Genomic DNA, 115,343 nt, shown 5'->3' with positions numbered 1-115,343 from the left:
CTTATATTTTGGATTTTGGGCGACAAAATCATGTAACTTATCCCCATAAAGTCCAATCCATTGTTTTACAATTCTTTCTGTTGTCGATCTTCCCATGTATTCTCGGCCTGACTTAGCACGGGTTGTTTCAAAGTCTTCCCATAAGAGTTCAACCCAAGTTATTGCTTGATCGTATGAAAGCTGACTATTTTTTTCTAGCAAGTAGTCTGCAAGCCGTTGATGATATTCATTCATTTTTCGGTACCCCATTTCCAATGATTTAATAGCAGTTTCAAACATACCTTTCCTGTTTAATTCAAATACTATAGGCACGTGTGAAGCTAATGTGTACGTGCATTTGTTTAGCACGTTTCCTAAATCGTTTGTGGAGGAGATTAAATGCGGAATAAAGTACAGGGATTTCCAAACCAAAATAATAATAAGTTCGAAGGAAAACCCCAGCCAAGTGCAGATTATGCTTCAAAAAGAGCTGATGGGACAACTAACACTCAACCTCAGGAACGAATGAATGCATCAAGCCATCAAGAAAGCAACACAACAGACTTTTTAAAATAGGAAGGCACAGGAAAAAGAAAATTGAAGCACGGATTGGATATTAGTTTCGTGCTTCAATTTTCAGCATTGAAATTGGTAGGGCCTCTTCCTTGCCATCTCCATTTAATCTGTATCCCCAAGCAAATACACCATTTAAATAATCCACTTTAAAGTAGGCACCTGGGTCACCGATAATTTCATATATCTCACCAGGTAAAAAGTCTTCAGGATTAAGCAAATATGCTTTTGCCATGACGACCTTTCTTTCTAAAACTGCATATTCATTAACCATGCCCAGTTGTTCAGCTTTTTTTGCCTTTTCGTTTAAAGTAGCAATTTCCTGCCTTAATTCAAATTCATTCAAGTTACTATATCGTTTTTCCTGTTGCATTTCCCCCACCCCATAGTTTTTATTCTATATTTTCAGTATAGAGACTTTGTTTGAATAAATAAAGAACACTGTACTAGAATAGCAAATGTTCACATTTTCATTCTTGATTTTCAACCTCAGATAAGAATTGATCAATTTGGTCAATCGAAAACCCCTTGCGATACAACGTTTGTTTGATTTTTTGCGAAAATTCATAACCTGAATACAGTTTATATTTTTGAACCAGTTTCTCACCTTGTTTTCTTAATGCTTCCATTTCTTCGTTTTCATCCTTACTACCATCAATATGATTGTTCGCTTCCTTGATGATTTCAAAGGAGTAGCCTTTTCTAACCAGCATTTGTTCGACTTTTTGTTTTGCAATCTTTCCTGAATCTCTGGTGTTTTTTGGTAAATATTTATTTGAGAGTGTGATGGCCTTTTCAAGCTGCATCTCAAATGGGTATTCTAATAAGGCATTCTCAATTAATGAGGCATTTATTCCTTTTTCCTTTAACTCCTGCTTAATCACATTAGCCCCTTTATCGGTAGTATTCATTTGTGTCCGAACAAAAGCGAGGGAGAATTCCTGATCATTTATAAATTGATGATAATAAAGCTTATGAATCACTTCGTTTACAATTGGTTCAGCAACCTCTTTTTTCTTAAGTTGCTGCCTCACTTCAAATTCAGACCTCATTCTTGTTGCCAAGTATTGGACGGCCTGTCCGTATGCCTTCCGGATATCGTCTTGAAAAAGGATTTCCGTTAGTGCAAAATCATCAAGTTCCATCCCTTTTTTTAATTGATGTTTTATCAATACATCCTCATCGACACTGAAGGCATATTTCTCTCCATCTCCAGCATCAGTAAAAATGTTGTAACGATCTTTTAACTTCTTTTGAGCGGTAATTTTTGTAATAACTGGCATTCATGTCACCTCAAATTAAATGTACCATATTTAATAAAAAATCGCTTATTGTGGTATTGATCTTTTTTAATAGGGAAAAATGGAAACTGTGTTCAAAAATCAAAAGTCCCGTATGGAAAGGATGAATTCTAAATGGAAAAAAAGAAACGCGAAAAAATGAGAACGACATTATCAAGTGCCCAAGAAGTTAGCTATCAACGCGAGTTTAAAATGGCGGACCGCGCTGGCGGTTTTACAGAAAAACGCCCAAGACATTAATTATTACCATTCATAACGAATCCCCTTTCAACACAAGATAACATGGGAAACAGATACGTTTCTTATTTTACTGTCGAAAGGGGATTTACAAATGGGCCGAATGCATAGTCGCCATAAAACACGTGATAGCAATAAAGGTTCCCTGCCTCAAGTGCCAAAGAATTTAAAGAAGTCTGATGGAATCGATGAGGAGTTTTCACAAGAGGTAGCAGACCATGCTGACTTAGAAGCTCTAGCACGCGCAAATGCAGCTAATCAACGGGTAAAGAAAAAAAATAAATAAAATTAGAAAAGCGCAAGGCGCCTGCGCTAGACAGTTCTCTAATTTAAAAGTTATACTTTCTTACTTTACGAAATAAACCGGGCATACGCCCGGCTTTTTTGTTTATATGATCTATCCCCATCGACTTGTGCACATATTTATCCACAAATATGTGGATAATGTGGATAACTTTATAGAACACCTAATTATAAGGTCCTGTTTTCCGTGTAGGATGTGGATAAAAAAATGTGGATAACCTCGAAAAAGTGTGGATATTGTGGATACTTTTTTTGATAGTATAGAGCAAAAGCACCATAAGTGCTGATAACATCATGATTCAATGAAAAAAGGAATCACCTTTTTATCAACACACCTTAATAAGCGGGCCTTGAAATTTTTTCGATTGATTTTATTTAGTGCATGATCGAAGGAAAAAAAACCTACATCTTGATTTTCATCAGAAATCGTAAGTTTACCACCTACAAGCTTCCCTTTCAGTATTATGACGACTGTCGACTTTTCGATATTTTGTTCGACACCTAAAAATTTTGTAATGTGGATATCTATTCCCGATTCTTCCTTCACTTCCCTGATGGCTGCAGCTTGAATAGATTCTCCCCTTTGCACGTATCCGCCTGGGAACTCCCATCCCCTTAAATTACCCTCAACAAGTAAGATCTTTTTTTCATGATTAATAACCATTACGGCTACCGCTAATCGGTGACTGGAGATTTTGAATCACCTTCCTTTAATCCATTCAAGTATTTTTCAAGCAAGGCAACAAACCTCTTCATGTCTACATGAGTTAGTGCCCCAATATTCGCCACTCGAAAGGTATTTTGCTTATCAATTTTTCCTGGATAAATGGTAAAACCCTTTTTAAAAAAGTAATCATGCATTCCGGTAAAATGATAGTTTGGATGATCTGGCTCTCTAATTGAGGTGATGATTTTCGAATGACAGTTATCCGGGACCACTTGAGTCAATCCAAGCCTCCTTATTCCAGTTGTCAGTGTCTCCCACGATTTTGAATACCTTTCATATCTGTTTGGGATACCCTCCCAATGTGTTTCGATAATCGCTTGCTTTAATGAATAAAGCGTTTGGACGGGAGGAGTAAATTGCATTTGCTTTGTCTTCTGAAAGGAATGATATTGCTCGTAAAGATTGAGGTAAAGGTTACGTGGTTTGATCTGCTGTGTTTCTTCTAATTGTTCCTTATTGGCAATAACAAACGATACCCCTGCCATACCTTGAAGATTTTTATTTGAACTTGCTGCCAGATAGTCAATATTCATTTTTTTCATATCAATTGGAATCCCTGCGTAGGAACTCATCGCGTCCACAATCATTTTTATCTGATACTTTTTACAAAGTTCACCAATCGACTCAATATCATTTAGAAGACCGGTTGTTGTCTCACAGTGAACGACGGCGAGATAGGCTATCTTTTGCGAAGACGTGCGGATAAACGCCTCTAAGTGATTGAGATTGATGCCTTCATCAACAGGACTTTTGTATTGTGAAAAATTCAGCCCGTAAATCTCAGCTATTTGGCACATTCGCTTTCCGTAGGCACCGTTATTCACAATCAAAACCGCATTTTGAGCAATAACGGAGCTAAGGATGGACTCCACCGCTGCCGTTCCGGAGCCACCAAACAATACGGTTGTATACTCTCTTGGATTGGCCACAAGCTTTGTCAATTCCCCTGAAATGCATTCCATGATTTGCCCAAAATCCTTTTCCCTTGGACAAATATCAGGTACCACCTGAGCGTATTTCACCGTATCCGTTGTTGTTACTGGTCCAGGGTTCAATAAAATATTCCGTTTGATTGGGTTAGGTACATTCTCACGTGCTTTAATCAGAGGATAGATGATCGAAACCGCTCTCGCCCAATGATGCTCATCATCAACTTCACACCAAACTAAGTCATTCAGTTTATGAACGTAAATATCATTCGTTTTGGCAATCGACACGAGGCCCTCTTCGTATTCCATATACTGATTTATTTGAAATAAACTCTCTACGATTGCGGACATCTTTTGAAATGTTGTATTGGAGAGTTTTGTAATTCCTACCAGTTCGGCGTAAACGGATTTTAAATTATCTTGTTTTTTTGATAAATTGACAAGTTGATGATTTTTGTTGGTTTCGATCAGCACCTCGTCACCAGTTTGCGTGAATTTACTAGCTAATACTACATTAGGAAGTTCATGTTCCACTAACATCTTTAAAGCTTCTTTTTCATATAATAAGTCCGATTCTAATAACAAAAAGTCATCTTTTATAACGTCCTTAAGCTGATATAGGGTGTACATGCTTCCTGATGAAGCAAATTTTGGATTAAAAACACATTGGATTTGTGGATATTTTAATGCAAGCTTCTCGTACTCATCTTTTTGATACCCTGTTCCGATATATATCTTGGTCATTCCTGCATCAAGTAGCTTTAAAATCGAGATTTCAATCATTGGCTTATCATCAAACTTTAAAAATCCTTTTGGGTGCTCTCCTGTCCTTTCGCGAATCCGACTCCCCATGCCCGCGGCTAAAATGACTGCTGTCTTAACCATCTAAAAACACCTGCAGTCTTTCTTTCACTTCTGATGGTTTCATTTTCGGGCGGCCTAGCCCTTTTTTTGATCCTCCAGAAATTTTTAAATATAAAAAGGTTAGGCATTTATCGTGCTTCCAGCCTTCGATGAATTCCTCAAGCTCTTGAAGATTATGAACATAAACAGCGTTTATGTAACCGCAAGCAGCGGCTACTTCGGTGAAATGAATTTGATCGGATACTGTTTGTTGACCACCAGTGGAATCATGTGTTTGATTATCAAGAAGAATATGAAGTAAATTTGGAGGTGAATATGCTCCATTTGTTGCCAAATTTCCCATTCTCATTAACAATGCTCCATCACCATCAATCGCGATAATTGATTTTTCAGGCCTTGTTAATGACAGGCCTAATCCAAGTGAACTAACACACCCCATTGACCCCACCATATATAGGTTATTCGCAGCATCTTCAAGCTCATAAAGCTCCCTGCCGGTTTTACCGGTTGTCGCCAATTGGACTGTATCGTGATCTTTTAACGAATTGATCACCCTCAATGCTTCATATCTAGTCGGTAGTTGATCCGCCATCTCCTTTTGACGCATCAATAGATTGGTCTTTTTCTTCAGCCTCTGTTTTCTAAGCAAAACAGAATCGATGGTCCCTTTTTTTACGATAAAAAAGAAAACTTGATTTTGTTCAATATAATGGTTTGCTCGCTGCAATTGCCTTTTGACCTCGCCCCATTCGGAGGATAAATACTCCCATTTAATGTTCAGCACCGTCAACAGCTCTGCTGTGATTCTTCCCATTAACTCATGCTGTGGTTCATCCGGTAGTCCCGGTTCCCCGCGGAGGCTAACAAAGCCCAGAATTGGAATTTGAAAGGGATGTGTAAGAGACACTAGCGGAGACGTTGCATTTGTCAAACCCGAGTTTTGCATCAAAACCACCGCCTTTTTCCCACCTAGGGATGCTCCGGCACCAACGGCAACAGCTTCGCCCTCATTTGTCGCCATTACGTATTCACACTCATTAATCGCATAATTGATCAGATCCTTTAGATACGAACAAGGGACGCCACTATAAACTTCAAATCCCAAAGCTTTCAATTCCCCACCTAAGGTTGATGTGTTAATCATGCATCCTCACCAGCGCTTTGAATTCTCTGAAAGGTGACAAGATCAAGCCATGATCCTTTTACATAATTTACAGCGATAGGATGGAGTGGCTTGAGGTAATTAAACAGGTCAACAAGCGAAAGCTGTTTAAAGTCTTCTCGCTCTGCCAATTTTTCCAAGGCATCCTTTACGGCTGCTGCGCCTTTTCCAGATGCTTTCCAAAGACCAATAAACTCTCCATGGCTAATCTCATTTTGGGCGCTTATCATAGAAACAAAATCCACTGTTTTTCCATAAAGCATTTTGGAGTATGGGGTTGTTGTCGTAACCAAGTTTTCCTTAATGGTACTGCTATCATAGTCAGGATCAACAATCAGTGTGATGTCATTGGTACCCAGGATTATTTCATCCAGAACATGAGGTTTATAGATAATTTCTGCGTAGCTAATTAGCGAATTAACTCCTATTTTATCCCTAGCCATGTATAGCGAGTATAGCTCGCCTCCCGTATTCGTGTCCTCAGAATCATTTCCACCAACCTTATAAATATCGCTAATTCCAATTGTTTTTATTTGGTTGATTTGTTCTGTAACAAGTGGTTGTTTCCCCGTTTTTCTTACGATAATAATGGAGTTCCAATTATTTTCGTTTGAATTTAAATAGAGTTGTTCAGCCTGAACAAGCTCTTCCGCTCCTTGAAGCCGAAATACTTCTTCTAAAGGAGAAACATTCCGCTCGACATGTAACAAAGTTTCGTCTCTATAAATTTGTGTTGAATTTGATTGCATCGCCTTTATCGAAGCGCGCAAATTATGATTTGCCCAAATGGCCAAGCTTATCCCTAATTCACGGAAACGCTCGGTTGGAACGGAGAAATATTTTGTTGGCACAATGACAACGGGAAGTCTTCCACCCCACTCCTGAATAAATGCTTCAATTTCAGTAAGATCGGCGCGCTTGCTATGCATGAGAATCGCATCGGTCCCTGCCTTCCGGTAAGCCTCTGCTCGTTTTAAAGCCTCATCGAGTCCCCATCCAGCAATAAATGCTTCCACTCGCGAAATGACAACAAAATCATCATCCTTTTGACTATCCTTCATTGCTTTAATTTTCCCGGAGAATTCATCAATATTTGCTAACGGCTGGGCCTCCCCTTTTATAAACGAGTTGGTTTTAGGGAAAATTTTATCCTCAATACAAACACCAGCAATTTGACGCTGTTCAAGCTTTTTTACCAATCTCCGAGCATTATTAAAATTTCCGTATCCAGTATCACCGTCAAGGAGAATGGGAATGTTGGTCGCGTCGCTCATAAACTCCAAAACATCTAATACCTGAGTCCATGAAGCTTCATTATTATCTCGGACCCCCATTGTGGCTGAAATGGATAAACCACTTCCCCATATCCCTTTGAAACCAGCTTCTTCCACAATTTTTGCAGACAAAGCATTATGAGCCTCCATGATGAATTGGAGCGGTGTACTCGTAATTAATTCTCTAAGTTGTGTTGTTTTCTTCATGGCTTATTCCCCTTGCCTATTACTCATCATCAGATTCTGAGATGAGTTTTTTTCTTAAGCTTTGAAAGGATGGTCTTTTCATAACTCGATGGGTAATCTTTAGAAGGATAGTTGTGTCTTCATTTATATAAGACTGTATTGCCTCGTACACTTCAACACCTGTTTCACAAAAATGAACCTTGCTTGGATCCATTCCAAACCTTAAAGCGGCATTCCCTATTTCCTTTGCTTTTTCACCAACAACAATAAGTAAATCTACATTCGACTCGGCGGCTTTTTTCCCCATTTCACTGTATTGTTCATCGGCATATTGGCCATCACCAAGTTGAGGCATATAGCCTAATAAAGCGATTGATGTTTTATCCTTCTTAACATCCTTTAGTACTTGAAGGGCTGTTGCCATTGAAAGTGGCGAAGAGTTCCATGAATCATCTATCACCATACAGCCATTGCTGCCCACTTTCACCTCTAGATGTTCCTCAACCTGTTTAAATGAAGCCAGCCGTTTAATTGAGGTTGGTATATCTACACCGACGAATGACACCCCGGCGATTGCTGCCAATGCATTGTAAATATTGTGCTCACCATATCCTGGTACAAATGCCTCAAAATATTTGCCTTCGTGGACGAAGGTAAAATTCATGCCACCTTCACCATATTTGACATCTTTTGCACGAAAGTGGGAATTTTCATTCTTTCCAAAATAGATGACTCTTTGGAAACCAGTGGTATTAATGACTTTGTTAATATTTTCATCATCCGCATTTAGGATGAGGATGCCCTGTGCTGGATCTAGACCCTCAATGATCTCACCCTTCGCCTTCATATATACTTCTGGCGTTTCACAATCTGCCAAATGATGAACGCCAATATTTAATAAAATTCGAATTTGTGGTTGAAAACATTTGCACGCGACCCGTAAATAGCCTGGATAGGCAACCGGCATCTCAAAGACGGCTACCTCGGTGTTTTCATCAATTTTGGTCAAATAACGTAAATTTACCGACATCGAGTTCATGCTCATCCATGTCGATTTCACGGCAAAATCCTCTTGAAGAATCTGCTTGATCATTTCTTTTGTGGTCGTTTTGCCGCAAGTCCCGGATACACCGATAACCGGAATATCAAAAAGGCCGCGATAATACTCAATAAATTTCCAATATGCTTTCTCTAAGTGATCAGTCTTGATTAAAATGATTTCATCTCCGAGGTCGGTACATTGAGTTGGTTGGTCCGTAATAATCGCGATTGATTCATTTTCTTTCCAGTACTTCCCCTTGATTCGTTCTCGATCCATATGGAACACCAAGGTATGATTCTCAATTTTCTTTGCAGAATAGTCCATTACATGTTCGATCACCGGATTTCCTGACCCCTGAACAATTTGACCGCCGATTTGGTTTAGAATATCTTGTAATGCTAAATTTTTCATCGTAAAATCAACCCCCACATTTTACACTTTTTGATCTTCGCCTTCATAACCAGCAAGTGAAGCAGCGTAATTGAGCAACCGAATGCCGGCTAAGTTTCGGAGTTGATAAGCCCTGATTTGAGAAAACAAATTGTCGGGCTTCGAATTAACTTCGAGTAGCTTAATAGAGTCATATTGGTCAATACAAAAATCTACTGCCAATTCACCAAAAGAACCCACTTCATTTTCAATTGTTGTGACGATATTACGAGAGATGGTTGCTAATTGGTTCATGATATAGCGTCTTTCGGTTAAATCAGAATACAATTGACTCATAACCTTACTCATCCGCATATTTACTTCTGTTTCCTCAGTCAACACATCTTCATTCGTGAGCCGACCCACCATTCCAGTCCTAAACCATTTTTGCAAGCCGTTTTTTTGCATGTACACACGGATTTCAATGTTTTTACCATTCAATTGTTTTTTTCTAATTCCTTCTTGAACGAGATAGGTATTTACTTTTATCAAAGGAGCGATTAAGACAAATAATTCATTGATATGAGTAAGTTTATGAAATACTTTCTGTTTGATGCTCAACCAAAAAATTCCTGTTGGCCGACGGATTACTCTAATGACTCCCATACTTAAAGCCCCACCAATAGGTTTCAAGAAAATTTCCCCATATTGGTCTAGCATATCCGTAATATCTGAAGACTGTTGAAGCAAGCGAGAATCCGGCAATACATCGTTATATTCTTTAGTGAGAAGTTGGTGTGAGTCCCATTTATCTCCTGTTAACCGAAACAATGTCAATGGATTAACAAATGGGATATGAAAAACAGATTGAAGTTTTACACGGGCTTCATCGATTACAACATTTTTCTTTCCTCCAAGAAAAATACGATCATAAATAACCGCAGGAAAAGGGAATAGACCGTCTCCATTTAGCGTGGTTCCTTTAATCAACTGTTGGTCCCACATAATATCTTGAGGCTCAAAAACATATACAAGCATCTGCTTTTCGGCAGCGAGACGAGATAAGTGTTGAAAATAGGTAGTTTGTCGTTCGAAAGGTCTCGCCGCGAGAATTCCTATTATTGGTCCAAGTGATAGGACGCCATTTGCAGATGTTACTTTTGGATTCCAATCCTTGGGTAGAGCTAACCTTTCCCGTAAAGCTTTCGAAAGTTGAACTACATTTGAGTTTCGAAATGAAAAAGGGTAAGCATGAATGGTGGCCAGAGATATTCTGTTTCCTGCGCGAATTGTTGCAGTCATACCCTCTTTAAGATTAAATTTCAATCTCGTTTTTTTCGGGATTTGAATAACATCACCAGGGTCATATGATTGTTTAACTGCGGTGAAGCCCCAATTCCTTCGGATATCACTTGACTCAGCGAACGAGTATCCGTTTTCGATCGCATCATAAAGAAAAGAAAGCTCTTGTGCATATTGAGAATAGCTTGAGGTTTTCATTAGCCTCGCCTTAATTTCTCCCCATAACCCTTTGAGGAAAATATGATTTCCTTGATAGTAGGCCCGTTGCACAAGGGGGTGAAACAGAAATTGACTATCTAACTCATGGTGATGTGTAGCAATTAGCTTTGCAAGTGATAAAATCGAGCTAGCCAGTTTTGGATCAAGGATCCATGAACTTAATGTAAGGTATTCAAACCCATATGATTTTACACGATAACGCCCGAATCCACCGTGCTTCGTTTTCCGTCTGAGTCTTGCCTTTCTTGGATCCTCCACCATTGCAAATGGAACAGCGAGATAATGGTCAAGTGCCCTTAGGATCGACAAAGAAAGTGGCAAACCAAAATGGATATGTCCACCGCATTGATATCCTGAAAAAGGCATGCTCCCAGCCCGAAATTCAACATTTTCATACGGAACCATTTCTGATGCTTTCCCGATTAAATCTTTAATGTGGTCAAATAATTCTTGTGGTGTTTCAGCCTTTTCTGGTCTTATTTCGGCCAGCGCATATTCTCCACTATCCTGTTCAATTTGGCGTTCGTCACAGCCTACTCCCCCTTGTAATGAAAAAAAGGTGGAGGCTGGCAAAAGCTGCTCGTCGCAGCTCACCATAAACTCAATATCCGCACCCATCGTAAAGGGAAGACTTGGTTTCATGGTGGTTTCAGTAAAGTGAGTGCTACCAGAATTAATGTCCGTAACAATCATGGTTTGGCTTGATAACTGACCTATTTTTACAAACCCATAAGTTAATCCGGTTACATATAAGGCACGAATTGCAAGATCAATCCACTCCGGTGATAAGCTATTAATATCAACATCCTGCCAATTCCAGCCAAATTCAGTGGTTCGAATCGGAATTTCGTAGAATATTACCTGTTTACCTACAGCAATTTGTGCCGTTTTAACTGTGAGTCCTTCAATTTCCAAACAATATTCATTTTCGATTGCATATAGTTTTGTAAAGTAATCATATCCATCATCTACCGCTTCTTCTGCTGTATTAATAATGGCAAGGTCTTTTCCACCATGATGACCAAATCTCCTACCGATTAGTGGATATTTACTTGCCGTTGGATCAACTACTTCGATACAAGGAACATTATTCAAGTGCATGATCTGTAACATTTGTTCTTTGTCTGAAACCATACAGAATCGCTTTCCTGACAATTCCATATGTAAAACCTCCAATTTTTGATGACCTTTATTACGCTAAGTTTACACTCCTGTTTTTATTGCTCGGTGCTAATTACTAATATATTAAGTAATCAACAAGAAGTTTCTTTGTATTTATGAAGATATCGAAAATCACAAAAATTAGTCGAGGGTTTTGGTTAGTTGAAGAAGGTAATTTCCCTTAAAAATCACCATATGCATCTTTTTTGCATTTTAAATATTTATTTCGAGGAAAATGGAGGCATAGCGATGCCAATTCGTTATATTCAACAAACCTTTATAAAATATAATAAAGGCAAAGGATTTATTTGTGGTCATGTCGATGCTTTACATGCAGCGTCACCAGCAGCTGACAAATATACAGATAAAATGGTTGAGAAACTTATCAAGGAGATTGGATGTGCTGGAATTATTGGTACAGTATCTAGAATGGAATGTGACTTGAATCGAAGACCAAATGGGAGTAACGATGAAGGAATACAGGAATATCGTGGGGCAGTAAAAGACTTACTAAATTTTTTACAAATCATAGATCCTTTTACCAAAAAACTAACTGCTCCTTATCTCCATTTATCCTTTCATGGAATGAAGGACACCCATTATGGGCCGTTGGGAATTGAAGTTGGATCCTTGTGTGGGCAGTCATGTTCCTCCACGGTTCAAAAATGGTTCCAGGAAAAATTAATATTCAAAGCTCAAGAAATTTCCTCAGAAATAAAAATAGTTTTCAACGAAAAATTCATTGGTGACGAATCTATTATTTTCCATAGAAAAGGCGATTTAAATGGCTATCTAGGGTATGGGGAGCACTTTCATACTTTTCAAATCGAGTTATCCCGAACCCTTCGCAGAAAATATCTTACTAGAATCTCCAAAATATTTTCCCAAATCATGACTGATTTTCAGACTGAATTTGTAGCTCTTGATCGATCTTAAGCTCATTTATTAAAGATGTCTTGTACATATTTGGGCAATGCAAATGAAGCAAGAAACACCTCTGGTGTAATATATTTTGTTTCCTGGTGTTGCAATTTACTTAAATCTGCCTGCAATGGGTCCCATTTCTTTGAAGCAATCGTAAAACTCCATACACCACAAGGAAAAAGTGGGATGGAAACCAAATAAGTTCGGACTATTGGGAATAGTATGTGAAGGTTTTGCACAGTACTTCTTAATGTAGAGGTATTATAATATGGGGATCCTGACTGAAAGACTACAATCCCTTCATCATTAAGACTATTAAAAACATACTGGTAAAAATCTGGTTTAAATAACTTTGTTCCCGGGCCAACTGGGTCTGGTCGGTCTATGATCAGGACATCATAAGCCCCTTTTTTTTCTTGAATCCACTCAAAACCATCTTGATGGATCATTTGAAATCTGTTGTCATTTTCATATGCTGAAGCTGGTGTAAGCCACTTTCGGGCCAGCTCTGTTACCCTCTCATCAATTTCTACCACATCGATTTGCTCAATTTCAGAATATTTCATTGCCTCTCGAGCATTTCCACAGTCCCCTCCACCAATCATTGCCACTGATTTCGGATTATGATGGGTCAGGATAGGAACGTGACTAATCATTTCATTATAGATAAATCCCTCAAAGGTCGATATTTGCGGGGTTCCATCCAAAACCAGTAATCTCCCAAAACCTTCCGACTCAACAATACTAATTTGTTGATACTGTGATTTCTCATAATGTAATAATGTTTTAACTTTATAGTCTGTTTTTATCTTAGCGTTCGCAACATAATTCGATATCCATAAGACGCCATTATCATCCTTCTTAAAACCAGACAAAGATTTTCGCTCGGCCAACCTTTTCACCTTCTACTTTAAACTTCTTTATAAAATATGTTACGCTAACAAGCCTTGACATGAACCAAAAGCACATATTTAATACAGTGCAGTGCTAATGGGTGCCTGACCCCCGGTGCCGTAATGCGTTAAAGACAAAAAAGAAGCTGACTCTTAGCCAAAAGTGTAGACCTTTGATGAGTTAGCTTCTTCCTATTTAACTATTAAAAATTAATCTTTCAATATCCTCCGTGCTTCTAATAATCTTTGCAACCCCGTAGCTAATTCAACTATTAGAAAAATGATTGTCCAAAACTTCAAATGAGGTTGAAACAAAACCATCAAAGAAAATAATATAAATCCTTCTGTTCGTTCTGCTAACCCTGGTTGATAGTAAAATGATTTATAACTAGGCTTTTGTGACACTGCGCCAACTGTCAAAAAAACCGTCATCGTAACAATGATCGAAATGGCCAAAAGCAGAAGCAAAAATAAAATAGCCGGATCCGGATGCCGAATCGCTAAAGCGATAATAATGCCGCATTCTACGATTCGATCAAACGTGACATCTAATACTGTCCCCCACGAGGATGAGGTTTTACTTTGTCTTGCCATACTTCCATCAACTGCATCGAGAAATCCTGATAACCAAAGGACAATGACTCCCCAAATAGGTTTTTCACCATAAACCAAGAAACTTGCTGAGATTCCTATCAAGAAAGCTATCACCGTCACATGATCCGCTTTCAGTCCTCTTTTAAGCAAAAAGTCTCCTGTTCGTCGAATGATTGGTTGTACATAAGACCTTCCGTATGTATCAAGCATTTTTTATCTTCACCTCAATGATCTTCTTTCGGATACCAAATAATTTTATTAAGTGGAACGCCAACCTTTACCGGACTGTTTACAGCGGGTAATGCCTCCCAAACATTCAGTTCAACTTCAAGGTTTTCACCTTCAGATTTTACCAAAGCAATATGTCCATTTGTTTCATTCTTTACTCGCGTCACAACCCCATCTAACCACGTAACAGGAAAATCTTCCAATATTGATAACTGACTATCTGTCGAAAGGGAAAGGGCATTTGCTGGAATCCAGCCCATCTCATCCGTTTCCAGCTGTTGAAACCCGTTTGGAAACCACTTATTCCATTGTGAAAAAGAAAACCGATTTTTTAATGCGAAAAATGCTGCAACATTTTCCGACCAAGGCTTTTGGTAAAAATCCTGCGGTTTTCCAACCTGCCGAAGCTTCCCATTCATGATCACTCCGACCCTGTCAGCTACAGAAAAGGCTTCATCCAGATAATGAGTCACCCAAAGGATAGAAAAACCTTGTTTTCTTTGTAATTGATATAGCCACTCTGTTAATTGGATACGAAGCGGCGTATCTAAGGAAGCAAACGGCTCATCTAGTAGGAGCAGGTCCGGTTTTAACACGAGGACTCGTCCTAACGATACCCTTTGCTGTTGCCCTCCCGATAACTGGTGTGGGAAACGTTTTTCTAACCTTTCAAGCTGCAGGATTTGTAAAAACTCTTTAACCCGATGATTCCGCTCCTTCTTAGCAATCCCTTTTGCACGTAATCCGAAAGCTAAGTTTTCAACAACTGTCATATGTGGAAAAAGCCGAGGATCCTGAAAAACAAGGCCCGTTTTCCCCTTGTCGTTTTTCCATTTTAGTATACCAGACGAAAGTGGCAATAACCCGGCTATTCCTTTTAATAAAGTTGTTTTTCCGCTTCCGGACGGACCCATTAACACGAAAATTTCTCCCTTATTAATGTCTAAATTCACGGAATCGATTATTATTTGTTTCTCGAAACAAATACTCACGTCTTCGAGGTTCATTTGACCACCCCCTTATTTCTTTTTTGCTGAAAGGATAGAAGAAGAAAATAGATTAGGACAAATATAATAACAGGGATGAAGAAAAAGATGCTATAGGCAGAAACAATCGAGGCATTTCCGCTACTAGCAAAAGGAAAGATGATTAATGGGAGAGTCAACAATGTCCCTCCACTCATAATCCAAGTTGGTAAGTATTGACTTAAGGAAATGATGATAACCAATAAACAAACCAACAACAGGGCTGGTAGAGCTTGAGGTAGCTCAATCCACAAAAATGTCTGCCATGGACTCGCTCCAAGACTCCTTGCAGCCTCCTGTAATTTCACCCCTATCAGTTTATACTGGTAGGTTAGCATCGCAATAAAATATGGAAGTGTAATCAAAATATGAGCCAATGCCACACTGAAAAAATCATTTAAGAACTGGATCTGAATCGAGATTTCGTGTAGACCCATTACTGATACAGTTAAAGGAATAAATAATGGGGAAAGAAGTGTGATAACGACAAATCCTTTTCCGAAAAAATGTTTTTGGCTGAGTACTCTAGCTGCAGGGAGACCTAATAATAAATTCCCTATCACTGTGATACCCGCGACAACCAAACTATTAAATAATCCTTCAAACGCCATTCCAGACCTAGAAAATAGGTATCCCCATGAGTCCATGCTAAAATTTTCAGGTAATAGCTGAGGCCAAGGCCATAGTTTTGTGATACTCCATAAAAAGAGAGAAAAAAAGGGTAGAACCAGAAAAAGGCTCAGCAAAAGGAGGAAAAACCAGATTAGAATTTTCCTTATGTAGGTTAACGGTTCCATATTCTTCTCCCTTCTCCATACCACTTTTTTTGCAAATAGATTAATATCAATCCAATAATAAAGGAAACGAGGGCAAGTACCATATTTAGAGCAATTGCAATTGGCTGCCGTTCTAATCCAAATTGGGTGTATTCCTGCCATGCAAGAACAGGAATGAATCGAAACGAGGTTCTAGCTAATAAAGCTGGAATTTCATACGCCCCTAACGCAAAAGCGAACGTGACCCACATTCCCCCTACCCAAAGAGGCATTAAAATCGGGATGATCACCCAACGAACAGTTTGAAAAGGGCTCGCTCCAAGCATGATGGACGTTTCTTTCCACTCTGCCATTAATTTTGCTATAAAAGGAGCGATTAATAAAACTATAAAGGGAATTTCCTTCCACAAATAAGCCAAAATGAAACCAATTCCCCATGTGTCATGAATCATCGATGGAAACCTCTCAAAACGATCAATCCACCCAAGATGAAAAGCTATTCGAGAAAACCATCCGGTTTGCATCAAAACTTGTGTCAACATATAGGCTGATAATAAATGAGGTACACCAACAGGTAGCTGAAAGACAATGTGCAGCCATTTCCACTTTGTTGAAAGAGTTGCTAACATAAGCGCAGCTATTATCCCAATAACACCTGCTAATACCGAGATGACAGCGGCCATCAAGACGGTTACGCCAAAAGCTTGAAGGTAGTATGGCGTCATTATCTCTTGATATACCCAGCCGAACCCGTGACCATCCATCCCCATCTGATTACCAAAGCCAAGACTACTACACAACGATTGGAGAAAGCCTCCAACAAAAAAGATTAAAACAAATAAAAAGGCTGGGAAGATTCCCAACAGCCCTTTATTTTCCGTTAAATATTGAGTAATTTTACTCGTTAGCAACATGAGTCAACCAGCCCCGATCAAGCATTTGAACATATTCTGCACTTATTTCAGGCAATCGATGCTTTGCTAGCTCTTCCTCCGGTAAAGTGGCAGGACCCCGATCAATTTGACTCATTGACTTGCGATAGTTCTCAGGTAATTTGTCTACCGACAAAGAGGTATTCTCTCCCCAATATTGAAGATCCATTTTCTTTAACTGTGCCTCTGGAGATAACAAATAATTAATAAGCACCAAAGCACCACTAGGGTTTGGTGAGTTAAATGGCACGGTTAGAAAATGAGTATTTGACAGTGTTCCTTTTTCTAGCACAAAGGTTTTCGTCGTACTCGGAAATTCTCCACTCGCGATTAAGTTGGATGCACCGGCTTCATCATAGCCCATTGTCATCCAAACCTCTCCATTTTTGTAGAGCTGGTCCAACTGAGAAAGTGATTGTGGATAAGATTTTCCAGCCTTCCATAGATAAGGCTCCATCTCATTTAACTCTTTCCATACCTTGTCGGAATCCTTTTCCATTAGAGTTTGGTCGAATTTTTTCAAATAAGAGGAATAATGATCACTGCTCTCATTTAAAACATGACGGATAAAAGCGCTTCCCGTAAAGTCAGGAGGAGCTGGATAGGTAAACTTACCAGGATTGTCTTTTATCCATATTTGCAACTCGGCAATAGATTTAGGTGGATTAGAGATTTTGCTTGAATCGTAAGCAAAGACAAACTGAACTTTTCCCCATGGGGCCTCATACCCACCCGTTGGAAACCCAAAATCATAGTTAACATTAGGACTACTGCCATCTACATAGTTTTTAAAATTAGGCAATTTATTAGTGATTCTTCCTAGAAGAAGATCTTGCTGTTTTGCCGTTTTAAAATTCTCCCCATTAACCCAGATAACATCCATCTCACCTGACTTTTTATTTGCTTTCTTTTCAGTGATTAGTTTATTAATAAATTCAGCCGCATCCATTGGATAGCGTTTCACTTTAATTCCATATTGTTCTTTCATTTTTGGAGCTACCCATTCATCAATATAGCGATTGATTCCTTCATCTCCGCCCCACATATAAAAGTTAACCGTGCTCCCTTTGGAATTTGTTTGGATTTCTTTCCAATCATTCCCCAAAACATTCGTCGCAGTCTTTTCGCTTTTATCTGATGAGGCACATCCACTTAACAAAATACTAACAACAAGCATGATTCCAAATAAAATTTTTGATATTCTCATTTATTACTCCTTTCGGTTAACCCACAACTGGATTTACACATAAAATAATCCTCAATTAATCCAAGGAAAAAGTACAATGCGAAGGTAAACCCATGAAACGGTAAATACACTTCAAAGTTTACACCTTTACAAAATGAATTTAGATTAAAAATCATTAAGGCAACTAAAAGAATCCATCTAATATGCCAAACAACCTTCTGGCATGTTTTAGCAGTTTTCGGTTTCAATTATCTCTTTCTTCCTTTCCATTTATGAGGAAGCTTGACCACCGTTTCTGGTTGGGTGATCTCTTGCAAATAGTGAATGCAGTCAAGCAAGATTTGCCTTTGTAGGTCTACTTCTCCTGCCCTACCAAAGCTACGGCCAAGCGGAAAACGTAAATGCAGTGCTCTTGGCACCCTGACTTTCTCGGTTAGATCGACTAAGTGTGAGATGGAAATCGTTGGAATACCTTCCTTCTCTAGTGCATATTGAATCAATCCCACGGATTGATGGCATATATATCAGCCAGGATTCAAAATTACTGCATCGGTTCCGTCCATTCTTAGTTGCTTAATTATGGCGGGAATCGTTTCTTCAATCAGCAACTTGGGATCAGTAATATATCCCATTAAGCCGTAATGGGTTGCTGCCACTCCACCAATTAAACCCTCTTCAGCTAATTCACTAAGGCGAAATAAAGGGAACACGCAATTGATATCCTTATCGGCATCTGCTCGATCAAAGTGTGTATGGCTAATCATTAAATCCGCTTGATTTGTTTTAGCAGGAATGAATCTAACACTTGTGTCTCCAGCTTCAACGTCGAAAATTTCCTGCGATTTTAAATGAACGCCAGCTGTTGTGATCAAAGCAAAAACAGCATCCTTTGGCGACTTTTTAAATGGATGAAAAGGGATTTCTCCTTTTATCGCATCTACCATATGTTTCGCTCGTTGGGTAACAATTGACTCAATCAATCTATTGCCTGATAGCTTCAAACCGCTTCCTCCTTTCAAATAGCCAAAATACCCCGCCAAAAATACTTGAAAGGGTCACGAGAAAGAAAAATAACAAAGAAACGGAAACGGCAAGTTCATCCGGAACACCGAGCTCTTTAAAGAAAAACACATAACTTGCTTCACGGACACCGATCCCATTTAAGCTTACCGGCAACATCGTTATCACCGAAATAAGCGTAATGATCACCAATAATTCAACCCAAGGAATGGAAATGCCAAACGCTAAAAATAATAACTGATTAATCCATGCAAGCCCAAACTGGAATATTGCTGAAAGGACCAAGATGGTCACCCACCATTTCCAGCTTTCACTTCGATAATTTCCAACCGATTCTCCCATCTTAACAAGTGCACTTTTACCCTTGCTTTTCCAAATAGAGAACTTACTCGATGGAACGCTTGTTGTTAAGATCAAAGCATTACTTTTGTTCCCCTTTTTCATCCAAAATCCAATGAAAACAAATAGAACAACAACTGCGCCTGTAACGATGTAAATAGATAAAAGGAATGGTCTGACATTTTCCATGAATAAAGCTGAAACGAGGACAATTGCGGTAAGAGCAGCACCGCTTGTCAGCCGTTCAAAGGCAACGGAAGTAGCAGCCGGGGGGATTCCGATAATTTTTCCTAAATAAAAAATTCTTACAACATCCCCACCAACGCTACCGGGTAGAAAATTATTGAAAAATAAACCGATATAATAGTATCGGCCCAATTTTGTCAAAGACGTATTTTTTCTCTCGGTCTTTTGCAAAGAAGAATGGACCAGTAACTGCCATTTCCATACACTTGATCCAACCGTAAGCTGAATAGCAATAAACGCAGCCACAAAATAAACCAAGGAGCCCTCCTTCATTATCTGGAGAGCTTGGTCCCATTGTATCCTATTCAATAGCCAAACCATTAAACTGGAACTAATCGTTATCCTAATTGCCAATTGAAGAAAAGGTATTCCCTTTTGTTCTTTGGATGATTTCATTACCTTTTTACTCCCTTTTTCCTATTGATCAACTGTTGAATCTTAGGACGTAGTAACATCCCAATAACTGCCAACGCGATTACAATCGTGAACAAAAAGAATAGGATTTTTACGGTGTTGGTTGCATTCTGACCTAGGAAAGAGTAAAGGATTGTTGCTGGAAGTTGACCGAGACCTGTTGCCCAGAAAAACTCCCAAAATGAAACTGAAGTTACGCCGGCAGCATAGCTAACTAAGTCAAACGAAACAATCGGTACAAGTCTGGCGATAAAAACCGAATGTTTCCCATACTTAGCGAAAAATTGGTCCCACCACTCCAAAGCTTTTTTTGTAACGATTTTCTCCACTACTGGTCTTCCTAAAAATTTAGCCAAGTAAAAACAAATGACTGCACCAAGCATGGCGCTACTCCAGGAAAGGATTGCCCCGAAGAACCAGCCAAATAGCAGGCCATTTGCAAAGGTAATGACAAACGCTGGAAGTGGTGCAACGACGGATTGAAAAACCATCAATAACCCAGATACTACAGCAGCCAACGGTCCAAATGATAGCAAATAGTCGCGGAACCCTTCCACATCAGCATTTTTTAAATATACCACCGAATGGTTAATCGCAGCGTGAATACCGCCTTGCCCCATATAGACAAGAATAAAAACTGCCAGCAAGGCAAATAGTGACATCATTCCAATCCGGTTTCCTCTTGAGAGCCGACTCCACTCCATTTTCGTTTCTTTTTTTAACGAAAGCGGTTTTCGGTGGGACATAATGAGCATTAAGGCACCAATAACCAAACCCACTATAAGAATCGTATTCATATTACTAAGTGTCAATGCGTTTTCCATAAACAACGCTTTTCTTGCCATATAGGCTGGCATAATGGAAATGCTACCTTCAAGAATCGTAATAATCAGAATCAAGGCTAAGCTGCCGAAAGCCAAAAGAAGACTGATCCACTTTTTTTCCCATAAAGCAAGGGTGTGTGCATTCATGAACACCCTTGCGAAGAAAAACCATATCCCTGTAACAGTCATCACCGTAATGACAAATTCACTGTCAAAACGCATATCTATGAACTGATTTTGAATTAGTAGTAGAGATAATGCCATTCCTACAATGAAAAATAAAAATATTGCTGACAAAAAATGGATTGTTCCTCGTATAACTTGTTTCATGTAATCCCCGCCTTTTTACTTAACGATTGAATAAGTTAAAACGACAGGTGTACCATCAGCAGGTAGCACATCTGGGTTTCCGTGAAATTCTGCTTTGCCGCCTTCAAAAGTTCCAACTGGATGGGCTGCATTACTCGTAATCCCTGCAGGACAGCTATCAAAACACATATAACAACCAGTATTTTTAGCTTCTTGAGTATCGTAGTTACCACCGAAATGGTATTCTAATTTTTTCCCAGTAGAATCGACCATGACATCATTGATATTGTAATCCTTTTTTGCATTTTCCCATGTAATTGAAACAGCAACCTCGTCCCCTTTAATGAACTTACCATCTGCAGTTTCATTGAACTCTTTCGTTACGTCGCCGCCTTTTTCAACAGCCGGTACGCCACCGATTTCTACTAATGCTTCGTTAAATTTAAGTGGGCTCGCGTAAGCTTGTAGTACTGATTGATCTCCGTAGTTTCCATCAACCCAGTTTAACCCGTGACGAGTTGGGCTAACTAAATATTTGCCATTAACAGTGGCATAAACCTTAACAACTTTATTCTTTTTATCAACAAAAATTGGATTCCCTTTCGTTACATCCATTTTTGTTTCTGCTACTTTTTTCTCATCTTTTTGTGATTTTGAAGTATCTGATTTTGACTTATCAGAATTAGATGAACACGCCGCCAGTACTAAAAATGATAGAGTTATGACCATAAATAGTTTGAAAAGAGTTGGTTGTTTTCGTTTCATTGTTATTTATCCCCCGAAAGTTTAGTTTCTTAATGTCGAAATCTGTCTAAAAACATGCTTCCTTTTCAGTATAATGGAATGGTATTCTTATATAAATTCAATTTATATATAACATCTATTATATTTCATCGATTTTTCCGATAAGAAGGGGGCTATCAAATGGATTTTCACCAACTATATGTTTTCACAAAAGTAGTTGAACATAAAAGCTTCTCTAAAGCTGCTGAAGATATTTTTTTAAGTCAATCCACAGTAAGTTCGCATATTCAATCTTTGGAAAAGATGCTAAAGGTGAAGCTTTTTGATCGGGTTGGGCGAGAAAATATTCTCACCCCTCATGGAGAGCGTCTATACCTTTGGGCCCAAAAAATCCTTTTATTAAAGGACCAAGCGTTACTGGATCTCAATCAAGGAATGACAGAATTCCGAGGAGTTATTAGAATGGCGGCTAGTTCCGTACCCGGGCAGTTCATCTTACCAAAGATGGTAAAGCAGTTCAGAGAAGAATATTCATCTGTAACCTTCTATATCAACCAATCTCCTTCAAAAGTCGTTGCTGATAAAGTTTTGAATGGTAGTGTTGATATGGGTCTTTTAGGAGGGAAATACGAAAATGATAAGCTTCATTATATTCCTTTATTAAAAGAAAAGTTGGTCCTCATTACTTCTAAACAAGTTGAAATCAACAAACCTGTTAATATTCAGGAAATTTTAAAATATCCATTCGTAATGAGAAATTCCGATTCGGGAACGTATGGTATGCTTGCACAGTTCCTGAAAAAACATCACATTTCAAAGGATCAAATGAATATAATCGCCCACACTGATGATAGTCAGAGCTTAATCCAGTTCGTGATGGAAGATATAGGAATTTCAATTATTTCAGAAATTGTGGCAAAGGATTATGCTAATAACAATATGATTAATATGTACGAGATTGAGGATTTTTCCGATGAAAGAGATTTTTACCTCGTTTTTAATAAAAATAAAACCCTTTCAATGATCTCAAAATTATTTATTGAAAAAGCAGTTGAATTGCATTTACCATGAAAAAGGACTTTACCATTCACTAGAAAACACAAGGTGTTCTCAAGTAAATGCGTAAAGCCAAATCAAGTTTGAGATCTTTTTCAGTATAAAGCAAAGACTACTGGATAAAAATTCATTCTATCTATCAAACAAATAGAAACTAATCGAATATTTAGATTAATATGCAACGTTCCAACAATTTACCGCGTTAATGTAAAAAACGGTGCCTGACCCCCGGTGGTTTAACGCGTTACCATGCCGGGGGTCAGGCACCATTTTATTTATGCAGATTCTGGTTCAAAGTTTCCAGTTGCGAATTGACTGTTGTATAGATCAGCATAGAAGCCATTTTGTTCTAATAGTTCATCGTGACTTCCTTGCTCAATTACACTACCTTGATTCATGACTAGAATTAAGTCCGCTTCACGAATCGTTGACAAACGATGGGCAATAACAAAGCTGGTTCTACCCTCCATCAACGCATCCATCGCATGTTGAATTTGAATTTCAGTCCGGGTATCCACACTACTCGTTGCTTCATCTAGAATTAAGATCTTTGGATTTGCCAAAATCGCGCGAGCAATTGTTAATAATTGTTTTTGCCCTTGCGAGATATTTGAAGCCTCTTCGTTTAACACAGTATCATAGCCTTCCGGCAAAGTCCGGATAAACTGATCGGCATGTGCCGCTCTCGCTGCTGCATAGATATCCTCATCGGTTGCCCCGATTCGACCGTAGCCAATATTATCGTGAATGGATCCGTTAAATAACCACGTATCCTGCAACACCATTCCGAACATGCTCCTTAATGTTTCATGTTTCATGCTGGTAATGTCTACTCCATCGATGGAGATTTTTCCGCCATCCAATTCATAGAAACGCATTAATAGGTTAACCAAGGTTGTCTTACCTGCGCCAGTTGGTCCAACAATTGCAATTGTTTGCCCCGGCTTTACAGCAATATTCATGTCTTCAATCAGAGGAGCATCTTTTTTATAGGAAAAATCAACATGTTCAAAAGTTACAGTTCCTTTTGGGTTTTCGATCATGTCTGATTTTCCTGTCTCCACGATATTTTCTTCGTCTAAAATTTCAAACACACGCTCAGCAGATGCGATTGTCGATTGAACAATATTCGCGATCTGAGCAGTTTGTGAAATCGGTTGAGAGAACTGGCGTGCATATTGAATAAACGCCTGAATATCACCAATTTCAATTGTTCTTTTCGTAACGAGAATACCACCAATGACACAAATTAGTACAAAGCTAATATTGTTAATGAACATCATTACGGGCATAATCACCCCGGAAATAAACTGCGATTTCCAGCCAGAATCGTACAAGTGATCATTGATTCCAGTAAAGGTATCAATCGACTGTTGCTCACGACCAAATACTTTTACAATTGGATGACCTGTATACATTTCTTCCACATGCCCATTAAGTTCGCCTAGAGTTTTTTGCTGTGCTTTAAAATACTTTTGCGAACGTTTTGCAATTAGGATCGTGCCAACAAAGGATAAAGGCAAAGTTAATAAACAAATCAGGGTTAATAATGGGCTGATTGTTAGCATCATAACAATGACACCAATAATCGTTATGACCGAAGTAATCATCTGTGTCAAACTTTGTTGCAATGTGTTACTAATATTATCAATATCATTTGTAATTCGGCTTAATGTTTCACCATGGGTCCGTGAATCATAATATTTTAACGGGAGCTTCGCCAGCTTTTCGTTAACTTCTTCCCGTAGCTTATAAACGACCTTTTGTGCTACTCCAGCCATTATATACTGTTGAATGTAGGTGAATAATGAACTGATAATATATAAGCCTATTAAAATTAACAGGATCTTCCCAATATAACTAAAGTCCACTTCTGCTCCAGGGACGCCCTTGAATTTCATCATCATCCCTTCAAACAGCTTGGTAATCGCCTTCCCTAAAACCTTAGGACTAGCAATCATAAAAATAGTACTCAATATTGCCGCTACAAAAACAGTTAGTAATTGTAATTTTTGCGGTTTAAAATAGACAATTAGCCTTCCTAAAGTTCCTTTAAAGTCTTTTGCTTTTTGAACTGGCATCCCCATGCCCATGCCTCGTCCAGGACCAAAGCCAGGTCCTCCAGCTGGTTTATTTTTATTTTTTTCACTCATGCTGACTCCTCCTCTGACATCTGAGAAGATACAATTTCACGATATACTTCACTATTTTTTAATAAATCCTTGTGGGTGCCTATTCCAGAAATTTCTCCGTCTTCTAGTACAATGATTTGATCTGCATTCATTACCGTGCTAACCCGCTGTGCAACAATGATAACGGTAGAGTCAGTCGTTTCCCCTTTTAAAGCAGCACGCAATTTTGCATCAGTCTTTAAATCTAATGCTGAGAAACTATCGTCAAATAAATAGATCTCCGGCTTTCTAACCAATGCACGGGCGATTGATAAGCGTTGTTTTTGTCCACCAGAAACGTTCGTTCCGCCCTGAGAAATTTGTGATTCATAACCTTCCTCTTTTACCAAAATAAAATCTGTCGCTTGGGCAATTTCCGCCGCATGACGGATTTCTTCGTCAGTCGCGTTTTCTTTCCCATAGCGAATATTATCCGCAATCGTTCCACTGAACAAAACTGCCTTTTGCGGGACATATCCTATTTTTTCACGTAAGCTTTCTTGTGATTGCTCACGTATGTCAATTCCATCCACTAAAATACTCCCACCTGTAATATCATAAAAACGTGGAATTAAACTGAGCATAGTGGTTTTCCCTGAGCCAGTCCCACCAATTATCGCTGTTGTTTGTCCTTGTTTTGCTATAAAAGATATATGAGAGAGAGCTGGGATTTCAGCACCTGGATAGCTGAATGTAACGTCTTTAAACTCGACCATTCCTCTTTGTTGGTTTGCAAGTTTTGTGTTAATACTATTTTTAATAACAGGCTTCATATCCAGAACCTCGTTAATTCTGACTGCCGAAACAGAAGCTCTTGGCACTAAAACAAACATAAACGAAACCATCACGAGAGCCATCATGATTTGCATCGCGTATTGAATAAAAGCCATTAAATCGCCAAGATCCATCGCCATATTATCAATACGGATACTCCCGAACCAAACAATCGCCACGATTGCAACGTTCATTATTAACATCATCGCCGGCATCATAAAGGCCATAATCCTGTTAACTTTCACTGCAGTATCAGTTAAATCTAGGTTAGCTTTGTTAAACCGTTTTTTTTCAAAATCACTGCGGTTGAATGAGCGAATGACCCTAATTCCCATTAATTGTTCACGAACAACTTGGTTCAACCGGTCCAATTTTACTTGCATAGCTTTAAAAAACGGGACCCCTTTTTTCATAATCCCAAAAATAAGCAGAGCAATCACCGGTATTACCCCAACAAAAACCCATGAGAGCTCAGCATCTTGATTTACAGCCATAAAAATGCCACCAATCGCCATAAATGGTGCCCAAATCATCATCCTAAGCATCATCACTAACACGTTTTGTACTTGAGTAATGTCATTTGTCGTTCTCGTAATAAGAGACGCTGTTCCAATTTTGTCAAACTCCTGTAAAGAAAAGTTTTCTACATGTGTAAATACCTGCTTGCGTGTATTCCTTCCAAAGCCAGCAGAAACCTTTGCTGATAAAAAGCTTACAAGGACAGTACAAACCAGTCCTCCCGCTGCAACTAACAGCATGATTCCGCCAATCCTCCATATATAATCCTTATCTCCAGTCACTACTCCTTTATCAATAATATGCGACATTAATTTTGGCAAATATAAATCAGATAATGTCTGCAAAAACACAAAGAGAAAAACCAGTGCGACTTGAAACTTGAATGCTTTTAAAGTCCTGAGTAATTTCAGCACGTTACGCCATCTCCAATCGGTTATTCTTTTTCTTAGGCTTTGTTAAACTAGAATGTTGATTTCCGTTCCAGGCACTCGCGCACCTTAGGGGCGGGCGGTGAGCCTCCTCGGCGCTTAGGCGCCTGTGGGGTCTCACCTGTCCCGCTGCTCCCGCAGGAGTCTTCGTGCCTTCCACTCCAATCAACATTGTACAAAAAACCAACATTGAGCTTTAACACAGCCTTTTCTTAAATAGTTGACTCGAGTAACTCAATTAGCTAAAATATCTGCATTTATTCTAAATTTTCCTCATCCATACGCTTTAAAAAAAACGCGTATACTTTGTCCAATGAGGCAATCAGCATTCTGCTTTCTTCTTCACCAAGGTAGTCTATTAAACCACTGTAAGTGCTGCGAATCTCCTCCTCGGCTTTCTCGATAACCTTTTCTCCCTCTTCCGTTATTTTGATCCATACGGAGCGGCGGTCAGAAGAACGAGTTATCCTTTCAACTTGTCCCCTATTTTCTAATTCGTTGACTAGTTGTGTAACCGTTGGTGCTTTAACCTGAAGTATGCGGCTTATTTCTGAAACCTTCATCTCGGTTTCACCGGATTTTTTTATACAAAACAGCACCATAATTTCACTTCTTTTTTGTACAGTGCTCTTTCTGCGATTTACCATGATCTTTGGAAACTTCCTAAAAGTCGATAACAGCTCCTGTGCCAATTTTTGATTATAATCCTCTATTTTAAGCACCTCATTTACTTAGGTATAATAATAATTAGGTTACCTAATATTTAATACACCTAAGTATATTGCGGATTATGCCAAGAGTCAATATATAAAAACTACAACATTACAATACTAAATCAATATGAACTGAATATGAACAACACACAAAAAGGTGCCTGACCCACAACGTGTTAAGGCGCTAAACCACCAGAGATCCAGACACATATTTAAACAAATATTTTCATAAAGATATATAATTTAATTAACAGATTGGATCTTCCATATCCAAAATAAAAGTTTTTTGGGAGGACTCTTTATGTGGTTCCTTTTTGGTATTCAACTATTTCTGGTTTTATTATTTTTAATTATGGGGTGGGCTCTTCGGAAGAAAAAAGCATATTGGCTCCTTTCTGGTTTTGCGACACGCCCGAAAGAAGAACAGCAACAATTAATTGAAAATGGTTACCTACAGAAGACAGGAGCATTATTGCTGTTAACAGGGACTGGGTTGCTGTTACTGCTACCTTTGACATTCACTTCATTCAAATATTCTATTGAAATCCAATTCGGCTTTATGCTTGTCTTTTTACTTGGCGGACTCATTTATTTGTCTAAATACGAAGTGGAGAAGAAGCGAAAGCGGAGTTACATTATTAGCAGCACTCTCTTTGTAGTCGTGAACAGCTTTGTCGTTGTCCTCATGTTTTTTGGTTATCAAGATTATGACTTAATCACCCAAAAGGACAGCTTTGAAATCACTGGAATATATGGTGACGAGTGGAAGATTAACGATATACAGAAAATTGAAATGCTGGAGAAAATGCCCGAAGTAACCTGGAAACAAAATGGATGCGGCCTATCAACAATGGACAAAGGGTATTTCAAAGTAAAAGGGTATGGTAGTAGCTTACTGTTTATCCAGAAAGGCTCTTCTCCCATCCTTTACATCGAATTAAAAAACAAGAAAATCTTCATAAACAGTGCCAGCTCTGATAATACCCAGAAATGGTATGATGAAATAACAGCAAAATTCAATCAACACAATAAAGAAAACTCCCCAGCGACGCTTTAATGCTTTAAAACACAAAGTGGTGCCTGACCCCCGACGCGTTAAAGCGCTAGTGCTCTGGAGGTCAGTCACCTTTTAATTCCATAAATGAGTACGTTATTATCTCTTAAACAACACAAAGGCCACCAGATTTCTGGTAGCCTTTGTGGTCGAAACAGCTATTATTTTTTAATTAATTCCAATGCAACTGGAATAAATTTATCAACTTTTTCACCAGCAGCGACCTTTATAGCAGTAGTGACACCTTGTTGTCCAATAATAGTAGGCTTTTGTGCTACTGTTGCAGCCATAGTTCCAGCTTCAACTGCTTTTACGGCATCCTCATTTGCATCAAAACCTACAACAATTACATCTTTTAAGCCTGCAGCTTCTAATGCTTCAACAGCACCTAAAGCCATTTCATCGTTATGAGCAAAGACCGCTTTAATGTCTTTGTTAGCTTGTAGAATGTTTTCCATAACTGATAATCCTTTTGCGCGATCAAAGTCTGCTGCTTGTTTTGCAACGACTTTAATGTCAGATACTGGATCAATTGATTTATGGAAGCCTTCTCCGCGCTCACGAGCAGCTGAAGATCCTGCAATTCCTTCTAACTCAACAACTTTGCCCTTTTTTTCAAGCTTTTCTAAAATAAAGTCTCCGGCCATTTTACCACCAGCCACGTTATCAGAAGCAATGTGAGCCACTACTTCTCCACCTTCAGCGCTACGGTCAACTGTAATTACTGGAATGTTTGCACTGTTTGCAGACTCGATTGCAGCTGTTACTGCCGCTGAGTCAGTTGGGTTTACAAGTAATACATCAATACCTTTTTGAATTAAATCTTCAATATCACTAACTTGCTTAGCGGAATCATTTTGAGCATCAACAACAATGATATCTGCTCCTTTAGCCTTTGCTTCTGCTTCAGCACCTTCTTTTAATGAAACAAAGAATGGGTTATTTAAAGTTGAAATGGATAAACCAATTTTAACTGTATCATCCTTTTTATCCTCTTTTTTTGAATCAGAGGTTTGTGGAGCTTTTGTTGAACAACCTACAAGTAACACCATCATAAGTGAGAAAAATAATAATCCTTTAAAAAGCTTTTTCATCGAAAAATGACCCCCTATTATAATTATGCTGTTATGCTGTTTTCTTGCGATCAAGTAGGACTGCTAGTAAAATAACACCTCCTTTAACGACCTGCTGATAAAAGGAGCTCACATTCATTAAATTTAAACCATTATTTAAAACCCCAATTATGAGGGCCCCTACCAATGTTCCAAAAATCCATCCCTTCCCACCGGAAAGGCTTGTCCCACCTAGAACAACTGCGGCAATGGCGTCTAGTTCATAGGCTGCACCTGCAGTCGGCTGAGAGGAATTCAACCGTGATGCAAGGATAATACCAGCAAGGGCTGCAAGTGTACCAGTAATGGAATACACCCATAGTTTTACCCTATCTACACGAATTCCTGACAAAATAGAAGCTTCTTCATTACCACCAATCGCATACACGCGGCGACCAAAGGTCGTTTTTTTCAAGATAAAGTAAAGAATAAAATAAGAAGCAAGCATCCATAAAATCGGAACAGGAATCCATCCAAGATACCCTCTACCCATCATTTCAAATAGCTTGCTCTCCGTAAGACCAGTTATCGGACGACCATCTGTATAGACTAATGTAGCACCTCTAAAAATAGTCATCGTTGCTAATGTAGCTATAAATGGAGCAACCTTACCTTTTGTAATAATCAAGCCGTTTATTGACCCCATAAGTGCTCCTGCTAGTAATCCTAATATAATCGCTAGGATTGGATCTATTCCATTTGCAAGCATACCAGCAGTTAACGCGGATGAAAGCGCCAGGATTGAACCAACAGATAAGTCTATTCCCCCCGTTAAAATTACAAAGGTCATCCCAAAAGCTATTAGAGCGTTGATCGATACTTGACGTAACACATTAAAAAGATTATCCAAAGTTAGGAAGCTTGGACTAATAACCGATAGGATGACAGTAATAATAGCTAACCCTACTAATGGCCCAAGTTTCTGCAATTGATTCGTTATCGAATTATTGGACTTCATGATATTATTTCCCTCCTGTCGCTGCTTGCATAATGATTTCTTGATCTGCATTTGCTTTGTCAATAACAGCAGATATTTTCCCTTCATGAACTACCAGGACTCTATCACTCATTCCAAGAATTTCAGGAAGTTCAGAAGAAACCATGATGATGGCAACACCCTGTTTAGTTAGATCATTCATAAGTTGATATATTTCCTTCTTAGCACCAACATCTACACCTCGGGTTGGCTCATCTAATATTAATATTTTTGGATTAATCCCAAGCCATTTACCAATGACTATTTTCTGTTGGTTTCCTCCGCTTAGTGATTTCACGATTTGCTCTCGACCTGAGGTCTTCACACGAAGCTTATCAATCATTTCATCTACAAAACTCAATTCCTCTGCGTTTGAAATAATGCTGTTTTTGGAAATTTTATTTAAATTTGTCAGCGAAAAATTTTCCCTAACAGACAGACCGAGCACTAAGCCTTCACTCTTACGATCCTCCGTAATAAACCCGATTCCAGCTCGAATTGCATCAAATGGTTTCCGAATGGAAATGGCTTGTCCATCAATAGAAATTTGCCCGACTTGAATGGGGCGAAAACCAAAGATTGCTTCCATTATTTCCGTTCTACCTGCACCCATGAGGCCGGCAACACCTAAAATTTCACCTTGGTTGACGGAAAAGCTAATGTTTTCAAAGCTACCCTTACAGGTTAGGCCCTCCACTTTTAATCTTTCTGCACCAATTACAGTATCACGTTCTGGATAGCGGTCACCAAGCTGGCGTCCCACCATCATTTTGACGATTTCATCAAATGAAGTATTAGAAACCTCTTTGACTCCGATAAATTGTCCATCACGCAGAACCGAAATTCGATCACATATTTCAAAAATCTCTTCCATTCTGTGGGATATATAGACAATTCCAACACCTTCATTTTTCAAAGAAGAGATAACTTTAAATAATGCTTTTATTTCTCGTTCAGTCAGGGCTGCGGTTGGTTCATCCATGACTAAAACTTCAGTTTTTGCAGCAACGGCACGGGCGATTTCAATCATCTGCTGCTGCCCTACTGAAAGTTGACCCGCTTCCATTGCAGGGTCAATATCGATCCCTAAACGATTCAAATATTCTCTTGTCTTTTGTCTCATTTCTTTATCTCTAGTAATCCCTAACTTCCCAACAGTTAGCTCTTTGCCAAGAAACATATTTTCGGCAACTGTTAAATAGGGAATAATATTTAACTCCTGATGAATAACAGCAATGCCGGCATTTTCTGCCTCTTTAGCATTTTTAAAATGAACCTCTTTTCCGTTAAGCGATATCGTTCCAGCATCACGTTCATAAATACCGGTCAAAATTTTCATAAGGGTTGATTTCCCAGCACCATTCTCACCCATTAAAGCATGAACTTCACCCTGTAAAATCGTGAACTCAACACTTTCTAAGACCTTATTTCCAGAAAATGCCTTACTGATTCCTTTCATTTCGATTACTGGTTTTATGCTCATGTTAGAAGATCACTCCTGCATGTAGGATGATATTCGCAAAAGGAGTTGCCTCCCCAGTGCGAATAATCGCTTTTGCTTTTTTCGTTTCTTCCTTGAACTGTTCGTGGGACATATATTGAGCTGGAATTCCATTAGTCAAAGCTAATACTTCACTCATAACATTTGGGTTAAATTCTTTTATTTCATTAGCAAGTGTCAGTTTTTCGACTGCCATATCCTGGAACACTGCTTCTAGTACTTCCATGAAAGATGGATTCCCTAGCTTAATTGCTAGATCAATTCGAATCGTCCCATCTGGAATTGGTAGTCCACAATCACCAATCACAATAGTATCTGTATGGCCCATTCTTGAAAGGACTTCAGAAATGTGGCTGTTTAAAATCCCTTGTTTTTTCATCTTCGTTCACCCTTTCTGTGATTGTAAAAATAACTCAACCTCTTGAATGGTTGGCATACCACTTTGGGCACCTAATTTTGTTACAGAGATTGCCCCAACTATATTTGCAAACCTACACGCTTCCTCAAGGTTTGCACCGTTGCTCAATGAATAGGCTAGTGCACCATTAAAGGAATCCCCTGCACCAGTTGTATCAACAGCCTCTACCTTATAACTTGGAAGCTGTATTTCACCATCTTTAAAAAGGGAAACTCCCTTTGATCCTTTAGTAACAATACATTTTTCTTTAATTTCCCTGAGTTCTTCTGCGGTCCAGTCACATGAAGTAAGAAGTAACTCCTGTTCATGCTCATTAGGCGTCAAGTAGTCCACCATTTTTAACAGAGACTTCGGTAGCGGTTGGATAGGCGCAGGATTTAAAATGATCAGGACATCATGCTTACGGGCAAGTTCTGCCGCCATAATTACACTCTCCAAAGGTATTTCAAGCTGCAAAAGTAAAATATCGCTGTTGGCAATTACTTCTTCATGCTTAGCCACAAAATCTGTAGTTACAGCGTAATTAGCACCAGGAACCACAATAATACTATTATCCCCATTAGATAAAGTGATAGAAGCAATTCCGGTAGAACAATCTGTAACCGGTTCCACATTTTCTGTATTAATGCTTTGGTTGTATAAATGCTTTGTTAACTCGACACCAAAGGAGTCAGCCCCAACGCAACCAATAAGGGTTACGTCTGAGCCTAAACGAGCTGCTGCCACTGCTTGATTTGCTCCTTTTCCACCAGGAATGGTATGAAACGCCTCACCAATGAGAGTTTCCCCTACCTTTGGAATTTGATTTGTTTTGGTGACAAGATCCATATTAATGCTGCCTATAACAGTAATTTTCTTATTTGTCATATTGTTCACCCCATAATCCTAGTTGATTGCCGTTCTATTAGTCTTACCTCGAACTCGTGGTGCATTTTTGAAACTGTTCTTCCTTCGATCAGATCCAGTAGGAGCTCGGCAGCTGTATAGCCCAACTCATATATCGGCTGTGCCATTGTTGTTAATTCCGGACTGGTTAATTGACAAAGTTGAATCCCATCAAATCCTATCACCGCAAGATCATCTGGGACTCTTAATCCCATTTCAACCGCAGCCTTGATGACTCCAACCGCCATGTAATCATTACCCGCAAAAATTCCATCCACGTCTGGATTTTCGGTAAAAAATTTCTTGGTTACCTCTGTGGTTTGCACTACATTGAAATTTCCTGTTACTATATACTCCTCATTAAACCAAGGTTCTTGTTTAACTTCTGCTAAATATCCATTAAACCGTTCATCCGAATTAATGATATTTTCTGGTCCACGTACATGTGCGATTTTTTTACATCCAATTGATTTTAAATATTGCACTGCTTGCCTTGCTCCATCAAAGTTATTAACTGATACGGATGGGATGCTGTGGGCAATGGGACGATCCAAGGCAACAATCGGAATTCCAGTTTCCTCTACATGTTTTGGAGTCAACGTGCTAGTAACAATAATGACCCCATCTACATATTTTTGCTTCATGACTTCTAAATATTTTCTCTCTTTTTCCTCTTTTTCATCCGAATTACACAATATTAAGGTATATTCCTTTTTGTTCATAACATCTTCGATTGCCCTTGCTATTTCTGGAAAAAAGGGATTCTTAATATCCGGTACGATTAACGCAATCGTCTTAGACTGTTTTTTAAAAAGGCTTCTAGCAACTGCATTCGGTTTATAGTTTAATTTGGAAATGGCCTTTTCTACCCTTTTCCTTGTTTCCTCATTTACATAGCCAACGTTATTTAAAACTCGAGATACGGTGGCAACAGACACTTCTGCTTCATGAGCAACATCTTTAATCGTCGTCATCTGTTCACACCCTCCTGGGAAACTAATTCGGTATTATTTATTGGTTATATGTAACCCGTTACATACTATTTAAAAAAATATTCCCTGATGTAATGGTTACATGTACACCTCAACTATGAGGAATTTTATGTAACCCGTTACATGTATTATTGTAAGCGCTTTATTATATTGTGTCAATATACAAATATAGGTTTCTAGTAAGCTAGTGGTTAGGTTAAACAAAATAAAAAATTGGTGCCTGACCCCCGATGCGTTAATGCGTTACATCGCCGGGGTCAGGCACCATTTATTTTTATTTATTTTGACCAGTATCGTTTGTCGAAGTATCTTTTGCCGCAGCCGTGTACTTGGTTGTCTCCAGAATTCCAGGAGCCACCGAATCGATACTTTTCCGTAAATTTGCCTTTCCTGAAAAGTTTTCAATTAACTCTCTTACATCAATTCCGGATGAAGCCTTTAGCGACTCTTGGAGAGTGGACATCAAGTTCGTTGCATAGCCCGTCACCTTATTCGCTCCACTGTTCGGACCACTTCCACCTGTATCAACGACGGTAATTTTATCAATATTACCTAATGGCGCCGCAACCTGTTTGGCATATTCAGGCAACATTTTCATGATCATGTCGAGAATAGCTGCCTGACCAAACTGTTCGAACGCTTCGGCAATTTTCTCCTTCGCCTCCGCTTCCGCAATCCCTTTTAAACGGATAATTTCTGCTTCAGCTTCCCCTTGTGCTCTTTGCGCATCAGCTTTCGCAAGTCCATCGATCCTAACTTTTTCAGCCTCAGCACGTGCCATCGCTTCAATCCGGTATTTATTCGCATCGGCATCATAAATTTGCTTAGCTTTTTGTGCGGCAGCCGATTGTTCTACGGCATAACGGTCTGCATCGGCTTTCTTCTTAACCTCTGAATCATATTGCTTTTCACGACGCAAAATTTCCTTTTCTTCTAGCTCAATTTGCTTCTGACGTTCGATGATCTTGACCTGCATTTCTTGTTCCGTAACATCTTGCTTCGAACGGGCTGTCTCTAAGTCATATGCTTGGTCAGCTTTTGCTTTTGCAATATCCTGTTCACGGCGAAACTCGGCAATTTGTAATTGATTCAGTTTTTCTGCTTCAGCAATTTCAGTAGCTCTTTCTAGCTCTGCTTTTTTAGCTTCCTTCGCAGCCTCTGCCTTTTTTATCCTCGTCTCTTTTTCTGCTTCAGCCGTCGCGATATCAGCATCACGCTTCACTTGAGCAATCCGCGGTTTACCAAGTGAATCTAAATAACCGTTTTTGTCACGAACATCTTTTATGGTAAATGAAACAATGATCAAGCCCATTTTTGCTAAGTCCTGTGACGCAACTCTCTGAACTTCCTGCGAGAACTTATCACGATTTTTATATATTTCTTCAACTGTCATTGATCCTAAAATAGAACGGAGATGACCTTCGAGCACTTCTCTAGCTTCATTTTCGCGATCTTGCTTTGTTTTACCAAGAAATTGCTCCGCCGCTGTCGCAATCTCACTAATCGACCCACCGATTTTAATGATTGCCGTTCCATCTGCCATGACTGGAACACCTTGTTCTGTGTACACTTCCGGTGTCGTTACTTCAAGCTTGCTTGATAAAAGGCTTAATGGACGTGCCTGCTGAAATACTGGAAATATGAAGGCACCACCGCCTCTGATGATCTTAATTTTATTACTTGATTCATCCAAATGTACATTCTTGCTACCTAGAAAACTACCATTTACAATTAATGCCTCATCAGGTCCAGCCGTTTTATATTTCGTAATAAAAATTCCAATTAGGGCAAGTAGTAGAAAAACAACAATGCCAACTACGATAAAGATAATATTAAATTCCATTCAAACACCCTCCTAGAAAAAATTCTCTGCCTGTTCATAAAGTTCAACCTGAAGCACTCCATTGTCAACGTCAATTACTAGAACCTTACTTCCATTTGGAATTACATTTTTCTTCAAACTAACAGCCGGTTTTGAGATGCGTCCACTAATGCTTTCAATTAATACTTCCCCAAAACCATCCTCTGGGACAGTGGTAATAATTGTGCCAATCCTACCCCTTAAGTCACTTTCCTCATAAACAAGAGATTCTTCTGCTTGGGAAATTGGAATAAGAATGAAAACATTTAACAAGGTAACAATGATAAACGAGACTACTGCAAAAAAGGCTGCTATCAAGCCACTATGAAAAGATGTATACATTTCTGCTAAAAAACCACCTGCTGAGAATATCGTGATAAATGAAAAAAACAATGTTGGGTTGAAAATTCCGTCCAATACACCATTAAGAACATCGCCAAAGAGCAGATATAAGACCGTTACAACCCCTGAGATAATTAATGAGTATAAGTAAATCGTTTCTAATGATACTCCAAATAACTCCATAATCCCTCTTCCCTCTTATTCTGGCGTAATGATAAAAATTAACATAATATTATTAATTTAATAATATTCCTATTCTATAATCTCATGAAATTCCCCTTCACTTAAACTACTCAATTGGGAATTTTCTGATCGCCAGTTCACACTTTTTTCTAAATTAAAGTACTTCAATCTACAAAGAGAAAGTAATTGCTCCCTCTTTATTTTTGAACGATTATATCCTCTGGCTTTTTTAAAAAACCAGGCAGGATTACCAATAAAACCAAAGAAATAACATATAGCAATATTCCACACATTACAAAAGTTGCGTCTAACTCAATAAACTGTTGTAACAAAAAGCTGCCAACAAAGATAAGAATTGGCGTAACAATAATTAAAAACAGCATAAACAGATGAAGGGCAATGCTAGCTTTTGTCTTGCCAGGACTAGAAAAGGATTCAAAAATCTTGTCTTTCATCATGGTTGTGAAAATAAAAATACCGATCCACAAAATAATAAGTACAACCCACATTTTACTTTCTGCGATTAGCATCAATCTAACAATTGGCTGTGAAAAAACAAAAGCCATCGTAAATAATACACAATAACTCATAATTGAAAAAAAACGTTTTGAATTATCATTTCTTACCCAAGACCCAATAATCAACAGGTAGAGTATAGTTCCTAGACTGATATTTACAAATCCATAATCCCAAGACCAGTCTGGAAGAGCACTGGCTAAAAATACACAAAAATAAATCATAAAAAAAGCGGAACCCAATTTACTTTCTTTTAACGGAAGCCTTTTTTGCTTATCCAAAAATTTCACCTAGTCTCTTTATTCCTGACATCATTTTCCCTCCAGCATCAGATAGTTTGTCATGTTTAGAAAGGTCTTTGCCCAACTGATTTTCATCTGCCACATTAGCGTATAACCCATCTGTTGCGTTAGCAAATTTCCCTTAACTGGTTTTGACCTTTGTTATCAACATCAAATCCTATTACATTCACAATTGGAGATATATTAGAATTAAATAACAGGTTATATATAAAAAGAAATGCCAAGGAAAATCGTACAGATCCACCAGAGTTTAATCGGAATCAATCTATTTTTATCAATCATTTTCAAAGCCTTTCTTTCCTTTAAAAACCAATATCCCAAATAAATACGTAGACTAATGATGGATTGTTTTGTACCAATATCATTTCTCTATTTCCTCAGGCTTCTTTAGCATAATCACTGATAAAAAGGTGAAGAATAAACCGACTACATATATAAGGCAGGATCCGAAAAATAAGCCTTGATAGTCATTTAATAATTTTAATATCACCATTTCCTGGCCATTCCGTGCAGTTAATGACCCAACTAGCATAATAATGATAAAGAAAACAATCATCCCTTTTGAAAGCTTAGATTTTCCAGCCTTCATTACTAAAGACTGGAAAATCAATTCTCTCTCTATCATGGAATAAACAAATACGAATAAGTATAACAAAAGAAAAAACCAGAAAATCTGAGTATTTATTGTCATTCTTAACATTGGTGTCACAGTAAAAAAACCCATAGAAATAAATATTAAAAAATTTACAAGGGAGTTATACCTGATATGACTTGAAATTCTTTTGCACCAATAGCCTGCAAGTGCAATCGAAAATATTGAAACACTTAGATTAAAAAACACAACTTTTATCGACCATTCCGGTAGCATACTAAAAACAAAAGTACAAATGACATCAATAATAATTAAGAAAGATGCTTGTCCTTGTAAAAAATTCTCTTCCTTATACTCCAAAAAGTTCACCTAATTTCCTAGCTCTTTTCCTTATTGCATTTGACATCCGCTTAAGTCCATTGTTAATTCCTCTTTTTGCCGCATTTTTTAGATTTGTACTCCTGTTAACTTCACGAACCACATCTTCTGAGCGAATCAGTTGAACGTTATAGCTACTTGAAATAGCGTTTAAAAATTTGATTATGTATAACCTCATCATCACTTACTAATAAAATTTTTAAATTTATTTGACTCCATGCTTTTCCCTCTTAATCATTATTTTGTTACTCTGTGTCGTCTTTTCCAACATTTGCTTTCCTGAATCTTCTCTCCCACAGTAGGTTATTTTCTGGTATAGCCAGAAATTATTTCCCGAAATTCAACCATATTTGGTATATTTAAATACATTTATAGAAAATTTTTCTATTAACTCCTTTTTACTTACTACCACTTTTTGCAAAATCCGTCAAACTCACAATCAAGATTGTCAAATCTTATTTGTTACTTATTTACTATGAAAATCTCAATGTCGAGATATACTTTTATGAGAAAAGTACTAGGTTTCAAGAAATAGATTTGTATTTTTAATATGTATCCATTACGTTTTGTTAAGTTTTCCAACTAAGGTTGGCAATGATAAAAGCTTCATGGTGCTTTTGTACCATTTTCAAAATTTTTAAGTATTTTGGATAAAAATCCCACTCCCATATATATTAATTTAGATTAACACGTTGGGAAATAATTGCCAGGACACAAAAAACCTCTCTTTTTCTTAGAGAGGACCATCCCTTGCACATATCAAAACAAAAGCACTTCACCACACCACCGCGTCGGGGGTCAGGCACCTTTTTTTAAATGATCTTTGATTTTTACTACGATTTCGCGAGGGCTAAACGGCATTAAGATATAGTCAGTAGCCCCCAATTCCATACTATGTTTTTTATTGAAATCCCCGCATTTGGACGAGATCATAATAACTGGAGTTGACTTGATTCGCCTTAACTCTTCAAGGACCTCGAATCCAACCTTCATCGGAACTAAGATGGCTAATATTATTAAATCAAAATGCTGATTTACCGCTTTTTCTAAACCATCAAATCCGTTATCATCCGTATCAATTTGATAAGATTCCTTTTCGAGGTACATTTTCAATAGATTACTAACCCGAATTTCTTCTCCAACAATTAAAATCTTTTTACCCATATTCCTCCCCCTCGTAAACAAATGTTATAAGGGTTGTCCCTCACAAATTCACAATCCTTGTTGTCTTTTCATAGCCACTCAGCCATGAATTCCATCCATTTTGCTTAACTCTAGCATTTCATTCCTTCTACCGTTTTTATTCACTAGTAAAATTTGATAGATTAATGAATCTAACTCTTGACTACAATTCACAACATTATTGCTAGTTAGCCCTTGGTGGGCTGCAAGGTTAATTAACTCACTTCGCTTCTCCTTAATCCGCTCAAGCAATTTTTCATTGGAATTTCTAGTATAAGGGTTGGTCATTTTCCTACCTCCATTTTCACTATCATTATGTTGTTTTCTTATTATCATTATCGTGGAAAATAATTAATTTACATATCCCCTTCCATTCTCATTTTTGGGATAAAATTTAAAGTAGGAATATATTCCTACTTTTTAGAAAAATAGAACTATTAGACTATTTGTAGACCAACGTCTTCTTCCCCAAAAAAAAAAGCCCCAAAAATGTCTCGGTTAAGAAACATCCTCGGGCTCTAATCCCATTTGATAGATTTTGGCAATGGCCTGTGATCGGTCATTGACCGCTAACTTCTGGAAAATATTCGTCATATGGTTTTTTACAGTATGTTCACTAATGTACAGCCGTTCAGCTATTTCACGATTGTTATTACCTTTTAGTACTAATTCCATTACTTCTATTTCTCGTTTTGATAGCTTTAGGTGTTTACTTATTTTTGGTTCGTTTGCGGTCGGTTTATTTGTCACCATGATTTCACTTTCAACAACCGTTGTATGCGACAGGTAGGCAAGAAACTCATTTAAAAGGGGTAGATTCATCCCGTTGATTTTTAATAAAAAATCAATATTTTCATCCTCATTGATATAAGTCCATACTAATGAAAGAACTTGGACGTTCAGTGATGCCTGAGAAAATTCCAGCTTGCTGTCCGCCACTAATTTATATTCTCTAACAATATCAATGATCAAGTCATTTTTAATTTTATTGGTAAGAAATTGCTCATCATATTTGATAAAATAGCAAGAATATTTCACTGCAATTGTATTTATTTTTCCATAAGTGGAAAATCCACTAAATCCCTTGATGAGTTCACGTGCTTTTGTAGCTTGTTTAAAATGGTCGGGGTCAATATATTCCTGATGCTCAATCAATAAGTCGATGACTGTTTGCCCCATTTTAACCTTAGTTGTTGCTTCAAGCAGGTGCATCGACACACCACCCGCTATCGTGAGGCTCATTAAAAATGAAAGTTCGTCCTCTTTCAACATTTGCTCACTTAATCCAATACTAAGAAATCCGAAACATTCAGTCCGGTAGGCAATCGGGATTTCTAATACCTTTGAACTCCAGCTTGTAATATGCTCTACAGGTTGCTGGTGATAAAATCGTTTGTTTTGCTTATTGTGAAAGTAACGATTGGAGATGTCACTTGAATAATTCTCAATTTGATCAGCTGTAAGTCCTCGGGAAACCATTTCATAGGAATTCCGTGATGATTGCTTGGCAATCACGGCAACAAATGGTCCACGAATAAGGTTGATGCTCAAATCCAACATAATGAGGAGGATTCTTTTTACATCTTCAACATCTGTCATGACTTGAAATATTTCATTTAAAGCAGTCATTTTCATTAAATTGTTTTTGGACTGTTTCTGCCAGAACCTATTACCTTCAATTACCTTAATGAGTGATGAGGTTAATTTCCCCACCCTGCTAATATCATTTTCTAAACGGACGAATTGACTGCTTCCTCCGAAAAATATTCCTATTACTTCTTTTTCTAGGATAATTGGAAAGCAAAACAGCGATTTGGGGTAAATCCCTTTTTGCTGAAAAAATAAATTTCTTGGATCCATGTCCATATGATCCCAAAATCTCACAATCCGAGTTGCAGCTGCTTGTCCAAGAGTTCCTTCCCCCATCGAAAATACAGTTCCTTTAAGCGTACTACTCACTTCGGGAAGAATGCATTCATCAATCACAAATTGATCATGACCTTTTTTTCTTGCATAGCCAACAAAATCAAGCTTAGTATTTTCATGCAAAAATCTTTCTAGGACAGCGGTCACCTTTATGTTTCCATCAGCTATGAGATGCAATAGTTCGCCCAAATTTTCTTCTTGTTCCACTAAGTGTGCTTTCATATTTTGTGTGGCCAGGTGCTCTATTAATACTTCGGCCATCTTGTTTATTTTTCGAAGCTTTGCTTGGATTTCATCTGGGGAATATTCTTGAATTAGAGTAAATATAGCATTTGCCTTTTCCGGGTTCTGCAATATTTTTTCAAAATAGGTTTGTACTGTATTTTTAGAGGTAGATTCTAATAAACAACCTGCAAAAATAAAAAACTCAATTTCCCCCTGAATAGATATTGGACAAATGATCACTTTTACCCCAGGTAATGCATCATATACAATTGCACTATTGATTTTAGAAAAATCTCGGGTCCACTGATTTAAAACTTCCTTAAAGGTTTCTTGGTCGTACACTAAATGAAAAACATTTGGATCATTATTTAATTGTGTTATTGGATTTCCTTGTTTATCGGTTATGATGCAATGTAGATTGGTTAAGGCGGCGTAGGCATTTTGGACATCCTGAAAATATTCTAAATCTGCAGCTAACATGTTTATTGCCTCCTATAACTATACTCTGGCTGAATATAACGATAAATTGCGTGCTCCCCTTCACCAATTATTTCAAGGATTGATATAGAAATAAGCTGGTCAATTGCTATTTTGATGTCTTCTCGATGCCTTCCTAACCGCATTGCGATTCCTTCCAATGTTTCAAAAGTATAAGGATTTTCTTGAAAGAAAAGAGTACATTCAATTTGCAATGGCATATTCATAATCGCCGACCCTCTCTATACCAATCTTATAAATGGTTTCATGATTATATTTTCAACCAGAAGTGGATGTGAAATTTTTCCTTGTGGTGATTTAAGAACTTGCAAATATTGATAGCTACCATCCACCCATGTTTTAATAACCCCATGGGAGGTACGCTCAAGAAAACTGGCCGTTTTACTTCCTATTTCTGAAAAGTTAACTAAAGTAACCATTGTAATCCCTGCTGAACTAATCGTAGATACCTCCTCAGCATAATAATGTTCAAGAAACTCTTTCCCTCTTTGGGAAATAATCGTATTTAGATTGTAATAAATGAACCACTTTTCTCCTTTTTGAAGGCTTGAAGCAATAATGGGGACTAATTTTTCCTTTATTGTTTTTTCAAATTCTCTATTATCAGTTCCTGCGACTTGGATGACTGCAGATTCATAGCCATCTGGAATCGGCCGATCAAAATGTTCAATAAAAAGGAGTTTGCCATCTTTAACATACTCATCCATCGAGACGCCAAATAATTTAAGTAAATGTCTCATTTCAAATAGATCCATTAAATTGGATAATAACATGATTACATTTTCACCAGCTACCAATCTATTGCAGACAATAGAGAAAAGAAAATATTTATAATTTGCTTTACTATTTGTATCAATTAGAAAACATGTACCATTGGGAATACCTCCCGAGAGGATTTGATCTAATTTCATTATCCCCGTGCTACTATACCGTTCATTACTCAATAATGCTTTATCCTCAATAAGCGAGAGTGCGGGAACTAAATGAATTCCATTCTCACTTATTCGATAGATGTGCTCCCCTTCTTGGATCCGGCAGCCTCTCATCTTTAATACTTCCAATGTTCTTTTTCGAAAATCATTTATATGGTTCTTCAATGATAACCTGATGACCCCATCAACCAGGTAATTCACAAAAGGTACATTCCCTTGATCGGATGAATTTAATTCTGAAATGAGCAATGAAGTAATTTTATATTTCCTAAGAACGTTTCTTAACGAATAAATTGTTTTTCTACTCTTCATTAAATCGTCAGATCCAAATTGATACAAACTTATGCTATCAATGACAATACGTTTGCAATTAATTTCATTAATCATTTGTTCGATCAATCCATTTGGCTTTTCTATTTGCTCGATTAAAACCTCTGGTGAAAGACAGATGACCCGTAATTTATTTTGTTTTTCTAACTCCCTTAAATCCCAGCCAAAATCTTGCAGCTCGTTATAAAGCTGGTCTGGTAACTCTTCAAATGTAATAAAAATGCCTGATTCATCCTCTTCCACAGCTCCATGGAAAATGAATTGCATGCCAAGAATGGTCTTTCCTGTTCCAGGTAATCCTTCTACCAAAACAGTTGAACCAACCGGAAGTCCCCCGTTTAGGAGCTGGTCCAATCCGTCAATTCCGCTTTTGGTGGTACTCATATACGCGTTCATCCCCTATTGAAAGTAGTTTACTAGATATAGATGGTTCCGATGTATAAACACTAGGTTCACGGTGCTAAAGTCCCATGTCCCTATTATTACAAAATTCCAAACAAACCGAAAGTTTTTCGACAAAAAAAAGATAATAAGAATTTCGGAACTCAAAATAGAGTGCCTACCCTCAAGTACGTTAATACAAACGCACGCGGGGCAGCCACTCTAATAATAAATACTTACACATAAAACTTTTTTAACAGCTTTTTCTTCCTAATAAAGTGAATTCATTTCTTTCCTTAATAAATTCTAAAACTAAGTCATCCGTATACCCTTCAATATTCCCTGCAAATGCTACTTGAATTTGATTAATGATTCTTACACTATCTTGTGGTTGAGGCTCATCCAGAGACACTCCAATTTGAGGGCCTCCTCAGCCATAACCGTCGAAAAACAAACGGATACCTGCAGCATTTTGTGACTTTAATTCCGGGATTAATTGGTCCCGTGCTTGATCGCTTATTTGCATACTTTCCATCCTTTCGATTTTTAAAATATAGACTGATGAATCTATGACTTTATCTTATACCCAACGGGGTATGAAATAAAGTTTTTTGCCCATCCATGTAATTTTGTGAATGAACAAGAGAAAACAGTGAAGGTTAAACATAGGTATTGAAAAAACTACTTTTTCAAACGGAGAAACTGGACTTGTTGCGAATTCGCCCTTGAAAATGAAGGTAATAACGAATAATATATATAATGCACTAAAAAACGTTCGTATTTATGGAGGATCAACGATGTTTAAACTACAAGAAAATAAGACAAATGTAAAAACTGAATTAATTGCGGGCATAACGACCTTCTTTACAATGGTTTATATCGTGGTTGTTAACCCGATTATCTTAGCAGATGCTGGTGTCCCGTTTGAGCAAGTCTTTACGGCAACCATTATTGCCACAGTAATTGGGACTCTGTGGATGGGCCTTTTCGCCAATTATCCTATTGCTATTGCACCAGGAATGGGACTTAACGCTTACTTTGCTTATTCTGTCGTCGGCAACCATCAAGATATCACTTATCAAACAGCCTTTGCAGCCGTATTTGTTGCTGGAATTATATTTGTTATCCTGTCTTTAACTCCGTTTAGGGAAAAATTAATTGAGGCAATCCCAGAAAATCTCAAACACGGTATTACAGCTGGAATTGGTCTTTTTATTGCTTTTATCGGACTTCGACTGACTAAAATAATCATTGCTCATCCTACCAACCTAGTAGGTCTCGGTGATCTCAAATCCCCGTCTGCTGCTCTAGCCTTGATAGGGCTCGCGGTCACGCTTGTCCTGATGATGCTGAGGGTCAATGGTGCTTTGTTTTTTGGTATGATTATTACTGGGTTGATTGCCTTTTTTACAGGTCAGCTTTCCTTCGACAAAGGATTCATTTCACTACCTACACTTCCTGAAGGACTTCTCGTGGCAAACCCAATCGCTGCGTTCAGCGATGTTATTCAACATGGTCTTTATGCTGTTGTGTTTTCCTTCATCCTTGTTACAATTTTTGACACCACTGGCACCATGATTGGCGTTGCTAACCAGGCAGGTTTAATGAAAGGCGATAAGTTTCCGCGGGCTAGGCAAGCATTGCTGTCGGATTCAATTGCCACAGCAATCGGCGCTATGTTTGGAACAAGCCCGACAACTGCCTATATCGAATCGTCTTCAGGCGTCGCAGCTGGTGGCCGAACCGGATTAACTTCACTCACGGTTGCTGTTCTATTTATCCTTTCAGCATTCTTTGGTCCACTTGTAAGCGCAGTGTCTGGTTTGTCTGCCATTACTGCTCCTGCACTCATTATTGTTGGTAGCCTGATGATGGGCAGTATCTCAAAAATCCGCTGGGATGAGCTTGATGAAGCCTTTCCTGCATTTCTTGTAATCCTAAGCATGCCATTGACATCAAGCATTTCAACTGGAATCGCACTTGGTTTTATCACTTATCCGCTACTTAAGATCGTTAAAGGGAAATGGCGTGAAGTCCACCCACTCCTTTACCTTTTTGCGGTACTGTTCTTCTATCAATTGGCATTTTTGGCGCATTAAAAAATAAGAAAAACGAGCCTTTTTTTGTAAAAGGCTCGTTTTTCTTATTAATCGATATCTTTTCTGTTTTTTCCTTTAATAAATCGATACGCCAAGTATGCAATATAGAGCGGGGTTGCAATGTAAATCAAATATGGAAATTGTCCATAGGTGCCTTTGTAAATGACATATAAAAGGCAGCCTAGAAATAAAGTAACAATCGTTCCGTATTTTGGAAGAGGTATTTCTTTAAAGCTTGGTATCCTAATTCTACTCACCATTAAAAAACTCAATGCCATGAAAACCACGGTGGTAATAATATTCGGAATCTTATCTCCGAATAAGGTCAGTATGGCTAGTATGCCACCAGCAGCAGTTATTGGTACACCGATAAAATAATTGCTATTTGATTTATTTGTACTAATATTAAACCGGGCTAATCGATAGGCACCAAATAAAGGAAATAGTCCGGCAACCGCAAGCCCCAAAAACCCAAATTGAATAAAATATGTATAATAAACCAAAAATGATGGAGCAATTCCGAACGTTACAATATCCGCTAAAGAATCCAGTTCTTTTCCCAGAGTTGTATCAGCCTTCAACATTCTAGCCAATCGCCCATCCATACTATCCAACATCATTCCGATTAAAATTAAGATTGCTGCGTTACTATAATGGCCTTTTGCAGCAAATCCGATCGATAGGAACCCACAATATAGATTCCCTAAGGTAAACATATTCGGGATACTTTTTGTAAATCTCATCAATTATCATCACACTCCATAAACATTATTGGGCATCCCTATTTTTTTAAATAATTGGCTGTGTTAAGGCTCAATGTTGATCTTTTGCACAATGTTGATTGAAGTGGAAGGCGCGAAGACTCCTGCGGGAGCAGCGGGACAGGTGAGACCCCACAGGCGCTTAAGCGCCGAGGAGGCTCACCGCCCGCCCCGCGGAAAGCGAAGCGTCTGGAACGGAAATCAACATTCTAGTTTAACAGAGCCAAAAAAATTTAATACCAAAAATAATTAAATAAACCGAATTTAAGGGTAGCTTAATAAAACACTACATTATTATAACACTTTATTCATTATTGATTTTTCCGAAAAATATCAAACCCCCATTGAACTTTAATTTATTTTATATATAATAATAGTGAGTAATCACTCACACATCGTTTTAGAGGAGGTTTATTGATGACATCTACGATTGTTATTAAAGAAGTGAGCAAAAGTTTTGGAAAAAAACGAGTCTTAAACAAGATTAATTTAACCGTGGAGCCCGGGCAAATATATGGTCTAATCGGGCCTTCTGGTTCAGGTAAAACCACTTTAGTTAAGATCATTGTTGGGATGGATCGTCCTTCCCAGGGCCATGTGCATGTACTGGATACAGCAGTTCCTAACTTGAACCTATTACAGAAAATTGGTTATATGGCACAAGCAGATGCTTTATATGCTGATTTAACTGGACAAGAAAATCTAGCCTTCTTCGCTTCCCTTTTTAAGCTAAAAAAAGATGTGCAAACCAAAAGAATTGCCTATGCAGCTGATTTAGTAAATTTAACATCCGAACTTAAAAAGAAAGTTCAGGACTATTCAGGTGGAATGAAACGCCGATTATCTCTCGCGGTTGCCTTAATCCAGGACCCGCAAGTACTTATATTAGATGAACCAACAGTAGGGATTGATCCTGAATTAAGACAATCGATTTGGGCAGAAATCCGACGTTTAAAAAAGGCTGGAAAAACCATTCTTGTCACCACACATGTGATGGACGAAGCAGAAAAATGTGACCAGCTAGCCATGATAAGAGATGGAGAAATGATCACAAGTGGATCACCAACAGAATTGAAAAACCAATTTGGAGTTTCTAGTTTAGAAGATGTCTTTTTAAAAGCCGGAGGTAAAAAGGGATGAGAACCATAGCATTAGTAAAGCGGATCATACATCAAATGTTACGTGATAAACGGGCCCTTGCATTAATGATGGTTGCACCATTAATCATTTTAACCCTCCTCCACTATTTACTTTCAGGCAATACAGTCGAACCTCGGCTTGGTGTTATTAATGGTGATGATACCCTTGTCGAACAATTAAAAGATAAAGATATAATTGTAAAACAATATGATCAAATAAAAAATACGAAGAAAGTCATAATAGATGATGAATTAGACGGGGTTCTGCAATTTAATGATGAAAAAATTAAACTGACGCTAAAAAATTCACAGCCTACCACAACAAAAGCCTTACAAATGAAAGTTGTACAAGCAATTGCGGCTGAGAATGCTATGAAACAGTCGAAAAATTTATCAAGCTTTATTCAAAATATTCAAAGTAAACTTCAAAGCGCTCCGGTCAAGATGGAGCAAGTAAAAGCTACCGATATCAGTACTTCATATATTTATGGCGATAAGGATACGACCTTTTTTGATCAGTTAAGTCCGATTTTAGTTGGTTTCTTTGTCTTTTTCTTCGTTTTTCTCATTTCTGGAATTGCTTTATTACGAGAACGGACTACTGGTACACTTGATCGCTTAATGGCAACACCTATACAAAGACGAGACATTGTATTTGGGTATTTAATGGGATATGGCATATTTGCCATTATCCAAACGTTGATTGTTGTCTTTTATGCAACAAGGGTATTAGATATCATGCTTATTGGTTCATTATGGAACGTAATTTTAATCAATATAATCTTAGCACTTGTTGCTTTGTCACTTGGTATTCTCCTATCAGCCTTCGCTAATTCGGAATTCCAAATGATGCAGTTTATCCCAATCGCCATCATTCCTCAAGTCTTTTTCGCTGGTATTTTCCCATTTGAGGGAATGCCTAATTGGATGCAAATGATTGCTAAATGCATGCCAATGTACTATGGCGGCGATGCACTAGTTAGTGTCATGTATAAAGGCTTAGGATTAAGTGACATTTTGAACGATTTACTTGTGCTATTAGGATTTGCACTTGTCTTTATTGTGTTAAATATATTCGCTTTAAAGAAGTACAGAAAAATTTAACCTACAAGTTCTAAACTTTTAATCACATTCGTTATAAAATGATTTATTAACTAGTATGGTTCTAAAGGAGTTTACCATGTCTGAAGAAGAGATGATCATTCAGCAACTATTTGATGATGAAATAGGATTAACGGATAAGCAAAAAAAGATCATTATCGCAGCCATTGAATCATTTTCCGAAAAAGGTTACGCTGCTACCTCGACTAGTGAAATTGCTAAAAAGGCAGGAGTCGCAGAAGGGACAATTTTTAGACACTACAGCACGAAAAAAGAGCTGTTGATGTCAATTGTTACCCCACTCATGACAAAAATGATTGCTCCGTTTATTATTAATGATTTTAATAAAGTATTGGATCGCAAATATGACCGAGTGGAGGATTTTCTGAGAGAGACAATTGAAAACCGGAGAGAGGTTATTATTAAGCTTCTTCCCGTTATTAAAATCATGCTACAGGAAATCCCATTCCAACCAGAATTAAGAGCCCAATTTATTGAAAGTATTGCTAAAAAAACATTTGAGCGGGTGTCGAGCATCATCCAAAGCTATCAAGACAAAGGACAATTGATTGAAATGCCATCTGCAAGTGTTACCAGACTTACTATTACCAGTATCTTTGGCTACTTTGTATCCCGTTATATCTTTTTCCCAGAAATGGAATGGGATGATGAGCTCGAAACCGAACGAACTATTCAATTTATCATGCATGGGTTGGGTAAAAAAGAATGAATACCAACGACGACAAAAGGGATAATTTCACCCTTTTGTCTTTTTTTAAATCAAAAAAAGATACTTCAGTAAATGAAGTATCGCAATATTGTTAAGGTTTTATTTGGTGAATTTTTTTGCATATAACTCATCATTAGTAGAACTATTTTATAAGCGAAGTAGCCCAAAATCCCACCAAAAGTATTTAAAATTAAATCGTCGACATCAAAACTTCCAAATCCAGTTAAGAATTGAAGACCTTCATATACAAAACTTAAATAACATGTTGCAATCAAGACCATTATTAGTTTCTGAAACCTTTTCACTAACATGGGGAGGATGAAACCGAACGGAACAAAACCGATAATATTTCCAACTAGGTTTTCTATTCGAATGTTTAAATTAAGATTTTCTGCGTTCCAATATAATTGTATCGTTTTAAATGGGATAAGGTTACTGCCATTCCAACGATGTGCATAAAATCCAAAATTAGTAAGATTGGTTATCTCTGATATAGGAATATATTTAAATAAAATTAGTTTCGTAAGGACCGCTAGATATAGGACAAATAGCATGGTTAATAACAATTTCATAAAAAATCGCATTCGTTTATAACTCCTAATGAAATTTGGATAAGCCTATTTACTGTACCATATTTTTAACATTAGGTGGGGTCTTAAAAATGTTTATCTTAGAAATTTTTTATCACAAAACTCACTTTCGTTTCAGTAATGGTTTTAACTATGTTTATGCCTAAAATAGGAAGTTTAAAATTAGTCCTAATATTACGATTAGGACTGTGAATCCAATGATAGTATAGCCTATATAGCGGATTCCTTTAGGTAGGGTACTTAGATTAAGATTTTCCTTTTTATAAACTCCACCAGCTTCAATTCTCTGTAAGTCTTCAATCGGGGTAAACAATTTATCTTCTTCTAAATTATGAAATTCTTCAGTTGATTGAGATTCATGAGTTTGTTTAATTTTACTCACCCTCCTAAAATAGTTAATTATACTAACCTATTCTATTTATGTTTTTAAATTCCCTTTTAATTGAGATGGTATTTGTCTTTAGTATTTATGGAGTAACCTACTCCTATTTAAGCGGCATTTGTCAGCCACCTTCAATGCAGGTTTTAGCAGAACTTCCGACAATCTCATTTAATTCAATAAGGAGAGTGGCTAGAGGATCGGTTTCAATAAATGATTCCAATGTCTGTTCAGTAAGCGGTACAAGATGTTTTTCAAAAATAGTTAAAGTATTTCCCCATACATCAACGATGGCTTTGGGTGACATATTAGATTGAATGACCATATTAATTCCTCCTTTTTTAGTGCCGTGGGGCAAACAAAATTACTGAAGCACCAATTAAGCAGATTCCAGCACCAACCCAATCATAAACATCAGGTGATTTTTTATCTATACCCCAGCCCCAAAGCACAGAAAGTACGATAAAGATTCCTCCATAGGCGGCATAAACTCTACCAAACGAGGGGAATTTTTGAAATGTAGCGATTATACCATATAAAACTAAAACGATTCCTCCCAAAATACCCCATGATAATGGCTTACCCTCTCTTAACCATAACCAAATAAGATAACCTCCACCAATTTCGGCTAAACCTGCAAGTATAAACAATACAAATGCATTAAATATTAAAATCACGTCCCTAACTAGACAATTTATAGAAATGATAACCCATTATTATTATTATTATATATTTTTACTCCGATTCGAAGAAATAAAAAATTATCAATTCTAGAAATGGCTTACATCCTCTATTCGCTAACAGTTTATTTTTAATGTTTTTGAACTGCAAGTTCCTCAAAAACTCTTTTTTTAAAACATATTATCTATCGAATTAATTCTTTTAAAAAAGCAATTCACATAGTAAGCTGGGAAAAACCGAGTATAATAGATATAAGGTTTTTTTAAGGGGGAAAGGTTTTTGTCTAGACAAATAGAATTGGTCATCTTTGATATGGACGGTTTAATGTTTGATACAGAAAAAATCGGGCATCAAGCTTGGGAACGTGTTGCTGAAAAATATCATTTTCCCTATTCACTGGATATAACAAAACGTTATATCGGGAAAAATCACAATGCTATTATTTCAGTTTTAAAATCAGAGTTTGGTGATAATGCTCCTGTTGAAAAATGGCATCGTGAATCGTGGGAAGTCCGAAAAGAGATATATTTAGAAAATGGAACACTGGGAATTAAACCCGGATTGATTGAGCTTTTAACGTTTTTAAAAGAGGTCAATATGAAAATGGCTGTTGCTTCATCTAGCGGGTTTTCTGATATCGTTCACCACATCAATCACGAGGGACTGAGTGATTATTTTGATTTTATTATTGGGGGTGACCAGGTAAAGGAAAGTAAGCCAAATCCCGAGATATTTTTAACACCATGTAAAACATTTAATGTTTTGCCAGAAAATGCGCTCGTCCTTGAGGATTCTTATAATGGATTTTTGGCATCCAAGGCTGCAGGTATACCTGTTATTATTGTCCCAGATCTATTGGAACCGTCACAGGATGTTTTAGCCGAAGCTGCAGGAGTGTACCCAAGTTTGCATGAAGTGAAAACATATATCGAATCATTTTTTGTTTTGCAACCGTAGCTTGATAACTTTAGCTACGGTTTTTATTTTTAAATAGTAACTTTCACAATCTTTATTTCCAGCATTATTCGCCAAAAAACCTCCTAGATAAATGTCCAGGAGGTTTCTTTACTTACTTTCTATCTAACTTTTATAAAGGAATTTTCTAGTTTCTATATTCTACTTCCGCCCCACATTTAACCTCGGAAAATCTATGAAAAAATGCGGTGATAAAACAAACACCGATCAAATACTAATAATAAATCTATATTGTGATTTCGGATTATCGCAAAAAACCAACGAGTAAATGAGTTACACATTCAAATTCTATCCGATAGAATTATAAAAATTTTGGCATTTTATATTTTTTCATTTCGACATTTTGCGTTCTTTACTAGGAAAAAGGTGTTCTTTATAATGAATATCTAAGAAGGAGGTGGAGGGGATTTACGCTTTCAGAGCACTTATTTTATTAAAAGCAGTGGAATACTAACGAAGGGTATGTGGCCTACTTTTAATAAAAAATAGAGTTAAATGAGCCCATTATCCTCGTTACCTCTGTCCAGTTAAGAGATTGGTTTAATCAAAAAAAGATCCTAGGAGAGTTGCTGATGGAAGATGATTAATGTCAAAAAGCGAAAGAATTTAAAATCAATTAGGAGAACTGTTCAACTCGCCGCTACTGCTGGACTATTAGTTGCCGCATTTGTTCCGTTTATCGGAAACAAACTGGAACCTATTGCACTAGCTGCTATGATGAATCCCGGAGGGACACCGGACTATTATCAAACGCCAAACTATGCCAACAGTCCACTTCCTGAGTTTGATGCAAACAGTAACATTGTCCCAGGTACGGGAATCCGCAAATTTGTGGATACTTTACCTGGTCTAGGTGCAACAAATTCGAATGATCTTGGACAGTATATCCCTGTTGCCGTTCCTGACACTACCACCTATCCTGGCTCAGATTATTACGAAATTTCACTAGTTGAGTATAAAGAGCAACTACATAAAGACCTCCCACCAACAACTCTACGTGGATACATGCAAACAAACACAACTGATCCCACTGTTAAAGACAAGCCCAGTTATTTTGGACCAACAATCGTCGCCCAAAAAGATCGTCCTGTTCGCGTAAAATTTACAAACAAGCTTCCTACGGGCACCGGGGGCGACTTGTTTCTTCCTGTAGATACTTCATTGATGGGAGCCGGAATGGGGCCGGACGGAAAGAATATGTATACCCAAAATAGGGCTACTCTCCATTTACATGGTGGTGTTACCCCATGGATTAGTGATGGAACTCCTCATCAATGGATTACACCTGATGGTGAAAACACTCCATATCCGAAAGGTGTAAGTGTTAAAAATGTGCCCGACATGCCAGATCCAGGGCCGGGCTCCATGACATTCTTTTATACAAATCAACAGAGTGCAAGAGTGATGTTTTACCATGATCATTCTTATGGGTTAACCCGATTAAATATTTATGCTGGGGAGGCTGCTGGATACCTTATTCGCGATCAAGTTGAGAAAGACCTGATTGACAGAGGAATCATTCCAAAAGACGAAATCCCTTTATTTATCCAAGATAAAACATTCGTTCCTACGGATAATCAGTTAGCAGCTACTGATCCAACATGGGACAAAACTAAATGGGGTGGCTTAGGTAACCTTTGGTTCCCACATGTTTACATGCCAAACCAAAACCCTTATGATCTTTCAGGTGCTAACCCGATGGGGCGTTGGGATTATGGTCCTTGGTTTTGGCCGCCAAATACTGGATTGAAAAGCGGACCTGTACCGAATCCGCTAGCTGGACAGTCAGGCCAACCACCTATGAACCCTGGCACACCAAATATATCTGCAGTTCCGGAAGGTTTTATGGATACTCCATTAGTCAACGGGACTGCCTATCCATCGCTTACAGTTGATCCGAAAGCCTATCGCTTCCGAATCCTGAATGCTTCGAATGATCGAAACTGGAATTTACAGTTTTACAAAGCTAAATCAAACGGGCAAATGTGGAACGCAGACGGTACTCTCAACGATGCAAATGCAGGAGAAATTCCTATTGTTGATGCCGTTAAGAATGCTAGTTATCCCTCTACCTGGCCAACAGATGGAAGAGATGGCGGAGTTCCAGATCCAGCAGCTGCCGGTCCAAACATGGTTCAAATTGGCAATGAAAGTGGTTTCCTAACAAATGCTGTAGAACTTCAAAATCAGCCTATCAACTATGAATACGGAAGAAGAAGCATCACGGTTCTAAACGTGTCAACTAAGACTCTACTATTAGCACCTGCTGAAAGGGCAGATGTAGTCGTAGATTTCAGCAAATATGCAGGCCAAACTCTCATTCTTTATAATGATGCACCTGCTCCAGTTCCAGCCTTTGATCCACGCTATGATTATTATACAGGCGATCCTGATCAATCTGCCACTGGTAATAATACTGGTGGAGCACCAACAACACAGCCTGGATACGGTCCAAATACTCGAACTGTTATGCAGATTAAAGTGGCGCCGGCAACCGCTACTACCACCGATACAACTCAAACAACATTAGATTCTTTAAAAACAGAGATACCAAAAGCATTTGCTGCAGGGCAAAATAAGCTTATTGCTCCAGATCCAAACACATATGGAACGATTCAAGATTCAACACTTACATTTACACCTCCAGGCGCTACATCACCCGTCACATTAAATGAAGAACCAAAAGCGATCGCCGAGGAGTTTGAAACAAATTACGGACGGATGAATGCAACACTTGGAGTTGAACTGCCTAACACCAACTTTCAAAATCAAACGACCATTATGCTGGGATACATCGACCCTTCAACCGAGAATCTAACCGATGCAGCAACACCGCTAACTCCTCCATCCGGTGATGGTACACAGATTTGGAAGATTACTCACAATGGTGTGGATACACACGCGATTCACTTCCACCTGTTCGATGTCCAGCTTATAAACCGCGTTGGTTGGGATGGATCAATACGATTCCCTGATGGCAATGAAAGAGGCTGGAAGGATACAGTTCGAATGAATCCGTTAGAGGATACCATTATTGCCCTTAGGCCAGTAGCACCAAAACTACCTTTTGCGCTTCCAGACAGTATCCGCCTTCTTGATCCAACAATGCCTGAAGGTTCGACAATGGGCTTTATGGGGGTTGATCCAAAAACCGGGAACCCGATGACAGTTACGAATAAATTAACTAACTTTGGCTGGGAATATGTGTGGCACTGTCATCTTTTAGGACATGAAGAAAATGATATGATGCGTCCGATTGCTTTTTCAGTAGCACAAAAGGTTCCAAACGCTTCAACTTTAACTGGAGCAAGGACCGATGGCGGACCTGTTAGTCTAACTTGGACGGATCCGACTTCTGTTATTTTGTCCGATTTGAATACTTTAGGGAATCCATCCAACGAAATAGGCTACAAGATCCAGCGTGCACCAGTTACAAATGGAAAACTTGGCACCTATGCCGATATCGGGACAGCATTGGCAAATATGACTAGTTTCACAGACTCTACCGTCGACACTAACACTGACTACAGCTATCAGGTAGTTGCGTTTAATGCCATAGGTGAGACCATTTCTAATGTTGTAAGCACACCAGGTGTTCCTTTAGCTCCTGCTGCTCCGACTAGTCTAACTGCGGTTCAGTCAGGCACGCAAATAGATCTTGCTTGGACTGATAATTCCCAGAATGAAACTGGTTTTATCGTTGAACGATCTTCGGACGGAATCAACTTTGCGGTGATTTCCACTCTTGGAGCAAATGCTGTAAGTTTCAGCGATCCTAACCTTACACCTGGAACATACACCTATCGGGTTAAAGCTATAAACGGAGATTTGGCATCTGATTACTCAAATACCACTAGCGCAACGTTAGTATCAACTCCTGTTGTACCTGCTGCTCCGAACAATCTAATAGCATCCTTGCAGCCTGGACCAGCAGTGAAGTTAACTTGGACAGATAATGCCACAAATGAGACTGGCTTTATCCTTGAACGTTCTACAAATGGTGGTACCTACACCGTTATTGCAACGCTAGATCAAAATCCTGCAACTGGTGATGTAAATTTCACAGATTCAACGGTAGTAGCTGGTATAAGTTATAATTACCGGGTCAAGGCAGTAAACGGCAACTTGTCATCCAACTATTCAAAGAGCGTACAAATAAGTATTCCAACTCCGCCTAAAGCACCAACAGGACTGCAGGCACAAACCAAAAGAGGAACGACCACAGATACTGTTTCCTTGTCCTGGAATAAACCACCAGGATTGGTTACCCAATATGTCGTTCAATATGCAAACGATTCAGCATTTACACAAAACCTTGTATCTGCAAATGTTACTAAGGCAAATTATCAAATTACTGGATTAGCAAGAAATAAGACCTTTTACTTTAGGGTGCAGGCAATTAATCAGAGTGGGTCGTCTCCTTGGTCAAGAAATCTTATTGTACGCACACCTTAAGCGTTCATGTGATGGTACAACAACATGCATGGGAAGTATCCGATTATGCCTTTAGTTATAATTAAAAATATTCCCATGCATGTGCTGTCCAAAAAATAGGTAAAGGAGGTAAATGAATGAGGAAAAAAGTTCTCATAGCTTCTTTAATTGCTGGAGTGCTTATTTTAGGCTTCACAGCTGCAATTTTGCTTAATCACCCTGCTTTTGCTAAAAATGAACAAACAATCGCAAAAGCAAACGAAACTAGAATGTCTAAATACACTCCCCCTAAAAAACAACATTCTACTACGAGTGTTCGCAAAAGCCGATTAAAACAAATGAATATCGTTAGTGAGGCGGCCACCGTTTTAAACGTTTTACCAATAACGATAATAGACGAAATGAAGAAAGGGAAAACACTTCCTCAAATTGCTCAAGATAAAGGATTAACGGAAAAGGAATTCACCCAAAAATTAACAAACCTTGAAACTAAAATAGTAAATGATGCTGTTAGTGATGGGACAATTCCTAAAAAACATAAGGATGCAATTAATGCAGGAAAGTCAGAACGTTTGAAAAATGCTCTTAAAGCCAAAGCAGTTGACGCAAATGACCACGCAGCAATGGATATGGGTAATTAATTTGCATCATGAAGGTGCATCATGAACAAAAAACCCCAGCAACGGTAAAATGCTGCTGGGGTTTTTTTGTTTTCTTCAATTACCCCCTTCTGGCTAATCCTTCGAAAAATTAATATTACTATGAAACTTACCAAATGGATTTATCGCTATTTTTACTCTATTCATTCTAGAAAAAAACGAATAGGAAGATCAATTAATTTCTCTATTTAATTAAAAATAAAAAATAATTTGAATTTTTAATAAATAAACTCTTGTTATACTATATTAAAATGTTTTATAATCTGTATTATAACAATTTTTAGATAACTAATTCAGGAGGCTATTTTTATGAAAAGTGCTTTAGAAGTAACAACAATTGAATCAATCGATACTAATGCTAATCTACAAAACTATGAAAACGTTGCCAAAGAGATGGATTGGAAGAATGTTGAACAGCATTTTACTTGGTCAACAACAGGTAAAGTCAACATGATCTATGAAGCAATTGATCGTCATGTAGATGAAGGAAAAGGCGATAAAAAGGCATTTATTTATTGTGACGATAGCCGTAATGAAGAATATACATTTTCCGATTTAAGAAACTTATCGTGTAAATTTGCGAATGGATTGCGCTCATATGGAGTTGAAAAAGGCGATAGAGCTTTCATTTTCATGCCACGTAGTCCTGAACTATACATTGCAATGTTAGGAATTTTAAGAATCGGGGCCATAGCTGGACCCATGTTTGAAGCATTTATGGAAGAGGCAGTTAAAGATAGACTACTAGATAGTGGCGCCAAGGTAGTTGTAACCACACCTGAACTTCTTAAAAGAATTCCAGTAAAAGATCTGCCAGATTTACAGTATGTTATTTTGGTCGGAGCTGACGAAGCAACCGCTGATAATCAAATCCTTTATCAAAATCTATTAGCAAGTTCCGATGAATATGTAATAGAGTGGGTTGACCGTGAGGATGGAATGTTGTTGATCTATACTTCAGGTTCTACAGGAAAACCTAAAGGTGTCTTGCAAGTTCACGATGCCATGATTCATCAGTATTTAGCAGGTAAATGGGTCTATGATTTAAAAGAGGACGATGTCTATTGGTGTACAGCAGATCCAGGCTGGGTAACTGGTACATCTGCCGGAATGTGGTCGCCTTGGTTGAACGGAGTTACCAATGTACTTCGCGGCGGACGATTTGACGCTAATGAATGGTTTTCTACATTAGAAAAGTATCAAGTATCCGTATGGTTTAGTGCACCAACAGCTTTCCGTTTGCTCATGAGCAGTGGAAATGAACTTCCAAAAAAATATGATATTTCTAAGTTACGCCATATTTTATCAGCAGGAGAGCCATTAAATCCTGAAGTAATCCGGTGGGGACTTGAAACACTAAATTTACGAATTCATGATAATTGGTGGATGACTGAAACTGGATCTTCTATTTGTGCAAATTTCCGTTGTAATCCAATCCGCCCAGGATCCATGGGAAAACCATTACCTGGTATCGAGGTTAGTATTATTGATGATCATGGAAATGAGCTTCCTCCTAACCATATGGGGAACCTTGCAATTAAACCACAATGGCCTGCCATGGTTCGAACTATATGGAATCACCCTGATCGTTATGAACAATATTTCTTAAAAGGTTGGTTTATAACAGGAGACTCAGCATATAAGGATACTGATGGGTATTTTTGGTTCGAAGGTCGGGTTGATGATGTAATCAACACATCAGGAGAACGAGTTGGGCCGTTTGAAGTAGAAAGCAAGCTAGTTGAGCATCCTGCTGTTGCAGAAGCAGGTGTTATCGGTGTACCAGATCCTGTTCGCGGTGAAATCATTAAAGCCTTCATCACATTGCGACCTGGATATGTTGAAAGTCAGGAATTGCTAGACGATATCCGAAACCTTGTTAAAACAAAACTTGCTGCCCACGCAGCACCTCGTTTATTTGAAATCCGTGAGTCCATTCCAAAAACACGCTCTGGTAAAATCATGCGGCGTGTTCTGAAAGCCTGGGAACTTGGACTTCCAACAGGTGATTTATCTACAATGGAAGATTAATACCTCAACCACTAAAGCGAACAGTGCCAGTCACTGTTCGCTTTTAATATAGTCATTTTATATCTTTTTATAGAAGATCAAATGTTTAGTTAGAGATGTCCTTATGTTAATGGACAAAGCTCAAAAAATCGCCATCACTTTCGGCATTAATCAACGATTTAAAAAGCAGCTAAATACTCAGCTGCTTTAAGGACTTATTAAAAAATTCTCCAAAATTTACTTGTTGATTACATTATTACTATATTAAAATAAGATTTTGCAACATAATATTGAAATATATAGTATTATTGGTATTGAGTGGGGAAATAGATCAGAATTTATTAGTTAGGTCTTATATCTTATTTTTTTCAATATCTTAATTCTCCCTCACTCTATCTTTATTAGAAAGGAAGTAATTATGAAGATTACACTAAAAAATGACGCAGGATTATCAAAGCAAGTTAAGGTTGGATTTAGTTGGACTACTTTCTTTTTTTGATTTTTTCCAGCATTATTCCGTGGAGATTTAAAATGGGCTGTAATAATGTTTGTTATTGAGGCAATTCTAGGCTCATTTACCTTGGGTATAGGCTCATGGATTAGTGGAGTGGTATTTTCCTTTGTCTATAACAAAATATACATTAAAGAATTAATAGAAAAAGGTTATAAACCTGTCAATGAAGAGGCACGAACTATCTTGGAACAAAAACAAATTTTATCAGCTTAATTTATTAAACGAACAAAATATATCCGTATCAGCATTTAAGTAATTCTAATAGCGGATAGGAAAACAACCTTACACTAAATTGAGTAAGGTTGTTTTCCTATTTTACTAAAATTCACAGAACTATTTGTTCAATTGTTGCCCCTCAAATATTTTAACATCTAATGGTTCAGTCAAGAGTTCTTTCGCTTTAGCACTAAATGATGTGAAATGCTCACTAGAATTATGACTAGCAACAGCTTGAATATCTTGCCAAACTTCAACCATTGTATATACATTTTCTTTTTCTGTATCTTTTTGAAGACCATAAAAAACATTTCCGCTTTCCGCTCTCGAAGCAGCAATCAACGGTTGAATCTCCTCCAAAAAAGTATCCTGCTCAGCTGAATTAACATGGAAAGTAGCATGAATAATAATCAATGTACATCATCCTTTCTTTTTCATGAATAAACTACAGGTCTCTTTCATTACTTCCATTGTGCGATTTTATCAATTGGAAGACGAACGGATGGATGTCCATTATCAGCTGCTTTACCGATTGAGATCAGCATAACTGGAACGTAACGATTTTTATCCAATCCAAATGCTTCTGCAATTTGGTCCTTTTCATAGCCCCCGATTGGATTTGTATCATATCCAAAAGCGCGTGCGGCTAACATTAACTGCATAGACACAAGCCCGCCATCCACCAAAACAACATCTTTCATATCTTCTCGTGAAATGGTTTCAAAATATCCAGAGAATGATGTAAGAATTTGTTCTTTTACTTCTAAAGGTAAAAGCCCCATCTCCACTGCTTTACCGTATATTTCTTCGGCATTATCAAAATTATTCAGATCACCAAATACGGCAATGACGGCAGAAGATGTTTCTACCTGATTTTGATTAAATCGCGCAAGTGGTGCAAGTTTCGCCTTTCCTTCTGCACTTTCAATCACAAGAAAGCGCCATGGCTGCATGTTAACAGAAGATGGAGCAAGTGTCGCTAATGTTAGGATCTCTTCCATTTCTTCATGGCTGATTTTTACGGATTTATCGTAATTTTTTATTGAACGGCGTCCTTTGATAATTTGATTGAAGTCATTAATTTTTTGTTTAGTATTCATTTTTGAATCTCTCCTCTTTTAATTCTAGGCTCTGTTAAACTAGAATGTTGATTTCCGTTCCAGGCGCTTCGCGCACCTTAGGGGCGGGCGGTGAGCCTCCTCGTCGCTAACTGCGGGGTCTCACCTGTCCCGCTACCCCCGCAGGAGTCTCGCGCCTTCCACTCCAATCAATATTGTGCAAAAAATCAACATTGAGCATTAACAAAGCCTAATTCTAAGAATTTTTATTCTATATCGTTAACTATGCAAACCGACAACCAAAAGATCGTTGTAAATTCTTCAAGCACTCAACCGCCATTTAAAGACCAAAGCCCATGGCCGATTCTTCAATTAAATATGAGGTCTTGTTTAGCTATAATTTCTATCAATGCTCTGGTTTAACTTTAGTTTATACATTTTAGACAAAAATGTTATAATAAGTCTAAGATGATAACTTTCTATAACCTTACTCCACTTTTAATTATTTGTAAACCAATAAGGCGTGTTATAAGAAAATTAAATTCTATAAAGTTTATGATATAATTTTTGGATAAAGGGAGTGGTGTTTTGAGAAAAATCGCACCTGAAGAAAGACTGATAATGCGACAATCCTATGTAAAAAAAATTATAAATGTGATTCGGACTCAGGGATTCCTATCCCTTACCATTCAAGATATTGCTCACTTGATGAATATGAGCCGAGCGTCCCTATATAACTACTTTTCTTCAAAGGAAGACATCGTCATGGAATTGACCAATTTCTGCATCACTTATATCTATGAAGCCGGTCAAACGATTTCCAATGAAGAATTATCCTATCCACTTCGTCTGCAAAAAGTGTTTGAACAAGCTGTTTTTTCAGCTTTTTATGCCTCAGATATTTATTTGAATGATCTAAAGAGAAGCTGTGCGCCTCTTTATGAAAAAAAGATGCAGTCAAGAAAAGAACAATTGTCCACCCTTCATTCATTTTATCGTAGTGGCATGAATGAAGGAATTTTTAATGAGCTGAATCCTGCGCTCCTCATTATGCAAGATGAAACTGTATTAAGAAGACTGGCGAATTCCCCTTTTTTAATGGAAGAGGAACTCTCATTGAAACAGGCTCTGTGCGATTATTATGAGGCGAAAAAGTTCCAGGTGCTGAGGCCCAAATTCTTAAAAAACAGGGATAACGAGGATACTACTGAAATGGTGGATCGCATTCTTCAAAAACTTGTAATGGCTTAATAATTCTCGGAAACGTACTGCTTTACTTAGCTGGAGTGGAAAAAGCTTTCATAACCAATCCCCCCTATAAACCGAGGAAAAATTAAGTCGAAAATTGTGGACATGCATTTTGTTTTATTAAAAGAATGGATGGATTTAGGTTACAAAATAGGCGTGGGGGCACATTAAACAAAAATATTTTTTTAATGTATGTCCAAATACCTATTCCCGGTGCGGTCTCCCAACATATTAATATATTAATTTTTAAAAAAAAGGGGATGGCTTGATGGCTTCTGAAGCAGACTTTTCTACTTCTAAACATCCTGAAGGTTCAACACCAATCCTTACTGTAAATATACCGGGTGGACTGGCTATTAACTTATTGGGCATAATTGCCGAAACTTGCCCAATTTGTTTCAGCGTGTTTCCGATTTACCCCGACCCACTAATCTTACTAGTAGAAGACAAAGCTACAAATGCTTTAGGACCCGAAAGCCGCGGCTCCTATACGCCAGAGTCCCACGCATTTCCTCTTGTTACTAGCATTGCAACGGGTACCTCTGAAAATGTTAGTGATTGTCCATTCAAAGAAAAGTTGATTCCTTGTAGACACAGTAGCAGTGGTTTTGGAGCATCGAAATCGATACAACGGCCAAAGCCTTCTAAACACCTAAAACCTTTGAAACCACCAAAGCCCTTAAAATATCCAAAACCTCTGAATCCTCCAAAGCCCTTAAAACATCCCAAACCTCTGTCCAAAACCCTGCCGTTAAAACTAGTAAAAAAAGTGCAAGACATAAAAAATAATTGTAATCCTGGATTACAATTATTTTTTCGGTAATTTGGTCCTTTTTTAATGAATTAAAAAAAACTTGTCCATATACCTATACACCCTTAACTTTCTTTCATAGATATATATTAATTCTATTAAGAAAGGGGGAATGACCTTTGGCAGTACAAACAAATTGTAATCCTCAGAGCCCGAACTTCTGTACTCCTCCGGCAGGTTCGACACCGATTCTGACTGTTAGCATTCCGGGTGGACTAGCCATTAATTTGCTAGGTATTCACGTCGATGTTTGCCCAGTCTGTGTAACTGTTTATACTGAAGGTACGGGTGTACTTTCAACTCAGCAAACAGCGATTGTTAACAACCTTCTACAAGCTGTTCACAATTTAATTCCAAGCATTCCTACTGTTTAACAGGAACGAATAGGAAGATATACAAAATCACCTTTAAAAGCCATGAGTTTTCCTCATGGCTTTTTGCCGCTTCTCTTTAGTATATGAGCGGACATGATAAAAGCGTTTGCATAATTTGAAATCTAAGTTATAATACTTGTATACAAGTATACAAGAATAAATTTAAGAGGGTGAATTTATGGCCGAAGCAAGGGAATTCCTATATCCTGAAAAATGGCTTTCAAAAGCTTCAGCAGGTGACCGAGTAACATACGAGCTTCGAATGCGAATTATTTCTGGGATGATTGAAAGCGGTACCATCTTGTCTGAAAATAAATTAGCTACAGATTTTGCTGTAAGTCGGTCACCCATCCGTGAAGCCTTAAAAATACTAGCATCTGAAAATATAATTCGATTAGAAAGAATGGGTGCAGTTGTCATTGGTTTAACAGAAAAAGAAATAGAAGAAATTTATGATGTCCGTTTACTAATAGAAACGTTTGTATTTGAACGACTTGTAAGGATAGACACGAGTGAGTTAGTAAAGGAACTTAGTAAAATACTTGAAATGATGAAAGTTGCCATTAAATATCAAGATGCTGATGAATTTTCATATCAAGATGTTTTATTCCATGAAACGATTATTCGTGCAATTAATCATTCTTATATCCTGATGATCTGGAATAATTTAAAACCCGTTATGGAAAGTTTCATTCTTTTATCAATGCGCGCACGATTCAAGGACAAATATGATGATTTTGCAAGGATTATAAAAAATCATCAGCTTTATATTGAAGCAATCAAAACAAAAGAAAGAGCCCTTATGATTGAGTCTTTACACGAAAATTTTGATGATGTTCAAGGTAAAGTAGAAGACCTATGGATGTCACAACAACTGCTATCTAAAGGAGTAGAACAAGAAAATGACTAGCTATATGTTAGGTATAGATATTGGTACAACAAGTACCAAAGCTGTTTTATTTACTGAAATAGGCGAAGTTATCCAACAAGAGAGTATTGGTTACCCTCTTTACACACCTGATATATCTACAGCCGAACAAAACCCGGACGAAATTTTCCAAGCTGTCTTACAAGCCATTTCGAATATAACGAAACACCATTCTCAAAAAAAGCTATCATTTATTTCATTTAGTAGTGCTATGCATAGTGTTATTGCCATGGATGAAAATGACCAACCGCTGACCCCCTGTATCACCTGGGCTGATAATCGCAGTGAAGCATGGGCACATAAAATTAAAGGTGAATTAAATGGTCATGAAATCTACAAACGAACGGGGACACCGATTCACCCCATGTCACCACTAAGTAAAATTACTTGGATTGTGAATGAATGCACTGAGATCGCTGCCAACGCTAAAAAGTATATCGGGATTAAAGAATATATCTTTAAAAAGCTTTTTGATCAATATGTTGTTGATTATTCCTTAGCTTCAGCCATGGGTATGATGAATCTCAAAACCTTGGATTGGGATGAAGAAGCATTAAAAATTGCTGGTATAACACGAGGGCAACTATCTGAGCTTGTACCAACCACAAAGATATATAGCAACTGTCATCCACATTTAGCAAAACAGATTGGAATCGATCCCCAAACACCCTTTGTCATTGGCGCAAGTGATGGAGTTCTTTCTAATTTAGGTGTAAATGCGATTAGAAAAGGTGAGATAGCGGTCACCATTGGGACAAGCGGTGCCATTCGAACCATTATTGACCAGCCGCAAACAGACGAAAAGGGAAGAATATTCTGTTATTGCCTTACAGAAAAGCATTGGGTAATTGGTGGACCTGTAAACAATGGTGGGATGGTCCTTCGCTGGATTAGGGATGAGTTTGCCTCATCTGAAATAGAAACAGCAAAACGATTAGGAATTGATCCATACGAAGTATTAACCAAGATTGCTGAACGTGTAAGACCAGGTGCTGATGGATTATTATTCCACCCATACCTCTCAGGTGAACGTGCTCCCTTATGGAATCCAGATGTACGAGGTTCATTTTTTGGTTTAACAATGTCTCATAAGAAAGAACATATGATTCGAGCAGCCCTAGAGGGCGTCATTTATAATTTATACACAGTATTTTTAGCCTTAATCGAATGCATGGAAGGACCTGTTACCCGAATCCAAGCCACAGGAGGTTTCGCACGGTCGAATGTTTGGCGTCAAATGATGTCCGATATATTCGAATCTGAAGTAGTGGTTCCAGAAAGCTACGAAAGTTCGTGTCTTGGTGCTTGTATTTTAGGTCTATATGCCACTAAGAAAATTGACTCTTTTGAGGTAGCTTCCAAAATGATTGGTAGTACCTACACACACACACCTAAAGAAGATGCCGCAAGAGAATATAGACAATTGTTGCCAATCTTTATTAACTTATCCAGAGTATTGGAAAACGATTATTCAAGGATTGCAAATTATCAAAGAAGCTTAGTAAATAAACACAACTAGATAACTATTTGGAGGAATTAACATGCCATTACTAATTGTTGCAGTTGGGATTTTAGCATTACTAGGATTAATTATGGGCTTCAAATTAAACACTTTCATTTCATTAATCATTGTATCGTTCGGAGTTGCTTTAGCACTTGGGATGCCATTAGAGGAAATTGTCAAAACAATTGAAGCAGGTTTAGGCGGAACACTTGGTCATTTAGCATTAATTTTCGGACTTGGAGCGATGTTAGGCAAGTTGATTGCCGATTCTGGAGGCGCTCAACGGATTGCGATGACCCTTGTCAACAAATTCGGTGAAAAAAATATTCAATGGGCTGTCGTGGCTGCTTCCTTCATTATCGGTATCGCCTTATTTTTTGAAGTAGGATTAGTGTTATTAATTCCAATTGTCTTTGCAATTTCTAAAGAAATAAAGGTTTCTATTCTGTATCTTGGTATACCGATGGCAGCAGCTTTATCCGTGACACACGGTTTCTTACCTCCACATCCAGGACCAACAGTTATTGCGGGTGAATATGGGGCGGATCTAGGTGAGGTTTTACTTTACGGTTTCATTATTGCAATCCCAACGGTCATTTTAGCTGGACCAATATTTACTAAGCTTGCTAAAAAACTCGTGCCTGCATCATTCTCGAAAACTGGTAATATTGCCTCTTTAGGGGATCAAAAAGTATTTAAACTTGAAGACACACCTGGTTTTGGGATCAGTGTATTCACTGCAATGCTTCCGGTTATTTTAATGTCAATTGCTACAATTATTACTTTGCTTCAAAAAACAATGGGATTTGAAGATAATAGTTTACTAGCAATAATCCGTTTTATTGGTGATGCATCGACGTCGATGTTGATATCGTTATTAGTGGCTGTCTATACAATGGGATTGGCAAGGAAAATCCCAATCAAAACCGTAATGGAATCCTGTACAACAGCGATTACACATATTGGGATGATGCTGTTAATCATCGGGGGCGGCGGAGCCTTCAAACAGGTATTAATTAATGGCGGTGTAGGAGACTACGTAGCCGAATTATTCAAAGGAACTTCATTATCACCAATCTTGCTAGCCTGGGTCATCGCAGCAATCTTACGAATTTCCTTAGGTTCTGCTACAGTTGCTGCTTTAACAACTGCTGGTTTGGTGATTCCAATGTTAGGACAATCGGATGTAAACCTTGCTTTAGTTGTACTTGCAACAGGAGCTGGTAGCTTAATCGCTTCACATGTTAATGATGCTGGTTTCTGGATGTTTAAAGAGTATTTTGGTTTAAGTATGAAAGAAACATTTGCAACATGGACATTACTAGAGTCGATTATTTCGGTAGCTGGACTAGCGTTTATCCTATTACTAAGTTTATTCGTATAAGCCAAAACCTTTCATTATCTGAAATATAGTTCATCACTACTGGTTAGTTATTCAAAGGCAAGTTCATTTTCTAAGGGATAATACCTAAAGAAAGAGTTTTATTACACAAATCTGACCTTTCGAGGCAGTAAATCCCCCACTTTTTCTTAGTATCTTCTAAGTCTTAAAGTGAGGGGTTTTTCTGCCTATTAATCTGAGATAAAAGGAGCAGGAATAAATGTTCAATACAATTGGTGTCATTGGTTTAGGGGTAATGGGCAGTAATATCGCTTTAAACATGGCTAGTAAAGAAGAAAAAGTTGCTGTATACAATTACACAAGGGATTTAACCGATCAACTTGTCGAAAAAAGTAAAAATCGGTGGATCAATCCGTACTACGAAATTCAAGAGTTTGTTCAGTCTTTAAAAACTCCAAGAAAGATTTTTCTCATGGTCACAGCTGGTAAACCGATAGATTCAGTGATTCGTTCATTAGTTCCTTTTCTTGAAGAAGGCGATATTATCATGGACGGTGGTAACTCCCATTACGAGGATACTGAACGAAGATATGATGATTTGAAGGCTAAAGGAATCGATTATTTAGGGATTGGTATTTCTGGTGGCGAAGTCGGGGCTTTAAAAGGCCCTTCGATTATGCCAGGTGGGGATAAGGAAGCATATGAAAAAGTAGCCCCCATTTTCACAAAAATTGCAGCCCAAGTGGAAGGTGACCCTTGCTGTGTTTATATGGGGCCAAAAGGTGCCGGTCACTTCGTAAAAATGGTCCATAACGGGATTGAGTATGCAGATATGCAACTAATCACCGAGGCCTATACTTTTTTAAGAGAAAGGTTACATTTGCCCGTTAATGAAATTGCTGACATTTTTGAAACATGGAATCAAGGAGAACTGAATAGTTATTTAATCGAAATTTCGGCTGAGATTTTAAGGAAAAAGGATGAATTAACGGGCTTACCACTGATTGATGTGATTCTTGATAAAGTAGGACAAAAAGGAACAGGTAAATGGACGAGCATTCAAGCAATAGATAACGGGATCCCATCATCTATTATCACAGAGTCTTTGTTCGCCCGCTATATATCCTCTTTAAAAGAAGAACGGATTTTTGCAGAAAAAATCTTAACAGGGCCAGAGAATGGTCAGATGAGCTTAGATAAAGAGTTGTGGATTGAATACATTAGACAAGCATTATATATGGGTAAAGTTTGTGCCTATGCGCAAGGGTTCACACAATATAAAACAACTTCAGAACTTTATGACTGGGATTTGCCATTAAAAGATATTGCCCTTATTTTCCGTGGTGGTTGTATCATTCGTGCTGAATTTTTAAACGTAATCAGCGAAGCCTATCAAGCACAAGTGAATCTAGCTAATCTGCTAATCGCTCCCTATTTTTCGGAAAAGGTTAAAGAATATCAATTTGGATTACGAAAGGTTGTCTGTGAGGGAATTAATTCTGGTATCTCGTTTCCATGTTTAGGTGCTTCCCTTACTTATTACGATAGTTATCGGACAGCCATGTCAAATGCCAACATGTTGCAAGCACAACGTGATTATTTTGGTGCTCATACTTATGAACGAAGTGACTTAACAGGTATCTTTCACACTAACTGGTAGTAATAATTAAAGCTTCAATGTACATGGCTCATCCAATGACCTCTTAGTATGAAGACCTCCGCACTTAAAAGGTTAAGGACTTAATGTCCTCAACCTTTTTTGCATTTCAACAATATTCTTGCCTTCTCAACCTCTAAAATAAACGCCTTAGCAAATAAGAAAAGCTATTTCGATGAAAAAGCTATAAGGATGGGCTAAAACTAGCATTGGGGAAAAGATGAATTCAAATAAAAGCAACCTCGATTGGTCTAATTTAGGACCAATCGAGGTTGCTTTTTCCGTAATTGGCACAAAAAAAAGGGCTTAATCCTTATAAGATTAAGCCTCAGATTGTCGAGAAAGAGTATTTTTCTCGGCAATTTTTTATTTAGCCTGCTAATTGGCCGGTTGTTTCCGCTTCAAGTGCTCGCTTTCCGCGGGGCGGGCGCTGAGCCTCCTCGGCGTAAACGCCTGCGGGGTCTCACCTGTCCCGCTGCTCCCGCAGGAGTCGAGCACCTTCCGCTCCAATCAACCTAAAGTAAATCAACCTGAGGTATTGCCACACACTTTTTCTAGCCTAGACAAGTGTGTGGCAATCTTTTTCATATTTTGGCAAGCTGCAGTAAGCAATACCTGCTCGCTCGCATTCCTCAATCCCCTCAACCTACAATAGCGAAGCCCATGCAGTTCTTTTGAATCTGCGAAGCTTCGCTCAATTTTTTCTTTCCTAAATTTATAAAGCATTTTTCCTGATTTTGATAGACGATTGAGCCGCACCTTCTCCTTATATTCTTCCCATACATGTCGGGTGACGACCTTCGTCTTGTTTTTTGATCTCGTACATTCCTTCAACAGAGGACATTCTGCACATTTCTTTGGGTTTGACTTATATTCACGATATCCTTCTCTTGTAGTCGTGCGATACACTAATTCCTGTTCATTTGGGCAAGTATATAGATCTCTTTCTTTGTCATATTGAAATTTCCATTTTGGAAATAAGCCTTTAGTTGGGTGATATCTTCTATGCGCAATAACCCCAAAAATATTTCGATCATGGAGCCCTTTACAAATAGGATTTGTAAGAAAACCAGAGTCTAATCCGACTGCTTCTACTTTTAATCCAAATCTTTCGATTTGACGGTCCAAGCGAGAGAGGTAAGGGACAGAGTCATGGACATTTCCTGGAGTTACGTAGGCATCCGTTATAATATTAAACTTCATGTCTGTTGTACGGTGGTCCAGATAACAGAACATTTCCTGCTTATTTTCCCTGGACATGAATCCACACTCAGGATCCGTTGTACTTTTTCGGATAACTTTTGTCTCTGTCACCTCCTCTCGTTCTTTTAAAGCTTTTTTCCGTGATTTAGCCTATCATCCTCAATTGCTTTATTCAGCTCATCTATGTACTCGCGAGTTTCCACTTCAACTTCCTCACGAGTGAATTTATTCTTATTGGCGTTCGCTTTAAGATGAGTCGAGTCCGAAAATAAAACACGCCCACCAACCATCTTATGGTTTATGGCTTTATGGACAATTTCATCAAATATTTCTTGAAAGATGTTTGTTTCCTTAAAACGTGTTCTTCGATTCCAACTGATAGTTGAATGATGAGGAACTGGGTCATTTAGCTTCAATCCTAAGAACCATCGATAAGCAACGTTAGTTTGAATTTCTCGTTCCAATTGACGTTCCGAACGAATGCCATAAAAATATCCAATAAACATCATCTTGAAAAGCAGAATTGGATCAGTTGGACGACCGTTATCTTCTGAGTAATAGGGCCGAACCTTTTCTCCAACAAATGAAAAATCAATATATTTATCCACCTTTCTTAAAAGGTGATTTTGAGGCACCAAATCTTCGATAAAAACAAATTCAGCTTCATTTTGAACAACCTTTTTGGGTTTGAACATTCTATTCACCGTCCTGTTCTTGATAAGAATATTATACCATATTAACGCGGTGAATTATTAAAGTTATTAAACAAAATAATAGGCTGTCGAGAGTTTCTCGACAGCCTGGGGCTTAATCCTTATAAGATTAAGCCTTTTGGAAATATGAACGTTATTACCTATCTAAAAATCAATAAAGTTATTCACTGACAATCTTTAGTACGGTACCTAAATCAATAGAAGGAATTTCTTTGTCCTCTAAATACAAAGTGCCTGGTAATTCTGGTTTTGTTGATCCATCAAAACGTACGGTGATGTGGCCCAGTGTTGTAAGATTTCGTTGGACGAGATCTCCGACAGGAGTGATATCAAATTTTTCATTATCGATCATTAGCTTCTGTCCAACTCGGATATCTCCATCTGAATTAACAACATCAATGTTAATACAAAAATCCAAACACTTATTTCAAATTAGAAAAACCTCATTTACTTATGGTATGGTTCAACGTGACATAAATAAATGAGGTTTTTCACTTTAAAGTGCTATTTACCATTTTTTCGACAACTTTCACCAAATGGGCGGTGACGTTATCTTGAAAAAAGGGTACACTATTCTTAATAGACTTGGCTTGATTGGACGGGAATAAAATTATGAAGAATACGGTTATTTATAAGGAAAGTGCATGTTTTACACTCACGGCCGATTTTTACGAGACTAAACAGGATTATGCTCCTGTTATTGTATATATTCACGGAGGTGGGCTTCTTTGGGGGTCAAGAGAAGAAATCCCGAAGGAAATGGTAAAGCTCTATACCGACAATGGATTTTCATTGTTTTCCATTAATTATCGGCTTGCTCCTGAAACGAAACTGCCAGACATCCTTGAAGACGTAGAAGATGCCCTTACCTGGATTGAATCTGAAGGGCCAAAACATTTTTCCATTGATCCTAAAAGGATAGCTGTTGTAGGGAGTTCTGCAGGTGGCTACCTCGCTCTTTGTACAGGAACCTTTAAAAATAAGCCGCGTGCCATTGTTTCCTTCTATGGGTACGGGGATATAACGGCAAAATGGGCGACAAATCCAAACAAATTTTACAGTCAAAAGGTCATAGTGCCTAAAGAAACCGCTAAGAAGTTGGTATCCAATCAGATTATTACAGAAGGAACGGTTGATGACCGTTTCCTACTCTACTTGTATGCGAGGCAAACAGGAGAGTGGATTCAGGAAATATCAGGAATTAATCCACTCATAAATAAAGAGCAGCTTCTTAAGTTATGCCCTATTTATAATATTACAAAGGATTATCCATCAACCCTACTCTTGCATGGCACAAAGGATGTGGATGTTCCGTACGAGCAATCTGTTTTTATGCGAGGAGCTTTAGTAAAACAAGGTATCGAGGCAAAGATAATAACGATTCCAAACGGAGACCACGTATTTGACAAAGACTTTTATAATCCAGTTGTTCAAAATGCCTTGAAACAGGTAATTGAATTTCTACAAAGTCATTTGTCTGAATAAAAGATGAGCAATTAGCAGGAGTGGAAAAAATGTTAACCGTAAAAGACTTACTCCAGATAAAATCCATTGAAGGAATACAGATTGTTGCGGGGGAAAAAGGAATTAATAACAAAGTTTCCATTGTTAACATTATGGAGAACCCCGACACATTTGACTGGCTTACATCCAACGAACTGCTCTTATCTACGGGATATATTTTTAAAGATAGTGTTGATCTCCAAAATCGGATTATTAAAGAGCTCGCAGAAATTAATTGTTCTGGTTTGTGTATCAAGATGAAACGATACTTTGATAAGATCCCTCAGAACATGATTGATCTTGCTAATCAATATGATTTCCCACTTTTAGAGCTTCCTTTTGGATACACATTATCACAGGTAATTTCCATCATTAACGAAAAGGCAACAGGAGCATATGATTTATTAAATAGAAAATCATTAGATATGCATAAAAAATTATTTAGAATATCGCTTGAAGGTGGCGGTATTGATAAAATTTCTTCTGAGCTGGCCAAGACGATAAATAATCCCATCCTCTTTCTGGACAGAGACTGGAATTTACTCCATTATGTCGACCTTGAGGAAAATAAAATATCCCTTGCCTCTTATCTTAATCTAGAGAAAAATAGGTCAGTCTTCTCAAAGGAATTTACCGATTCCATTCCTGAAAATATAAAGGGATTTAAAAAGGCTATCAAACGAAACTATGATGCAAACGGCTTTGAAATAAAATGCCGCATCCTCCCTGTTGCCGTTTCGGATTACATTTATGGATATTTAGTTGTTTGGCAAACGGTTAGTGATTTGACGGAATTTGATTATATTGTTTTAGAGGATGCCTCGAGGATAATGGCACTCGAAAGGATAAAAGCACGTGAAATAGAGGAAGTTAAATTAAAAATAAGACAGGACTTTTTTGATGACTTATTAACAGGGAAGATTACATCTAATGATAACATTCAAACCCTTTGTGACCTACATGGATTAAAGTCTGATTATATGCATTATTGCATTGTTATTGATATTGAACCTGATGAAACTAGAGTAGATGAAGACATAATTGCCAGAAAATATAAGTTGGAAAATAACGCAAAGAAATGCGTGAATTTAATTTATGACTTATCTCGTAAATCAGCGAATGGTGAAGTCATTTCCTTTTACAGGAATAATCGCATTATCATCCTGGTTGGCAAAAAAGAATTTAATCCTACAAGCACCAAGGACGAAGCAAAGATATTTTCAAATGAACTCTATAAAAGTCTTACTAAAGAGATACCAGCAACAACTTTTTTATTTGGAATAGGCAGTCAGTATAAAACAATCTCTACACTCCATAAGAGTTTTTTTGAAGCTCACGAGGCGATTAGGCTGATGAAGCAATTCAATAATAACACGGTAGTGTCTCATTTTGAAGATTATTCCGTCTACCACTTTTTAGGTTCAAATATTAAAAATCCAGAATTAGAAGACTTCTTTATTAAAAGTCTTGGAAAAATATATGACCACGATAATCTGCACGGTACAGGTTACCTCACTACTTTAGAAAGCTACTTTCAAAATAATCATAATTTGAGTGAAACAGCTAAAGCACTATTTATCCATCGAAATACGCTTATCTATCGTATTGAAAAGATTAGAGAAATCTTAAACACTGATTTAAAAAACTCTGAAGAACTGTTACAAATACAGTTAGCTTTAAAAGTCTACCGGCTATTACCTACCCTACATCCAGATAAATAGTGTGCTTTTTTTAAAAGAGTAAATTTAGGCCCCATACCCATCAGGTATGGGGCCTACTTTATTCTTTATAAGGCTACTTGCAAGCAAGGTGTTAAGCCAATAATATGAGTTCCCGCTTGTCCATTGAGCGCATCCTTTAGGCTTCCAGGGTCGGTAATAATGACCCGCTTTCCGTTATTTTCTAAAAAGTTAAGACTTGCCTCAATTTTAGGTAACATACTGCCTTTAGCAAAGTGGTTTTCGAGGATATAATTCTTCGTTTCCTCAATTGTAATTTTATCAAGTTCCTTTTGATTTGGTTTACCAAAGTTGATACAAACTCTTGAAACACCTGTTGTTATGATTAAAGTCTCTGCATTAATTTGCTCAGCTAAAAGGCTTGTCGCGAAATCCTTATCAATAACTGCATCGACTCCGACGTACGAATTTTTGTCCGTTTTAACAACCGGAACTCCGCCGCCGCCAACAGCAATAACCACGAATCCTGCATCAATCAATGATTTAATCGCATCTTTCTCAACGATATCGATTGGTTTCGGTGATGGAACAACTCTTCGATAACCGCGCCCGGAATCTTCTACGAAAATCCAATCAGGATGTTCCTTCTTCATCTCTTCAGCTTGCTCAACCGAAAAGAACGACCCAACAGGCTTGGATGGATTTTTAAAGTTAGGGTCATCCATACTAACCTCTACCTGTGTAATGACGGAAGCAACTTTTTTATTGATTCTTCTTTTTGAAAATTCATTCGTTAACGCCTGTTGAATTTGGTATCCAATACCACCTTGTGTATCCGCTACACAATTCACTAGCGGAACTTCCGGCATACCGACATTTTCATTGGCTATCTCCGACCTTCTAAGTCCAAAGCCAACCTGCGGGCCGTTTCCATGCGTAACGACAACAGAATAACCCTCTTGAACCATATCGGCAATATGTGTTGCGGTCTCACATACTGCTTCATATTGGTCATTAATGGAATCGCGGCCATTTTCTCTTACCAACGAGTTTCCTCCGATAGCGACAATAACTAGTTTCTCCAATGTATTCCCCTCCTGATAACAAGACCCCAGTAATTGGGGTCTTGTTAAGCTAATTTATATCAACTGTGCTTCTTGTTTCGTTATACTTCCCGTTATTGCTAGTAGGGCTTTTTCAAAAGCTATAGCTGGAGGATAGGTAATACCAGCTCCAATCATTCCAATACCTGCTTCTTTATGAGCAATGGCTGTATTGATTACCGGAAGGATACCTGTTTGGACAACCTTACGAATGTCAATACCTGTTGTGATTCCTCGGAAATCTAGCAACGGAATCGTGATATTTGGATTTTCTGCGGTTGTGATTTCGGTCATTTTCCTCGAATAACCAATCGCTTCATCAACTGTACCGCCTACTAATGGAATAATTGCAGGAGCTGCTGCCATTGCAAATCCGCCAATACCGAATGTTTCGGTAATCGCACTATCACCAATATCTAAACCAGCATCTTCAGGCTTGTATCCAGCAAATAAAGGTCCAATTACTTTTTGAGCAGGACCTGTAAACCAGGTAAATCCTGGCATACCACTAACACGAATACCAAAATCTGTACCATTACGACACATCGTTGTAACGATGGTACTATCTTCGATACCATGAGCGGCATCAAGTGCACATTTACTTACAGCCATCCAGGTTGGGCCAGAGAAATAATCACTGCTGGCTACGAAGTCAAATACTTCACGCTTTTGTTCCGTTGTAAAATCTGTTTCTAAAATATAAGGAGCTAATGCCTGGAATAATAATAATGTTCCAGCGCCATTTCTGTTATGGCACTCATCACCCATGTGAAGGGCTTGTGCAAGCAAGAAACGTAAATCAATTTCTCCGGATAGTTTCACGGCATCTCTTAAAATTGGACCAAATACATCACGCATCCAGATGAGACGTTCAATAACAGTTTCATCATTCGCGCCCATTCTTAAGATTTTAGCTAGCTGCTCAGATAGGTTCGTGTAGGCGATGTTGCCATAAGTCTTATTTCTTACAACGTGCATATACATAGATGCCGATGTTACACCTGCCATTGAACCCACACAGTTATGCTCATGGCATGGTGAGAAGGTAATTTGACCAGATGCTGCAAGCTCAACTGCTGCCTCAACATTTTTGGCCAATCCTTCAAATACAATCGCTCCTGTCACCGCACCTCTCATTGGACCATTCATTCGATCCCAAGTAATCGGAGGACCGGCATGGAGAATTGTTGTCTTTGTCATACCAGGGACAACATTAATGGCTTGATCAAACCCAATAAGGACAGGGTGTGAATTGATAATTCTCTCGACAGCTAATTTGTTTGCTGCCTCAATTTTTCCCAAAACTTCAGGATTTTCAAGTTTTTCTAGTGCGGCAATTAGATCAGGGTTTCCTCCACCTGGAGGAGCCCATTCTAACTGAGTGACACTTGCGTTTTGTTTTACCATATCCTCTTTAAATAAATCGAGACCTACGTTAATGACATTCAATTTACTATTAAAAAGATCGTTTATTTTACTCATGGTTTAAGCCCCTTTCACAACAAATTCTCTTGCTAATAATCCTGCATGGGCATTACTACTTGCAATTGTTACTCCTGCAGCTACTAATTTATCCACTTGTTCCTCAATATTTTGACTATCTAATTCTGTTCCAAGAACATATCCTACTATTTCTAAATGTCTTCCTTCCTCTTCAGCCAATTGCTTCGCTTCAATAATGGCAGGTAGGAATGCACCGGCTGGATCTTCGTGCGCACCAAAACCCAAGACAAAGTCCATGACGATGACACCAACAGAAGGATCCTTTGCGTCTTGCATAAATCTTGCTAATCGAGTTGATGGGTCAATCATTGGATGCGGTTTACCCTGTGTAAATTGGTCATCGCCAAAATCAATAAATGTATGCCCTTCGCTTACATTTACATCTTTTAAGCGATATTCAGGATTCCTTTGAATGTTGCTGTAAACATTATCAAACTTTTCCATGGCTGCATGCATCGCCTCATCACAAAGTGTGCCGCCGCTGAATAATCCGCGAATATATTTTTGTTCAGTCGTCAGCTTCGAACGGACTTCTTCAATGAGTTCAAGGTTTAACTCACTTTTATTCAAATTATTTTCACTTATTCCAGCTAGAGAAATTGCTTTAAAGGCTGCTTCTTCTGTCGTTTTCGCAAAATGGCCGCCTGCTTGAACGGTTGTTTCTTCTTCACCGCCCATAAAGCATACAACAACTGGTTTAGAGCAATTTTTGATTTGGGCAAGGACTTTTTTCTCAACACTTGGTGCAGGTGGCTTAGAAACTAAGATAATCACTTTCGTTGCTTCATCTTCTTCAAGCGCCTTAATACCATCAAGCATCATAATTCCGCCGACTTCTTCACTTAAATCCCTACCACCGGTTCCAACTAGCTGAGTGATTCCGCCACCTAAATTATGAATAAGAACGGTTACCTCTTGGCTGCCAGTTCCAGAAGCTCCAACAATTCCGATATTGCCTTTTCTTACTGCATTGGCAAAGCACAGAGCGACATCTCCAATAATGGCTGTTCCACAGTCAGGTCCCATCAATAACAATCCTTTTTCATGTGCCAGATTCTTAAGTTGGATTTCGTCCTCAAGGCTGATATTATCGCTGAACAACATAACGTGAAGTTCATTCTCTAGTGCCTTTCTTGCTTCCCTGGCAGCATATGTCCCACTTACAGAGATAATGGCAAGGTTCGCCTCCGGAATACTTTTTACAGCGGAAGGAATGGTGGAGTATTTCACATCACTAGGATCCTTTTTCGCTTTTTTTGTAAATAATTCTTCAATCTCAATGAATGCGTTCTCACAAAGCTCTTCAGTAGCTGCTTTAACAACAATCATCAAATCACTACTATTTGCCCCCTCGATTTCCGGGGTATTCAAACCGATATTTTTGATTACCTCTTTATTCATATCAGTCCCCATGGCAATCATGGCTTGTTCTACACCGTCGATATCGCACGCTCTGTTGGATAAAGTCATTAAGGATACCGAATCAATATATGTGTTTGTCTTAAATACCACTTTAATAGGCATATGTTACCCTCCAATTTTTTTTGTTGAAGAAATGAGATAAATTGAACCTTGGTACTAAAGATCAAGACCCCTTCCTTTTTAAGCAGGAATGAAAGTTTACTCCGCGTGTTGTTTATTTTGAAATAAGCTACACGATTTATTCTAGAAGGGAGTGGTAAAAACGTCATTGTATAACCAAACCAAAAAATCTTCTTATCAGTTAGGCATTATGTACAATGATTTAAATTGTATTTTTTTGTAAAAAATAAAAAGAACCAAACATTTTTGATCATGTTCAGTCCCGGAATGAATCCTAAAAATAATAATGGAAATGGTTATCCTCTCTTTAATGCACCATGGGGCAATACGGCGTGAACTCCTTTGCTGGAATTAACGATTTGCGTAATTCTTAAATCTACCACTACACTTGCTAGAGCAGTAGCTTCACGTTTATCAATCTGATATAAATCCTGCATTAATTGCAGCATCTCATTAAGGGCTATGGTTGTCGCTTCATTTAGATCTTCATGAAATCCAAAGGTAATCCAGCCGGAAGGTGTATAAGCCCTTGGCATTCGAAGATGTATGTCTTCCCTTACTACAAATGTAAGGTCGACCATGTCCATTGGACATTCAATTGCTGTCCCGGATACTTCCCCGTCTCCCTGTGCTGCATGGCCATCACCAACAGAAAATAACCCTCCTTCCACTGCAATTGGCAAGTATAATATACTTCCCTTCGTTAGTTCCTTACAATCAATATTTCCCCCACAATACCTGGGGGGGATAGTTGAATGGATACCTGGTTCACTAGGGGCAGTAGCCATCACTCCCATAAAAGGACTCAATTTAACAGAATAGGAGTCATTTTTCAATTGGCAGACTCCCTTATTTTTTTCATGGTCTAATAGCCAATCCACCCGTAATTCTTCCTGCAAGGTATTCCCCAACTTAGAATCCTGCAAGTTTCTTTCACCACCAGAAAAGTTCCATCCATACCAGCCAGGAACAATATCATTAATTTTAATCTCTAATGTCATTCCTGGTCTGGCATTTTTTATTGCAATGGGTCCTATCATAGGATGTCCCCAAATTTTTTCCCTTTCTCTGGATTCATAAACAACCCTTTTCCCATCCTTATATGAGTAACCACAGTCAATATCCGGGGTAACAAACTGGACTGAATCACCGGAATCAATCGTGAGAATTGGTTGATAGTTGTTACTAAATGAGATATGAAGGTTTTCATTTTTAATATCAATCTCATGCTTCAAATTCATTTGTTTCGTCTCCTTCATTTTCTAGAACCTCTTCTGAATTTAAAAATGAATCTCTTATCATTGTACATTATGCCTAACTGATAACAGCTATTTTTAGTTTTATTATACAATGACGCCGAAAAGAATCCCTTCTACAATATTCGTGTAAGGTCATATTGAAAGCGATTAAATTTTAAAATGATAGTTAAAATAAAAAGGGGAGGAGACCATTTTACTGCTAAATTCAGTTAACATTCCAGATAATGAGGTGGCTCCAATGATACAAGCTAAATCTGGTGATGTTGGTTTTATTCAGGCGATTGAAATTTCAAAGTTTAACGGTATTATTCATAGTATTTTTGACAAAACAGTAAATATTCAGTGCTTGGAAACGGGAGACTTATACAGTCTAGCATGTAACAAATTGGATAACGGACCGAATTCAATTGTTATAGAAATAAATAGTTTTAAAGAAATAGATATTGAAGTGAATGACCGGATATTTGTTGAAAATAAAGTTCTTTCTATTAAAAACAAACTGGCTATAACAATTGAATACGCAGAAAAATGGGAATGTTCGTTACCAAATTATCCTGTGAATGATGAACGGTTAATAGTAAATCTAGCCATCATGAAGGGTCACATTGAGAAACATGGAAAATGTGGTGGGATGAAGAAGAATTTACAGGCAAAAAGCCCTTTTGAAGTTGAAATGGCTAAAATGCTGGAGGAAAGATCTCATTCACTCTGTTGTTCACTAGTGAACAACAGAGTGAATGATGCCCTACAGCATGCCATTAGTCTTATTGGTTTAGGACCTGGCTTAACACCATCTGGTGATGATTTCTTAACAGGACTATTGACCACTTTTAATATGCCAGATTGCCCATGTCAATCGTATAAGGGATTTTGCGAACAAGTTGTAATGAGTGCAAAGCTATTAACGAACGATATCAGCTTTATGACCTTAAGAAAAGCATCATTGGGTAAAGTAAGAGAATCTATTGTATGTTTGATCAATTCTGCCGTAAATGGCCGTGAGAAAGAATTGATTTCTGCTTTAGATAATGTTTTAAAAATTGGATCTTCATCCGGGACAGACATAGCCCTCGGGCTAGTCAGCGGCTTGGAAACCAATATTAAAATGAAAAATATGCTCTATTAGGAGGAAAAGTATGTCAACCACTAATGTTGATAAACAACTATTGGATCCAGAGTTTGAACACGCTCCTGTACCAAAGGAGTATCGAAAACGGTTATCTTCTGTAGCAGCGGTATGGTTCGGTTTTCCTATGGTTTTGACTAGTGCGGTAATTGGCGGACTGATCACGGCACAGCTTGGATTTAAAGCCGGTGCCTTGGCGATGCTGGTTGGTAACTTGCTTTTGTTTTTGATGGTAGGATTACTTAGCTACGATGCAGGACGTACAGGAATGAACTTTTCCTTGACTGCACAGAAAACGTTTGGACGATCAGGTTATTATCTAGTTTCTGGCTTGTTGTCTACAGTTGTAATTGGATGGTTCGCCCTTCAAGTAGGGCTCACTGGTGCTACAATGCATGGGTCATTTGGTGCTAACCTATTATGGATGACAGTCCTCGGAGGAATCCTCTATGTCGCTGTTACTTACATCGGTATAAAGGCTTTATCCTTCTTAGGTTGGATTGCCGCCCCATTTTACATTTTAATTGCTATAATTGCGATTGTTATGGCAGTAAAGAGTGGTAATTCCGATATATTTGGGTACCATCCACATGTTTCCGGTGCTATGTCGTTTGGAGCTGCTGTTACTTTAGTATTTGCAGGATTTGCTGATTCAGGCACAATGACAGCCGACTTTACCCGTTGGGCAAAAAATGGCCGTGAAGGGGCTTTATCAACCATTTTTGCATTTCCAATTGGGAACTTTATCGCAGAGATTGTAGGTGGGATTGTCGTAGCAACTGGTGTAATCCCAAATCCTACTTCTACTGGCGGAGATTTTATGTCAGTTTTAGCTGGACATGGTCCATTGCTCACCATCTTGTCTATCCTATTTGTTTTTATCAATTTAGGTTCTGTAGGTACACATTGCTTGTATAATGGGGCAGTTGGATGGTCCCATATGACCGGTAAAAAAATGAGAACCATCACTCTTATTATCGGTGTTCTTGGTCTTATCGTTGCTATTTCCGGAATATATAATCACTTTTTCAACTGGCTTGTTCTGCTTGGGGTAATTATTCCACCAATTGGGTCAATCATTATTATGGACCGCTTGGTTTTACGCAAGAGTGAATCTGCTGATTTAGTAAACTGGAGACCATTGGCATTCATTGTTTGGGTATTGTCTGCGGCAATCTCATTATTTGTTAACTTCTACGCACCACATCTTTCAGTTGCTGTTGTTGGTCTTGTTACTGCAGCTATTTTCTATAGTGTTGGTAACATGTTTGTTAAGGGTAGTTCAGGAGAAGACACTGGTATGAACAAAGCAGTATAACTTAAAAAATATTGATTTATATTTTAGGTGTTAAAGCTCAATGTTGATTGGAGTGGAAGGCGCGAAGACTCCTGCGGGAGCAGCGGGACAGGTGAGACCCCGCAGGCGCTTTAGCGCCGAGGAGGCTCACCGCCCGCCCCGCGGAAAGCGAAGCGCCTGGAACGGAAATCAACATTCTAGCATTCCTGTAGAACGTTATTTTTCGAGTTTGAAAAAAATAGGGCTCCTCAGTAAGATATGAGTAAGACACCACTCAAACTCAACCTTAAGGAGGAACCCTACTTTGAAGTTTAAAATGCAAAACAAACAAAATCAACTAATAGAAAGAATTTCCGTTAAACATCTTGTTGTTGGGATAGATATTGCTCAACAATTACATGTAGCCCGAGCTGTTAATTTCCGCGGAATTGTAGTTGGTGATCCACTTACATTTACTAATAATGAAGAAGGATTTTCTAGTTTATTAAAATGGATTAATAATCTTCAAAGAATAAACAATTTAGATGAATCTATTGTTGGGATGGAACCTACTGGACACTATTGGATTAATCTTTCAAAATGGCTTTTTAAGCATAATATTGAAGTGGTAACGGTAAATCCCTATTTAGTAAAAAGAAATAAAGAAAATCGTGATAATACTCAATCTAAAAGTGATAAAAAAGATGCTTTGGTTATAGCTGATATGGTGAAAAACGGTTACTACTCTGAGGTTAGGCCTACATCTGAGTCATTTGAAAAACTTAGGGTTCTTATGTCTAATCGTGATGTAGTTGTTAAGCGTCTCGTAAGTTCTACTAACCAATTAAATCGGTGGGTAGATATTGTATTTCCCGAACTCCGACAGGTGTTTAAAGATATTACCGCTAAAGGGGCAATTGCAACCCTTCGTCTATTCCCATCCCCTGTAGAATTAGGAACTATGGAGCCCGAGGAAGTAATAATGGGTTGGAAATCAATCATGAAGAGACAACCTGGTTTAAAAAAGGCACTATTACTCATTCAGGTAGCTGGAAAATCAGTTGGAACAAAGCAAGCACTTGATGCTTATAAATTTCATTTGGAACAATTATTAGAGGAATATGATTTAGCTTTAAAACAACTCGAAAGAGTGGAGGAACAAGTTACTGATGCTCTATTAAAGATCCCTTTCGCTTATAAATTACTTGCCATTAAAGGCATTAGTGTAATTTCATTGGCAGGTATTTTAGGTGAGGCAGGAGATTTAAGTGGTTTTTCTCATGGGAATTCTTTGCTTCGCCATGCTGGATTACACTTAGCTGAAGCAAGTTCAGGGAAGTGGAAAGGTCAAATTGTCATCTCTAAGCGAGGAAGGTCTAGACTACGACGTTTCCTATATTTAGCTACAATGAGTCTTGTAGCGAATAATCCGGAATTTAAAGCAATTCACTCCTATAATGTAAAAGTAAAAAAGATGAAGAAAATGAAGTCAATCATGAAATTGATTGGGAAACTTGCGAGGATTTTTGTGGGCATCGCTCGCCGAAATGAGTTCTACTGTCCTGAAAAAGTTAACCACATTATTGTGTTGGCAGCATAGTTACGATAGAACCTTGAACTAAATCTGATTTCTTAAATGTGACACCAAAAATAAATTAGATAACAGAATTGTATAAACCGAATGCTGGCTTATTCGCAGGATAATAAATATGTACGGAGTACCAGATTTGTTAAACAAAAGGGCATAGACCCATTAATCTAGCTTGACTGGCCTCCACCCCTTGGGTAGGCATGACGAAGGAATGAAAGGGCAATTGACCCGTTGAGACATGGGAGGGAAAGCCTCCAGGGGCGGCGTGGAGCATGTACATCACATGGTAAAAATTGGGGTTATTATTTATCCCTTTATTTCACTATGCCTCCACGAGCCAATAATGATCTGAATTCATTCCACTTAACTGTTAATTCAAAATATGGGACTATGAAATCCTGCGAATTAGCGAGCATTCGGGAGAAAATCGCATTAAACTGAGGGAGTTTAACAGAGCCATATTTTAAAAGCAAAAGCCGATTCTTCCCTCTTTATTAGGGAAGAGCGGCTTTTATATATAGAGGTATTTCTATGATTACAAAGGGGAAGTAACAGTATATGCCAAATCGATCACGAACAAAATCTTTTCTTGCCATTTCCTTTGTTGTAATCATTTGGGGAATGTCCTGGCCTATCAACAAATATGCATTGCCATATACTCCTCCCCTTCTATACGCTGGGATGCGTACATTATTTGGAGGTATTGTATTAGCCTTTATACTTTTACCACAGTGGCAAAAACTTCAGTGGAGGAAAAATTGGCCAATTTATTCAATTGTTGCACTATTTAATACAGTCATCTTCAATGGGGTTCAGACAATGGGCTTGCAGTATTTGCCCTCAGGCTTATTTTCAGTCATCGTTTATTTACAACCAGTTCTTGTCACTATTTTTTCCTGGATGTGGCTTAAAGAGCCGTTATCTGTGATGAAAGTAGCCGGTCTGATCATTGGGTTTCTTGGTGTTGCAGTCGTATCATTGGATGGAATAAGTGGAAACATCTCATTTCTTGGTATTTCTTTGGCATTAATAACTGGGGTCGGTTGGGCGCTTGGTGTAGTGTATGTAAAGAAAACCAGTTCCTTAGTCCATGGCTTATGGCTAGTTGCAATCCAAGGCATTATTGGGGGGCTTTTCTTGATGGGAGCCGGTTTCGAAATTGAAAATCCCGCAAGGATTGTCTGGAATGTCCCTTACATTTCTTGCCTTATATATAGTTCTGTTTTGGGGATGGCAGGAGCCACTGCAGTCTATTTTAAACTTATGAGTTCCAATGAATCTAGCAAGGTTGCATCGTATACCTTTCTTGTCCCACTTATTGCAGTAGGAGTTGGCACAATCTTCCTAAGTGAACCATTTACATTCTCTCTTCTAGAAGGACTCGTTCTCATGTTATTAAGTATCTATTTAATCAACCGAACGACAAAAGGAGTTCCAAAAGCCAAAAAGATAAATGCACAGATAATAATTAAAATTTGAAATAACAAAGGGGCATCTTCCAATCGAGAAAATGTCCTTCCTATATTCGAAAATTTTCGTGCTGGGGCAGGCACTCGTCGAATGCAATTATAAAGTATTTTAATCTATTTTTAAAAAAACACATTTCCTATAAATAAGAACTGAAGATATACAACTTAAAAGATTCAAAGCACTTTCAAGTTAAGAATGTTAATTAAAACTCATCTACTTATGATACGGTTCACCGCAATGTACCCAAATGAGGTTTTTACATGTTAATACACGATAATCTATTATCAAAATTATCCAATTCCACCTATTACTCTCAAAAACAAAAACACACTTGACAGGTAGGTTTTATTAGGTTTATGATACAGACAGGGAATTTCTTGCATTTTTATCAATATTGCCCACTGGTTAACCGGAGGCTCGTGTCGGTCCGATAATGGACTGATGTGAGCCTTTTTTTATTTTTTTTAAAGGAGGCGGGAAAAGGAGCTTTTTTTATCCCATATCAAAGGAGAAGAAAAATGAATGGAAATACAGCATTTCAGCTTAAACCAAAGAAAAAACTAACTCTTGTCGATTGCATAAGCTCTTCCTTAGCACAAATGGCGCCGGCAGCAGGAATCTATTATGGATTCCCGGTAATTTTTGCCGCATCAGGAATCGGTTCACCGCTTACCCTCTTGCTGGCAACCATCGCGGTCATTTTTGTAGGACTTAGCTTAACGAATTTTTCAAAGAATCATCCAAGCAGTGGATCACTCATCAAATATATTAGTATGACATTTGGTGATATGGTAGGTTCTGCGGCTTCCCTTATCTTTTTAGGTGGAACGATCTTTCTGGCCGGTTCTGCCTTTATTGAACTTGGAGGTTGGACAGCGGACTCATTAGCATTATATGGGATTCACATCCACTGGATATACCCCACTATTGTTTTGGGAGTTTTTATATGGGCACTGACGGTGATGGGGGTCCACCGTTCTACTAAAATTGCAACTTTGGCGCTAATCATCGAGATTGGAGTTCTCATCGTTGTTTCCACTTTGGTTTTAATTTATCCACCAGCACCATTATCTCTAAAGCCCTTTGCCTTCTCTTCGATTCAGGGAGGTTTATCAGGATTAGGTTTTGGTTTTCCATTAGCAATCTATTTGTTCATCGGCTTTGAAAATGCAGTGGCTTTAGCTGAAGAAACGAAAAATCCTAAAAAAATACCGCTCGTGCAGTTCTCGTAAGTATCGCAATTATGTCGGTCTTTTATGTTTTTATCAATTACAGCATAATCCAGGGATTCTCTAATCAAGCGGAAGCCTTACTCAAAAGTTCAAACCCCTTTATTGCACTAGCGAATAAATATTTAGGCAGTTTCTCTGTATTGGCCACAATTGCAGGTTTTACAAGTATATTTGGCATGACGATTGCCTGCTTAAACGGTTTCTCCAGGATTCCCTTTCATTCTGCCCGTGAAGGTTTATTTCATAGAAAAATAGCAAAAGTTTCAAAATGGGGAACTCCAATTGGGTCACTTACACTCTTATCCGGGTCAGGACTGTTTGTTGCCATTATATTCGGTTTGCTAAGCAATGGATGGGTCACTGGATTTGGTTATCTAGGAACACTTGGCACCATTCCACTTTTGCTCATCTATAGTTTATTGAATCTCGCTGTTATTTTTTATAAAAAAGAAAAATGGCCGTTTCATAAAAAGTATTTGTTTCCCATTCTGGGTTTAATCAGTATTCTTGTTCCCCTGTGGGCGATGATTCAACCAGGACAGCCTGCGCCTGTCAGCTACTTTCCTTGGGGCATTCTGCTTTTGTGTATCGCTAGTTTTATCTATTCATGGTTTAAATTGAAAAAGAAATCGTCTATTTCATCAAATATTGGAGCTTTTGAAGTCACGGTTAATAAAGAGTAATGATAAGGAGGATCAACATGGTACAAACAAAATCCAAGAACTTGAATAGTGAAGAAATAATATCGTTGGTAGATAAGGTGATTCGCCCTAATGCTGAAGGGATTGACAGGGATGGAAGCTTCCCTCGTGAAAATTTGAACCAATTGGCTGAAGCCGGTTGGAACAGTATTCTTATTCCAGAAAAATATAATGGGCTTGGGCTTGATTATGTAGCTTTTTCAATTGCTACTGAAGAAATCGCTAAAGGCTGCCCTTCAACCGCTTTGATTTATGTCATGCATGTCGGCGCTGCTCAAACAATTGTGTATTATGGTTCAGAAGACCAAAAAGAACGATGGTTACCAGATGTTAGAAAAGGGAAGATTGGAACTCATTCAATGAGTGAAAAAGCTACCGGCGGCCACACCTGGTTTAGTCTAAGTGAAGCCAAACGGGATGGTGTGGATTATATCTTGGATTTGGAGAAATCCTTTACCACTAGCGGTGGTCAAGCGGCATTTTACATATTGCAGACTCGAACTCCGGGTGCAAGAAAACCAACTGATTTAAGCTATTTCATTGTAGATGGTGAGCAACCGGGAATTACTGCGGGACCTTGGGAAGCTTTAGGGGTTCACGGAAATCATAGTGGTCCATTGAAATTAGAAGGAGTAAAGGTGAAAAAGCAGGATTTATTATGGGATGAAAACAAAGCAGTCGACATTGCCTTGAATGGGGTTGACCCTCTCTATCTGTTGGGAATGGGTTCCGCATTTATAGGTGTGGCTGAAGAAGCACTGACAAAGGCGGTTGATCATGTCAAGAGAACCGTTCATCGTGATTTTAATAAGAGTTTAGCTGATTATCAAGTGATTAGACAGCAGTTGGCGGATGCAAAAATATTAATAAGCAGTTTAAAACCGTGGCAATTGGAATTAGCCAACAAATTCAATCAATTTGCCACCGAGGGAAAAGCATTTGGTGATTTGTGGTACAAATCCGCGGAATTTAAAATCTACGCGACACAAGTAGCAAATAAAATAGCCGGTATCGCAATGGATGTAACAGGTGGGTACGGCTACAAAAAGGGACCAATTGAACGTCTCTACCGTGATGCCCGTGCAGGCATTGCTTTATCCCCATCCAATAATCTAGCCAAGGAAATAATTGGAAAAAACCTAGTCGGCTTACCATCGGAATTCTACGAAGAGGGTGGAGAATAATAGCCGCACAGACGCTTCAACTGCCCGAAAACAAACTTGACGGATTGGTTTTATTGGGTTTGTCATTGTTTGAAAAAATTTATTACTTTTTACCAATAAGGCCCACTGGTTAACCGGAGGCTCGGATTGGTCCGAACAAGGACTGATATGAGCCTCTTTTTTATTTTTTTTAAAGGAAGCAGAAAGAATTCACCTAAAATCAAGGAGGTAAATAGTTTGCAGAAGAAGAGAATTTATTTAAATGCGTTTGATATGAATTGTGTGGCTCATCAGTCCCCGGGTTTATGGGTTCACCCTGAAGACCAATCTCATCGCTATAACGATATTGAATATTGGGTTGAGCTTGCACAATTATTGGAAAGAGGCCGCTTTGATGGGGTATTTATTGCCGATGTAATCGGTATTTACGATGTGTATGGGGGAGATAAATCGGTAACTGTCCGTGAGGCGACTCAGGTTCCGGTCAATGACCCGATTCTCCTCGTTTCGGCAATGGCTCGAGCGACTAAGCATTTGGGATTTGGCATTACTGCCTCAACGACATTTGAGCATCCCTACACCTTTGCGCGCAGAATGTCGACGGCTGACCACCTATCAAATGGTCGCGTAGGCTGGAATATTGTCACTTCTTATCTGGAAAGCGGCACAAAAAACATTGAAATTGGCGATCGCTTCCTCCACTCGGAAAGGTACAATATCGCGGATGAGTATTTAGAGGTTTGCTATAAGTTGTGGGAAGGCAGCTGGGAAGATGATGCTGTCGTAAAGGACAAGGATAAAAAAGTTTTTACTGATCCGACTAAGGTCCACGAAATTCAACATCATGGCAAATATTTTGATGTACCGGGGATTCATTTGTGCGAGCCTTCTCCACAAAGAACACCAGTATTGTATCAAGCTGGCGCTTCTTCAACCGGTCGTAAATTTGCAGCCAAACACGCAGAATGCACCTTTGTTTCCGCACCAAGCAAAGAGGCCGTTTCAAATTATGTTCAGGATTTAAGAAAGCAGACAGCAGAGGTGGGGAGAGACCCTGAAAGTATTAAGGTATTCACACTGGTAACTCCAATCGTTGGTCGTACCGAAGCTGAAGCATGGGAAAAATATGAAGAACTAGCCAGCTACATAAGCTATGAAGGCGCCCTATCATTAGTAAGCGGATGGTCCGGTGTTGATTTTTCAAAATATGACCCTGACCAAGAAATTGAATATATTGAGACCAATGCGATTAAATCATTGCTAGAATCATTGACGACATTAAGTTCACAGAAAAAATGGACTGTAAGAGAATTGGCCAATTTTGCCGGAATCGGCGGGATGGGCCCAATCCTTGTCGGGAATCCGAAACAAATTGCTGATTCGCTTGAGGAGTGGATTGATGATACAGATATCGATGGATTTAACCTCGCTTATGCCATTACCCCCGGAACCTTTGAGGATTTCGTTGAGCTCGTAGTTCCTGAACTGCAACGGCGGGGTGTTTTGAAAACGGAGTATGAGGAAGGAACGCTCCGCGAAAAGCTCTATGGGAAAGGCCAAGCTCGTTTGCCGGAAAGCCATACAGCTCATCATTATCGAAAAATTAAAGCTAGCGTAACGCCGAAAAATAGTTAAGAATAATTTTTTTCACCTGACTAAAGCAGCGTTTTTTTATGCGTATAGAAATCTATATAAAACAAAGTTTGAAAAAATAGAAAAACAAATATTCTTACGAAAATTATTAAAAACCACATTTTTGCGTTCCTAATATGTTCCTAGCCTCACTAGTGGACTATCTCTTCATAGACATCAAGTTAATAATATATATATATAACAATTTCGTCTTTACCCTTTATGAATTAAACTTAAAAAGTGGTCAACTTGATTAAGTTGACCACTACAGACTGTAGACAAACTCGATGAAAATCGAGCTTTCCTGCAGTTTTTTATTTGATCTGTTTATGAGATTTATTGATTTCCGTTCCAGACGCTTCGCTTTCCGCGGGGCAGGAGTCTCACCTCTTCCACTCCAATCAACAGGGCTAAAAAAATAATTAGACACTCCAACCCCTTTTGTTCAAATTCCTTTTTTTATAAAATGAAAAACGATTATCCCGTAGTATAATATGGTATAAATTCAAAAAAAAGGAGTTGGTTAATATCAACGAATTAAAAGGTCTTCAAAGTAAATTTACCAATTTAGCTATATTAGCAAGTATGGGTTCCATCCTAACTTCACTTTCTTTATTCATTCAGAACAAAACTTTGTCATTGAGTCTTCTTATTATAGGAGTTATTGCAGTTTTTGGAGCAAGCATAATAGGTTTTTCCTCCATTGCAAAAAACAAGAAAGAAAAACGTTAAACAAAGGCTTTGCAAACGTCGTAAACTCGGGTGTTCTTGGTAGAGGTCGAATTGTGAAAACCCAATTAGATAAAGCTATTGGCACAATTTACTTAGAGGTTATCATATATAATTTAGATTATAAAACAATAAAGATACACCACAATAATATTAATGTTTGGATAGGTTACAGTTAACTGGACAGAAATATTAAGGTCAAGTAGACTACAGATACTATTACTGAGGAGAATCTATTATGGCCAAAAGAGAACGAAGAAAGTTCACAGAAGAATTCAAGAATCAGATGGTTCAGCTTTATTTGAACGGCAAGTCAAGACAAGAAATTATTCGTGAATATGACTTGACCCCTTCATCACTGGATAAGTGGGTGGGTCAAAGTCAGACAAGTGGATCATTCAAAGAAAAAGACAATCAAACACCGGAAGAAACTGAACTGAACAAACTCCGGAAGGAAAACAAGCAGTTACTGATGGAGAACGATATTTTAAAGCAAGCAGCGCTGATACTAGGACGAAAGTAAATGTGATTCGAAATAACCAACACAAATACTCGATTTCAGCAATGTGCAAGGTCCTACAACTTCCCAGAAGTACCTATTATTATGAAGCGAAAGTAAGGGTAAAAGAGGATGACATTACCTCCGAAGTGATCGATATTTTTCACGCAAGTCGTCAAAATTATGGAACTCACAAAATCAAAGTAGAATTAAAAAAACGTAATCTACTCGTTTCAAGACGACGAATTGGGCGAATTATGCAAGAGCAGGGCCTTGTCTCTGCTTACACCGTAGCTCAATTTAAACCTCACACGATGTCATGTAATGAATCAAAACAGAAGAACGAACTAAACCGCGAGTTTAACCAGGAAGAAGAAATGACAGCGATAGTGAGTGATTTAACGTACGTAAGAGTCAATCAAAAATGGCATTATGTATGTGTGTTTGTCGATCTTTTTAATCGGGAAATCGTGGGCTGCAGCACAGGACCAAACAAAGATGCATTACTAGTATATCGTGCGTTGGCCTCCATCAAGGTGGATCTTAATAAGGTCCAGCTCTTTCATACTGATCGAGGAAATGAGTTTAAAAATAAACTGATTGACGACGCTTTAAAGGCGTTTAAAATTCAACGTTCTTTAAGCATGAAGGGCTGCCCATATGACAATGCCGTAGCTGAGGCCACGTTCAAAATCATCAAAACAGAGTTCGTTAAGGGACGACATTTTGATAGTTTAGAAGATTTGACAAGGGAATTACACGACTATGTCCACTGGTTTAATTACATACGAATTCATGGAACACTAGGTTATGTAAGTCCGATTGATTACAAAAATGCAGACCTTAAGAAAATTGTCTAGTTAAGTGTTGACAATCCAGTTTTCATTCTTAATGAATGTAATACTTCTTAAGAACTTCTATGATGTGCTTTTCTCTTTTTTCTTCTAGTAATTGTAATAATTTTTCTCCATCATAAAACACATCGTGAGTTTCTGGTTTAACATTTTTATGTGTGTTTATGTTATTTAATACTTTTAAAGCATCTGCTGAAAATCTAGCAGTGGTAATATAACAACCCTTCACAGGAAATGAGTTTTGTTTTTGTAACACTTCTCTAGCAAATGGTAATGTTGTGTTAAAAAACCATTTAACTGTATTTGGTTTATCATGTGGTTTTAATGGGATTTGAATATTAGAGTTTCTACCTTTAAATTCATAAACAATAATTTCTTCATTTTGAAAATCACGAACAATAACATCATATTCATATTCACGATGTGTTCCATCATCTTCTTTTCTTTTTAGAACCTTTCCTAGTTCTATTGAAGCATATGGGTGCATTATTTTTATTAAAGGATACATCAATACTTCAAACAAATCACCTTTCATATTTCCTAAATTAATTGATTGTCCAGACTTCTCCATTTCAGATAATGTTGCATCCACATTCTCTACAATTTCTTCAGATGTACCCCAATCATTTAATATTAAACTTTTAATTTCTTTAATTTTATGAATGATAGGGTATATATTTTCTCCATATATTGACCCTAAATTAAGCATAATAAAACCTAATGATTTTAATTGACTGTATGCATGAGAAGAAATTTCTTGATAAACAGCAATAGGAAGTATTTTCCTTTCCGTAGTTGCACTTGAACGAACAGCTTGAACCCTTCTTAAAAAGCCTTGCACATCACATGACATATAACTTCTATGTATAACTATATCTAACACAACTAAAGTCTTTTTTTCATCACGTTCTACACTATTACCTAAAATAGTATTGTAACCAGTTGTATTTGTATAAGCAAAAGCATCCCAAATATAATTATTATGTTCTGCACCTTTTGATGGTGAAGTTTGATTTCTATACACAATATATTTATTATCAATGAAATTATGTTTTATTAACCAATTTCGTATATCTGGAATGAAGAAGCAATCCATAATCATATTATTTCTATGTTGAGACATTAAAGGAATAAAATTATTACTAACACTTGATAAAATTATATATGTAATGCCACTATCATTTTTTGTTTCAACAACCCCTAGATACTCCAGCATATATAGTATTTCATTCAGAGTATTAGACTTTTCTTTTTCTTTTCTCAAAGGGGATGCTGTAATCTTTAACCCCTCGTAGTAAGATATGATTCCTTCATTAGCATCTAGTAAATTTAATAAATGATAAACTGGGGGACGGTTCTTTTTAGTTATTTCCTTAATAACATTAATACTTAAGCTAGTCTTATTTTTAAAATAAACATACTGACCATTTCCAAATGTTATAGGATGACTTGATTGTATAGTCCCCTTACTCCATGCCCTAGAAATAACCTTTCGTGCATTAGAAGTCGTTATTTGAAATTTTTCCTGAAGAATTTGGTTCAGTTCATTACCTGTTTTATAAATATTATCATCAGTAAATATTTCTGATAAATACTTGTCATATTTACTCACTTAATCACCCATTTTCAAACATTGTCACACTGCCCTTATATTATATTAAATTCTATTAAACAATGCCTTCCTTTTTTAAAAAAAGCACTGATAAATCAACGTTTTTATACTATTCTTTTTAAAAATAATGTCACACATATATTATTTTAGTTATTAATATTTTTAGTAAAAGTAGTCATGAGTTATTCAACACTAGAGAAACAATATAAATTATCTCTTTTCACTTCATCAATCATATTTATTCACTTAATCCAAATTATGGCTTGTCACACTGCCCTTATATTATATTAAATTCTATTAAACAATGCCTTCCTTTTTTTAAAAAAACACTGATAAATCAACGTTTTTATACTATTCTTTTTAAAAATAATGTCACACATATATTATTTTAGTTAAGTATTTAGTAGAAACTAAAGTACTGGTTTAATTCCCAACTCAATACCCCCTTATTCCATTCCCATTTTTTAATAAGGGCAAATGAAATGATTGTAGGAATTATACCCAATACTACAAGTAATATGATCCCAGGGATGAGGAAATTGCTAAATGGCGTTTGTTCTAATAACGAGATAGGCATGTTTATCAAGTCACCGCTCGGTTCAATGACAAATACACTACCACCAAAAATAGCTCCAACTCCTAAAAACAGCTGCAAAAAAATCAGAAGCTTGCAGGAAAATGGCATTTTACTTGAACTTGGTTCCATCTCTTCAGCCCTCTCCCATTTTGAAACCATTAAAATACTAATCTAATTTCAAGGTGGCACTTAAACGTGTTATTTGTTGAAGTTAACCCTAGTGGAACTTATCTATATTTTCCCATTTGTTCCATTAATAATATAGTGATAGAGTGTATTTTCAATTGATTGCTCCATGACCATGTTCATATGGACAACAGGGATTTTCTTACCGTTCTTGTCTGCCATTTCATCCTGTTTAACACTTCTCTGATCAGGTTGGGCCTTACCAATATAGTAAAAGTCGCTTCCTTCATCATCATCCTTCTTTACAAATAAATGAATATCAATGTTGTTTTGCTCTGCATAGATAATTTTTTGAACCTCTTCAGAATTTAATGTTCTCTTACTTCTTGTATACCATTTCAGTACTTCTTGATTAAGAAATTCATCACCATAATTAACACTCGACTCTACTTCGTCATTTTTATGGTAGGTAATAAATATCGTACAAGTATGATGTTTTGTTTTGTAGCCATAAATTGTCGAGCTTTCGTCATTATGCCAATTCAGGAGCTTGCAGGCATCTTTTCTTGTATATTTTTCATAAAGCGTAAGCGGATGAGAACTTTGATATTGGATGCTTTTTTCTTTAGCACATTGAACAATGTCCATCACCATAAATTTGAAGTAACTATTTGCATTTAAACTTTCACGAATCGAATCATTAAAAGTAAAATCATTTTCTCCATTTAAGGTCAGAATTGGTATCTCTCCATATTTATTCTTTGTACCTTCAGTGAAAAATGATAAATCTAAAATTCGTTTAACTGAGTTTATTGTCGCTTCATCTATTTGACAATTTAACTCAACCAATCGACTGAGAAACTCATTATATTCAACTTTATCTTGTTGTAATAACATATCTAACAAAATTATTTCATGTTTACGTTTTCCATTCAATAATTCTATTGAGAACATTGTCAAAACTTGATTTTCATAGTCTGTTAAAGCAGGAACTTTTTCTTTTATTTTTAATAAAAATTGATGGTAATTCTTATGCTCGTCTACAATTACAACGGGATCTATAGAATGATTCACCATAAAGTCGTGTAAATAAGGGACTCTCCCAATTTTATTTTTTAACTCCACAAATGCTTCTTTTAAGATTTTCAATGAAGTTAATTTACTTTCATTAATTGCTTTAAAAATATGTTTTTTTGCTATTTCTTCAAAGTTTATAGTTGAGACACCTTTAATATAGCTGGTATCTTTTGTATGCCGACGTATATTATCTTTGTTTTGCGATTTATCTCCCGAAAGAGCAATTGGAATTAAGTAGTTATTTTTATAATTCCCGATAAAGTCAATGATTGTAACGAAATCTTTTAACTCATGTTTGCGCAGTCCTCGCCCTAGCTGCTGGATGAAGATAATGCTTGATTGTGTTTGTCTTAACATAACAACTTGGTTAATACTTGGGATATCGATCCCTTCATTAAAAATATCCACAGTTAATATATAATCAAGCATGCCGTTTTCTAATTGATTTACGCGGTATGCTCTTTCTTCTTGTGAATTGTCACCAGTCAATGCGATTGTACGGAAACCGTTTTGATTCAATAAAAAAGAAAGCTCTTTTGCTTCTTCCTTGCGACTGCAAAAAATCAATCCTTTTACTTTATCACCTGAAAACCCATAGTATTGAATCTTGTCAATGATATGGGTTACTCGTTCATCGGTAACAAGCTTTGATAAGACTGTTGTATCATCAATTGTTTCTCCATTATATTCAAGATCAGTCACACCAAAGTAATGAAACGGACAGAGCATGTCTTCTTCAAGTGCCTCTTGGAGACGAATTTCATAAGCAATATTGTAATCAAATAGTTCATAGATATTAAAATCATCGGTCCGTTCAGGGGTTGCAGTCATTCCCATAAAAAATTGGGGACTGAAATAATCAATCACTTTATGGTACGATTTGGCACCTGCTTTATGGACTTCATCTATTAATATATAATCAAATGCCTCACGATTGAATTGATGTAGAGTTTCTGCTTTTGAAATGGTCTGGATTGTTGCAAACAAGTATTTAGCATCTGTTTGTTTGTTCGTACCAGATAGAATTCCAAATTCTTCATCAATCCCGCCCAGCACTCTCTTAAAATCTGATTTTGCTTTATTTAAAATTTGCTCTCGGTGAACAATAAATAACATCCTCTTCGGAGCAAATCGTCTGACATCGAATGCTGAAAGATAAGTTTTACCTGTCCCTGTAGCTGAAATAACCAATCCCTTATTTTTTCCGGCATCCCGAACAGCTTGAATTTCTTGCAATGCAGCTTGTTGCATCTTATTTGGAACTATTTCTAAAGCATCTTTAATAGAATTGATTTGATATTGAGTGGGTAGCTCTATCACCTGATCCATTACTTTAGAGTTTACGATCGGTGTGTATGTACTTTCATAAGTCTGAATCCATTGTTCAGACAATGGCTGTGAATTATTCCAAACTTCTTCAAATTGATTTTTGAAATGATGAACAATCTCCCCATTTTCATGTGATGTTAGTTTAACATTCCACTCGTAGTTCACTTTCAAGGCATGCGCAGTTAGATTTGAACTCCCAACAATTAATGAATAATGAGTTTCATGGTTAAATATATATCCCTTAGAATGAAACCCTTTTAAATCTGTCAGTCTTACTTCAACATTCTTTATCTTCAAAAGTTCTTTAAATACTTTTGGTTGGTTGAAGTTTAAAAATGTAGATGTTAATATACGTCCCTTAATTCCTCTTTGATTCAGGTCAAAAAAATGAGATTTAAGGGTTGCGAGTCCGCTCTCTGTAATAAAGGCTACTGAAAAAATAAATGACTTACTATTATCAAGCTCTTCCAATAAGGAAGTTAATACGTTTTCATTTTTTTTCGTGTTATTGACTAATAGCTTAGGTTTATAATTTCCAGATGTACTGTACTTTTGATCAATAAATCCTTTTCGTAAAGATGCTTCTAAATTCTGAATAAGATTTTGCATATGATCACCATTCATTACCAATTATTTGTTGACTCAATTGTAATCCCCACTGAATTCAAGTGCAATTTTTTTTGAAATTAAAGAAGCTATTCACATATAGTGAGTAGCTTGACTTCCTAGGGGTAAATTCATGGTAATATTTTTGACAATTTCTCTATAGTTGGGATATCCGCAGGTGCCCAATCTAAAGTGGTGAGTTCATTTGGTGCTAACCATTTTATTGATTCATGCTCTGTTAATATAGGCTTTCCTTCGATAAGCTGACAGAAAAAGGTAGTCAAATGGACAATACCAAAATCATATTCATACACTGTTTTATCGATCTGTTCACCTATTTCTATCTTACATTGCATTTCTTCATTAATTTCACGAAATAATGCTTCTTGAGGTGATTCACCTTTTTCTATTTTCCCACCGGGAAATTCCCATTTTAGCGGTAGCGACTTCGTTGTACCTCTTTGTGCACATAAGATTTTTCCGTTTTCAATGATTACCGCACCAACGACATAAATATCCTTTTTCATTTCATCCTCCTGCAGAAACTTCACTATGTATTCCTCGATTTTTAACTTTAGTTCAATACGAGGTGTTCTTTCTATTATAGATTAATTGTCCCTTGAAGCAGACATAAAAAAATGAAAATAAAAGAGACCACACTTTAGATTCGTTGATCTCCCCAAAAATTTTTAGCCTAAAAAAACTCCCATTCCCCAACCAAAATTACAAAAGGTGACTACCTCGGAATGGTTATTTATTCCATACCCGGTTAGTCACCTTCATTTATTCTGTTTTATTTTAAGGCTGTGTTAAAGCTCAATGTTGATTTTTTGCACAATGTTGATTGGAGTGGAAGGCGCGAAGACTCCTGCGGGAGCAGCGGGACAGGTGAGACCCCGCAGGCGCTTTAGCGCCGAGAAGGCTCACCGCCCGCCCCGCGGAAAGCGAAGCGCCTGGAACGGAAATCAACATTCTAGTTTAACAGAACCTATTTTAAAAAAAGATCTTTATTCTCCCATTACATTGTCTGGATCAACTAGATTGGCAAAATTCCAGGTTGCTCCCTTGTCGATTGAGATGTATCTGGCCAACACTTTTCCCCCTTGGTAATCTCCACTAGGTCCTTGATTCACTAGCAAGGTACCTTGGGTTCCATCAAAGGTTGGAACCTGGGCAACTACAAAAATCCCTTTATATTCAGCCGGAATTGGAATGTCAACCTCAGCCCACGTCTTCCCCCCCGTCTATTGTTCGGTACAATGACGGTCGGCCTGGTTGATCCATTTCATTCAACGTGCCAAATGAGATGAAGCCAAGCGTATTGTTGATAAAACCACCGCTTGTAACTAATCGGTAATTGTTCTGAACGGTGCCGGCATTTACCCATGTTTTGCCACCATCATTGGTTTTTAGAATAGCGTTTGCTTCAGAACTCATCGTGCGGTCACCAGATAAAATCAAATAGCCATTTTGTTCTGATGTAAAGCCAAGGAGCCGTAATCGTGCCGAAGGAAACGGGCTTAGTACGCTTGTTGTATCCCAGGTCTTCCCCTTATCGATAGATTTGAGAATCTTTATTGTTGTATCTCCACCATTCTCAAACGCTTTCCAATCAGGGGTCCTCACGAAGGCTGTCATTTCAGGTGAAATCAGATAACTTCCCTAAATTAACACATCCTTAGGGCCGCTATAGTCACCCTTGAATAAATCGTCTATGGTAACAGGAACTTTACGCCAATGCTCGCCATTATCGTAAGTCACTTCCAGTTTTCCATTTTGAATCTGATAACGGTTATTCTCATCTGACAGCTTAATACCAGCATCTTTTTGAACCTTATCCTTAACGGGTGATAATCCTGTTACTGCATTTGAAGTATCCTCAATCCGCACAAGCGTATATTCATTTTTCCCTGTCTTTTTAATTCTAAAGGTCCATTGGATATCTTTTATTGTTCCATCTTTTTGTACTTTACCCCAATTATTATGGGTGGACCACTGGCCTTTTTCTAATTTTACCCAAAAAGTTACCGCTACAGCGAATTCTTCCTTATCTCCTGCCAACTGCTGAAACTTGTTAAATCCGACAGCCGTCATTCTTGTCCACGGACTTACTTGTTCACCTAAGTAAGGCCGCATTAGGGTCATCCAATAATAATAGGCAAGGTCTTCTGGTTTATTGTTGGTTGCTTCAACCGTGTGGATCAATGGTAAGTTTTTGTTTAAATCTTCTTTGTAGAAGTTGAGATAATAGGTAAGAGCACCAATGGATATGAGCAGAATAAACGTAACGACAGCTAAAACGATTTTAATTTTACGATGATTGGCAAACATGGAAATTCTCCTCAACAGGATTTAACTCCTTATATCAATTTGTATCTTTTTCTAAAATTAACTTTTCAGTATCGATTAGCTTTTTAGTATCCTGACTAAATAATTGGATTTCCCCATCCGCAAGTGGGATTTTGCTTTTATAGTACCAAAGGGACATACCTTCTAAACCATATTCTTTCACTTTGCTTGCATCCACCATTGCCAAATTTATTATTTTTGCTTCATGGCCGTTTACCTTAATTTGATAATGATTAGCATTTCTTATTAAACCATAAATTAAATAGTCATCGTGCACTTGGTATTTGTTCAATTTTTCATAATCCTTCATTTTCCCAATGTTACTGTAAAGCAGGTCGCCTGCCTTCCATCCGAAAAATCCTTCATTAACAAAGGTTGCACCTAGCTTATTCTTATCTTTAATAAAAAAATATAAGGACTCACTTTTCACCTTATAGGCAGGAATTAGCAATAAATTTTCATCAATACTGTATAATGCTTCACTTGGCTTTGAAAATGACGCAGATTTTTCAGAAAAAAACGTAAAAACACCCCAAATTAATAAAATGATGCCGAAAAAAATGATTGAATATTTTGCTTTAGACAGATTCCCCAACCCTTTCCCCTCCATTAAAGTTCACTAAACCCTCCTAAGTATAGCACTTCAAAAAATATAGGTTGGAGACATTTTCCTATTATTGGTCATTTTAGCCAATTGTTTTGAAATGGGATAGGTCGCCACTTAACAGGACAATATACTAAAGCAGTATGATTTCATGAAAAATGGAGGGGATAGTATGGGTGATTTTTTTGGATTGTTTGGAAATGATAGCGAGAAGACGGAAAATACGGATGTAACTGAAACCACCACTCAAAGTAGTGATAATGGTACGCTCCAACTTCATCAAGAGGAGCTTGACATAACGAAAAATAGTTCCAATGCTGGAGAAGTTGTTTTAAGCAAAGAGGTTGTCGAAGAGCAAAAGTCGGTTGACGTCCCCGTGACTCATGAGGAAGTTGTGATTGAAAGAAGATCGATTAACAATGAAACAAGCGACGCTGCTATTAATGCTGATGAAACCATTCGAATTCCAGTAAGTGAAGAACACGTTGATGTGAGTAAGCACACTGTAACAACAGGTGAAGTTTCCGCTCACAAGCGGGCGGTTGAGGCAACTCAGCATATTGAGGAAACCCTTAAAAGGGAAGAAGCACGTGTTAATACAAACGGTGGTGTGAATATCGTTTCTGATGCTGATGCCATAAGTGATAATGATTCCAGTCTCACTTAATTAAAATATTTGGAAACACCTCGTGAATTGCAAGGCTGATTCACGGGGTGTTTTTTAAGAAAGGGTTGCGATGAAATTTTGTTTATAGAGGATATTGATCGTGATAATGATAGTGCTGTCCATCTCGAGCTTCATGAAGAAAGGTTAGATATATCTAAAGAACGGATTCAAACAGCAGAAGTCATTTCTCACAAAGAGGTAATTACCGAGGAAAAGACGATTACAGTCCCGGTTACCCGCGAAGAGCTTGTCATTGAGAAAATAGTGTACAATCCTGCTGCTCCAGACCAGACGAGCGAAACCACGGAAATTTTACGTATACCTGTTAGTGAGGAACAGATCGAGGTCAGCAAGCATCCGACAACCTTAGAAGAGGTTGAAATTTATAAACGTTCATACCAAGAAACCAATCATATAGAAGAAACCCTAAAAAAAGAACAAATCCATATCGACACAATCGGGAACCCAAAAATAATACTTTAACCAACTAAAGGGTGCCTGACCCCAGGTGCGTTACAGTGGTAATGCGTCGGGGGGCAGGCACCTTTTATCATTTACTCCTTAACTTATACTGTAATCTCTATCTGATTCCCCTCTTGGTCTTCTATAACACTCTCGTAATATCCATCACCTGTCGTCCGTGGTCCATTTAAAATGGTAAAACCGGCTGTTTTTAGTCTTAGAGTCATTTGGTCAACAGCCTCTGCACTTCCAAGTGAGAAGGCGATGTGAGCCCAACCAGTTATATCAGATTCCCTCGTTTTTTCAATATCTTTCCGGCGCATAATTTCCAATCGCGCCCCACCTCTAAATTTAATGAAATATGATTCGAATCCTTTTGATTCATTACAATATTTTTCGTTTGATTGACCATCAAAATAGGAAACATAAAATTCCTTCATTGCTTCTATATCCTGAACCCAAATAGCAACGTGTTCTATTTTCATTTCGCTTCCACTTCCCTATTTTTAATAGCATCTATTTCATAAGTCAATTTATTTAATTCATTTTAACAGGATTATGATCGCCTTTTCAAACCAACTTTCTAAACAATTATACGGGACTTTCCCACCCATCATCATATTATCTCTTATTGAACAATTTTTTAAAATATGATATCTTAATATAATAATATTACTTTAGTGCATAAAAGCTTAAAAGCGTTTAAGTAATTAAGGGCATGTATATCAGACAAGTTTCTAATAGAAAGGTAGTTGCACCATGGAAACCAATCAACAAGAATTGAGCAAAGGTTTATTGCCAAGACATGTCCAGTTTATGGCGTTAGCTGGAATGATTGGCACAGGGATTTTTAAAGGAAGCTCAGAAACGTTAAATATGGCAGGGCCAAGTGTTGTGATTGCTTACTTAATTGGTGGGCTCCTGTTATTTATTGTAATGGCTGCATTAGGTGAGATGGCGTCCGCTTATCCTAATTTAAACGTGCAACGACTTGTCCATAAAGCGTTTGGATTTCGGATCTCGTTTATTGTGGGCTGGCTCTATTGGATTAACTGGATTTTGGTGACGATTGTCGAATTAATTGCAGCGGGTAGCTTTTTACAATACTGGTTCCCTTCCGTCCCACTATGGATTTTCAGTTTAATTTGTGGAGCTATCATTGTCGGAATTAATTTGTTTGAAGTTAAGTATTACGGAGAAATGGAGTTTTGGTTTGCCGGAATTAAGATATTAGCCCTAACTGTTTTTATTTTATTAGGAACATTAGTCTTGCTAGGTGTAGTACCAAGCTCGATTCAAGACCCTATATCCAACTATACAGGGCATGGCGGGTTTTTCCCTAAAGGAATGGGCGGAATCCTCAGCGCGTTTTTGGTGGTCATGTTTTCTTATGGTGGAGCAGAATTGATTGGCGTCGCTGTAACCGAAACAAAAGATGCCAAACTCGTTTTACCGAAAGTAATTAAAGGAACCGTATGGCGAGTAATTCTTTTCTATGTTTTACCAATATTAATTATTTGTGGAATCATGCCTTGGAATGAAGTGTCGTCAAACGGTAGTCCGTTTGTTCAAGTGTTAACCCTTTCAGGTCTTCCAGGCGCTGCGGATGTCATGAATTTCGTTCTTATCACAGCGGTGTTGTCAGCAGCTAACTCCGGGATTTATGCAACATCCAGAACATTGTTTGCAATGGCCCAAAGCGGCGAGGCACCAAAATTACTATTAAAAACTACTAAGACCGGGATTCCTCTTAATGGAATTATGATCACCACTATTTGCATTTTAGCCGGTGTATTTTTAGCCTATATGACCCCCGATCAGATTATCGGCTATCTAATGTCCATTCCTGGGTTTACGATTATTTTAATCTGGTTTGGTATCTGTGCAGCCCAATTGAAGCTTCGCCCAAAATACCAGGAGCTTCCTCATTTCCAGGTAAAATGGTTCCCTTATGCAACTATTTTTGCTTGCATCGCTTTGTTCATGATCTTTATTGCCTTTATTTTTAATGCGGACAATGTCATCGGGACAACTGTATGTCTTGGTACATTAGCTATTCTTACAATTCTTTCGTTTGTATTCAAAAAGAATATTAAGCAGACAGATTCAGGTTCAATAGAAAAAAACAAACAAACATCATAACGTATCGTTGATCACATACAAAAGGCTTCTACCCCCTCTGGAACGGAATTACTTCGTATCAAGGGAGAGAAGCCTTTTTTATTGGCCTTATGATGATTGAAAAATATGATAGTTTGCACAATGTTGATTGGAGTGGAAGGCGCGAGACTCCTGAGGAAGCAGCGGGACAGGTGAGACCCCGCAGGAGCTTTAGCGACGAGGAGGCTCACCGCCCGCCCCTAAGGTGCGCGAAGCGCTTGGAACGGAAATCAACATTCTAGTTTAGCAGAGCCTTTAACTTCAAAATCTCTAGCTAAGTAGTTTCATTAATATCGTTGCTATTATTACAGTGGAGGCCCCACCCAGTCTTGTTGCCACCTGGGCAAAGGGCATTAAGGACATCCGGCTGGAAGCTGATAAAATGGCTACATCGCCAGTTCCACCTAAACCGCTGTGACAACCTGTAACAATTGCAGAGTCAACAGGATACATGTTCATAAGCTTTCCAACCACGTACCCTGTTACTATCATCGCTAAAACCACTGTCGTACAAGCAACCACATAACCCGGAGTGATAATTTGGACAACATCCTCTAAAGGAATATAAAGGATTCCTAATCCAACCATTAATGGCCATGTCAAACTAGTTGAAACGAACTTGTATAAATGAAAAGTACCTTGTTCCATTTTTGCAGGCATTACTTGTAACCATTTTACAAGCGTTGCCGCAATAATCATTAAAATAGGACCGGGGATACCAAGAAATTTATGTGCCAAATTGCCAAAGATAAAAAAACTGCAAGCAATTAGAAGCCCTGCTCCCATTAAAGAAAAGTCGACTGTTTTATATTTCTCAATCTCTTCGGTAATTCCGTCTCCACCCTTAGTTTTGACCAGTACACCATTTCCTGTCAGTCCTGGCCTTTTCTCACCTAAGCGTTTCAGAAGTCCTCCACAAATAATCGCGATGATATTTCCGATTACAGCGGCAGGAATCATTTGGGATACAAATGTTTCTGCAGAAGTCCCTAAGATTTGTGAATAAGCAATCGATAGTGGAAGAATTCCTTCTCCTATACCGCCACCAATGATCGGAACGATAATATAAAAGAAGGTATGTTTCATTTCATATCCGAATAACAAGCCAACTAGAGTCCCCGCTAATACAGAAGCGATCGTTCCAAATATTAGAGGAATAAACATCCTTGTGAATCCCTGAATTAATACTTTTCTGTTCATACCTAGAATACTTCCAGCAACTAAACACGATATATAGAGATAAAGGAAGTTAGACTTTTTCATTAACGTTGTCACTGCTTCGATAGAAGCTGGATTGATTAATTTAAAAAATACTAAGATCGATGGGACTAAAAGAGCTAAGATTGCCGGACCACCAATCTCCTTCAACACGGGGATTTTCAAACCTAAGTCGCCGAGCAGAATTCCCATGATCATAATCACAGCAAATCCACCGATCATATCGGGAGGAAGCTGATTATACACAGATGCAGTATAAATAACTGCTGCCAAGACTAAATACAGAGGTTAAGGAATTACTCCTACCTTCATTGCTTTAATTTGACAAAATAAGCTTTTCTTTTGTTGATTTCCATTTATTGTAAGGGTTTGCAATTTCTTTGCTAACTCCATGGTTAAACCCCCTATTCATCATGTCTCTATCTTATTGATGATAGAAGGAAATTCATAGATTTTGAAACTTTTGTAACCATTTTAAAAATAAAAAAAGTAAGCAGCTTTGCGCCACTTACAGAACTTATTTTAATCACTGATTCAGGCACCCTTCTTGCGTGATAATGCTTTAAACAACCTGGGAGTTTTGTTGAGCCTTTACCATTCTTTTTCCCATTTTGAAGAGTTCATTGAAAACTACTGGGAGAGCTGAAAGTGTTAAAACGAATAACCAATCCTTAAGTGTAATGGAAGCAATTTTGAAAATTTCCTTGAATACAGGAGTGTTGACTAAAGCTACTTGGATGCTGGTTCCAATTAGAATGGAAGCTAGTAAATATTTATTGGAAAATATCCCGACCTGGAAAAGTGATTTCTTGGTACTCCGTAAATTTATGGAGTGAAATAATTGCGAAACACTTAGAGTAATAAATGCCATCGTTTGCCCACGCACGAGAGCCTCCCTTGGTACATCAGCAAATTCAGTCGTAAAAATTGCCTCTGGACCAGAATAAATGCCAATTCCTACAATGAAGGCAATCAATGTTATCAAACCGATAAGCAATCCGTTGATACAGGTAAATGTTCCACTCCCATTGGCAAATACACCTTCCTTAATTAATCTTGGTTTCTCTTTCATTACATCAGGAGCATCTGGATCCAATCCAAGTGAGATTGCTGGAAGTGTGTCAGTGATCAAATTTATCCATAAAATATGTATGGCCGACAGTGGTGCAGGCCATCCCAGTAAAATTGCTACGAAAAGAGTGATAATTTCTCCTAAATTGCATGATAGTAAAAAAATAATCGATTTTTTGATGTTTTGATAAATATTCCTTCCTTCCTCAACTGCGGCAACGATCGTTGAGAAATTGTCATCAGTCAGCACGATATCTGCGGCACCTTTTGCCACATCTGTGCCCCCCATTCCCATCGCCACACCAACATCCGCTTGTTGTAATGAAGGAGCATCGTTGACACCGTCACCGGTCATTGATACAATCTCGCCGTTCTCTTTGAGGGCTTTGACAATTTTCACTTTATGTTCTGGAGAAACGCGGGCAAACACGCGGATCTTTTTCACCTTTTCCTTAAGCTCGTTTTCATTAAGAGTATCTAGTTCGAAACCAGACATCGTTTGGTCCTCAGCACTTGCAATCCCCAGTTCTTTGGCAATTGCGAATGCCGTTTTTTGATGGTCTCCAGTAATCATAACGGTTTGGATTCCAGCGCTTTTACACTGAGAAATTGAAGATTTCACTTCTTCACGAGGTGGGTCGATCATCCCAGTGAGCCCGAGCAGGACAAGGTCACATTCGAGTTGGTCCTGAGTAAATTCACCAACCTGGGGTGGGATTTCCTTATAGGCTATCGCTAAAACACGTAGTGCCTCTTCAGACATTGCGTTTGCTTTTTCCTGTACTCTTTCGTTTTGGTATGTAGTAAAAGCGATTTTTTCCCCGTTGTGTAAAATGGCTGACGTAAGCGGGAGAATGCTTTCTAATGCCCCTTTGACTATAACAAAATAGCCAGCTTGCTGCTGATGGACTGTTGTCATCATTTTTCGGTCCGAATCAAATGGGACTTCATAGATGCGCTTATAGATCAAATCCAATTCTTGTTTATCTATACCTATTTGCTGTGCCGCAGCAACAAGGGCTATTTCAGTAGGGTCGCCGGATTGTTCCTCTGAAGTCAGAACAGCATCGTTACATAAAGTCATTGCTTCAAAAAACCGTTCCTCGTTGGCAGGTCTCGTGGCTAATGATTGCAACGGAACATAAGCATCATTAACATAAACCTTCGTCACGGTCATTTTATTTTGGGTGAGCGTTCCTGTTTTATCTGAACAAATAACACTTACTGCACCAAGTGTTTCGACTGCCGGGAGCTTACGGACCACGGCTTGCCGTTTGATCATGCGCTGGACGCCAATGGCCAGGACAATCGTGACAATTGCCGGAAGACCCTCTGGAATAGCGGCAACTGCAAGACTGACTGCTATTAAGAACATATCAAGGGCATCTCGTCCTTGAAAAAATCCAATCAAAAAGATGACCGCAGAAATGAATACCGCACTTATTCCTAATGTTTTCCCAAGACCTGCTAGGCTTTTTTGCAAAGGAGTTAGTTCCCGTTCCTGGGTACCAAGCATCGCGGCAATCTTGCCAATTTCTGTTTGCATCCCGGTGTTGACAACCATTCCGATACCACGACCATACGTTGACAAGGTGGACATAAACGCCATATTACGTTGATCCCCGATTGGAATATCACCTTCTGCCTGCCAGTTAGCTTCCTTTTCAGCAGGGACAGATTCTCCCGTTAAGGAGGACTCTTCAATCTTTAAATTCACCGTTTCAAATAGGCGCACATCAGCAGGAATAAACCTACCGGCATCTATCATCACAACATCACCTGGAACTACTTGTTCTGATGGAATCTCTTTAATCGCCCCGTCACGTTTGACAATCGCTTTCGGGGTGGTCATTTTTTTCAACTCTTCTAATGCTTTTTCTGCTTTTGCCTCTTGAATCACACCGATTATGGCATTAAGTAAAATGACGATCACGATAATAACAGCGTCACTGTACTCACCAACAAATAATGAAATGAGTGCAGCCACTATTAAGATGTAAATTAGCGGACTTTTCAATTGATCTAAGAACAGAAAAAAGATAGAGGGCTTTTTGTGCTCGCTAAATTCATTTGCTCCATACTGGGCAAGGCGTTTTTGAGCTTCTGCATGAGAAAGTCCAGTGTTTGGATCCGAATCCAAATCAGCACCAACTTCGGAAACACTTTTTATAAACCACATCGAATAATCACCTTCTTTGCATAACTTTGGAAAAATAAAAGACCCTGTAGCTTGTCCTTCCTGGCTGCAGAGTCTCACTCTAATTTAGCTTTAACACATTAACGCATCGGGGGTCAGGCACCCAATTTCACTTTACAGCGTTAATGTGACGTGGTTTATTTTTTCTTGGTGATGTTGGTTAGGGTGGCATAGCCGTTGAATACTTTTACTGTGGCTATGATTTCACCTTTGGCAGATGCTTTTTCCCAATCTGTTCCGGTGTTGTCTTCTACAAAGTATTTATCTAAACTATATTCGATAAAAGCACTCTTCACCTGAGTAGGTTCTTTCGTGTCCATTGCATAATCAATATAATTTAGTTTTCCCTTTAGAAAGATGCCTTTTTCTGGTTTTTCTACAGATACTTTAATTGGAGTAAACACATCGTTCTTTTTTTCTAAAGTCACATATACCTGAATAGGATTGTACTCTTTTTCCCATTTATCCTTGATTCCTTTATCCACTAAATCAATCGGCACTTGTTCTGCTTCATATTGTAATGCCACATAATCTCCACGAAATACATCACTTGGATCAACAGGTACGGTTTGGAGGGTGATTTCATCCCCATTATATAGCGTATACAGAGGGGTTACCGTCATGCCTAGTAAAATAACCACTGGAACCAAGCAGGCTAATATTAAATACTTCGTTCGCTTATTCATATAGGCCCCCTCCTTTTTTTCGTTGTTTTTCAAAATAAAAACCGAATCCAAGTAAGATGACTCCACCTATAATAAATACAAAAGACTTAGGGAGAAAATCAAAGGATATATCAATATAAAAACGGAAAATCATTACGCACAAGATGATGATATTGAGCAAGCTACCCTTTTTAATCAAGTATAGAACGAATAGCAGGTAAATAATCGAAACCGGAATATACATCCAGTCGATTGGCCAAGCCTCACTAAATGACAATGCTATGGCCGCTCCACAATGGACAAGATGACCTAAAAATATATCAACTTCTCTTATTTTCCCTTTGAAGAAAATAAGTGAAATGCCAATTGCCATATAAACTAGGCCATAAATATATCCAGAGTCCTGCACACCTGCTAATAGATAGTTCAAAATCGTCCAAATGAATTCAAGCATGAGCAGACCTACTAAAAAACCGGTTACTTTTGAGTATCCAATTATGTCGTTTAAAACGTAAATAGCAACAATCCAAAGTAGGATCCAGAATGGGATCCCTTCCCCATTCATATACGTTCCATCAGTCAAATAAATGAGAACAAATATAGCTGCTGCCATCAAAATCCATTTATCCCTTAAAACCCAGGCTAATGGCAGAATACCTAGTGACCACCACAAAAAGGCATGTTGAAAATCTCCACCAAAGTGGAACATTTGTCCAACTAAGAAAATCCCTGCCCCAAATACGATCCCTCCAAGGTAATAAAAGCTTTTAGAAGTTTTTGGGTAGCTTTTCTCCAGCCGATATCCAACCAAATTACTACTAACAAGCAGTCCAATAATAATGATGAATTTGAACAACTTACTGATTTCATCCCAGTTGCTTGCCATAAAGCTTAGAATTCCAGCCCCAATTAAGATCGAACCGACATACAAAAGTGTTTTTGTAAAAGAAAAACGCTTTTCCACTTCGTACAAATCTTGAATTTCCTTCGACTTACCCGGTGGTAAAACCTCGGTGTCTTCAAGATACTGAAGTTCGTGTTTCAAAAATTGTAGCTCGTGTTTTTTCACTATACGTTTGGCCATAATCTCACTTCCTTTCTAAAAATATGATCTGTTTAAAAAGAAGTAAAGATTTTAATGCGAAAAGAGACTAAATTAATGTTGATCTTCACTATCTTTATTTTAACAAGAAAAGGCAAGTAATAGTTGGATTTTTCAGCAAATACTAAGATAACTTCCTTATTATTATGAACGAAGTTGGATTACACGTGATTTCGGTCACAATTTTCTTTTGATTGTTATGTTACATTGTGATTGAGAAAAGTTATCACTATTTTACAAAGTAATGAATTGAAACTTAGATTAAATACTATTTAGACAATAGATATTACATTATAAGTGTAGAGGAGCATCCATATGAGTGAAATCATTAATAATCGCGAGCAGCAATCTCTCAGTAACACTGAACGCCAAGAAATTTTGAAAAAGATCATTAAAGATCTGCATAATGGGAAAAGCGTAGATGAGGTTAAAGCTCAATTTGAAGATGCTGTTGGTAGCATTACCGTGCAGGAAATATCCCAGTTGGAGCAAGCGCTAATGGAGGAAGAGGGAATTCCTGTCTCAGAAGTGCAACGGCTATGTTCCGTTCATGCGTCTATTTTTAAAGGATCAATCGAGGAAATCCATCGTTCCGACAAAGCAGAGGATCAACCTGGGCATCCGATCCATACGTTTAAGCTAGAAAATAAAGAAGTGGACATGCTGGTCAACTTTAAACTTCAGCTACACTTCGAACGTTTTCAAAAAGAAGACAGCGAGGACAATGTCTTTAAATTAGTCGATGATTTAAATCTGTTACTCGACATCGATAAGCATTATAGCCGGAAGGAAAATTTGCTGTTTCCTTATTTGGAAAAGTACGGCATATACGGTCCAACCCAGGTAATGTGGGGAATCGATGACCATATTCGCGACGCCATAAAAGATGTGAAACAAAAATTAATGAACTATAACGGGGAAAAACAATTTGTCATTGATATCTTGACGTTTGTCATTCGCGAAGTAAGTGAAATGATTTTTAAAGAAGAAAATATTCTATTCCCGATGGCTTTGTCGACACTTACAGAAGATGAGTGGATTAAAATCGCCCACGAAAGCGATGAAATAGGATTTTGCTTAACTAGTCCGGCTGGTGAATGGAAACCAGAGAGAAAAGCAATACAAGGTGAGGCCATTTCAGACGGTTTCATCAAGATGGAAACAGGCATTTTATCTTTAAAACAATTAGAATTAATGCTCAATCACTTGCCTGTCGATATTACCTTCATCGACAAGGATGACGTTGTGCGGTACTTCTCCCATGGGAAAGAACGAATCTTTGCGCGTACAAAAGCGGTAATCGGCAGAACGGTTCAAAACTGCCATCCACCTAGAAGCGTTCACACTGTTGAGGAGCTTTTAGCTGATTTCAAAGCTGGTCGCAAAGAGGATGAAGATTTCTGGATTAAGTTCAACGATAAATATATATACATTCGATATTTCGCAGTGCGTGATGAACAAGGTGAATACATCGGCACCCTAGAATTTACCCAAAACATCAGCCCAATCCAAGCAATCGAAGGCGAAAAACGAATCCTATCAGAATAAAACGTTAATACGTTAATACAAATAGAGGTGCCTGACCCCCGGTGCGGTAAAGCTTTACCGCACTGGGGGTCAGGCACCATTTCGCGCTTTAGCGCATTAAAATTTATTTTTTCGATATAGATCGTTGCGGTATTTTTCAACTAAAAGTCTAAAGGCATGATCATTGCCGCAGATTATTTCTTCAATTAAGATCTGATCTGAAATCTCTCTCCCCTCCCTTCTTGTTGCTTCTACCCTAATAGACGAAACATCTATGTATATACCCTACAGTACTTTAAAAAGATTTTTTCACAAAGAAGTTTTTCTTTTACAAATACAATAAGGTTGCCCTGGACATGCATCAGGACAACCATATTTGTGTTTACACTATTTTCATTTCACTGCTGTTCGTTCCTAATATTTCTGAATAACTTAATGGTTAACCCAGCGGCAAAGAGGCTCAAACAGACAAATACGCCAACAAAGGCAATTAATTGTCCAGGAGTTATGCTTACCCCCACGACCAATTGAGCTATTGTCTGGGAAACTACGATTATTCCAATTAAAGAACACAAAATGAGCAAGCTTGAAGCCAAAGGGTAACTGATTGGGACCCGTCGTGTTAATAATATTCCGATCAAGATTGTTGTGGGAGAAATGATCCCTAAATCCAATACATATGTAACCTCCGTTGTGTAACTTTCGATCCCTACAGGCACATGTCCATTTACTAGTGACACAATGATATCCAAAAACCATACTACAAAAACCAATATGCCTGAAATAATTAAGAACAGAGAGATACCGCGATGAGGAAAGCTAGGAAGAATTTTTGAAGGCAACTCTTGTAGGTTAATCGTCATAAATCCTAGTATGAAAGCATACAAACTAACTGAGAAGAAAGCAACATATACTATGAACAATTGATTATATGCTACCCCGAAAACCAATGCTGATGAATAATAAAGGAAGCAAGTTATCGAACCTAGCAATAATAATTGGCCCTTAAGTGTACCTTGACTATATTGATAGATTGAAAAAATCAAAAAGGGAGTTGCTACAAAAAGTATGGCGGCATCCGTCCCCCTAAAAATTGGGGCCTTCATTAAAGTATCAAATTTATATAAACCATGCCCATATATCTGTGAGGTTTCGCCGTGAACAGTAGTAAAAGAAAAAGGGCTCCCCCCTCCATTCCAAAACAACCCGACACCCGCCGAAATAACCGCTAAAAACACCAAGGAAATAGAAAGAATAATTAATGCCTTTGAGCCCTTCATCTTACTCCACCTTTATAAATTCAAATGTTGTTGAGGTCCATCCACTGTAATACCACCCTTAATATAACAGAAAGAGACAATAAACCGTTTGTATATTCAGTGAAGTAACAGCTAGGCTCACTTCACCGAATTAATACGTTACTGGAACAAATGGTGCCTGACCCCCGCTACGTTAATGCGTTAATATCCTGGGGTTGGGCACCATTTGTTAAGATATTGATTTTACTGTCTGGTAAGTTTAAATTTTCTGATATATTATGATGATATAGTACCGTTTATCTATTTCATATTTTCTTAAGGTAGGGATCGATATGACTCGTCTAACCGACCATTTGATTGTGATCTCATTTGATTGTCTATCTTCTTTAGATTTTCCATTATTACAGGAGCTTCCGCACTTTCAAGAGCTTTTCAAAAATGGAGCTTATTGTAAGCAGGTCGAGACCATTTATCCATCAGTTACATATCCCTGTCACGCCACGATTGTGACTGGTAACTACCCAAAGCGTCACGGAGTCATTAACAATACAATTCTTCAGCCTGGCAATCCTTCCCCTGACTGGTATTGGGAGCGTTGCCATATTAAAGGGACCACTCTTTACGACGAAGCGAAAAAGGCAAACATGACCACTGCCGCTTTATTATGGCCAGTTACCGCAAAAGCCAATATTGATTACAATATGCCCGAAATTTTTGCCAATCGGCCTTGGCATAACCAAATCGCAGTCTCATTATGGAACGGAACCCCACTCTATCAACTAGCCATGAACCGCCGCTTTGGTCATCTCCGAAGAGGATTGAGCCAACCTGAGCTTGACGAATTTGTGCTGGAGTCAACTGTTGAAACGATTAAAACAAAAAAGCCTGATCTATTACTCGTGCATTTCACAGATCTCGACACCCAACGCCATTATCACGGCTTTTCATCTGATGAAGCCATCGCAGCTGTTCACCGTCATGACATACGTCTAGGCAGAATCATTCAGGCACTTAAGGAAAGTGGAATATATGATCAATCCACCATCATTGCTCTTGGTGACCATAGTGCACTTGATGAATCCAAAGCAGTTAAACTTAATGTTCTCCTTCTGGAGCGTGGTCTGATTAGCGTGGATCATCACGGTAAGGTAACCGATTGGAAGGCTTATTGTAAAAGCTGTGATGGCTCGGCATATATTTATATAAAGGATGAGCTATTCCCAGAAACAAAGGATGCTGTAGCAGAGCTTTTACAACAACTTTTAAAAGACAAAAGTAATGGTATCGAGAAAGTACTCACATCGGAAGAAGCTGGATCAAAGGGTGCTGATGATGGCGCCACCTTTATGATGGAAGCACTTCGCGGTTTCTATTTTAAAGAGGAGCTTGACGGAGAATATATCGATAATATTACTCCCGAGGATGTCAAAGAGAAGCGCTATACATTTGCTTCTCATGGTTATTCTCCTGAAAAAAATGATTACACAACCATGTTAATTGCTTCAGGAAAAGGGATTCGTCAAAACATCATCGTCCCTTCCATGCATCTCGTTGATGAAGGACCGACACTCGCTCGTTTACTCGGCCTTAGCCTAGGGGATACAGACGGTCGAATTATTGACGAATTTATAGATTCTTAGAGCTACCGTTAAGCTTGTATCATTCTCATCATATTTGTAAACTGCTTTTCTTTTATCATGAAAAAATAGTTTACTAGGGGGCAAGGCTTATGAAGGGTTTTTCAAAAGAAGAGAACAGCTGGATGTTCTATGATTGGGCAACCTCTGCTTATTCCATTATTATTTCGACAGCTGTGTTTCCATTGTTCTATAAAGCGTCTGCTACAAGTGCAGGAGTTAGTGCAGCAAACTCTACAGCCTATTTAGGTTACACCATTTCGTTTGCTACTTTTTTATTAGCAGTACTCTCACCTATTTTGGGTACCATCGCTGATTATCAAGGATATAAGAAGCGATTTTTCACTTTCTTCTTTGGGTTAGGTGTTGCTTTTACTGCACTCCTTGCTGTTATTCCAAGTGATCGATGGCTGCTATTATTAATTTTTTATACAGTTGCTGTGATTGGGTCTTCAGGATCAAATATTTTCTATGATGCCTTCCTCGTTGACGTAACAACCGAGGACCGGATGGATCGCGTTTCCGCCCGCGGATTTGGCCTAGGGTATATTGGAAGTACGATTCCGTTCATTATTAGCATTGCGATTATTATGTTAGCTCAAAACAAGACGATACCAATTTCCACGACAACGGCAAGTCAGATTTCTTTCATAATTACCGCTATTTGGTGGGGATTATTTGCCATCCCGATGTTCAAAAATGTCTATCAGCGCTACTATATTGAACGTGAGCCCAACCCAATTGTTAACAGCTTTAAACGTCTAGGTAAAACGTTAAAAGA

Annotated in this window: 101 protein-coding genes and 2 pseudogenes (2 of these 103 running past the window's edge); 38 read left to right on the top strand and 65 right to left on the bottom strand. The window is 38.0% G+C overall.

From position 1 onward, the window contains the following. Window positions 1-234, bottom strand: partial view of a YfhJ family protein gene (locus tag B1NLA3E_RS03670; RefSeq protein ID WP_041580889.1) — the 5' portion only. 36 nt of this gene lie to the left of the window's left edge; the window shows 234 of its 270 coding nt (coding positions 1-234); it begins with the start codon at window positions 232-234; the stop codon falls past the left edge of the window. A gap of 144 nt (window positions 235-378) precedes the next feature. Between B1NLA3E_RS03670 and B1NLA3E_RS03665 the strand changes: the two genes are divergently transcribed. After that, a complete protein-coding gene (locus tag B1NLA3E_RS03665) occupies window positions 379-555 on the top strand; it encodes a small, acid-soluble spore protein K (RefSeq protein ID WP_015592508.1) in 177 nt (58 codons plus the stop codon). Between the two features lie 40 nt (window positions 556-595). Here B1NLA3E_RS03665 and B1NLA3E_RS03660 read toward each other — a convergent pair whose 3' ends face one another. Both B1NLA3E_RS03660 and recX read right to left on the bottom strand, forming a co-directional pair. After that, complete coding sequence (locus tag B1NLA3E_RS03660) at window positions 596-925, bottom strand: YfhH family protein (RefSeq protein ID WP_015592507.1); 330 nt, start codon at window positions 923-925, stop codon at window positions 596-598. A gap of 97 nt (window positions 926-1,022) precedes the next feature. Then, a complete protein-coding gene (gene recX, locus B1NLA3E_RS03655) occupies window positions 1,023-1,835 on the bottom strand; it encodes a recombination regulator RecX (protein ID WP_015592506.1) in 813 nt (270 codons plus the stop codon). Window positions 1,836-1,967: 132 nt separating this feature from the next. On the opposite strand from recX, the gene B1NLA3E_RS23555 reads away from it, so the two are divergent. Beyond that, complete coding sequence (locus B1NLA3E_RS23555) at window positions 1,968-2,093, top strand: YfhE family protein (protein ID WP_015592505.1); 126 nt, start codon at window positions 1,968-1,970, stop codon at window positions 2,091-2,093. Between the two features lie 91 nt (window positions 2,094-2,184). After that, the gene (locus tag B1NLA3E_RS03650) at window positions 2,185-2,376 is read left to right on the top strand and encodes a YfhD family protein (protein ID WP_015592504.1); all 192 of its coding nucleotides are present in this window, start codon (window positions 2,185-2,187) and stop codon (window positions 2,374-2,376) included. Window positions 2,377-2,685: 309 nt separating this feature from the next. Here B1NLA3E_RS03650 and B1NLA3E_RS03645 read toward each other — a convergent pair whose 3' ends face one another. The 6 genes from B1NLA3E_RS03645 to B1NLA3E_RS03620 are packed head-to-tail and all read right to left on the bottom strand — an operon-like array spanning window position 2,686 to window position 11,628. Beyond that, window positions 2,686-3,057, bottom strand: a complete 372-nt coding sequence (locus B1NLA3E_RS03645) for an NUDIX hydrolase (RefSeq protein WP_015592503.1) — start codon at window positions 3,055-3,057, stop codon at window positions 2,686-2,688. An 11-nt stretch (window positions 3,058-3,068) separates the two neighbouring features. After that, the gene (locus tag B1NLA3E_RS03640; protein WP_015592502.1) at window positions 3,069-4,934 is read right to left on the bottom strand and encodes a 2-aminoethylphosphonate aminotransferase; all 1,866 of its coding nucleotides are present in this window, start codon (window positions 4,932-4,934) and stop codon (window positions 3,069-3,071) included. Beyond that, a complete protein-coding gene (gene aepY, locus B1NLA3E_RS03635) occupies window positions 4,927-6,057 on the bottom strand; it encodes a phosphonopyruvate decarboxylase (protein WP_015592501.1) in 1,131 nt (376 codons plus the stop codon). The genes B1NLA3E_RS03640 and aepY overlap by 8 nt, the downstream gene beginning before the upstream one ends. Then, window positions 6,054-7,556, bottom strand: coding sequence for a phosphoenolpyruvate mutase (gene aepX / locus B1NLA3E_RS03630; RefSeq protein ID WP_015592500.1), 1,503 nt, complete (start codon window positions 7,554-7,556; stop codon window positions 6,054-6,056). The genes aepY and aepX overlap by 4 nt, the downstream gene beginning before the upstream one ends. A 19-nt stretch (window positions 7,557-7,575) precedes the next feature. After that, window positions 7,576-8,988, bottom strand: coding sequence for a UDP-N-acetylmuramoyl-tripeptide--D-alanyl-D-alanine ligase (locus B1NLA3E_RS03625; protein WP_041580278.1), 1,413 nt, complete (start codon window positions 8,986-8,988; stop codon window positions 7,576-7,578). A 21-nt stretch (window positions 8,989-9,009) separates the two neighbouring features. Further along, window positions 9,010-11,628 (bottom strand): putative amidoligase domain-containing protein, encoded by a 2,619-nt coding sequence (locus B1NLA3E_RS03620; RefSeq protein ID WP_015592498.1) that lies wholly within the window; start codon window positions 11,626-11,628, stop codon window positions 9,010-9,012. Window positions 11,629-11,877: 249 nt separating this feature from the next. Here B1NLA3E_RS03620 and B1NLA3E_RS03615 point away from each other — a divergent pair, with 249 nt between their 5' ends. Continuing rightward, window positions 11,878-12,564: a hypothetical protein gene (locus tag B1NLA3E_RS03615; RefSeq protein WP_041580277.1), complete on the top strand. Its 687-nt coding sequence runs from the start codon at window positions 11,878-11,880 to the stop codon at window positions 12,562-12,564. 2 nt (window positions 12,565-12,566) lie between these two features. On the opposite strand, the gene speE is transcribed toward B1NLA3E_RS03615, so the two are convergent. From speE to B1NLA3E_RS03560, 10 genes are all read right to left on the bottom strand, one after another. Continuing rightward, complete coding sequence (speE, locus tag B1NLA3E_RS03610; RefSeq protein ID WP_041580276.1) at window positions 12,567-13,445, bottom strand: polyamine aminopropyltransferase; 879 nt, start codon at window positions 13,443-13,445, stop codon at window positions 12,567-12,569. A 210-nt stretch (window positions 13,446-13,655) separates the two neighbouring features. Next, window positions 13,656-14,249 carry a CDP-alcohol phosphatidyltransferase family protein gene (locus tag B1NLA3E_RS03605; RefSeq protein ID WP_041580275.1) on the bottom strand — a complete coding sequence of 198 codons (594 nt, stop codon included), beginning with the start codon at window positions 14,247-14,249 and terminating at the stop codon, window positions 13,656-13,658. A gap of 14 nt (window positions 14,250-14,263) precedes the next feature. Beyond that, complete coding sequence (locus B1NLA3E_RS03600) at window positions 14,264-15,274, bottom strand: ABC transporter ATP-binding protein (protein WP_015592494.1); 1,011 nt, start codon at window positions 15,272-15,274, stop codon at window positions 14,264-14,266. After that, window positions 15,271-15,903 carry an ABC transporter permease gene (locus B1NLA3E_RS03595; RefSeq protein WP_236619602.1) on the bottom strand — a complete coding sequence of 211 codons (633 nt, stop codon included), beginning with the start codon at window positions 15,901-15,903 and terminating at the stop codon, window positions 15,271-15,273. Before B1NLA3E_RS03595 ends, B1NLA3E_RS03600 begins: the two co-directional genes overlap by 4 nt. Before the next feature lie 173 nt (window positions 15,904-16,076). Beyond that, the gene (locus B1NLA3E_RS03590; RefSeq protein WP_015592492.1) at window positions 16,077-16,982 is read right to left on the bottom strand and encodes an ABC transporter permease; all 906 of its coding nucleotides are present in this window, start codon (window positions 16,980-16,982) and stop codon (window positions 16,077-16,079) included. Further along, window positions 16,966-18,207 (bottom strand): ABC transporter substrate-binding protein, encoded by a 1,242-nt coding sequence (locus B1NLA3E_RS03585; RefSeq protein WP_015592491.1) that lies wholly within the window; start codon window positions 18,205-18,207, stop codon window positions 16,966-16,968. The genes B1NLA3E_RS03590 and B1NLA3E_RS03585 overlap by 17 nt, the downstream gene beginning before the upstream one ends. A gap of 227 nt (window positions 18,208-18,434) precedes the next feature. After that, complete coding sequence (locus tag B1NLA3E_RS25795; RefSeq protein WP_240679518.1) at window positions 18,435-19,187, bottom strand: glycine/sarcosine/betaine reductase selenoprotein B family protein; 753 nt, start codon at window positions 19,185-19,187, stop codon at window positions 18,435-18,437. Next, window positions 19,168-20,187 carry a lysylphosphatidylglycerol synthase transmembrane domain-containing protein gene (locus tag B1NLA3E_RS03570; RefSeq protein WP_015592489.1) on the bottom strand — a complete coding sequence of 340 codons (1,020 nt, stop codon included), beginning with the start codon at window positions 20,185-20,187 and terminating at the stop codon, window positions 19,168-19,170. The genes B1NLA3E_RS25795 and B1NLA3E_RS03570 overlap by 20 nt, the downstream gene beginning before the upstream one ends. Continuing rightward, window positions 20,187-21,359: a TVP38/TMEM64 family protein gene (locus B1NLA3E_RS23550; protein ID WP_015592488.1), complete on the bottom strand. Its 1,173-nt coding sequence runs from the start codon at window positions 21,357-21,359 to the stop codon at window positions 20,187-20,189. The genes B1NLA3E_RS03570 and B1NLA3E_RS23550 overlap by 1 nt, the downstream gene beginning before the upstream one ends. A 15-nt stretch (window positions 21,360-21,374) precedes the next feature. Next, window positions 21,375-22,103 (bottom strand): YdjY domain-containing protein, encoded by a 729-nt coding sequence (locus B1NLA3E_RS03560; RefSeq protein ID WP_015592487.1) that lies wholly within the window; start codon window positions 22,101-22,103, stop codon window positions 21,375-21,377. Between the two features lie 159 nt (window positions 22,104-22,262). Between B1NLA3E_RS03560 and B1NLA3E_RS03555 the strand changes: the two genes are divergently transcribed. Then, a complete protein-coding gene (locus tag B1NLA3E_RS03555) occupies window positions 22,263-23,153 on the top strand; it encodes a selenium metabolism-associated LysR family transcriptional regulator (protein WP_015592486.1) in 891 nt (296 codons plus the stop codon). Between the two features lie 260 nt (window positions 23,154-23,413). Here B1NLA3E_RS03555 and B1NLA3E_RS03550 read toward each other — a convergent pair whose 3' ends face one another. The 3 genes from B1NLA3E_RS03550 to B1NLA3E_RS03535 all read right to left on the bottom strand — a co-directional run bounded on the left by B1NLA3E_RS03550 (window position 23,414) and on the right by B1NLA3E_RS03535 (window position 27,677). Continuing rightward, window positions 23,414-25,291 (bottom strand): ABC transporter ATP-binding protein, encoded by a 1,878-nt coding sequence (locus B1NLA3E_RS03550; RefSeq protein WP_015592485.1) that lies wholly within the window; start codon window positions 25,289-25,291, stop codon window positions 23,414-23,416. Then, window positions 25,288-27,015 (bottom strand): ABC transporter ATP-binding protein, encoded by a 1,728-nt coding sequence (locus tag B1NLA3E_RS03545; protein WP_015592484.1) that lies wholly within the window; start codon window positions 27,013-27,015, stop codon window positions 25,288-25,290. The genes B1NLA3E_RS03550 and B1NLA3E_RS03545 overlap by 4 nt, the downstream gene beginning before the upstream one ends. A gap of 272 nt (window positions 27,016-27,287) precedes the next feature. Further along, a complete protein-coding gene (locus B1NLA3E_RS03535) occupies window positions 27,288-27,677 on the bottom strand; it encodes a MarR family winged helix-turn-helix transcriptional regulator (RefSeq protein ID WP_051120118.1) in 390 nt (129 codons plus the stop codon). 367 nt (window positions 27,678-28,044) lie between these two features. On the opposite strand from B1NLA3E_RS03535, the gene B1NLA3E_RS03530 reads away from it, so the two are divergent. After that, the gene (locus B1NLA3E_RS03530; protein WP_015592482.1) at window positions 28,045-28,800 is read left to right on the top strand and encodes a DUF3784 domain-containing protein; all 756 of its coding nucleotides are present in this window, start codon (window positions 28,045-28,047) and stop codon (window positions 28,798-28,800) included. A gap of 158 nt (window positions 28,801-28,958) precedes the next feature. On the opposite strand, the gene rbsB is transcribed toward B1NLA3E_RS03530, so the two are convergent. The 16 genes from rbsB to B1NLA3E_RS25165 all read right to left on the bottom strand — a co-directional run bounded on the left by rbsB (window position 28,959) and on the right by B1NLA3E_RS25165 (window position 44,741). Next, complete coding sequence (rbsB, locus tag B1NLA3E_RS03525) at window positions 28,959-29,891, bottom strand: ribose ABC transporter substrate-binding protein RbsB (protein ID WP_015592481.1); 933 nt, start codon at window positions 29,889-29,891, stop codon at window positions 28,959-28,961. A gap of 31 nt (window positions 29,892-29,922) precedes the next feature. Beyond that, window positions 29,923-30,867 carry an ABC transporter permease gene (locus B1NLA3E_RS03520; protein ID WP_015592480.1) on the bottom strand — a complete coding sequence of 315 codons (945 nt, stop codon included), beginning with the start codon at window positions 30,865-30,867 and terminating at the stop codon, window positions 29,923-29,925. 4 nt (window positions 30,868-30,871) lie between these two features. Further along, window positions 30,872-32,368, bottom strand: coding sequence for a sugar ABC transporter ATP-binding protein (locus tag B1NLA3E_RS03515; protein ID WP_015592479.1), 1,497 nt, complete (start codon window positions 32,366-32,368; stop codon window positions 30,872-30,874). Window position 32,369: 1 nt separating this feature from the next. Next, window positions 32,370-32,765, bottom strand: coding sequence for a D-ribose pyranase (gene rbsD / locus B1NLA3E_RS03510; RefSeq protein WP_015592478.1), 396 nt, complete (start codon window positions 32,763-32,765; stop codon window positions 32,370-32,372). A gap of 6 nt (window positions 32,766-32,771) precedes the next feature. Further along, entirely contained in the window at window positions 32,772-33,671 is a 900-nt protein-coding gene (gene rbsK / locus B1NLA3E_RS03505) for a ribokinase (RefSeq protein WP_041580271.1), read from the bottom strand. Window positions 33,672-33,676: 5 nt separating this feature from the next. Beyond that, window positions 33,677-34,663: a LacI family DNA-binding transcriptional regulator gene (locus B1NLA3E_RS03500; protein ID WP_015592476.1), complete on the bottom strand. Its 987-nt coding sequence runs from the start codon at window positions 34,661-34,663 to the stop codon at window positions 33,677-33,679. A gap of 292 nt (window positions 34,664-34,955) precedes the next feature. Then, window positions 34,956-36,524, bottom strand: coding sequence for a flotillin family protein (locus B1NLA3E_RS03495; protein ID WP_015592475.1), 1,569 nt, complete (start codon window positions 36,522-36,524; stop codon window positions 34,956-34,958). Window positions 36,525-36,536: 12 nt separating this feature from the next. Further along, window positions 36,537-37,067, bottom strand: a complete 531-nt coding sequence (locus B1NLA3E_RS03490; protein WP_015592474.1) for an NfeD family protein — start codon at window positions 37,065-37,067, stop codon at window positions 36,537-36,539. Window positions 37,068-37,264: 197 nt separating this feature from the next. Further along, a complete protein-coding gene (locus B1NLA3E_RS03485) occupies window positions 37,265-37,873 on the bottom strand; it encodes a hypothetical protein (RefSeq protein ID WP_015592473.1) in 609 nt (202 codons plus the stop codon). A gap of 373 nt (window positions 37,874-38,246) precedes the next feature. Then, window positions 38,247-38,837 carry a hypothetical protein gene (locus B1NLA3E_RS03480; RefSeq protein WP_041580269.1) on the bottom strand — a complete coding sequence of 197 codons (591 nt, stop codon included), beginning with the start codon at window positions 38,835-38,837 and terminating at the stop codon, window positions 38,247-38,249. An 816-nt stretch (window positions 38,838-39,653) separates the two neighbouring features. After that, window positions 39,654-40,019, bottom strand: coding sequence for a response regulator transcription factor (locus tag B1NLA3E_RS03470; protein WP_015592471.1), 366 nt, complete (start codon window positions 40,017-40,019; stop codon window positions 39,654-39,656). 78 nt (window positions 40,020-40,097) lie between these two features. Continuing rightward, window positions 40,098-40,325: an aspartyl-phosphate phosphatase Spo0E family protein gene (locus tag B1NLA3E_RS03465; RefSeq protein ID WP_015592470.1), complete on the bottom strand. Its 228-nt coding sequence runs from the start codon at window positions 40,323-40,325 to the stop codon at window positions 40,098-40,100. 210 nt (window positions 40,326-40,535) lie between these two features. Next, window positions 40,536-42,668 (bottom strand): LuxR C-terminal-related transcriptional regulator, encoded by a 2,133-nt coding sequence (locus B1NLA3E_RS03460; protein ID WP_015592469.1) that lies wholly within the window; start codon window positions 42,666-42,668, stop codon window positions 40,536-40,538. Window positions 42,669-42,670: 2 nt separating this feature from the next. After that, entirely contained in the window at window positions 42,671-42,892 is a 222-nt protein-coding gene (locus tag B1NLA3E_RS03455; protein WP_015592468.1) for a hypothetical protein, read from the bottom strand. A 15-nt stretch (window positions 42,893-42,907) separates the two neighbouring features. Beyond that, window positions 42,908-44,332, bottom strand: a complete 1,425-nt coding sequence (locus B1NLA3E_RS03450) for an ATPase domain-containing protein (protein WP_015592467.1) — start codon at window positions 44,330-44,332, stop codon at window positions 42,908-42,910. Between the two features lie 250 nt (window positions 44,333-44,582). Continuing rightward, window positions 44,583-44,741: a hypothetical protein gene (locus tag B1NLA3E_RS25165; RefSeq protein WP_187292151.1), complete on the bottom strand. Its 159-nt coding sequence runs from the start codon at window positions 44,739-44,741 to the stop codon at window positions 44,583-44,585. Window positions 44,742-45,126: 385 nt separating this feature from the next. Between B1NLA3E_RS25165 and B1NLA3E_RS03445 the strand changes: the two genes are divergently transcribed. After that, window positions 45,127-46,428, top strand: coding sequence for an NCS2 family permease (locus B1NLA3E_RS03445; protein ID WP_015592466.1), 1,302 nt, complete (start codon window positions 45,127-45,129; stop codon window positions 46,426-46,428). 47 nt (window positions 46,429-46,475) lie between these two features. Here B1NLA3E_RS03445 and pssA read toward each other — a convergent pair whose 3' ends face one another. Continuing rightward, on the bottom strand, window positions 46,476-47,171 hold the full coding sequence (gene pssA, locus B1NLA3E_RS03440) for a CDP-diacylglycerol--serine O-phosphatidyltransferase (protein ID WP_015592465.1): 696 nt from the start codon (window positions 47,169-47,171) through the stop codon (window positions 46,476-46,478). A 435-nt stretch (window positions 47,172-47,606) separates the two neighbouring features. Between pssA and B1NLA3E_RS03435 the strand changes: the two genes are divergently transcribed. The 3 genes from B1NLA3E_RS03435 to B1NLA3E_RS03425 all read left to right on the top strand — a co-directional run bounded on the left by B1NLA3E_RS03435 (window position 47,607) and on the right by B1NLA3E_RS03425 (window position 50,159). Next, a complete protein-coding gene (locus tag B1NLA3E_RS03435) occupies window positions 47,607-48,329 on the top strand; it encodes an ABC transporter ATP-binding protein (RefSeq protein ID WP_015592464.1) in 723 nt (240 codons plus the stop codon). Next, complete coding sequence (locus B1NLA3E_RS03430; protein ID WP_015592463.1) at window positions 48,326-49,432, top strand: ABC transporter permease; 1,107 nt, start codon at window positions 48,326-48,328, stop codon at window positions 49,430-49,432. Before B1NLA3E_RS03435 ends, B1NLA3E_RS03430 begins: the two co-directional genes overlap by 4 nt. Before the next feature lie 76 nt (window positions 49,433-49,508). Further along, a complete protein-coding gene (locus tag B1NLA3E_RS03425; RefSeq protein WP_015592462.1) occupies window positions 49,509-50,159 on the top strand; it encodes a TetR/AcrR family transcriptional regulator in 651 nt (216 codons plus the stop codon). Between the two features lie 65 nt (window positions 50,160-50,224). On the opposite strand, the gene B1NLA3E_RS03420 is transcribed toward B1NLA3E_RS03425, so the two are convergent. From B1NLA3E_RS03420 to B1NLA3E_RS03405, 4 genes are all read right to left on the bottom strand, one after another. Beyond that, a complete protein-coding gene (locus B1NLA3E_RS03420) occupies window positions 50,225-50,743 on the bottom strand; it encodes a VanZ family protein (protein WP_015592461.1) in 519 nt (172 codons plus the stop codon). A 148-nt stretch (window positions 50,744-50,891) separates the two neighbouring features. Then, a complete protein-coding gene (locus B1NLA3E_RS03415; RefSeq protein ID WP_041580267.1) occupies window positions 50,892-51,131 on the bottom strand; it encodes a hypothetical protein in 240 nt (79 codons plus the stop codon). A 121-nt stretch (window positions 51,132-51,252) separates the two neighbouring features. Further along, on the bottom strand, window positions 51,253-51,453 hold the full coding sequence (locus B1NLA3E_RS03410) for a hypothetical protein (protein WP_015592460.1): 201 nt from the start codon (window positions 51,451-51,453) through the stop codon (window positions 51,253-51,255). A 16-nt stretch (window positions 51,454-51,469) separates the two neighbouring features. Beyond that, window positions 51,470-51,805 carry a YnfA family protein gene (locus B1NLA3E_RS03405; protein WP_015592459.1) on the bottom strand — a complete coding sequence of 112 codons (336 nt, stop codon included), beginning with the start codon at window positions 51,803-51,805 and terminating at the stop codon, window positions 51,470-51,472. A 283-nt stretch (window positions 51,806-52,088) separates the two neighbouring features. Between B1NLA3E_RS03405 and B1NLA3E_RS03400 the strand changes: the two genes are divergently transcribed. The 5 genes from B1NLA3E_RS03400 to B1NLA3E_RS25940 all read left to right on the top strand — a co-directional run bounded on the left by B1NLA3E_RS03400 (window position 52,089) and on the right by B1NLA3E_RS25940 (window position 60,614). Then, the gene (locus tag B1NLA3E_RS03400) at window positions 52,089-52,766 is read left to right on the top strand and encodes an HAD family hydrolase (protein ID WP_015592458.1); all 678 of its coding nucleotides are present in this window, start codon (window positions 52,089-52,091) and stop codon (window positions 52,764-52,766) included. A gap of 597 nt (window positions 52,767-53,363) precedes the next feature. Then, entirely contained in the window at window positions 53,364-57,239 is a 3,876-nt protein-coding gene (locus tag B1NLA3E_RS03395; protein WP_015592457.1) for a fibronectin type III domain-containing protein, read from the top strand. Window positions 57,240-57,355: 116 nt separating this feature from the next. Then, complete coding sequence (locus B1NLA3E_RS03390; RefSeq protein WP_015592456.1) at window positions 57,356-57,859, top strand: hypothetical protein; 504 nt, start codon at window positions 57,356-57,358, stop codon at window positions 57,857-57,859. Between the two features lie 327 nt (window positions 57,860-58,186). Then, window positions 58,187-59,908, top strand: coding sequence for an acetate--CoA ligase (acsA, locus tag B1NLA3E_RS03385; RefSeq protein ID WP_015592455.1), 1,722 nt, complete (start codon window positions 58,187-58,189; stop codon window positions 59,906-59,908). A 523-nt stretch (window positions 59,909-60,431) separates the two neighbouring features. Then, entirely contained in the window at window positions 60,432-60,614 is a 183-nt protein-coding gene (locus B1NLA3E_RS25940; RefSeq protein WP_015592454.1) for a hypothetical protein, read from the top strand. A gap of 120 nt (window positions 60,615-60,734) precedes the next feature. Here the strand turns inward: B1NLA3E_RS25940 and B1NLA3E_RS03375 are convergent, their stop codons facing one another. Next, window positions 60,735-61,031, bottom strand: a complete 297-nt coding sequence (locus B1NLA3E_RS03375; protein WP_015592453.1) for a putative quinol monooxygenase — start codon at window positions 61,029-61,031, stop codon at window positions 60,735-60,737. Window positions 61,032-61,078: 47 nt separating this feature from the next. Further along, the gene (locus B1NLA3E_RS03370; protein ID WP_015592452.1) at window positions 61,079-61,717 is read right to left on the bottom strand and encodes a nitroreductase family protein; all 639 of its coding nucleotides are present in this window, start codon (window positions 61,715-61,717) and stop codon (window positions 61,079-61,081) included. Window positions 61,718-62,263: 546 nt separating this feature from the next. Here B1NLA3E_RS03370 and B1NLA3E_RS03365 point away from each other — a divergent pair. From B1NLA3E_RS03365 to gnd, 7 genes are all read left to right on the top strand, one after another. After that, window positions 62,264-62,926, top strand: a complete 663-nt coding sequence (locus B1NLA3E_RS03365; RefSeq protein ID WP_015592451.1) for a TetR/AcrR family transcriptional regulator — start codon at window positions 62,264-62,266, stop codon at window positions 62,924-62,926. Between the two features lie 265 nt (window positions 62,927-63,191). Next, window positions 63,192-63,746 carry a hypothetical protein gene (locus B1NLA3E_RS03360; protein ID WP_041580266.1) on the top strand — a complete coding sequence of 185 codons (555 nt, stop codon included), beginning with the start codon at window positions 63,192-63,194 and terminating at the stop codon, window positions 63,744-63,746. Between the two features lie 107 nt (window positions 63,747-63,853). Then, complete coding sequence (locus B1NLA3E_RS03355; protein ID WP_041580265.1) at window positions 63,854-64,108, top strand: hypothetical protein; 255 nt, start codon at window positions 63,854-63,856, stop codon at window positions 64,106-64,108. 178 nt (window positions 64,109-64,286) lie between these two features. Further along, entirely contained in the window at window positions 64,287-65,018 is a 732-nt protein-coding gene (locus B1NLA3E_RS03350) for a GntR family transcriptional regulator (RefSeq protein ID WP_015592450.1), read from the top strand. After that, window positions 65,011-66,555, top strand: a complete 1,545-nt coding sequence (gene gntK / locus B1NLA3E_RS03345) for a gluconokinase (protein WP_015592449.1) — start codon at window positions 65,011-65,013, stop codon at window positions 66,553-66,555. Before B1NLA3E_RS03350 ends, gntK begins: the two co-directional genes overlap by 8 nt. 22 nt (window positions 66,556-66,577) lie before the next feature. Further along, window positions 66,578-67,924 (top strand): GntP family permease, encoded by a 1,347-nt coding sequence (locus B1NLA3E_RS03340; protein WP_015592448.1) that lies wholly within the window; start codon window positions 66,578-66,580, stop codon window positions 67,922-67,924. A 217-nt stretch (window positions 67,925-68,141) separates the two neighbouring features. Continuing rightward, complete coding sequence (gnd, locus tag B1NLA3E_RS03335; protein WP_015592447.1) at window positions 68,142-69,542, top strand: decarboxylating NADP(+)-dependent phosphogluconate dehydrogenase; 1,401 nt, start codon at window positions 68,142-68,144, stop codon at window positions 69,540-69,542. A gap of 522 nt (window positions 69,543-70,064) precedes the next feature. Here the strand turns inward: gnd and B1NLA3E_RS23180 are convergent. Then, a protein-coding gene (locus B1NLA3E_RS23180) for an IS1182 family transposase (protein WP_144061422.1) occupies window positions 70,065-71,437 on the bottom strand; the annotation gives its coding sequence in 2 pieces (ribosomal slippage) (window positions 70,065-70,873 and window positions 70,873-71,437; 1,374 coding nt in all). 178 nt (window positions 71,438-71,615) lie between these two features. Next, the gene (locus B1NLA3E_RS03320; protein WP_083935044.1) at window positions 71,616-71,873 is read right to left on the bottom strand and encodes a PTS glucitol/sorbitol transporter subunit IIA; all 258 of its coding nucleotides are present in this window, start codon (window positions 71,871-71,873) and stop codon (window positions 71,616-71,618) included. Window positions 71,874-72,067: 194 nt separating this feature from the next. Between B1NLA3E_RS03320 and B1NLA3E_RS03315 the strand changes: the two genes are divergently transcribed. Beyond that, the gene (locus tag B1NLA3E_RS03315; protein WP_015592445.1) at window positions 72,068-72,940 is read left to right on the top strand and encodes an alpha/beta hydrolase; all 873 of its coding nucleotides are present in this window, start codon (window positions 72,068-72,070) and stop codon (window positions 72,938-72,940) included. Window positions 72,941-72,969: 29 nt separating this feature from the next. After that, complete coding sequence (locus B1NLA3E_RS03310; protein WP_041580262.1) at window positions 72,970-74,679, top strand: PucR family transcriptional regulator; 1,710 nt, start codon at window positions 72,970-72,972, stop codon at window positions 74,677-74,679. 65 nt (window positions 74,680-74,744) lie between these two features. Here B1NLA3E_RS03310 and arcC read toward each other — a convergent pair whose 3' ends face one another. The 4 genes from arcC to B1NLA3E_RS03290 all read right to left on the bottom strand — a co-directional run bounded on the left by arcC (window position 74,745) and on the right by B1NLA3E_RS03290 (window position 80,026). Further along, a complete protein-coding gene (gene arcC, locus B1NLA3E_RS03305) occupies window positions 74,745-75,722 on the bottom strand; it encodes a carbamate kinase (protein ID WP_015592443.1) in 978 nt (325 codons plus the stop codon). 54 nt (window positions 75,723-75,776) lie between these two features. Beyond that, a complete protein-coding gene (locus B1NLA3E_RS03300) occupies window positions 75,777-77,222 on the bottom strand; it encodes a DUF1116 domain-containing protein (RefSeq protein ID WP_015592442.1) in 1,446 nt (481 codons plus the stop codon). Between the two features lie 3 nt (window positions 77,223-77,225). Further along, the gene (fdrA, locus tag B1NLA3E_RS03295) at window positions 77,226-78,767 is read right to left on the bottom strand and encodes an acyl-CoA synthetase FdrA (protein ID WP_015592441.1); all 1,542 of its coding nucleotides are present in this window, start codon (window positions 78,765-78,767) and stop codon (window positions 77,226-77,228) included. 314 nt (window positions 78,768-79,081) lie between these two features. Beyond that, entirely contained in the window at window positions 79,082-80,026 is a 945-nt protein-coding gene (locus B1NLA3E_RS03290; RefSeq protein WP_187292150.1) for an acetamidase/formamidase family protein, read from the bottom strand. A 256-nt stretch (window positions 80,027-80,282) separates the two neighbouring features. Between B1NLA3E_RS03290 and B1NLA3E_RS03285 the strand changes: the two genes are divergently transcribed. From B1NLA3E_RS03285 to B1NLA3E_RS03235, 8 genes and pseudogenes are all read left to right on the top strand, one after another. Beyond that, window positions 80,283-81,170, top strand: a complete 888-nt coding sequence (locus tag B1NLA3E_RS03285; protein WP_015592439.1) for a DUF2877 domain-containing protein — start codon at window positions 80,283-80,285, stop codon at window positions 81,168-81,170. A 10-nt stretch (window positions 81,171-81,180) separates the two neighbouring features. Next, entirely contained in the window at window positions 81,181-82,488 is a 1,308-nt protein-coding gene (locus B1NLA3E_RS03280; protein ID WP_015592438.1) for a purine-cytosine permease family protein, read from the top strand. A gap of 283 nt (window positions 82,489-82,771) precedes the next feature. Continuing rightward, the gene (locus B1NLA3E_RS03270) at window positions 82,772-84,046 is read left to right on the top strand and encodes an IS110 family transposase (protein ID WP_015592437.1); all 1,275 of its coding nucleotides are present in this window, start codon (window positions 82,772-82,774) and stop codon (window positions 84,044-84,046) included. Window positions 84,047-84,595: 549 nt separating this feature from the next. After that, complete coding sequence (locus B1NLA3E_RS03265) at window positions 84,596-85,516, top strand: DMT family transporter (RefSeq protein ID WP_015592436.1); 921 nt, start codon at window positions 84,596-84,598, stop codon at window positions 85,514-85,516. Window positions 85,517-86,025: 509 nt separating this feature from the next. After that, a pseudogene (locus B1NLA3E_RS25935) lies at window positions 86,026-87,264 on the top strand (APC family permease); the annotation flags it as partial. Between the two features lie 175 nt (window positions 87,265-87,439). Further along, on the top strand, window positions 87,440-88,624 hold the full coding sequence (locus tag B1NLA3E_RS03250; protein ID WP_015592435.1) for an acyl-CoA dehydrogenase family protein: 1,185 nt from the start codon (window positions 87,440-87,442) through the stop codon (window positions 88,622-88,624). 216 nt (window positions 88,625-88,840) lie between these two features. Continuing rightward, a complete protein-coding gene (locus B1NLA3E_RS03245) occupies window positions 88,841-90,238 on the top strand; it encodes an LLM class flavin-dependent oxidoreductase (RefSeq protein ID WP_041580258.1) in 1,398 nt (465 codons plus the stop codon). A gap of 964 nt (window positions 90,239-91,202) precedes the next feature. Beyond that, window positions 91,203-92,323, top strand: a protein-coding gene (locus B1NLA3E_RS03235; protein ID WP_144061419.1) for an IS3 family transposase whose coding sequence is annotated in 2 segments (ribosomal slippage) — window positions 91,203-91,452 and window positions 91,452-92,323 — 1,122 coding nt in all. Because the reading frame shifts where the segments join, the coding sequence is not laid out codon by codon here. 28 nt (window positions 92,324-92,351) lie between these two features. Here B1NLA3E_RS03235 and B1NLA3E_RS03230 read toward each other — a convergent pair. From B1NLA3E_RS03230 to B1NLA3E_RS03200, 8 genes are all read right to left on the bottom strand, one after another. Further along, window positions 92,352-93,929, bottom strand: coding sequence for a hypothetical protein (locus tag B1NLA3E_RS03230; protein ID WP_015592431.1), 1,578 nt, complete (start codon window positions 93,927-93,929; stop codon window positions 92,352-92,354). A 400-nt stretch (window positions 93,930-94,329) separates the two neighbouring features. Beyond that, window positions 94,330-94,635, bottom strand: coding sequence for a hypothetical protein (locus B1NLA3E_RS03225; RefSeq protein ID WP_015592430.1), 306 nt, complete (start codon window positions 94,633-94,635; stop codon window positions 94,330-94,332). A 102-nt stretch (window positions 94,636-94,737) separates the two neighbouring features. Further along, complete coding sequence (locus B1NLA3E_RS03220) at window positions 94,738-97,647, bottom strand: DUF3427 domain-containing protein (protein ID WP_041580876.1); 2,910 nt, start codon at window positions 97,645-97,647, stop codon at window positions 94,738-94,740. 128 nt (window positions 97,648-97,775) lie between these two features. Beyond that, window positions 97,776-98,171, bottom strand: coding sequence for a (deoxy)nucleoside triphosphate pyrophosphohydrolase (locus tag B1NLA3E_RS03215; RefSeq protein WP_041580257.1), 396 nt, complete (start codon window positions 98,169-98,171; stop codon window positions 97,776-97,778). A gap of 480 nt (window positions 98,172-98,651) precedes the next feature. Then, on the bottom strand, window positions 98,652-98,777 hold the full coding sequence (locus B1NLA3E_RS25780) for a hypothetical protein (RefSeq protein ID WP_268870651.1): 126 nt from the start codon (window positions 98,775-98,777) through the stop codon (window positions 98,652-98,654). A gap of 88 nt (window positions 98,778-98,865) precedes the next feature. After that, a complete protein-coding gene (locus B1NLA3E_RS03210; protein WP_015592427.1) occupies window positions 98,866-99,282 on the bottom strand; it encodes a WD40/YVTN/BNR-like repeat-containing protein in 417 nt (138 codons plus the stop codon). 24 nt (window positions 99,283-99,306) lie between these two features. Continuing rightward, window positions 99,307-99,975: a hypothetical protein gene (locus B1NLA3E_RS03205; protein WP_015592426.1), complete on the bottom strand. Its 669-nt coding sequence runs from the start codon at window positions 99,973-99,975 to the stop codon at window positions 99,307-99,309. 34 nt (window positions 99,976-100,009) lie between these two features. After that, complete coding sequence (locus B1NLA3E_RS03200) at window positions 100,010-100,588, bottom strand: aspartyl-tRNA synthetase (RefSeq protein ID WP_144061418.1); 579 nt, start codon at window positions 100,586-100,588, stop codon at window positions 100,010-100,012. Window positions 100,589-100,769: 181 nt separating this feature from the next. Here B1NLA3E_RS03200 and B1NLA3E_RS03195 point away from each other — a divergent pair, with 181 nt between their 5' ends. Continuing rightward, window positions 100,770-101,264, top strand: a complete 495-nt coding sequence (locus B1NLA3E_RS03195) for a YsnF/AvaK domain-containing protein (protein WP_015592424.1) — start codon at window positions 100,770-100,772, stop codon at window positions 101,262-101,264. A 78-nt stretch (window positions 101,265-101,342) separates the two neighbouring features. Then, window positions 101,343-101,747, top strand: a complete 405-nt coding sequence (locus B1NLA3E_RS03190; RefSeq protein ID WP_015592423.1) for a YsnF/AvaK domain-containing protein — start codon at window positions 101,343-101,345, stop codon at window positions 101,745-101,747. A gap of 83 nt (window positions 101,748-101,830) precedes the next feature. Here the strand turns inward: B1NLA3E_RS03190 and B1NLA3E_RS03185 are convergent, their stop codons facing one another. Next, window positions 101,831-102,211, bottom strand: coding sequence for a VOC family protein (locus tag B1NLA3E_RS03185; protein WP_015592422.1), 381 nt, complete (start codon window positions 102,209-102,211; stop codon window positions 101,831-101,833). A 274-nt stretch (window positions 102,212-102,485) separates the two neighbouring features. Here B1NLA3E_RS03185 and B1NLA3E_RS03180 point away from each other — a divergent pair, with 274 nt between their 5' ends. Continuing rightward, window positions 102,486-103,868 carry an amino acid permease gene (locus tag B1NLA3E_RS03180; RefSeq protein WP_015592421.1) on the top strand — a complete coding sequence of 461 codons (1,383 nt, stop codon included), beginning with the start codon at window positions 102,486-102,488 and terminating at the stop codon, window positions 103,866-103,868. A 288-nt stretch (window positions 103,869-104,156) separates the two neighbouring features. On the opposite strand, the pseudogene B1NLA3E_RS03175 reads toward B1NLA3E_RS03180, so the two are convergent. From B1NLA3E_RS03175 to B1NLA3E_RS03160, 4 genes and pseudogenes are all read right to left on the bottom strand, one after another. Then, window positions 104,157-105,497, bottom strand: a pseudogene (locus B1NLA3E_RS03175) (2-hydroxycarboxylate transporter family protein). Between the two features lie 169 nt (window positions 105,498-105,666). Beyond that, window positions 105,667-108,354, bottom strand: coding sequence for a cation-translocating P-type ATPase (locus tag B1NLA3E_RS03170; protein ID WP_015592419.1), 2,688 nt, complete (start codon window positions 108,352-108,354; stop codon window positions 105,667-105,669). 155 nt (window positions 108,355-108,509) lie between these two features. Further along, a complete protein-coding gene (locus tag B1NLA3E_RS03165) occupies window positions 108,510-109,058 on the bottom strand; it encodes a GDYXXLXY domain-containing protein (protein WP_015592418.1) in 549 nt (182 codons plus the stop codon). Then, window positions 109,051-110,121: a DUF2157 domain-containing protein gene (locus B1NLA3E_RS03160; protein WP_015592417.1), complete on the bottom strand. Its 1,071-nt coding sequence runs from the start codon at window positions 110,119-110,121 to the stop codon at window positions 109,051-109,053. Before B1NLA3E_RS03160 ends, B1NLA3E_RS03165 begins: the two co-directional genes overlap by 8 nt. A 333-nt stretch (window positions 110,122-110,454) precedes the next feature. Here B1NLA3E_RS03160 and B1NLA3E_RS03155 point away from each other — a divergent pair, with 333 nt between their 5' ends. After that, entirely contained in the window at window positions 110,455-111,687 is a 1,233-nt protein-coding gene (locus B1NLA3E_RS03155; protein ID WP_015592416.1) for a DUF438 domain-containing protein, read from the top strand. A gap of 377 nt (window positions 111,688-112,064) precedes the next feature. Here B1NLA3E_RS03155 and B1NLA3E_RS03150 read toward each other — a convergent pair whose 3' ends face one another. Beyond that, a complete protein-coding gene (locus B1NLA3E_RS03150; protein ID WP_015592415.1) occupies window positions 112,065-112,946 on the bottom strand; it encodes a hypothetical protein in 882 nt (293 codons plus the stop codon). A gap of 311 nt (window positions 112,947-113,257) precedes the next feature. On the opposite strand from B1NLA3E_RS03150, the gene B1NLA3E_RS03145 reads away from it, so the two are divergent. Both B1NLA3E_RS03145 and B1NLA3E_RS03140 read left to right on the top strand, forming a co-directional pair. After that, window positions 113,258-114,565, top strand: a complete 1,308-nt coding sequence (locus tag B1NLA3E_RS03145; RefSeq protein ID WP_015592414.1) for an alkaline phosphatase family protein — start codon at window positions 113,258-113,260, stop codon at window positions 114,563-114,565. A gap of 89 nt (window positions 114,566-114,654) precedes the next feature. Continuing rightward, window positions 114,655-115,343, top strand: the 5' portion of a protein-coding gene (locus B1NLA3E_RS03140) for an MFS transporter (RefSeq protein WP_015592413.1). The gene runs 562 nt beyond the window's last position; 689 of the gene's 1,251 nt are visible here — the first part of the coding sequence; the start codon lies at window positions 114,655-114,657; its stop codon lies beyond the right edge, outside the window.

The organism is Bacillus sp. 1NLA3E, assembly GCF_000242895.2.
Classification (GTDB): domain Bacteria; phylum Bacillota; class Bacilli; order Bacillales; family Cytobacillaceae; genus Bacillus_BU.
Note: the sequence above shows the minus strand (reverse complement) of the source record. Positions and strands in the feature narration are given on the sequence as shown.

What these genes read in the sequence shown, in the direction of transcription:
- B1NLA3E_RS03585 (WP_015592491.1), bottom strand. Translation starts at nt 18,207, where the DNA reads ATGAGAATATCAAAAATTTTATTTGGAATCATGCTTGTTGTTAGTATT.
- B1NLA3E_RS03460 (WP_015592469.1), bottom strand. Translation starts at nt 42,668, where the DNA reads ATGTTAGCTGCAGATTTAGAATATTTTCAGGATGTCCAAAATGCCTAC.
- rbsK (WP_041580271.1), bottom strand. Translation starts at nt 33,671, where the DNA reads ATGACAAATAAGAAAATTACTGTTATAGGCAGCATTAATATGGATCTT.
- B1NLA3E_RS03605 (WP_041580275.1), bottom strand. Translation starts at nt 14,249, where the DNA reads ATGCTTGATACATACGGAAGGTCTTATGTACAACCAATCATTCGACGA.
- B1NLA3E_RS03535 (WP_051120118.1), bottom strand. Translation starts at nt 27,677, where the DNA reads ATGGTAAATCGCAGAAAGAGCACTGTACAAAAAAGAAGTGAAATTATG.
- B1NLA3E_RS03520 (WP_015592480.1), bottom strand. Translation starts at nt 30,867, where the DNA reads ATGAAGTCCAATAATTCGATAACGAATCAATTGCAGAAACTTGGGCCA.
- pssA (WP_015592465.1), bottom strand. Translation starts at nt 47,171, where the DNA reads ATGAGATTTACAAAAAGTATCCCGAATATGTTTACCTTAGGGAATCTA.
- B1NLA3E_RS03530 (WP_015592482.1), top strand. Translation starts at nt 28,045, where the DNA reads ATGTGGTTCCTTTTTGGTATTCAACTATTTCTGGTTTTATTATTTTTA.
- B1NLA3E_RS03285 (WP_015592439.1), top strand. Translation starts at nt 80,283, where the DNA reads ATGATACAAGCTAAATCTGGTGATGTTGGTTTTATTCAGGCGATTGAA.
- B1NLA3E_RS03390 (WP_015592456.1), top strand. Translation starts at nt 57,356, where the DNA reads ATGAGGAAAAAAGTTCTCATAGCTTCTTTAATTGCTGGAGTGCTTATT.
- B1NLA3E_RS03150 (WP_015592415.1), bottom strand. Translation starts at nt 112,946, where the DNA reads ATGAAGGGCTCAAAGGCATTAATTATTCTTTCTATTTCCTTGGTGTTT.
- B1NLA3E_RS03215 (WP_041580257.1), bottom strand. Translation starts at nt 98,171, where the DNA reads ATGAAAAAGGATATTTATGTCGTTGGTGCGGTAATCATTGAAAACGGA.
- B1NLA3E_RS03640 (WP_015592502.1), bottom strand. Translation starts at nt 4,934, where the DNA reads ATGGTTAAGACAGCAGTCATTTTAGCCGCGGGCATGGGGAGTCGGATT.
- B1NLA3E_RS03340 (WP_015592448.1), top strand. Translation starts at nt 66,578, where the DNA reads ATGCCATTACTAATTGTTGCAGTTGGGATTTTAGCATTACTAGGATTA.
- B1NLA3E_RS03660 (WP_015592507.1), bottom strand. Translation starts at nt 925, where the DNA reads ATGCAACAGGAAAAACGATATAGTAACTTGAATGAATTTGAATTAAGG.
- B1NLA3E_RS03620 (WP_015592498.1), bottom strand. Translation starts at nt 11,628, where the DNA reads ATGGAATTGTCAGGAAAGCGATTCTGTATGGTTTCAGACAAAGAACAA.
- B1NLA3E_RS03280 (WP_015592438.1), top strand. Translation starts at nt 81,181, where the DNA reads ATGTCAACCACTAATGTTGATAAACAACTATTGGATCCAGAGTTTGAA.
- B1NLA3E_RS03470 (WP_015592471.1), bottom strand. Translation starts at nt 40,019, where the DNA reads ATGGGTAAAAAGATTTTAATTGTTGGAGAAGAAATTCGGGTTAGTAAT.
- B1NLA3E_RS03455 (WP_015592468.1), bottom strand. Translation starts at nt 42,892, where the DNA reads ATGAATATGCCATTGCAAATTGAATGTACTCTTTTCTTTCAAGAAAAT.
- B1NLA3E_RS03265 (WP_015592436.1), top strand. Translation starts at nt 84,596, where the DNA reads ATGCCAAATCGATCACGAACAAAATCTTTTCTTGCCATTTCCTTTGTT.
- B1NLA3E_RS03160 (WP_015592417.1), bottom strand. Translation starts at nt 110,121, where the DNA reads ATGGCCAAACGTATAGTGAAAAAACACGAGCTACAATTTTTGAAACAC.
- B1NLA3E_RS03170 (WP_015592419.1), bottom strand. Translation starts at nt 108,354, where the DNA reads ATGTGGTTTATAAAAAGTGTTTCCGAAGTTGGTGCTGATTTGGATTCG.
- B1NLA3E_RS03145 (WP_015592414.1), top strand. Translation starts at nt 113,258, where the DNA reads ATGACTCGTCTAACCGACCATTTGATTGTGATCTCATTTGATTGTCTA.
- B1NLA3E_RS03445 (WP_015592466.1), top strand. Translation starts at nt 45,127, where the DNA reads ATGTTTAAACTACAAGAAAATAAGACAAATGTAAAAACTGAATTAATT.
- B1NLA3E_RS03300 (WP_015592442.1), bottom strand. Translation starts at nt 77,222, where the DNA reads ATGAGTAAAATAAACGATCTTTTTAATAGTAAATTGAATGTCATTAAC.
- gntK (WP_015592449.1), top strand. Translation starts at nt 65,011, where the DNA reads ATGACTAGCTATATGTTAGGTATAGATATTGGTACAACAAGTACCAAA.
- B1NLA3E_RS03250 (WP_015592435.1), top strand. Translation starts at nt 87,440, where the DNA reads ATGGTACAAACAAAATCCAAGAACTTGAATAGTGAAGAAATAATATCG.
- B1NLA3E_RS03410 (WP_015592460.1), bottom strand. Translation starts at nt 51,453, where the DNA reads ATGGTCATTCAATCTAATATGTCACCCAAAGCCATCGTTGATGTATGG.
- B1NLA3E_RS03625 (WP_041580278.1), bottom strand. Translation starts at nt 8,988, where the DNA reads ATGAAAAATTTAGCATTACAAGATATTCTAAACCAAATCGGCGGTCAA.
- B1NLA3E_RS03155 (WP_015592416.1), top strand. Translation starts at nt 110,455, where the DNA reads ATGAGTGAAATCATTAATAATCGCGAGCAGCAATCTCTCAGTAACACT.
- B1NLA3E_RS03465 (WP_015592470.1), bottom strand. Translation starts at nt 40,325, where the DNA reads ATGACCAACCCTTATACTAGAAATTCCAATGAAAAATTGCTTGAGCGG.
- B1NLA3E_RS03205 (WP_015592426.1), bottom strand. Translation starts at nt 99,975, where the DNA reads ATGTTTGCCAATCATCGTAAAATTAAAATCGTTTTAGCTGTCGTTACG.
- aepX (WP_015592500.1), bottom strand. Translation starts at nt 7,556, where the DNA reads ATGAAGAAAACAACACAACTTAGAGAATTAATTACGAGTACACCGCTC.
- aepY (WP_015592501.1), bottom strand. Translation starts at nt 6,057, where the DNA reads ATGATTAACACATCAACCTTAGGTGGGGAATTGAAAGCTTTGGGATTT.
- B1NLA3E_RS23550 (WP_015592488.1), bottom strand. Translation starts at nt 21,359, where the DNA reads ATGAAACAAGTTATACGAGGAACAATCCATTTTTTGTCAGCAATATTT.
- B1NLA3E_RS03430 (WP_015592463.1), top strand. Translation starts at nt 48,326, where the DNA reads ATGAGAACCATAGCATTAGTAAAGCGGATCATACATCAAATGTTACGT.
- acsA (WP_015592455.1), top strand. Translation starts at nt 58,187, where the DNA reads ATGAAAAGTGCTTTAGAAGTAACAACAATTGAATCAATCGATACTAAT.
- B1NLA3E_RS03555 (WP_015592486.1), top strand. Translation starts at nt 22,263, where the DNA reads ATGGATTTTCACCAACTATATGTTTTCACAAAAGTAGTTGAACATAAA.
- B1NLA3E_RS23555 (WP_015592505.1), top strand. Translation starts at nt 1,968, where the DNA reads ATGGAAAAAAAGAAACGCGAAAAAATGAGAACGACATTATCAAGTGCC.
- B1NLA3E_RS03615 (WP_041580277.1), top strand. Translation starts at nt 11,878, where the DNA reads ATGCCAATTCGTTATATTCAACAAACCTTTATAAAATATAATAAAGGC.
- B1NLA3E_RS03570 (WP_015592489.1), bottom strand. Translation starts at nt 20,187, where the DNA reads ATGAAATCATCCAAAGAACAAAAGGGAATACCTTTTCTTCAATTGGCA.
- rbsB (WP_015592481.1), bottom strand. Translation starts at nt 29,891, where the DNA reads ATGAAAAAGCTTTTTAAAGGATTATTATTTTTCTCACTTATGATGGTG.
- B1NLA3E_RS03290 (WP_187292150.1), bottom strand. Translation starts at nt 80,026, where the DNA reads ATGAATTTGAAGCATGAGATTGATATTAAAAATGAAAACCTTCATATC.
- B1NLA3E_RS03165 (WP_015592418.1), bottom strand. Translation starts at nt 109,058, where the DNA reads ATGAATAAGCGAACGAAGTATTTAATATTAGCCTGCTTGGTTCCAGTG.
- B1NLA3E_RS03350 (WP_015592450.1), top strand. Translation starts at nt 64,287, where the DNA reads ATGGCCGAAGCAAGGGAATTCCTATATCCTGAAAAATGGCTTTCAAAA.
- B1NLA3E_RS03490 (WP_015592474.1), bottom strand. Translation starts at nt 37,067, where the DNA reads ATGGAGTTATTTGGAGTATCATTAGAAACGATTTACTTATACTCATTA.
- B1NLA3E_RS03550 (WP_015592485.1), bottom strand. Translation starts at nt 25,291, where the DNA reads ATGAGTGAAAAAAATAAAAATAAACCAGCTGGAGGACCTGGCTTTGGT.
- B1NLA3E_RS03310 (WP_041580262.1), top strand. Translation starts at nt 72,970, where the DNA reads ATGTTAACCGTAAAAGACTTACTCCAGATAAAATCCATTGAAGGAATA.
- rbsD (WP_015592478.1), bottom strand. Translation starts at nt 32,765, where the DNA reads ATGAAAAAACAAGGGATTTTAAACAGCCACATTTCTGAAGTCCTTTCA.
- B1NLA3E_RS03220 (WP_041580876.1), bottom strand. Translation starts at nt 97,647, where the DNA reads ATGCAAAATCTTATTCAGAATTTAGAAGCATCTTTACGAAAAGGATTT.
- gnd (WP_015592447.1), top strand. Translation starts at nt 68,142, where the DNA reads ATGTTCAATACAATTGGTGTCATTGGTTTAGGGGTAATGGGCAGTAAT.
- B1NLA3E_RS03395 (WP_015592457.1), top strand. Translation starts at nt 53,364, where the DNA reads ATGATTAATGTCAAAAAGCGAAAGAATTTAAAATCAATTAGGAGAACT.
- B1NLA3E_RS03180 (WP_015592421.1), top strand. Translation starts at nt 102,486, where the DNA reads ATGGAAACCAATCAACAAGAATTGAGCAAAGGTTTATTGCCAAGACAT.
- B1NLA3E_RS03600 (WP_015592494.1), bottom strand. Translation starts at nt 15,274, where the DNA reads ATGAACCTCGAAGACGTGAGTATTTGTTTCGAGAAACAAATAATAATC.
- B1NLA3E_RS03435 (WP_015592464.1), top strand. Translation starts at nt 47,607, where the DNA reads ATGACATCTACGATTGTTATTAAAGAAGTGAGCAAAAGTTTTGGAAAA.
- B1NLA3E_RS03590 (WP_015592492.1), bottom strand. Translation starts at nt 16,982, where the DNA reads ATGTTGCTAACGAGTAAAATTACTCAATATTTAACGGAAAATAAAGGG.
- B1NLA3E_RS03420 (WP_015592461.1), bottom strand. Translation starts at nt 50,743, where the DNA reads ATGCGATTTTTTATGAAATTGTTATTAACCATGCTATTTGTCCTATAT.
- B1NLA3E_RS03425 (WP_015592462.1), top strand. Translation starts at nt 49,509, where the DNA reads ATGTCTGAAGAAGAGATGATCATTCAGCAACTATTTGATGATGAAATA.
- B1NLA3E_RS03450 (WP_015592467.1), bottom strand. Translation starts at nt 44,332, where the DNA reads ATGAGTACCACCAAAAGCGGAATTGACGGATTGGACCAGCTCCTAAAC.
- B1NLA3E_RS03370 (WP_015592452.1), bottom strand. Translation starts at nt 61,717, where the DNA reads ATGAATACTAAACAAAAAATTAATGACTTCAATCAAATTATCAAAGGA.
- B1NLA3E_RS03515 (WP_015592479.1), bottom strand. Translation starts at nt 32,368, where the DNA reads ATGAGCATAAAACCAGTAATCGAAATGAAAGGAATCAGTAAGGCATTT.
- B1NLA3E_RS03185 (WP_015592422.1), bottom strand. Translation starts at nt 102,211, where the DNA reads ATGAAAATAGAACACGTTGCTATTTGGGTTCAGGATATAGAAGCAATG.
- B1NLA3E_RS25940 (WP_015592454.1), top strand. Translation starts at nt 60,432, where the DNA reads ATGTTTGTTATTGAGGCAATTCTAGGCTCATTTACCTTGGGTATAGGC.
- B1NLA3E_RS03315 (WP_015592445.1), top strand. Translation starts at nt 72,068, where the DNA reads ATGAAGAATACGGTTATTTATAAGGAAAGTGCATGTTTTACACTCACG.
- B1NLA3E_RS03560 (WP_015592487.1), bottom strand. Translation starts at nt 22,103, where the DNA reads ATGAAACGAAAACAACCAACTCTTTTCAAACTATTTATGGTCATAACT.
- B1NLA3E_RS03645 (WP_015592503.1), bottom strand. Translation starts at nt 3,057, where the DNA reads ATGGTTATTAATCATGAAAAAAAGATCTTACTTGTTGAGGGTAATTTA.
- B1NLA3E_RS03500 (WP_015592476.1), bottom strand. Translation starts at nt 34,663, where the DNA reads ATGACGACGATTAAAGATGTTGCTCATGAAGCAGAAGTGTCTGTTGCC.
- B1NLA3E_RS03225 (WP_015592430.1), bottom strand. Translation starts at nt 94,635, where the DNA reads ATGGAACCAAGTTCAAGTAAAATGCCATTTTCCTGCAAGCTTCTGATT.
- recX (WP_015592506.1), bottom strand. Translation starts at nt 1,835, where the DNA reads ATGCCAGTTATTACAAAAATTACCGCTCAAAAGAAGTTAAAAGATCGT.
- B1NLA3E_RS03665 (WP_015592508.1), top strand. Translation starts at nt 379, where the DNA reads ATGCGGAATAAAGTACAGGGATTTCCAAACCAAAATAATAATAAGTTC.
- B1NLA3E_RS03595 (WP_236619602.1), bottom strand. Translation starts at nt 15,903, where the DNA reads ATGGCGTTTGAAGGATTATTTAATAGTTTGGTTGTCGCGGGTATCACA.
- fdrA (WP_015592441.1), bottom strand. Translation starts at nt 78,767, where the DNA reads ATGCCTATTAAAGTGGTATTTAAGACAAACACATATATTGATTCGGTA.
- B1NLA3E_RS03495 (WP_015592475.1), bottom strand. Translation starts at nt 36,524, where the DNA reads ATGGAATTTAATATTATCTTTATCGTAGTTGGCATTGTTGTTTTTCTA.
- B1NLA3E_RS03650 (WP_015592504.1), top strand. Translation starts at nt 2,185, where the DNA reads ATGGGCCGAATGCATAGTCGCCATAAAACACGTGATAGCAATAAAGGT.
- B1NLA3E_RS03360 (WP_041580266.1), top strand. Translation starts at nt 63,192, where the DNA reads ATGGCTTCTGAAGCAGACTTTTCTACTTCTAAACATCCTGAAGGTTCA.
- B1NLA3E_RS03210 (WP_015592427.1), bottom strand. Translation starts at nt 99,282, where the DNA reads ATGACAGCCTTCGTGAGGACCCCTGATTGGAAAGCGTTTGAGAATGGT.
- B1NLA3E_RS03195 (WP_015592424.1), top strand. Translation starts at nt 100,770, where the DNA reads ATGGGTGATTTTTTTGGATTGTTTGGAAATGATAGCGAGAAGACGGAA.